This is a genomic window from Streptomyces sp. bgisy159 (assembly GCF_057707805.1).
In genome coordinates, this window is record NZ_JBYIQX010000026.1 from 1 (window position 1) to 114,075 (window position 114,075).

General features: G+C 72.5%; 98 protein-coding genes, 2 pseudogenes and 2 riboswitches. Of the genes and pseudogenes, 62 read left to right on the forward strand and 38 right to left on the reverse strand.

Features of this window, described 5'->3' with window-relative positions:
- From AC3ET3_RS23335 to AC3ET3_RS23350, 4 genes are all read right to left on the reverse strand, one after another.
- On the reverse strand, positions 1–861 hold an 861-nt coding region (locus AC3ET3_RS23335), incomplete at its 3' end, for a maltotransferase domain-containing protein (protein WP_435612818.1).
- Positions 862–1,048: 187 nt separating this feature from the next.
- The gene (locus AC3ET3_RS23340) at positions 1,049–2,311 is read right to left on the reverse strand and encodes a S8 family peptidase (RefSeq protein ID WP_435612819.1); all 1,263 of its coding nucleotides are present in this window, start codon (positions 2,309–2,311) and stop codon (positions 1,049–1,051) included.
- A gap of 148 nt (positions 2,312–2,459) precedes the next feature.
- Entirely contained in the window at positions 2,460–2,948 is a 489-nt protein-coding gene (locus AC3ET3_RS23345) for a methyltransferase domain-containing protein (protein WP_432137915.1), read from the reverse strand.
- Between the two features lie 3 nt (positions 2,949–2,951).
- Positions 2,952–3,587, reverse strand: a complete 636-nt coding sequence (locus tag AC3ET3_RS23350; RefSeq protein WP_435612820.1) for an ATP-binding protein — start codon at positions 3,585–3,587, stop codon at positions 2,952–2,954.
- Here AC3ET3_RS23350 and AC3ET3_RS23355 point away from each other — a divergent pair.
- Both AC3ET3_RS23355 and AC3ET3_RS23360 read left to right on the forward strand, forming a co-directional pair.
- Complete coding sequence (locus AC3ET3_RS23355; RefSeq protein ID WP_432157268.1) at positions 3,526–4,869, forward strand: NsdA family TPR-like regulatory protein; 1,344 nt, start codon at positions 3,526–3,528, stop codon at positions 4,867–4,869. The genes AC3ET3_RS23350 and AC3ET3_RS23355 overlap by 62 nt on opposite strands.
- Before the next feature lie 245 nt (positions 4,870–5,114).
- Complete coding sequence (locus AC3ET3_RS23360; RefSeq protein ID WP_435612821.1) at positions 5,115–7,757, forward strand: glycosyltransferase family 1 protein; 2,643 nt, start codon at positions 5,115–5,117, stop codon at positions 7,755–7,757.
- A gap of 8 nt (positions 7,758–7,765) precedes the next feature.
- Here AC3ET3_RS23360 and AC3ET3_RS23365 read toward each other — a convergent pair whose 3' ends face one another.
- The 4 genes from AC3ET3_RS23365 to AC3ET3_RS23380 all read right to left on the reverse strand — a co-directional run bounded on the left by AC3ET3_RS23365 (position 7,766) and on the right by AC3ET3_RS23380 (position 11,050).
- The gene (locus AC3ET3_RS23365) at positions 7,766–8,536 is read right to left on the reverse strand and encodes a DsbA family protein (protein ID WP_432157266.1); all 771 of its coding nucleotides are present in this window, start codon (positions 8,534–8,536) and stop codon (positions 7,766–7,768) included.
- Positions 8,537–8,622: 86 nt separating this feature from the next.
- Positions 8,623–9,948: an MAB_1171c family putative transporter gene (locus AC3ET3_RS23370; RefSeq protein ID WP_435612822.1), complete on the reverse strand. Its 1,326-nt coding sequence runs from the start codon at positions 9,946–9,948 to the stop codon at positions 8,623–8,625.
- The gene (locus tag AC3ET3_RS23375; RefSeq protein ID WP_435612823.1) at positions 9,945–10,547 is read right to left on the reverse strand and encodes a hypothetical protein; all 603 of its coding nucleotides are present in this window, start codon (positions 10,545–10,547) and stop codon (positions 9,945–9,947) included. The genes AC3ET3_RS23370 and AC3ET3_RS23375 overlap by 4 nt, the downstream gene beginning before the upstream one ends.
- 65 nt (positions 10,548–10,612) lie before the next feature.
- Positions 10,613–11,050 (reverse strand): helix-turn-helix domain-containing protein, encoded by a 438-nt coding sequence (locus AC3ET3_RS23380; RefSeq protein ID WP_432137908.1) that lies wholly within the window; start codon positions 11,048–11,050, stop codon positions 10,613–10,615.
- A 195-nt stretch (positions 11,051–11,245) separates the two neighbouring features.
- Here AC3ET3_RS23380 and AC3ET3_RS23385 point away from each other — a divergent pair, with 195 nt between their 5' ends.
- Both AC3ET3_RS23385 and AC3ET3_RS23390 read left to right on the forward strand, forming a co-directional pair.
- On the forward strand, positions 11,246–11,764 hold the full coding sequence (locus AC3ET3_RS23385) for a hypothetical protein (protein WP_432137907.1): 519 nt from the start codon (positions 11,246–11,248) through the stop codon (positions 11,762–11,764).
- 38 nt (positions 11,765–11,802) lie between these two features.
- Positions 11,803–13,449, forward strand: coding sequence for a S1 family peptidase (locus tag AC3ET3_RS23390; RefSeq protein ID WP_432157262.1), 1,647 nt, complete (start codon positions 11,803–11,805; stop codon positions 13,447–13,449).
- Between the two features lie 67 nt (positions 13,450–13,516).
- Here the strand turns inward: AC3ET3_RS23390 and AC3ET3_RS23395 are convergent, their stop codons facing one another.
- The 8 genes from AC3ET3_RS23395 to AC3ET3_RS23430 all read right to left on the reverse strand — a co-directional run bounded on the left by AC3ET3_RS23395 (position 13,517) and on the right by AC3ET3_RS23430 (position 24,598).
- Positions 13,517–14,026, reverse strand: a complete 510-nt coding sequence (locus tag AC3ET3_RS23395; RefSeq protein ID WP_432137905.1) for a DUF1990 domain-containing protein — start codon at positions 14,024–14,026, stop codon at positions 13,517–13,519.
- A 146-nt stretch (positions 14,027–14,172) separates the two neighbouring features.
- Positions 14,173–16,221: a M4 family metallopeptidase gene (locus AC3ET3_RS23400; RefSeq protein WP_432137904.1), complete on the reverse strand. Its 2,049-nt coding sequence runs from the start codon at positions 16,219–16,221 to the stop codon at positions 14,173–14,175.
- 317 nt (positions 16,222–16,538) lie between these two features.
- A complete protein-coding gene (locus AC3ET3_RS23405; protein WP_432137903.1) occupies positions 16,539–18,404 on the reverse strand; it encodes an ABC transporter ATP-binding protein in 1,866 nt (621 codons plus the stop codon).
- A complete protein-coding gene (locus tag AC3ET3_RS23410) occupies positions 18,401–20,218 on the reverse strand; it encodes an ABC transporter ATP-binding protein (RefSeq protein WP_432137902.1) in 1,818 nt (605 codons plus the stop codon). Before AC3ET3_RS23410 ends, AC3ET3_RS23405 begins: the two co-directional genes overlap by 4 nt.
- Before the next feature lie 106 nt (positions 20,219–20,324).
- The gene (locus AC3ET3_RS23415; RefSeq protein WP_432137920.1) at positions 20,325–20,906 is read right to left on the reverse strand and encodes an ATP-binding protein; all 582 of its coding nucleotides are present in this window, start codon (positions 20,904–20,906) and stop codon (positions 20,325–20,327) included.
- Positions 20,907–21,128: 222 nt separating this feature from the next.
- Positions 21,129–21,896, reverse strand: coding sequence for an enoyl-CoA hydratase/isomerase family protein (locus tag AC3ET3_RS23420; protein WP_432137901.1), 768 nt, complete (start codon positions 21,894–21,896; stop codon positions 21,129–21,131).
- 77 nt (positions 21,897–21,973) lie between these two features.
- On the reverse strand, positions 21,974–23,218 hold the full coding sequence (locus tag AC3ET3_RS23425; RefSeq protein ID WP_432137900.1) for a L,D-transpeptidase: 1,245 nt from the start codon (positions 23,216–23,218) through the stop codon (positions 21,974–21,976).
- A 150-nt stretch (positions 23,219–23,368) separates the two neighbouring features.
- A complete protein-coding gene (locus tag AC3ET3_RS23430) occupies positions 23,369–24,598 on the reverse strand; it encodes a L,D-transpeptidase (protein ID WP_432137899.1) in 1,230 nt (409 codons plus the stop codon).
- Positions 24,599–24,749: 151 nt separating this feature from the next.
- Here AC3ET3_RS23430 and glgX point away from each other — a divergent pair, with 151 nt between their 5' ends.
- The 3 genes from glgX to AC3ET3_RS23445 all read left to right on the forward strand — a co-directional run bounded on the left by glgX (position 24,750) and on the right by AC3ET3_RS23445 (position 29,141).
- Complete coding sequence (glgX, locus tag AC3ET3_RS23435) at positions 24,750–27,047, forward strand: glycogen debranching protein GlgX (RefSeq protein WP_432157257.1); 2,298 nt, start codon at positions 24,750–24,752, stop codon at positions 27,045–27,047.
- A 106-nt stretch (positions 27,048–27,153) separates the two neighbouring features.
- On the forward strand, positions 27,154–27,960 hold the full coding sequence (locus tag AC3ET3_RS23440) for a polysaccharide deacetylase family protein (RefSeq protein ID WP_435612824.1): 807 nt from the start codon (positions 27,154–27,156) through the stop codon (positions 27,958–27,960).
- Positions 27,960–29,141, forward strand: a complete 1,182-nt coding sequence (locus AC3ET3_RS23445; protein WP_432137896.1) for a YncE family protein — start codon at positions 27,960–27,962, stop codon at positions 29,139–29,141. Before AC3ET3_RS23440 ends, AC3ET3_RS23445 begins: the two co-directional genes overlap by 1 nt.
- Before the next feature lie 20 nt (positions 29,142–29,161).
- On the opposite strand, the gene AC3ET3_RS23450 is transcribed toward AC3ET3_RS23445, so the two are convergent.
- Positions 29,162–29,797: a GNAT family N-acetyltransferase gene (locus tag AC3ET3_RS23450; protein WP_432157255.1), complete on the reverse strand. Its 636-nt coding sequence runs from the start codon at positions 29,795–29,797 to the stop codon at positions 29,162–29,164.
- A 107-nt stretch (positions 29,798–29,904) separates the two neighbouring features.
- Here AC3ET3_RS23450 and AC3ET3_RS23455 point away from each other — a divergent pair, with 107 nt between their 5' ends.
- Positions 29,905–30,117, forward strand: a complete 213-nt coding sequence (locus AC3ET3_RS23455; protein WP_432137894.1) for an EF-hand domain-containing protein — start codon at positions 29,905–29,907, stop codon at positions 30,115–30,117.
- A gap of 176 nt (positions 30,118–30,293) precedes the next feature.
- Positions 30,294–30,956, forward strand: coding sequence for an NADPH-dependent F420 reductase (locus AC3ET3_RS23460; protein WP_435612836.1), 663 nt, complete (start codon positions 30,294–30,296; stop codon positions 30,954–30,956).
- A gap of 98 nt (positions 30,957–31,054) precedes the next feature.
- On the opposite strand, the gene AC3ET3_RS23465 is transcribed toward AC3ET3_RS23460, so the two are convergent.
- Both AC3ET3_RS23465 and AC3ET3_RS23470 read right to left on the reverse strand, forming a co-directional pair.
- Positions 31,055–31,963: a PaaX family transcriptional regulator C-terminal domain-containing protein gene (locus AC3ET3_RS23465; protein WP_432137893.1), complete on the reverse strand. Its 909-nt coding sequence runs from the start codon at positions 31,961–31,963 to the stop codon at positions 31,055–31,057.
- Positions 31,960–32,613 carry a GNAT family N-acetyltransferase gene (locus tag AC3ET3_RS23470; protein WP_432137892.1) on the reverse strand — a complete coding sequence of 218 codons (654 nt, stop codon included), beginning with the start codon at positions 32,611–32,613 and terminating at the stop codon, positions 31,960–31,962. The genes AC3ET3_RS23465 and AC3ET3_RS23470 overlap by 4 nt, the downstream gene beginning before the upstream one ends.
- A 128-nt stretch (positions 32,614–32,741) precedes the next feature.
- Between AC3ET3_RS23470 and AC3ET3_RS23475 the strand changes: the two genes are divergently transcribed.
- A complete protein-coding gene (locus AC3ET3_RS23475; RefSeq protein ID WP_435612825.1) occupies positions 32,742–33,785 on the forward strand; it encodes an alpha/beta hydrolase family protein in 1,044 nt (347 codons plus the stop codon).
- A gap of 97 nt (positions 33,786–33,882) precedes the next feature.
- Here AC3ET3_RS23475 and AC3ET3_RS23480 read toward each other — a convergent pair whose 3' ends face one another.
- The 4 genes from AC3ET3_RS23480 to gcvT form a co-directional block, all read right to left on the reverse strand.
- Positions 33,883–35,250, reverse strand: coding sequence for an L-serine ammonia-lyase (locus AC3ET3_RS23480; RefSeq protein WP_432137890.1), 1,368 nt, complete (start codon positions 35,248–35,250; stop codon positions 33,883–33,885).
- 59 nt (positions 35,251–35,309) lie between these two features.
- Complete coding sequence (locus AC3ET3_RS23485; protein ID WP_432137889.1) at positions 35,310–36,572, reverse strand: serine hydroxymethyltransferase; 1,263 nt, start codon at positions 36,570–36,572, stop codon at positions 35,310–35,312.
- Positions 36,573–36,580: 8 nt separating this feature from the next.
- Positions 36,581–36,958: a glycine cleavage system protein GcvH gene (gene gcvH / locus AC3ET3_RS23490; RefSeq protein ID WP_432137888.1), complete on the reverse strand. Its 378-nt coding sequence runs from the start codon at positions 36,956–36,958 to the stop codon at positions 36,581–36,583.
- 107 nt (positions 36,959–37,065) lie between these two features.
- Complete coding sequence (gene gcvT, locus AC3ET3_RS23495; protein ID WP_432137887.1) at positions 37,066–38,208, reverse strand: glycine cleavage system aminomethyltransferase GcvT; 1,143 nt, start codon at positions 38,206–38,208, stop codon at positions 37,066–37,068.
- Positions 38,209–38,247: 39 nt separating this feature from the next.
- Positions 38,248–38,362, reverse strand: a riboswitch (glycine riboswitch).
- A riboswitch (glycine riboswitch) is annotated at positions 38,363–38,456 on the reverse strand.
- 175 nt (positions 38,457–38,631) lie between these two features.
- Between gcvT and AC3ET3_RS23500 the strand changes: the two genes are divergently transcribed.
- Complete coding sequence (locus AC3ET3_RS23500) at positions 38,632–39,309, forward strand: AAA family ATPase (protein ID WP_432137886.1); 678 nt, start codon at positions 38,632–38,634, stop codon at positions 39,307–39,309.
- Positions 39,310–39,525: 216 nt separating this feature from the next.
- Here AC3ET3_RS23500 and AC3ET3_RS23505 read toward each other — a convergent pair whose 3' ends face one another.
- Together AC3ET3_RS23505 and AC3ET3_RS23510 are read right to left on the reverse strand one after the other, a co-directional pair.
- Entirely contained in the window at positions 39,526–40,311 is a 786-nt protein-coding gene (locus AC3ET3_RS23505) for an enhanced serine sensitivity protein SseB C-terminal domain-containing protein (protein WP_432137885.1), read from the reverse strand.
- Positions 40,312–40,517: 206 nt separating this feature from the next.
- A complete protein-coding gene (locus AC3ET3_RS23510) occupies positions 40,518–41,285 on the reverse strand; it encodes an enhanced serine sensitivity protein SseB (RefSeq protein WP_432137884.1) in 768 nt (255 codons plus the stop codon).
- Positions 41,286–41,619: 334 nt separating this feature from the next.
- Between AC3ET3_RS23510 and AC3ET3_RS23515 the strand changes: the two genes are divergently transcribed.
- The 6 genes from AC3ET3_RS23515 (at position 41,620) to AC3ET3_RS23540 (ending at position 48,577) form a co-directional block, all read left to right on the forward strand.
- Positions 41,620–42,618 (forward strand): ABC transporter permease, encoded by a 999-nt coding sequence (locus AC3ET3_RS23515; RefSeq protein ID WP_432137883.1) that lies wholly within the window; start codon positions 41,620–41,622, stop codon positions 42,616–42,618.
- A gap of 58 nt (positions 42,619–42,676) precedes the next feature.
- Complete coding sequence (locus tag AC3ET3_RS23520) at positions 42,677–44,431, forward strand: ABC transporter substrate-binding protein (protein ID WP_432137882.1); 1,755 nt, start codon at positions 42,677–42,679, stop codon at positions 44,429–44,431.
- 68 nt (positions 44,432–44,499) lie between these two features.
- Positions 44,500–45,507, forward strand: coding sequence for an ABC transporter permease (locus AC3ET3_RS23525; RefSeq protein WP_435612826.1), 1,008 nt, complete (start codon positions 44,500–44,502; stop codon positions 45,505–45,507).
- Complete coding sequence (locus AC3ET3_RS23530) at positions 45,504–46,601, forward strand: ABC transporter ATP-binding protein (protein ID WP_432137880.1); 1,098 nt, start codon at positions 45,504–45,506, stop codon at positions 46,599–46,601. The genes AC3ET3_RS23525 and AC3ET3_RS23530 overlap by 4 nt, the downstream gene beginning before the upstream one ends.
- Before the next feature lie 32 nt (positions 46,602–46,633).
- Positions 46,634–47,857: an ABC transporter ATP-binding protein gene (locus AC3ET3_RS23535; RefSeq protein ID WP_432137879.1), complete on the forward strand. Its 1,224-nt coding sequence runs from the start codon at positions 46,634–46,636 to the stop codon at positions 47,855–47,857.
- A 63-nt stretch (positions 47,858–47,920) separates the two neighbouring features.
- On the forward strand, positions 47,921–48,577 hold the full coding sequence (locus AC3ET3_RS23540; protein ID WP_432137878.1) for a trimeric intracellular cation channel family protein: 657 nt from the start codon (positions 47,921–47,923) through the stop codon (positions 48,575–48,577).
- Here the strand turns inward: AC3ET3_RS23540 and AC3ET3_RS23545 are convergent.
- Positions 48,486–49,727: an alpha/beta hydrolase gene (locus AC3ET3_RS23545; RefSeq protein ID WP_435612827.1), complete on the reverse strand. Its 1,242-nt coding sequence runs from the start codon at positions 49,725–49,727 to the stop codon at positions 48,486–48,488. The two genes, AC3ET3_RS23540 and AC3ET3_RS23545, sit on opposite strands and share 92 nt — an antisense overlap.
- Positions 49,728–49,856: 129 nt before the next feature.
- Between AC3ET3_RS23545 and AC3ET3_RS23550 the strand changes: the two genes are divergently transcribed.
- Positions 49,857–50,738 (forward strand): thioesterase family protein, encoded by an 882-nt coding sequence (locus AC3ET3_RS23550; RefSeq protein WP_432137876.1) that lies wholly within the window; start codon positions 49,857–49,859, stop codon positions 50,736–50,738.
- Here the strand turns inward: AC3ET3_RS23550 and AC3ET3_RS23555 are convergent.
- Positions 50,725–51,312: a TIGR03086 family metal-binding protein gene (locus AC3ET3_RS23555; protein ID WP_435612828.1), complete on the reverse strand. Its 588-nt coding sequence runs from the start codon at positions 51,310–51,312 to the stop codon at positions 50,725–50,727. The two genes, AC3ET3_RS23550 and AC3ET3_RS23555, sit on opposite strands and share 14 nt — an antisense overlap.
- A 157-nt stretch (positions 51,313–51,469) precedes the next feature.
- Between AC3ET3_RS23555 and AC3ET3_RS23560 the strand changes: the two genes are divergently transcribed.
- Positions 51,470–52,495, forward strand: coding sequence for a helix-turn-helix transcriptional regulator (locus AC3ET3_RS23560; protein WP_435612829.1), 1,026 nt, complete (start codon positions 51,470–51,472; stop codon positions 52,493–52,495).
- On the opposite strand, the gene AC3ET3_RS23565 is transcribed toward AC3ET3_RS23560, so the two are convergent.
- Positions 52,464–53,090 (reverse strand): TetR family transcriptional regulator, encoded by a 627-nt coding sequence (locus tag AC3ET3_RS23565; protein WP_432137872.1) that lies wholly within the window; start codon positions 53,088–53,090, stop codon positions 52,464–52,466. The two genes, AC3ET3_RS23560 and AC3ET3_RS23565, sit on opposite strands and share 32 nt — an antisense overlap.
- A gap of 160 nt (positions 53,091–53,250) precedes the next feature.
- Between AC3ET3_RS23565 and AC3ET3_RS23570 the strand changes: the two genes are divergently transcribed.
- The 3 genes from AC3ET3_RS23570 to AC3ET3_RS23580 all read left to right on the forward strand — a co-directional run bounded on the left by AC3ET3_RS23570 (position 53,251) and on the right by AC3ET3_RS23580 (position 55,026).
- Positions 53,251–53,415 carry a hypothetical protein gene (locus AC3ET3_RS23570; protein WP_432137871.1) on the forward strand — a complete coding sequence of 55 codons (165 nt, stop codon included), beginning with the start codon at positions 53,251–53,253 and terminating at the stop codon, positions 53,413–53,415.
- A 14-nt stretch (positions 53,416–53,429) separates the two neighbouring features.
- Positions 53,430–53,696, forward strand: coding sequence for a DUF4190 domain-containing protein (locus AC3ET3_RS23575; protein WP_432137870.1), 267 nt, complete (start codon positions 53,430–53,432; stop codon positions 53,694–53,696).
- Between the two features lie 160 nt (positions 53,697–53,856).
- Positions 53,857–55,026, forward strand: coding sequence for a cysteine desulfurase family protein (locus AC3ET3_RS23580; protein ID WP_432137869.1), 1,170 nt, complete (start codon positions 53,857–53,859; stop codon positions 55,024–55,026).
- Positions 55,027–55,124: 98 nt separating this feature from the next.
- On the opposite strand, the gene AC3ET3_RS23585 is transcribed toward AC3ET3_RS23580, so the two are convergent.
- Positions 55,125–55,820, reverse strand: coding sequence for an N-acetylmuramoyl-L-alanine amidase (locus AC3ET3_RS23585; protein WP_432137868.1), 696 nt, complete (start codon positions 55,818–55,820; stop codon positions 55,125–55,127).
- A gap of 82 nt (positions 55,821–55,902) precedes the next feature.
- Between AC3ET3_RS23585 and mnmA the strand changes: the two genes are divergently transcribed.
- Complete coding sequence (gene mnmA / locus AC3ET3_RS23590; protein WP_432137867.1) at positions 55,903–57,036, forward strand: tRNA 2-thiouridine(34) synthase MnmA; 1,134 nt, start codon at positions 55,903–55,905, stop codon at positions 57,034–57,036.
- A gap of 261 nt (positions 57,037–57,297) precedes the next feature.
- Positions 57,298–57,546 (forward strand): hypothetical protein, encoded by a 249-nt coding sequence (locus AC3ET3_RS23595; protein ID WP_432137866.1) that lies wholly within the window; start codon positions 57,298–57,300, stop codon positions 57,544–57,546.
- 425 nt (positions 57,547–57,971) lie between these two features.
- On the opposite strand, the gene AC3ET3_RS23600 is transcribed toward AC3ET3_RS23595, so the two are convergent.
- Together AC3ET3_RS23600 and AC3ET3_RS23605 are read right to left on the reverse strand one after the other, a co-directional pair.
- Positions 57,972–58,754, reverse strand: a complete 783-nt coding sequence (locus tag AC3ET3_RS23600) for an alpha/beta fold hydrolase (RefSeq protein ID WP_435612830.1) — start codon at positions 58,752–58,754, stop codon at positions 57,972–57,974.
- 38 nt (positions 58,755–58,792) lie between these two features.
- Positions 58,793–59,125 (reverse strand): DUF427 domain-containing protein, encoded by a 333-nt coding sequence (locus AC3ET3_RS23605; protein ID WP_432137863.1) that lies wholly within the window; start codon positions 59,123–59,125, stop codon positions 58,793–58,795.
- A 53-nt stretch (positions 59,126–59,178) separates the two neighbouring features.
- On the opposite strand from AC3ET3_RS23605, the gene AC3ET3_RS23610 reads away from it, so the two are divergent.
- From AC3ET3_RS23610 to gatB, 9 genes are all read left to right on the forward strand, one after another.
- Complete coding sequence (locus tag AC3ET3_RS23610) at positions 59,179–59,718, forward strand: LOG family protein (RefSeq protein ID WP_432137862.1); 540 nt, start codon at positions 59,179–59,181, stop codon at positions 59,716–59,718.
- A 7-nt stretch (positions 59,719–59,725) separates the two neighbouring features.
- Positions 59,726–60,424 carry an SDR family oxidoreductase gene (locus AC3ET3_RS23615; RefSeq protein ID WP_432137861.1) on the forward strand — a complete coding sequence of 233 codons (699 nt, stop codon included), beginning with the start codon at positions 59,726–59,728 and terminating at the stop codon, positions 60,422–60,424.
- 116 nt (positions 60,425–60,540) lie between these two features.
- On the forward strand, positions 60,541–61,548 hold the full coding sequence (locus tag AC3ET3_RS23620; RefSeq protein ID WP_432157242.1) for a methionine synthase: 1,008 nt from the start codon (positions 60,541–60,543) through the stop codon (positions 61,546–61,548).
- 15 nt (positions 61,549–61,563) lie between these two features.
- Complete coding sequence (ligA, locus tag AC3ET3_RS23625; protein ID WP_435612831.1) at positions 61,564–63,759, forward strand: NAD-dependent DNA ligase LigA; 2,196 nt, start codon at positions 61,564–61,566, stop codon at positions 63,757–63,759.
- A gap of 272 nt (positions 63,760–64,031) precedes the next feature.
- A complete protein-coding gene (locus tag AC3ET3_RS23630) occupies positions 64,032–66,299 on the forward strand; it encodes a putative bifunctional diguanylate cyclase/phosphodiesterase (protein WP_432137858.1) in 2,268 nt (755 codons plus the stop codon).
- Positions 66,300–66,502: 203 nt separating this feature from the next.
- A complete protein-coding gene (gene gatC, locus AC3ET3_RS23635; protein ID WP_095936815.1) occupies positions 66,503–66,799 on the forward strand; it encodes an Asp-tRNA(Asn)/Glu-tRNA(Gln) amidotransferase subunit GatC in 297 nt (98 codons plus the stop codon).
- Positions 66,800–66,804: 5 nt separating this feature from the next.
- Positions 66,805–68,298: an Asp-tRNA(Asn)/Glu-tRNA(Gln) amidotransferase subunit GatA gene (gatA, locus tag AC3ET3_RS23640; protein ID WP_432137857.1), complete on the forward strand. Its 1,494-nt coding sequence runs from the start codon at positions 66,805–66,807 to the stop codon at positions 68,296–68,298.
- Entirely contained in the window at positions 68,295–68,534 is a 240-nt protein-coding gene (locus AC3ET3_RS23645) for a hypothetical protein (protein WP_432137856.1), read from the forward strand. The genes gatA and AC3ET3_RS23645 overlap by 4 nt, the downstream gene beginning before the upstream one ends.
- A gap of 15 nt (positions 68,535–68,549) precedes the next feature.
- Positions 68,550–70,064, forward strand: a complete 1,515-nt coding sequence (gene gatB / locus AC3ET3_RS23650; RefSeq protein ID WP_432137855.1) for an Asp-tRNA(Asn)/Glu-tRNA(Gln) amidotransferase subunit GatB — start codon at positions 68,550–68,552, stop codon at positions 70,062–70,064.
- 108 nt (positions 70,065–70,172) lie between these two features.
- On the opposite strand, the pseudogene AC3ET3_RS23655 reads toward gatB, so the two are convergent.
- A pseudogene (locus AC3ET3_RS23655) lies at positions 70,173–70,796 on the reverse strand (methyltransferase domain-containing protein); the annotation flags it as partial.
- Between the two features lie 223 nt (positions 70,797–71,019).
- On the opposite strand from AC3ET3_RS23655, the gene AC3ET3_RS23660 reads away from it, so the two are divergent.
- The 7 genes from AC3ET3_RS23660 to AC3ET3_RS23690 all read left to right on the forward strand — a co-directional run bounded on the left by AC3ET3_RS23660 (position 71,020) and on the right by AC3ET3_RS23690 (position 78,833).
- Complete coding sequence (locus AC3ET3_RS23660) at positions 71,020–71,376, forward strand: hypothetical protein (RefSeq protein WP_432137854.1); 357 nt, start codon at positions 71,020–71,022, stop codon at positions 71,374–71,376.
- A gap of 227 nt (positions 71,377–71,603) precedes the next feature.
- Positions 71,604–73,841, forward strand: coding sequence for an MMPL family transporter (locus tag AC3ET3_RS23665; RefSeq protein ID WP_435612832.1), 2,238 nt, complete (start codon positions 71,604–71,606; stop codon positions 73,839–73,841).
- Positions 73,819–74,394, forward strand: a complete 576-nt coding sequence (locus AC3ET3_RS23670) for a GNAT family N-acetyltransferase (protein ID WP_432137852.1) — start codon at positions 73,819–73,821, stop codon at positions 74,392–74,394. Before AC3ET3_RS23665 ends, AC3ET3_RS23670 begins: the two co-directional genes overlap by 23 nt.
- A gap of 35 nt (positions 74,395–74,429) precedes the next feature.
- A complete protein-coding gene (locus tag AC3ET3_RS23675) occupies positions 74,430–74,990 on the forward strand; it encodes a hypothetical protein (RefSeq protein WP_432137851.1) in 561 nt (186 codons plus the stop codon).
- A gap of 188 nt (positions 74,991–75,178) precedes the next feature.
- Complete coding sequence (locus AC3ET3_RS23680) at positions 75,179–75,352, forward strand: hypothetical protein (RefSeq protein WP_432137850.1); 174 nt, start codon at positions 75,179–75,181, stop codon at positions 75,350–75,352.
- A gap of 57 nt (positions 75,353–75,409) precedes the next feature.
- Positions 75,410–78,448: a helix-turn-helix transcriptional regulator gene (locus AC3ET3_RS23685; RefSeq protein ID WP_432157270.1), complete on the forward strand. Its 3,039-nt coding sequence runs from the start codon at positions 75,410–75,412 to the stop codon at positions 78,446–78,448.
- A gap of 43 nt (positions 78,449–78,491) precedes the next feature.
- Positions 78,492–78,833: a DUF6191 domain-containing protein gene (locus tag AC3ET3_RS23690; RefSeq protein ID WP_435612833.1), complete on the forward strand. Its 342-nt coding sequence runs from the start codon at positions 78,492–78,494 to the stop codon at positions 78,831–78,833.
- On the opposite strand, the gene AC3ET3_RS23695 is transcribed toward AC3ET3_RS23690, so the two are convergent.
- Positions 78,830–80,023 carry a PQQ-dependent sugar dehydrogenase gene (locus AC3ET3_RS23695; protein ID WP_432137848.1) on the reverse strand — a complete coding sequence of 398 codons (1,194 nt, stop codon included), beginning with the start codon at positions 80,021–80,023 and terminating at the stop codon, positions 78,830–78,832. The two genes, AC3ET3_RS23690 and AC3ET3_RS23695, sit on opposite strands and share 4 nt — an antisense overlap.
- Before the next feature lie 74 nt (positions 80,024–80,097).
- Positions 80,098–81,099 carry an aldo/keto reductase gene (locus AC3ET3_RS23700; RefSeq protein WP_432137847.1) on the reverse strand — a complete coding sequence of 334 codons (1,002 nt, stop codon included), beginning with the start codon at positions 81,097–81,099 and terminating at the stop codon, positions 80,098–80,100.
- A 75-nt stretch (positions 81,100–81,174) separates the two neighbouring features.
- Between AC3ET3_RS23700 and AC3ET3_RS23705 the strand changes: the two genes are divergently transcribed.
- The 6 genes from AC3ET3_RS23705 (at position 81,175) to serA (ending at position 91,200) form a co-directional block, all read left to right on the forward strand.
- Positions 81,175–82,149, forward strand: coding sequence for a 2-hydroxyacid dehydrogenase (locus AC3ET3_RS23705; protein ID WP_432137846.1), 975 nt, complete (start codon positions 81,175–81,177; stop codon positions 82,147–82,149).
- 373 nt (positions 82,150–82,522) lie between these two features.
- The gene (locus AC3ET3_RS23710) at positions 82,523–85,621 is read left to right on the forward strand and encodes a putative bifunctional diguanylate cyclase/phosphodiesterase (RefSeq protein ID WP_432137845.1); all 3,099 of its coding nucleotides are present in this window, start codon (positions 82,523–82,525) and stop codon (positions 85,619–85,621) included.
- 217 nt (positions 85,622–85,838) lie between these two features.
- A complete protein-coding gene (locus AC3ET3_RS23715; protein WP_432137844.1) occupies positions 85,839–87,686 on the forward strand; it encodes an acetolactate synthase large subunit in 1,848 nt (615 codons plus the stop codon).
- Between the two features lie 18 nt (positions 87,687–87,704).
- Positions 87,705–88,229 carry an acetolactate synthase small subunit gene (gene ilvN / locus AC3ET3_RS23720; RefSeq protein ID WP_205384320.1) on the forward strand — a complete coding sequence of 175 codons (525 nt, stop codon included), beginning with the start codon at positions 87,705–87,707 and terminating at the stop codon, positions 88,227–88,229.
- Between the two features lie 119 nt (positions 88,230–88,348).
- A complete protein-coding gene (ilvC, locus tag AC3ET3_RS23725) occupies positions 88,349–89,347 on the forward strand; it encodes a ketol-acid reductoisomerase (protein WP_432137843.1) in 999 nt (332 codons plus the stop codon).
- 263 nt (positions 89,348–89,610) lie between these two features.
- Positions 89,611–91,200: a phosphoglycerate dehydrogenase gene (gene serA / locus AC3ET3_RS23730; RefSeq protein ID WP_432137842.1), complete on the forward strand. Its 1,590-nt coding sequence runs from the start codon at positions 89,611–89,613 to the stop codon at positions 91,198–91,200.
- A gap of 66 nt (positions 91,201–91,266) precedes the next feature.
- Here serA and AC3ET3_RS23735 read toward each other — a convergent pair whose 3' ends face one another.
- Positions 91,267–92,787, reverse strand: a complete 1,521-nt coding sequence (locus tag AC3ET3_RS23735; RefSeq protein WP_432157235.1) for an MFS transporter — start codon at positions 92,785–92,787, stop codon at positions 91,267–91,269.
- Positions 92,788–92,885: 98 nt separating this feature from the next.
- On the opposite strand from AC3ET3_RS23735, the gene AC3ET3_RS23740 reads away from it, so the two are divergent.
- A complete protein-coding gene (locus tag AC3ET3_RS23740; protein WP_432137840.1) occupies positions 92,886–93,476 on the forward strand; it encodes a TetR/AcrR family transcriptional regulator in 591 nt (196 codons plus the stop codon).
- Between the two features lie 115 nt (positions 93,477–93,591).
- Here the strand turns inward: AC3ET3_RS23740 and AC3ET3_RS23745 are convergent, their stop codons facing one another.
- Positions 93,592–94,776: a PucR family transcriptional regulator gene (locus AC3ET3_RS23745; RefSeq protein ID WP_435612834.1), complete on the reverse strand. Its 1,185-nt coding sequence runs from the start codon at positions 94,774–94,776 to the stop codon at positions 93,592–93,594.
- Positions 94,777–94,940: 164 nt separating this feature from the next.
- Here AC3ET3_RS23745 and AC3ET3_RS23750 point away from each other — a divergent pair, with 164 nt between their 5' ends.
- The 6 genes from AC3ET3_RS23750 to AC3ET3_RS23775 all read left to right on the forward strand — a co-directional run bounded on the left by AC3ET3_RS23750 (position 94,941) and on the right by AC3ET3_RS23775 (position 101,301).
- Positions 94,941–95,867, forward strand: coding sequence for a proline dehydrogenase family protein (locus AC3ET3_RS23750; RefSeq protein ID WP_432137838.1), 927 nt, complete (start codon positions 94,941–94,943; stop codon positions 95,865–95,867).
- Positions 95,868–95,906: 39 nt separating this feature from the next.
- On the forward strand, positions 95,907–97,538 hold the full coding sequence (pruA, locus tag AC3ET3_RS23755) for an L-glutamate gamma-semialdehyde dehydrogenase (RefSeq protein WP_432137837.1): 1,632 nt from the start codon (positions 95,907–95,909) through the stop codon (positions 97,536–97,538).
- Positions 97,539–97,612: 74 nt separating this feature from the next.
- The gene (locus AC3ET3_RS23760; RefSeq protein WP_432137836.1) at positions 97,613–98,500 is read left to right on the forward strand and encodes an alpha/beta fold hydrolase; all 888 of its coding nucleotides are present in this window, start codon (positions 97,613–97,615) and stop codon (positions 98,498–98,500) included.
- Positions 98,501–98,678: 178 nt separating this feature from the next.
- Complete coding sequence (locus AC3ET3_RS23765) at positions 98,679–98,810, forward strand: hypothetical protein (RefSeq protein ID WP_432137835.1); 132 nt, start codon at positions 98,679–98,681, stop codon at positions 98,808–98,810.
- Positions 98,811–98,911: 101 nt separating this feature from the next.
- Entirely contained in the window at positions 98,912–99,955 is a 1,044-nt protein-coding gene (locus AC3ET3_RS23770; RefSeq protein WP_432137834.1) for a 3-isopropylmalate dehydrogenase, read from the forward strand.
- 257 nt (positions 99,956–100,212) lie between these two features.
- A complete protein-coding gene (locus AC3ET3_RS23775; protein WP_435612835.1) occupies positions 100,213–101,301 on the forward strand; it encodes a branched-chain amino acid aminotransferase in 1,089 nt (362 codons plus the stop codon).
- Positions 101,302–101,314: 13 nt separating this feature from the next.
- Here AC3ET3_RS23775 and AC3ET3_RS23780 read toward each other — a convergent pair whose 3' ends face one another.
- Entirely contained in the window at positions 101,315–102,754 is a 1,440-nt protein-coding gene (locus AC3ET3_RS23780) for a cytosine permease (protein WP_432137832.1), read from the reverse strand.
- A gap of 157 nt (positions 102,755–102,911) precedes the next feature.
- Here AC3ET3_RS23780 and ureA point away from each other — a divergent pair, with 157 nt between their 5' ends.
- The 7 genes and pseudogenes from ureA to AC3ET3_RS23815 form a co-directional block, all read left to right on the forward strand.
- Positions 102,912–103,616: an urease subunit gamma gene (gene ureA / locus AC3ET3_RS23785; protein WP_432137831.1), complete on the forward strand. Its 705-nt coding sequence runs from the start codon at positions 102,912–102,914 to the stop codon at positions 103,614–103,616.
- Positions 103,617–103,815: 199 nt separating this feature from the next.
- A complete protein-coding gene (locus AC3ET3_RS23790) occupies positions 103,816–105,528 on the forward strand; it encodes an urease subunit alpha (RefSeq protein ID WP_432137830.1) in 1,713 nt (570 codons plus the stop codon).
- A 31-nt stretch (positions 105,529–105,559) separates the two neighbouring features.
- Positions 105,560–106,612, forward strand: a complete 1,053-nt coding sequence (locus AC3ET3_RS23795) for an agmatine deiminase family protein (RefSeq protein WP_432137829.1) — start codon at positions 105,560–105,562, stop codon at positions 106,610–106,612.
- Positions 106,613–106,653: 41 nt separating this feature from the next.
- Positions 106,654–107,259, forward strand: coding sequence for a TetR/AcrR family transcriptional regulator (locus AC3ET3_RS23800; protein WP_432137828.1), 606 nt, complete (start codon positions 106,654–106,656; stop codon positions 107,257–107,259).
- A 297-nt stretch (positions 107,260–107,556) separates the two neighbouring features.
- Positions 107,557–109,167 carry a citramalate synthase gene (gene cimA / locus AC3ET3_RS23805; protein WP_432137827.1) on the forward strand — a complete coding sequence of 537 codons (1,611 nt, stop codon included), beginning with the start codon at positions 107,557–107,559 and terminating at the stop codon, positions 109,165–109,167.
- Positions 109,168–109,282: 115 nt separating this feature from the next.
- Positions 109,283–110,662, forward strand: a complete 1,380-nt coding sequence (locus tag AC3ET3_RS23810) for a hypothetical protein (protein ID WP_432137826.1) — start codon at positions 109,283–109,285, stop codon at positions 110,660–110,662.
- Between the two features lie 196 nt (positions 110,663–110,858).
- Positions 110,859–111,017 (forward strand): annotated as a pseudogene (locus AC3ET3_RS23815) (YdeI/OmpD-associated family protein); the annotation flags it as partial.
- Between the two features lie 210 nt (positions 111,018–111,227).
- Here the strand turns inward: AC3ET3_RS23815 and AC3ET3_RS23820 are convergent.
- Positions 111,228–111,854, reverse strand: coding sequence for a YceI family protein (locus tag AC3ET3_RS23820; protein ID WP_432157228.1), 627 nt, complete (start codon positions 111,852–111,854; stop codon positions 111,228–111,230).
- A gap of 322 nt (positions 111,855–112,176) precedes the next feature.
- On the opposite strand from AC3ET3_RS23820, the gene AC3ET3_RS23825 reads away from it, so the two are divergent.
- Complete coding sequence (locus AC3ET3_RS23825; protein WP_432137824.1) at positions 112,177–113,772, forward strand: acyl-CoA carboxylase subunit beta; 1,596 nt, start codon at positions 112,177–112,179, stop codon at positions 113,770–113,772.
- 57 nt (positions 113,773–113,829) lie between these two features.
- The gene (locus tag AC3ET3_RS23830) at positions 113,830–114,021 is read left to right on the forward strand and encodes an acyl-CoA carboxylase epsilon subunit (RefSeq protein WP_432157226.1); all 192 of its coding nucleotides are present in this window, start codon (positions 113,830–113,832) and stop codon (positions 114,019–114,021) included.
- Positions 114,022–114,075: the final 54 nt, after the last annotated feature.

A 114,075-nucleotide genomic window follows, 5' to 3' on the forward strand; every position in this document is an offset into this window, starting at 1 on the left:
GTCCTCCGGCCCCGGCGACAGCGTGTTGTTGCGGCCCTTGCGGAACGTCGTTCCGATCGGGTGGACGGGCGGCAGATACACCACGTCGAAGCCCATGGCGGCGATCGGCTCCAGCCGCCGGGCGGCCGTGCGGAACGTGCCGTGCGGGCGCTCGGGCGTGCCCTCCGAACGCGGGAAGAACTCGTACCAGGAACCGAACAGCGCCCGCTCCCGCTCCACCAGCAGCGGCAGCGGATCCGACGCGGAGACCGGATCCCGCAGCGGGTGCCGGGCCAGCACCCCGTCCACCTCCGGTGCCAGCGCCGCCGCGAGCCGGGCGGCGGCCGGCCGGGACTCGTCCCGCAGCGCCTCGACGGCGGCCACCAGCACGTCGCGCTCCGCTTCGGGCAGGTCGGCGGCGGCGCGCTCGTGCAGCCGCGCCCCCTCCTCCAGCACCAGCTCCGTGTCCATGCCGGCCGGGATCTTGATCTCGGCATGGTGCCGCCAGGTGGCGATCGGATCGCCCCAGGCCTCCACGGCGTACGACCACCGCCCCGGCGCGTCCGGGGTGACGGTGGCGCCCCAGCGGTCGGTGCCGGGAGCCAGCTCGCGCATCGGGGTCCACGGACCCGGGCGGCCGTCCGGCCCGGTGAGGACCACATTGGCGGCGACTGCGTCGTGCCCCTCGCGGAACACGGTCGCCGAGATCTCGAACGACTCTCCGACGACTGCCTTGGCGGGCCGCCGCCCGTGCTGGACCACGGGACGGACATCGAGAACCGGAATCCGGCCGACGGCCGTCACCGGCCCGGCGGGGCGGGTGTCGGGCGCCTCGGTACGGCGCGTCGGGGGTGCTGACGAAGGGTGGTGCTTGGCGGGCATGACCGCTCCTGTCCGCAGCAACGAGGGTGGGCGGATGGAAGTGGGAGATTGGTCCTGCGGTGGTGTCTTCCCACCCTATTCGGGTGGGCAATCCGGCACCTTGTTAACTACTCGCGCGTATGTCTTCACACCTGCCCCGCTCCGTCCCGGACGAACGGAGCGGGACGCTCCCACCGTGCCGCCACGCCTACGGCACCTGCAGAAGCTTGTTCGGCGAACCCTTCCCGGCGCCGGAGACCTTCCCGCGAACCGCCCCGGAGACCAGCGCCTTCTGCACCTGCGCCGGAGTGGCGGTCCGGTGGCCGGCGAGAAAGAGCGCCGCCGCGCCCGCCGCGTGCGGCGCCGCCATCGACGTACCCGAGTAGACGGCCCGGCCGGTGTCGCTCGTGTGCGACGCCGAGGTGATCGCCCCGCCCGGGGCGAACAGGTCGAGCGCCGATCCGTGGTTCGAGTAGGGCAGGCGCGCGTCCCGGGAGTCGGTCGCCCCGACGGTGACCGCCTCCCGGACGTCCGCGGGGGAGTGCAGGGCGGCCGCGTCGCCGTCGTTGCCCGCCGCGATCGTGTACGTGACACCCGCCCGGATCGAGGCGCGTACGGCGGCGTCGAGCTGCGCGTTGTACGGACCGCCCAGGCTGAGGTTGGCGACGGCCGGCTGCCGGGCGTTGCGGGTGACCCAGTCGATGCCCGCGATGGCCCGGGTGGTGGTGCCCGCGCCCGCGTCGTCGAGAACACGGACCGAGACCACCCGGGCGCGCCTCGCCACACCCACCGAGGCCCCCGCCACGGTGGCCGCGACATGCGTGCCGTGACCGTTGCCGTCGGACGCGTCGCGGTCGCCGCCCACGAAGTCCCAGCCGTGGCTCGCCCGCTCCCCGAACTCCTTGTGCGTGATCCGGATACCGGTGTCGATCACGTACACGGTCACCCCGGCACCGGCGGAGGACGGAGCGGAGTAGCGGCCGTCCAGGGGCAGCCGGGGCTGGTCGAGCCGGTCCGGCCCCCACGACGGCGGTGTGCGCCGGGTGACCGGGGTGGCGCCCGCGGCCCCGGCGGGCCGGGCGTGCACCGGGCCGGCCGGGACCGCCGGCGCTCCGCCGACGATCACCCGGGTGTCCTGGACGACCGAGGCGACCGCCGGGTCCGCGGCGAGCCGCCGGGCCTGTCTCGGGTCGGCCGTGACCGCGTAGCCGTTGAGGACCGAGCCGTAGGTGTGGCCGATTGTCGCCCCGTACCGGGCGATCAGCCGCCGGCCCCGCGCCGACGGGGCCGACACCTCCTCCCGCAACGTCACCAGATAGCTCCCGACGACGGAGCCGGCCGCCCCGGCGCCGACGACGGTGCCCTCCGGTGCGGCGTGCGCGGGCAGGGTGGCCGCCGACAGCGTCACGGCCGTGGCCGCCGCGATCAGGCCCGCCACCGCGCGCAGCCGCCGGGTTCGCGTCCGTGCCATGGTTCGAGTTCCCCTCCTCGACTCGACGCGTCCCGGGTGCGTGCCCGGGGGCGTCAGGGTGCAGCCTGTCGCGTGACGCGAAGCGGCACAAGACGGCCCATGGGGGCGAAACCGGCCGCATTGGCCGACAGGCCTACTTGACGGGGGATCAGTCGATCCGGTGTTCCCATCGGAGGGCTGGAACGCCGTCGACCCAGTAGGTATGTGACCTCTGGTTGACCTCCACACGCACCGCGTCGATGCCGGGGGCGCCGGCCTCCCGCCACGCCGCGACGGCCCCTTCGACCGCGTCCCAGACCGCGACCGGCCCGCCCTGGCGCACCGTCCACTGGCCGTTGTGCTCCCTGAGAGCCGCGAAGGACTCACGACCGGTGTCGAACAGGTAGACCGTCTCGCGGCCGTCGTCACCGACGGCTTGTAGGAACTGGGCCCCGGGCGCGCAGAGTTGGGCGAGGAACGCGGGGGTCCACTCGTCGAGCAGCGCCGGAGAAAGGGTGGTGCTCCGCTCGGTGTCGGCGTAGGTGGCGGCTTCCTTCTCGTCGTGGGGGCGTGGCTGGTCGCCGTCGCGGCGCGTGGACGCGGCGGGGCCGCTGATGGATGGACCCCGGCGGCAGGGGAGCGGACTCGACGGGTTCACTGCTCATCGGCCGCCCTCGACACGGAGTTCCGCCCAGACTTCCTTGCCCCAGGGGCGTCTCCCCGATCCTTTGAGGTCGTAGCCCCAGCGGTCGGCGATGGCGTCGATCAGGAGCAGGCCACGGCCCGACTCCTCGTCGTCACCGGCGGGGTGGAGTTCCGGCACGACCCACGGTGCCCGGTCCACCACGCCTACGCGCACCCACGCCGGGCTCGGGCGTCTGACCGTCAGCCGGATCAGGCGGCAGGACGTGTGCTTCGAGGCGTTCCCGACCAGCTCCGACGTGATCAGCGCGGCGCGGTCGGCGTGGCCGCTCAACTGCCAGGCGGCAAGCACGGCACGAACGAACGCACGGCCTGTCCGAGCCGTCTCCGGAGCGCACGGAAGGGTCTGGCTGTAGGCGGGGCAGTTGGCTGAGGTGGTCGGGATCAAGGTGCGGAGTCTCGTCATGGGCGTGCCTTCGTGGTCATCTCGGTGCGCGAACGGCCGGTAATCAGCCAACCGCCTTACGTGACCGGCCGGAACGGGGGACAGTTGGAGGAGGGTTGAACTGGTTGAACCGATCCGGGAGTTCTCCATGGCGCGACGTGACCGAACCCCGAACACCGCTCTCGCGGCCCTGATGACGGCGGGAGGCATCCAGAACGCGCAGTTGGCCAGGAGGGTGAACGCCGTCGGGCGGGAGCTCGGAGTGACCTTGCGGTACGACAAGACGAGCGTGTCGCACTGGCTCGGCGGCAGTGTGCCGAAGTCGGAGGCGCGGCCCGCCGTCGCCGAGGCGCTCTCGCGGTTCCTGGCCCGGCCCGTGACGTGCGCCGAGATCGGCTGGGAGAGCCCGGCGACCGATCCCGGCGACACCGTCTCCGGAGTGATCGACCTGAGCCGGGCGGACATGGACCCCTCCCGGCGCGGAGTGCTCAAGGGCGGTATGTACGCCGCAGCGCTGGCCGTGCCGAGATTCGACGACGTCACCGACCGCCCGGACCGTACCCGGGCCGCGGCGGCCGGGCGCACGGTACGCCTCGGCTCCGGTGACGTGGAGACCGTGCGCACGATGACGGACAAGATCGCCGACATCCTGGACCAGGTGGGCGCCGGCCACGCCCGCCCGATGGCCGCCGCGTTCCTGGTCAACAGCGTGGGTCCCTACCTGCGAGCCTCCGGCACCGAGCGGGTCCAGGCGGACATGAAAGCCGCCGCCGCCGACCTGGTGTACCTGACGGGCTGGATGGCCATGTACGAGAACCAGCAGGGCCTGGGACAGAAGTACTACCTACGGGCCCTCGACCTCGCCGGCGAAGCCGGGGACCACGTCACCTACTGCCGGACCCTGCGCGGCATGAGTCTCCAGGCCGGCCACCTGGGCCACGGCAAGAAGGCACTCGACCTCGCGGACTCGGCGGCCGAGGCGGCGCCGGCCTCGGGGCCGCGTCTCGTGGCGTTCCTGCGCGGGCAGCAGGCCGCCTCGGCGGCGATGACCGGCGACCGGCACACCGCCCTCACCCGGCTGCGGGAGACCGAGACCGCGCTTTCCCGGGCCGAGGACCGACGCGACGCCGTGGGCGGCTACGACCAGGCCGCCTACTTCTTCCACGAGGCACACGTGCGCTGGCACCTCAAGGACCCCGAGGGATCGATCAAGGCCCTGCGTCGGTCCAACGCGGCCCGCAGCCCGCTGGAGCGTCAAGGGAGGCTGCACTGCCTCGGCGTGATCGCCGAGCGCCAGTTCCGCACCGGGCACGTGGAGGCCGCCTGCCGGAGCTGGAACGCTTTCCTCGACGAGCACATGGCGATCTCGTCGGCCCGCGGCGATGAGCACCTGAAGGCGATGCTCAAGGCGCTCCCGCCGTACCGCGGGGTGGCGGCGGCGCGGTACCTGGAGGAACGGGCACGGCAAGTGGCCGCCGCCAAGGCGGCCTGACCTCCGCGCACGGAGTCGGCCCGACCGAGGGGTGGAGCGACCCGATACCCTGGGGCCGGCCCCGGGCCCCGCCGTAGCCCGCCGTCTCGAACAACTGGGCCACACTCTCCCCCCGGACATCGACTTCGTCGACGCCACTCACCCGGACACACCCACATCAACCCCCAAGTAACGGCTACCGTCGACACTGACGACGGGACGCACACCGCGGTGCGTCCCCCTCCGCACGCGCGACGAGGTGGAATGTGAAGGCGATCCGTCGATTCACCGTCCGGCCCGTTCTCCCCGACCCCTTGAGGCCCCTGAGCGATCTGGCCCGTAATCTGCGCTGGTCCTGGCACGCGGAGACGCGTGAGCTCTTCCAGTCCGTCGATCCCGAGCGCTGGGCGATCTCCGACGGTGATCCGGTACGGCTCCTCGGCAGCGTGCGCCCCGAGCGGCTCGCCGAGCTGGCCGAGGACCGCCGGTTCCTGCGTCGGCTGGCCGCCGCCGCCGGTGACCTGCACGACTATGTGACCGGCGACCGCTGGTACCAGGCGCAGGGCGGTGAGCCGCCCGCGGCGATCGCCTACTTCTCGCCGGAGTTCGGCATCACGGCGGCGCTGCCGCAGTACTCCGGAGGTCTCGGCATCCTCGCCGGCGACCATCTGAAGGCGGCCAGCGACCTGGGCGTCCCGCTGATCGGCGTGGGGCTGCTCTACCGGCACGGCTACTTCCGGCAGACCCTGTCCCGGGACGGCTGGCAGCAGGAGCACTATCCGGTGCTCGACCCCAACGAGCTGCCCCTGGTCCTGCTGAAGGAGGGGGACGGCACCCCGGCCCAGGTCGAGCTGGCCCTCCCCGCCGGCCGGACCCTGCGCGCCCGGATCTGGCTGGCCCAGGTCGGCCGGGTGCCGCTGCTGCTGCTCGACTCGGACGTCGAGGAGAACGAGTTCGGCGAGCGCGGGGTGACCGACCGGTTGTACGGCGGTGGCAGCGAGCACCGCCTGTTGCAGGAGATGCTGCTGGGAATAGGAGGGGTTCGGGCGGTACGGACGTACTGCCGCCTGACGGGGCATCCGCAGCCGGAGGTGTTCCACACCAACGAGGGCCACGCCGGCTTCCTCGGCCTGGAGCGGATCGCCGAGCTGTGCGACGGCAGGGGCGACAAGGGCACCGACGGCGGGCTGGACTTCGACTCCGCGCTGGAGGCCGTACGGGCCGGCACGGTCTTCACCACGCACACCCCCGTCCCGGCCGGCATCGACCGCTTCGACCGCGAACTGGTCGCCCGCCACTTCGGGCCGGACGCCGAACTCCCGGGCATCGACGTCGGCCGCGTCCTCGGCCTCGGCATGGAGACCTACCCCGGCGGCGAGCCCAACCTGTTCAACATGGCGGTGATGGGGCTGCGGCTCGCTCAGCGCGCCAACGGCGTCTCGCTGCTGCACGGGCGGGTCAGCCGGCAGATGTTCGCCGGGCTCTGGCCGGGCTTCGACCCCGAGGAGGTACCCATCACCTCCGTCACCAACGGGGTGCACGCCCCGACCTGGGTCGCCCCGGAGGTGTTCCGCCTCGGCGCCCGGCAGATCGGCGCCCAGCGCGCCGAGGACGCCCTGAGCGTCGGTGGCTCCGACCGCTGGGACTCCGTCGCCGAGATCCCCGACCAGGAGATCTGGGATCTGCGGCGCGACCTGCGCGAACAGCTGGTGCAGGAGGTGCGGCGGCGGCTGCGGGCGTCCTGGCGGCAGCGCGGCGCCGGCACGGCCGAGCTGGGCTGGATCGACGGGGTGCTCGACCCGGACGTCCTCACCATCGGCTTCGCGCGCCGCGTGCCCTCGTACAAGCGGCTGACGCTGATGCTGCGCGACCGGGACCGGCTCATGGAACTGCTGCTGCATCCGGAGCGGCCGGTGCAGATCGTCGTGGCGGGCAAGGCGCACCCGGCGGACGACAGCGGCAAGCGCCTGGTCCAGGAGCTGGTGCGGTTCGCGGACGACCCGCGGGTGCGCCACCGCATCGTCTTCCTGCCCGACTACGGCATGGGCATGGCGCAGAAGCTGTACCCGGGCTGCGACATCTGGCTGAACAACCCGCTGCGCCCGCTGGAGGCGTGCGGCACCTCCGGGATGAAGGCCGCCCTCAACGGCTGCCTCAACCTGTCGGTCCTGGACGGCTGGTGGGACGAGTGGTTCCAGCCGGACTTCGGCTGGGCGATCCCCACCGCGGACGGCGCGGCCACGGACGCGGACCGGCGTGACGACATAGAGGCGGCGGCGCTCTACGACCTCCTGGAGCAGCGTGTCACCCCGCGCTTCTACGAGCGCGGACGGCAGGGGCTGCCGGACCGCTGGATCCAGATGGTCCGCCAGACCCTCACCCTGCTCGGGCCGAAGGTGCTGGCCGGCCGCATGGTCCGCGAGTACGTGGAGCGGCTGTACACCCCCGCCGCGCTGGCCCACCGTTCGATGCGTCCGGACGCGGCGCGGGAGCTGGCCGACTGGAAGGCGCGGGTCCGCTCGGCCTGGCCGCGGGTCGCCGTGGACCACGTCGAGACCTCGACGAGCACCGCGACCGCCGAACTGGGCACCACCCTCGCGCTGCGGGTCCGGGTCCGCCTCGGCGACCTGCGCCCCGACGACGTGGAGGTGCAGTCCCTGTCCGGACGGGTCGACTCCGAGGACCGGCTCGCCGACGCCACGACGGTCGCCCTGAAACCCACCGCGGGGCCGGACACCGAGGGCCGCTGGCTGTACGAGGGCCCCCTCTCCCTCGACCGCACCGGGCCCTTCGGCTACACGGTCCGCATCCTGCCCGCCCACCACCTGCTGGCGTCCGGCGCGGAACTAGGCCTGCTGTCGGTGCCCGCGGAGGACCTGGCGGAGCAGTCGGGGGTGCTCCTGCGGTAGTCAGCGGCTCACCGCCCGGCCGCGGCGGCGTCGACCTGGCGGGTGAACCGGTCGGCGCCGACCGCCTTGCCGCTGTCGTCGATCACCGCGACGGGGGTGTCGCCGACCTTGACGGTCGGCGTGCCGGTGACGTCGCTGGTGTAGAAGGCGTCGGCGACCTTGTCGGCCCAGGCGAGGTACGTCCCCTCCTTCACGGCCTTGTTGAAGGCGGGTGTGCGCAGCCCCGGCACCTTCCCGGCGATCTCCAGCAGCTTGCCGGTGGAGCCGAAGGTGTCGGTGGTCTCGTCCTCGGGCTGGGCCGCGTAGAGGGCGGAGTGGTAGGCCTTGAACAGGGCGGGGCTCTCGTTCAGGGCGGCCCCGAGCGCTCCGAGCGCGGTCCGGGACCCCTTGCCGCCGAGCCGCTTGTCGAGGAAGGCGGCCAGGTGGAACTCCACCTTCGCCCTGCCGGAGGCGACGAGGGAGTCCACGGTCCCGCCGAGCTCCTGCTCGAAGAGGCCGCAGTACGGGCAGCGCAGATCCTCGTAGACGTGCAGGGTGACGGGGGCGCCGGCCCTGCCGTACGGGATGACGGTGCCGTCCTTGCCGGTGGTGTGCGCGGGGACGACCAGTGCGGCGGGTGCGGCGGCCGGGACGTCCGGGGTGGCGGCGGTGCCCGGGGAACCGTCGTCCAGGCCGAACCCGATGCCGATGCCGGCGGCCAGGCCCAGAGCGGTGGCCGCGCTGCCCAGGACGAGGGCGCGACGGCGGATGGCGGGGTGACGCGGGGGCTTGCTCTCCATGCGCCCGACGCTACGGAGCCCGCCGGCGCCGAGGAACGGCCCTGCGGTCCACCACCGCGGGGGCCTTGGGCCCGTCCGGGACCGCCTTAGGGCCCGTTGCGGTCCGCCGCGGTCCGCTGCGGTTCGGCCGTCCGCTGCGGTGCGGTGGTGCCGCGGTGCCGGAGCGGGCTCGGCGGCGGGTCCGGGATGTCCCGCTCACGGGCGGTGCCGGCCGGCACGGGCAGGGAGGCCGCGAGGTCGCGGACCACGGGGTGGCCGCAGTGGACGGCCACCCGTCCCAGCCACGCGGACGGATCGCCCCCGGGGCCGGCGGTGTCGCGCGGAGGCCGGGGGCGGGCGTCGGCCGGGGGTGCGGCGGGCTGTGCGGCGCGGGCCCGGCCGACCGCGTGGCGCAGGGCGACGGCCTCGGTGGCCGCCGCCAGCCGGGCACCGGTGAACCCGAGCGCGGCCAGCCGCTCCCGGGCCGTCGCCTCGATGCCGGGGTCGCGGAACCGGTCGAGGGCGAGCAGCGCGTCGCTGATCTCGATGGTGTACCGGTACAGCAGAAGGGCGGGCTCGGCGCGCAGCGGGGCCGGCAGCGGGAGGACGACCTCGGGCACGGCGCCGGTCAGCAGCCGCCACAGGGGTTCGAGGCGGCGCAGCGCGCGGCGGTCGGCGCGGGAGCGCCGTCGCTCGGCGAGGGCCGGCCAGGCGAATCCGGTCCCGGACAGCAGCAGGGTGACCGTCAGCAGGACCTGGGTGGTGGGCACGACGACGGCGTCGTCGAACAACGGCCCGCCGAAGCCGCGCAGCGCCAGGTAGGCCCAGCGGTGCAGCGCGTAGCCGGCGGCGGTCGCGGCGCCCGCGCCGATCAGGGTGAGCGAGGTGCGCAGGGGGCCGGGCGGCGCCTGCCGGCGGTGCCGCAGGCACATCACGCCGATCGCGTTCACGCCCCAGGTCACGTAGCCGAGGAACACGCTCCAGTAGGCGACGTGGGCGGGCGAAGAGGCGGCGGTCAGCAGGTGCTGCTCACCGGCCGGCCGGGGGGCCAGGAAGAACGCCGTGCCGAGCGCGGCGGCGGCCACGGGGAGCGGCAGCCACTCGCCGGGGCGGCGGCCACGCGTCGTGACGACGTCGGCGGGGGCGGACATCTGGCGCACGAAGGCGGTCAGGCAGGTGATCGCGGACATGCCGAGCAGATGGCCGACGAGGTTGGTGACGCTCTGCACACCGGTGGCGCCGTCGATCACCCGGCGCACCGCCGGCACCCCCACGGTGACCGACAGGGTGACGAGGGCGACCACCGCGGCCAGCGTCCGGGACGGCCGTGACTCCGGTCCGGCGCCGCCGCGCAGGCAGCGGCGGGCGGTGTACGCGGTGAGCGACCACATCGGCACCAGCAGGACGGCCTCGAAGGGTCGGATCGCCGTCATCGGGGGCGCTCCGCTCCGAGGGCGCGGGCCAGCCGGCCGAGGACCTCGGACCCGTCGGCGGCCGGCGGCAGGCCGTCCGGTCCGTGACCGGCCGACCGCTGGTGGATCAGCGTGGCCATCAGCTCGGCCTGCTGCTCCTGCAGTTCGGTGTAGTCGGTGCGGCCCCGGGCGAGCAGCCGCCGCACCATGGCGGGGTCGAGGTCGGGGAAGAGCGACTCCATGCCGGGCAGGTGCCCGACGCCGCCCCCGCCGCCGTCGCCGTCGTCCTCATGACCGGGGGTGGTGTGGTCGAGCAGGAGGTGGGAGAGCTCGTGCAGGATGATGTGCCGCTGGTGCAGGTCGCTGGTGGACGTCTCGTAGAAGATGTGGTCGGCGTGGCCGAGACTGATCCACAGTCCGCACAGATGGGCGGTGGCCCCCGCGTCTTCCGGCAGCGGCGACAGGGTCAGCGGTCTGCCGTGCCGGCGCTCGATCGCGGCGCACAGCGCGTCGATCGTCAGGGGCCGCGCCCGGGGCAGCGGCAGGTCGTCCAGGATGGCGTCGCACCGGTCCCGGAAGTCGGACCACGACCCCGCCCGTGCCCCGATGCCGTGAAGCACCCCGTTCCCTTCCCCCCGGCCCGATCGGCGGCGTGCCGCCCGGTCATGTCACGGGAGGGGAGACGCTAGTTCGGGCGGCCGGGTTCCCGCGGCCGGTCGGCGGACTGCTCGACGAGGCCGCGCACCACGTCCAGGCCGTGGGCGGAGAGGGTGGCCACCGCCGCCGCGCGCAGGGCGACCGCCTTCACGTCGTGGTCGCGCATGGCCTTGAGGAGGGCGAGCTGGGCCATGGTCCGGTCGGCGACGGCGTCGTCGACGAAGTAGCCGACCGGCACACCGAAGAAGTCGGCGAGCGCGCGCAGCGTCCCGACGGTGGGATTGGGTGCCTTGCCGTTGAGCAGCATCGACAGACGGCCCACCGAGAGCGAGACGCCTCCGGGCTCGTCGACCGCCTTGATGCCGTCGACCACCTCCTGAAGGGTGTGGCGTCTGCCCAGCGGCTGCACATGCTCGAAGAGGTACTCGAGACGGGCCGCCAGTCGCTCTCCCTCGGGCTCACTCACGCTTGCTCACCTCTCGCTGCATCCGGCGGTCCGAGCATTATCACGCCTGTCGCATGCGACTGCACATATAGGTGTGTCGGACGCGTCGAGGTAGCACGTCGAAGCAGGGATTCTTGCATGTGAACGGCTGCATCGCATGAGCCTCGGTGATCAAATGCTTTCACTAAAGTGAAACAGCCTGTTAAGGTCGCCCAGGTGAAGACACGAAAGCTGATTGTGCGAACTGTTGGCGCGGCCGTGGGGGCGGGCGCCTTGGCGTGGCTCGCGACAGCGGGCGGTACGCCGGGCGCTCAGGCCCCCGCCGGTGGCACGCCCGTGCAGGCCGTGGCCGACGAGGCCCCCGGCTACGCCGTGGAGGACTTCAACTACCCGGGCGCGGACCAGATCCTCGCGGAGAAGGGCATCACTCTCAAGCGCGGCGACGGCCACATCACGCTCGCCGACTGCGTGACGGGGACCGGCCAGCTGGAGGTCTGGGCCCGCAGCAAGGACAAGGTCTGCTTCGACGTCACCGGCACCTCGGGCTGGCTGACCCTGGAGATCCCCTCGGTGTACGGCGTGCGCGGCAACGACTACGCCACCCAGGTCGACATGACCACCGGCACCGAGGAGAAGAGCTTCGACGTCGCGAAGAACAGCTGGACCCCGGTCGGCGAGAGCGCGGACGAGCAGGGCCGCGAGTTCATGCTCGTCGAGATCCGGACCAGCGCGTGACTCCGCCGCACATCCGCAAGCCGACCGAAGGAAGAGACATGCTCGCATCCCGTCCGCGCCCGGCGCGGACCACGGCCCTGCTGATGACCGCCGCCGCCGCCGCGTCGGCCGGACTGCTGGCGCCCGCGCCCGCCGGGGCGGTGACGGGTCCGCAGGCCGCCGACGGGCAGCCGGCGTCCGTCGTGCGGCTCACCATCGGCGACGAGGCCGACGCCCGCGGCTGCACCGCGACCCTGATCGACCAGTGGTGGCTGGCCACCGCCGCCAGCTGCTTCGCCCAGACGCCCGGTGAGCACCTGGTGCCCGCGGGGAAGCCGGCCCTGCCGACCACCGCCACCCTGAGCGACGGGACGGCCGCGGCGGTCGTCGACCTCCGGCCGCGCACCGACCGCGACCTGGTCCTCGCCCGCCTCGCCGCCCCCGCCACCGGCTTGGCGGGGGTGCGCCGCGCCACCGCGAGCCCCCAGACCGGGAGCGAGCTGACGGCGGCCGGTTTCGGCCGGACCGGCACGGTGTGGGTCCCCGACCGGCCGCACACCGGCGCGTTCACCCTCGACTCCGCCGACGCGACCACGCTGTCCATCACCGGCAAGGGCACCGACGCGATCTGCAAGGGCGACACCGGCGGCCCCCTGCTCAACGCCCAGGGTGAGCTGGTGGGTGTCAACAGCCGCTCCTGGCAGGGTGGTTGTCTCGGCACGGATGCGACGGAGACCCGGACCGGAGCCGTGTCGGCCCGGATCGACGACCTGGCCGACTGGGTCCAGGACGTGCGGGCCCTGACCCCCGGCTGGAAGGCCGAGACCGTCGTCCAGGCCGGCACCGGCCTCTACCAGGGGATCCGGCTGGCCGACGGGTCGTGGACCGCGTTCACCGACGTCCAGTCGGAGGCCGGTGACATCGGCGGCGTGCGGGCGGCCGCCGTCGCCGGCATCAACGGCGACACCCACGTGGTGGCGCTCGGCGGCGACGGACACCTGCGGCACGTCGTACGGTCGGCGGACGGCACCTGGGGCACCTTCGGCGACGTCAACTCCCAGGCCGGCGCGCTGAACGACGTCACCCGGGTGTCGGCCGTGTCCATCGGCACCAGCCTGCACGTCGTGGCGGTCGCCGGCGGCAAGGTGTACCACACGGTCCGCGGGGCCGACGGCAGGTGGACCCGGTTCGGTGACGTCGCCGTCGCCACCGGCGGCCCGATCGGCACCGTCACCGCCGTCGCCACCGCTTCCGCCGGCGGTGAGCTCCAGTTGGTCGCCGTCAGCGGCGGCAAGGCGTACCACACCGTCCGCCGGACCTCCGGGGTCTGGACGGTCTGGGGCGACGTGGCCCGGGCGGCCGGCGCCACCGGTCCGGTCACCGCCGTCACCATGGCGGGCGCGGGCAGCGACGCCCACCTCGTCATCGCCACCGACGGCGGCAGCCGCCAGTACCACGCCATGCGGTACGGCAACGGCACCTGGGCGCAGTTCGGCGACCTGAAGGGCTACCTCGGCGCCGTGACGGCCACGTCCGTCGGCGCGGGCACCGTCGACGGGGAACTCCAGCTCGCCGTGACCACCGCCGACGGCCGGATCCTGCACATCGTCCGCCACACGGACAGGACCTGGTCCCCGGCCGAGACGGTCACCGTCCGGGGCGTGACGGGCACCCTCGGCCCGGTGTCCCTGGCCGGCACCCTCTGAGCCCGCTCCGGCTCCCCGCGCCGCCGCACGCCGCCGCGGGGAGCCGGACCCCGGGTACGGCGTGCGGTCAGCCGGCGTCGGCCGGCGCGCACAGCCGGCGCAGCACCGCGCCGCACCGGCGGGCGTAGGCGTGCTGGAGTCCCCGGGTCGCCGGGCCGCCCGCCTTCGCGTACCACTTGGCCGGGCGGCTGAAGGCCGACACCGTCAGCCAGACCGTCCCGTCGCCGGTGCGCTGCACGACGAACGCCTCCTCACCGCACTCGGGGTGACCGGGGAGCGTGCCGTACGCCCAGCCCGCGCGCCGGTGCTCCGCCACCGTCCACACCACGCGGCAGGGCGCCTTGATGACGCCGCCGAGGACGACCGTGACCTCGACGCCCTCCGCGGCCCGGTCCGCCGTGGCCTCGACCCCGACACCCAGGGCGCGGTGCATCTCCCAGGTCTGGACGGCGTCGGCGGCTCTGCGGAAGACGTCCTCACCCTCGCCGATGCGGGTGCGTACCAGCATCGGGTGGAAGCCGGGCGGGCAGAAGCCCGGCTCGCGGGTCGCGCCGACGTCGTCGTACGTGAAGGACATGGGGCCCAAGCGTACGGCGGCCCCCGGAGGCGCCCTGTCCGGGGTGGCCGCGAACGCGGACGGGCGCCGTTCCGGCGGGATTCGAACCCACCGGGACGGCGCCCTGCTCGGCGACTCGTGCCGTGTCCGTCGCTGCTACCGGCGGACTACGGGAAGGTCAGGCTCCAGCTGTTGATGTAGCCGGTGTCCCACGAGTAGTTGTCCTGCACGCGCAGCTTCCAGGTGCCGTTGGCGGTCTCGGAGGAGGCGTTCACCGTGTAGGTGGTGTTGATGTTGTCCGAGCTGCCACCGGTGCCGTAGTCCTTCAGCAGGTACGTCGTGCCGTCGGGGGCGACGAGCTGCACCCGGAGGTCACCGATGTAGGTGTGCACGATGTCGACCGCGACCTGGAGGTTGGAGGGCGCGTTGCCGGACCGGCCGGAGACGGTGATCGAGGAGGTCACGGCCGCGCCGTTGTCCGGGATCGACACGTCGGCGCCGTTCTCGAAGGTGGTGCCGCCGCCACCGCCGCCGCCGGAGCGGGAGCCGACCGAGACGCCGGCCCAGGCGTCCTGCACCGCCTTGTACTCGGCGGACGTCGTGCCGTACAGCTCACCGGCCGCCGCGAGGGTGCCGGTGCGGGCGCCCGCGTAGTTGGTGGTCGAGGTGAACTTCGTGGTCAGCGCGCGGAACCAGATCTTCTCCGCCTTGGCGCGGCCGATCCCGGTCACCGGGAGGCCGTCCGACGTCGGCGAGTTGTAGGTGACACCGTTGATGGTCTTGGTGCCGCTGCCCTCGCTGAGCAGGTAGAAGAAGTGGTTGGCCGGGCCCGAGGAGTAGTGCACGTCGACCGACCCGATACCGGAGTACCAGTAGTCCTTCGACGCGCCGTCCCTGCTCGGCTTGTCCATGTAGCGCAACGGGGTGCCGTCGCCGTTGATGTCGATCTCCTCGCCGATGAGGTAGTCACCGACGTCGGAGGAGTTGTTGGCGTAGAACTCGACGGCCGTGCCGAAGATGTCGGAGGTCGCCTCGTTCAGGCCGCCGGACTCACCGCTGTAGTTGAGGCCGGCCGTGTTGGAGGTGACGCCGTGGGTCATCTCGTGACCCGCGACGTCGATGGAGACGAGCGGGTTGCTGTTGCCCGAGCCGTCGCCGTACGTCATGCAGAAGCAGCTGTCGGACCAGAACGCGTTCACGTAGCTGTTGCCGTAGTGGACGCGCGAGTAGGCGGCCGCGCCGTCACCGCGGATGCCGCTGCGGCCGTGCGTGTTCTTGTAGTAGTCCCAGGTCAGCGCGGCCCCGTAGTGGGCGTCGGCGGCCGCGGACTCCGCGTTGGACGGGCTGCCGTTGCCCCAGACGTCGTCGGAGCCGGAGAAGAGCGTGCCGGTGCCGGAGGAGCCGTGGTTCAGGTTGTACGTCTTGTGCCCGCCGCGCGCGCCGTCGGTGAGGTTGTACGACGAACCCGACTGGGTGGTGGTCAGGTTCACCGTGCCCGAGTACACCGTGTTGCCGGTGCCGGTCTCGATGGCCTCCCACTGGTACAGCTGCGCGCCGGTGGTGGCGTCGGTGATGACGTGCAGTTCCTGCGGGGTGCCGTCGTGCTGGAAGCCTCCGACGACCGTCTCCCACGCCACGGTCGGAGTGCCGCTCGCGGCCCATATCACCTTGCGCGGGGCCCCGTTGACGTCCGGGCTCTTGGCGTCCTCGGCCTTCGCGGCGGACAGCGCCTGCCGCTCCGCCTTGGCGGTGGACACGGCGGTCGCGGTGGTGGCCGGCTTGATGGCGGCGCGGGTGGCCTTCACGACGCCGCGCGTCGCGCCGGCCTTGGTGGTCGTCACCACGAGGTCGCCGCCGAGGACCGGCAGCCCGGCGTAGGTGCGCTCGTAGCGCGTGTGGACCGTGCCGTCGCTGTCCTTGACGACGTCCCGGACGACCAGCTTCTCCTGGGCGCCCAGGCCCAGCGACCTGGCGGTGTCGGTCCGGTCGGCGTTCGCCTGCCCGATCAGCTCGGCGCGCTGCGACGGCGAGAGCTGGACGGCGTCGGCGCCGGGAACCGCGGCACCGGCCGCCGCGGGAGCGCTCTGCGGGGCGGCGGTCGCCGCACCGGACTGCACGGCGGCGGCGACCAGTGCGGCCACGCCCACCAGGGCGACGGCCGTGGTCCTGCGGTACGCGGGGTGGGAGGTGCGTCTGCGAGAGGGACTGCTGCTCAACACTGACTCCTTCTGCGGGCCGCGGGTCGCACGGCCATGGGGAGACCGGCCGACGGGTGGGCCGACCGGGCAGAACGGGGTGTACGGAGTGCGTGCGGGGTGGCCGGGTCCGGGGTGGGGCAAGTGGGGTTGCTGTGGACCGGCACTGGGAAGCGTGGCAGGAGACCGCGGTTTCTGTCAGGAGCGCGTCAGAAACTTGGCCGGAAACAGTCCGTTGTCCGGGAGATGGCATCCGGTATGCGGACAGTTGGGGCGAAGTTCACCTGCTGACGCTATGTCAGCAGGTGGGCCGGCCGAGGGGCCGGCGGGCGTGCGGTTCAGGCCAGGCTGTCCCGCCACGCCCGGTGCAGGTCCGCGAAGCGGCCGGTGCCCGCGATCAGTTCGGCAGGGGTGCCGTCCTCGACGATGCGGCCGCGCTCCATCACCAGCACCCGGTCCGCGATCTCGACAGTGGACAGCCGGTGGGCGATCACCACGGCCGTACGGCCCCGCAGCACCGTCGCCATGGCCCGCTGCACGGCCCGCTCACCGGGGATGTCCAGCGAGCTGGTCGCCTCGTCCAGGATCAGCACCGCCGGGTCGGCGAGCAGCGCCCGCGCGAACGCCACGAGCTGACGCTGGCCGGCGGAGATCCGGCCGCCCCGCTTGCGCACGTCCGTGTCGTAGCCCTCGGGCAGCGCGCTGATGAACTCGTGCGCCCCGATCGCCTTGGCGGCCCGCTCGATCTCCGCCCGGCCGGCGTCCGGCCGCCCGAGGGCGATGTTGTCGGCGACCGTCCCGGAGAACAGGAACGCCTCCTGCGTGACCATCACCACCCCGCGCCGCAGCTCCGGCACAGGCAGCTCCCGCAGGTCGACGCCGTCCAGCAGCACCCGCCCCTCGGTCGGGTCGTAGAACCGGGCCAGCAGCTTGGCCAGGGTGGACTTGCCCGCGCCGGTCGAGCCGACCACCGCGACCGTCTGCCCGGCCGGCAGGGTCAGATCGAACCGGGGCAGCACCTCGCCGCCGGTCCGGTAGCCGAAGGCCACCGAGTCGAAGACGACCTCCCGGCCCGGGAACTCCCCCCGGCGCGGCGGCAGTTCCCGCGCCACCGACGGCTCCGGGACCGACGGGGTCTGCGCCAGCAGCCCCGCGATCTTCTCCAGCGAGGCGGCCGCCGACTGGTAGGAGTTCAGGAACATGCCGAGCCGGTCGATCGGGTCGTACAGGCGGCGCAGGTACAGCACCGCGGCGGCCAGCACGCCGAGCGCCAGCGTGCCGTCCGCCACCCGGTAGGCGCCCCACAGCACGATCAGCGCCACCGCCGTGTTGGCGACCACCCGCGAGGTGACCACGTAGCGGGCCATCTCCAGCAGGGCGTCCCCGTTGGTCCGCTCGTGCCGCCGGTTCAGCTCGGCGAACTCCGCGTCGTTGACGGCCTCCCGGCGGAACGCGCGCACCGGCCGGATGCCGTTCATCGTCTCCACGAACTTCACGATCACCGCCGCGATCGCCGTCGACCGCGCCCGGTACACCCGCCCGGCCCGCCGCCGGTACCCCCGCACCAGCAGGTACAGCGGCACGAACGAGGCCACCGCCACGCCGCCGAGCCCCAGGTCCAGCCAGAGCAGCATCGCCGAGATGTACACGAAGGACAGCACGACGGTGACCAGCTCCTGCAGGCCCTCGTTCAGCAGCTCCCGCAGCGACTCCACGTCCGTCGTCGAGCGGGAGATCAGCCGGCCCGAGGTGTACCGCTCGTGGAAGTCGACGCTCAGCGCCTGCGCGTGCCGGAAGATCCGGCCGCGCAGGTCCAGCAGCACGTCCTGGTTGACCCGCGCGGACGCGACGACGAACGCGTACTGGAGCACCCCGGAGGTCAGCGCGCACAACAGGTACCCGGCCGCCACCGCCACCAGCGGCCCCGCGTCGTCGCGCTCGCGCAGCGCCGGCACGGCACGGTCGATGGCGTACGCCACCAGCAGCGGACCCGCCTGCACCGCCGCCTGCTGGAGCAGCAGCAGGAGCGTGGTCACCGCGACCCGGGCCCGCATCGGGGCGAGCAGCGAGCGCAGCAGGGCGGCGGTGGCTCCCGGCGGGGTCGGCAGGACGTCCCGGTCGAACGGGTCGCCGGCGCTCGTGCCCGCGGGGCTGCGGTCCTCCTCGTCCGGCGCGGCCGGGGCGGGTGTCGTCGGCGCGGTCATCGGCGGTGGACCTCCTCGTACCCGGCGGCGTCCCCGGCCCCGGACATCAGACGGGCGTACTCGGCGTTGCCGCGCAGCAGTTCCTGGTGGGTGCCCACGGCGGTGATCCGGCCGCCGGACAGCAGGGCCACCCGGTCGGCGAGCAGCACGGTGGACGGCCGGTGCGCCACGATCAGGGCCGTGGTCTCGGCCAGCACCTGGCGCAGCGCGGCCTCCACGGCGGCCTCGGTGTGCACGTCGAGTGCGGACAGCGGGTCGTCCAGCACCAGGAAGCGGGGCCTGCCCACGACCGCCCGGGCCAGCGCCAGCCGCTGCCGCTGACCACCGGACAGGCTGAGCCCCTGCTCGCCGACCTGGGTGTCCGGGCCCTGCGGCAGCCCGGCCACGAAGTCCGCCTGCGCGACGGCGAGCGCCCGCTCCAGCTCGGCGGCGCCCGCCCCACCGCCGGTCCCCATCAGTACGTTGTCCCCGACGCTCGCGGAGAACAGCGTCGGCTCCTCGAACGCCACGGAGACCAGGGAGCGCAGCTCCTGCCGCGGCATCCCGGCGATGTCCCGCCCGTCGAGTGTGATCCGCCCGGCGCTCACCTCGTGCAGCCGCGGCACCAGCGCGGTGAGCGTCGTCTTCCCGCTGCCCGTGGCACCCACCAGCGCCATCGACTCCCCGGGCCGGATGTGCAGATCGATCCGGTCGAGCACGGGGGGCGAGTCGGGCGCCGCGTCCGGGTAGCGGAAACCGACGCCCTCGAACCGGATGCCGTCGGGCCGGGCCGCGCCCCGCGGCGCCGGGCCGCGCGCCCCGCTCGCCGCCGGCCCCCCGCCCTCCGGCTCCACGTCCATCACCTCGAAGTACCGCTCGGTGGCCGTCGCCGCCTCCTGGCTCATCGCCAGCAGGAACCCGATCGACTCCACGGGCCACCGCAGGGCGAGCGCGGTCGACAGAAAGGCGACCAGCGTCCCCGCGGACAGCGCCCCGTCCGCGACCTGCACCACCCCCACCACCAGGGCCGCCCCGATCGCGGCCTCCGGCAGGGTGACGATGACCCCCCAGATCACCGCCAGCAGCCGGGCCTTGCGCAGCTCGGTGCCCCGCAGCGTCCCCGACAGCTCCCGGAACGCGCGCGCCTGGCTGCGGTGGCGCCCGAACCCCTTGATGATGCGGATCCCGAGGACGCTCTCCTCGACGACCGTCGTCAGATCGCCCACCTGGTCCTGCGCCCGCCGGGCCACCGCGGAGTACCGCTTCTCGAAGACCACGCAGGTCACCATCACGGGCACGGCCGGCCCGAGGATCACCAGCCCGAGCGTCCAGTCCTGCAGCAGCATGATGACCACGCCGACCAGGATGGTCACCCCGTTGACCAGCAGGAACGTCAACGGGAACGCGAGGAACATGCGCAGCAGCATCAGATCGGTGGTGCCCCGGGACAGCAGCTGACCGGAGGCCCACCGATCGTGGAAGGCGACCGGCAGCCGCTGCAGACGCCGGTACAGATCCGCCCGCATCTCCGCCTCGACGTGCGACAGCGGCCGCGCCACCAGCCACCGCCGCAGCCCGAACAGCAGCGCCTCGCCGAGCCCGAGCAGCAGCAGGAACAGCGCGCCGAGCCACACCCCGCCGGGGTCACGGTCGGCGACCGGCCCGTCCACGAGCCACTTCAGCACGAGGGGGATCACCAGCCCCGTGCAGGAGGCGACCACGGCGACGAAGGCGGCGGTGAACAGCCGCGCCCGCACCGGCCGCACATAGGGCCACAGCCGCAGCAACGTCCGTACGACGGACCGGTCCTCGCTGGTTGCACTGGTCGCAGACATCGGATCCGAGCCTACGGACAGCGCACCGGCCCGGCCCACCGAGTTTCGCCCGGTTCACCCTCCTCCGCTGGACCTACGTCCCGCGTCCGGGGCACCGCTCGGCCCGTCAGCGGTCGCCGACCCGCATCTCGAACCAGGTCGTCTTGCCGCGCGGCAGCAGATCCACGCCCCACCGGTCGGAGAGCTTGTCGACGAGGAAGAGGCCGCGCCCGCTGACGTCCAGCTCCTGCACGGGTAACAGACAGGGCAGTCCCCGCGAGGGGTCGCGGACCTCGACGCGGATGCGGCCCCGGGGGCGGCGCATCCGCAGCCCGAACACCCGGGCGCCGGTGTGCCGTACGGCGTTGCCGACGAGTTCGGAGACGAGCAGGACCGCGTCCTCGGTCAGCTTGGGCGACAGCCCCCAGTGGCGCAGCACCACCACCTGGGTGAGGCGGCGGGCGGTGGCCGCCGATTCCGGGCGGGAGGGGAGCGGAACCTCCGCCTCCGTCGGATCGCCGAACAACTCGATCGCCTTGAGCGCCCGTTCGTCCTCGATCGCGGGCGACCAGCGCGCCGCGTCCACACGCCCGGGCCCCCGCGGCTGTCCGATACCCTCCAGCCCCGCCATGCCCCCATCATGGCCGTCCCAGGACCGCTCCGTGGCCGTTCTGCCGTAATGCGCCCCCCGGAAGCGACCATTCCGGATCGTGTCGGCGGCATGTGCCGCAGGTATGTCGCGGGTGCGGCCGACACCTCTGACCTGCGGCGGCGACGCTTCACCGGCCCAAGGGCGGAGCCCCCCGACACAACAGGCTTAAGGTCGCCTTAAGGCTCCCATAAACCGCCCCATCGGGGGACCCGGGCCAGACGCCCCGTCAATTGCAAGGGCTCCGGCGGAGACGACGGCGGGAACGCGGCGAGACGCGTCTCACAGGAACTTCGCCTTGCCCGGCCCCTCCTCCACGAAGCTGCGCATCCCCCGCTCCCGGTCCTCGGTGGCGAACAGGCCGGCGAACCAGTTCCGCTCCACCGCGAGGCCCGTCTCGATGTCCGTCTCCAGACCCGTGTCGACCGCCTCCTTCGCCGCGCGCAGCGCGAGCGCCGGACCCTGCGCCAGCTTCGCCGCCCACGCGTGCGCCTGGGCGTACACCTCCTCGGCCGGTACGACGCGGTCCACCAGACCCAGCGCGAGCGCCTCGTCCGCCGTCACCATCCGACCCGTGAAGATCAGGTCCTTCGCCCGGGAGGGCCCGACCAGCCGGGACAGCCGCTGGGTGCCGCCGGCACCCGGGATCAGGCCGAGCAGGATCTCCGGCTGGCCCAGCTTGGCGTTCTGCCCGGCGATCCGGTAGTCCGCGCACAGCGCCAGCTCGCAGCCGCCGCCGAGCGCGTACCCGGTCACCGCCGCGACCACCGGCTTGGGAATCCGGGCCACCGCGGTGAAGGAGTCCTGCAGCGCGCGGGCGCGCAGGACCATCGCCGTGTGGTCCATCGCCTGCATCTCCTTGATGTCCGCGCCGGCCGCGAACACCCTCTCCCCGCCGTAGAGGATCACCGCGCGCACGTCCTCGCGGCGCGTGGCCTCCTCGGCGAGCTCCTTCAGCCGGTCCTGCGTGGCGACGTCCAGCGCGTTCATGGGCGGGCGGTCGAGGCGGATCGTGCCGACGCCCTCGGCGACTTCGAGATTCACGGTCATGCCAGCAGGTTAACGGCCACTAACGACAACGGGCCCGGTGCCGTGGGTCACAGCACCGGGCCCGGGGGAGCGGACGGCTACTTCGTCCACTCCTCCCACGGCATGTTCCAGCCGTTGAGCCCGTTGGACGCGGCGACCGTCGGGTCGGTGGAGTTCTTCACGACCACCACGTCACCGACCATCGAGTGGTTGAAGAACCACGCGGCCGGCACCCCGCTGTCGTAGCCGCCGCGCACGTCGCGCAGGCCGACGCAGCCGTGGCTGGCGTTGTAGTTGCCGAAGGCGTCGCCGCCCCAGTAGTTGCCGTGCACGAAGGTGCCGGAGTCGGTCAGCCGCATGGCGTGCGGGACGTCCTTGATGTCGTACTCGCCGTCGTAGCCGACCGTGTCGCCGTTCATCCGGGTCACCGCGAACTTCTCGCTGATGACCATCTGCCCGTTCCAGGTGGCGTACCCGGCCTTGCCGGTGGTCACCGGGAGCGTCTTGACGACCTTGCCCTCCTGCGTGACCTGCATGGTGAGCTTCTTGGCGTCCACGATCGAGACCTGGTCGCGGCCGATGGTGAAGGACACCGTCTTGGACTGCTTGCCGTACACCCCGTCGCGGCCCTCGACCCCGTCCAGGTTGAGCCTGACCGTGACCTTGGTGCCGGCCTTCCAGTACTGCTCGGGACGGAAGTCGAGCCGGTCGTTGCCGAACCAGTGGCCCTGGACGTCCACGGCCGGCTCGGTCTTGATCTCGATGGCCTTCTCCACGGCGTCCGGGTGGGTGATCCCCCGGGTGAAGCGCACCGAGAACGGCATGCCGACACCGACCGTGGAGCCGTCCTCCGGGGTGAAGGTGCCGATGAACGTGTTGGCCGGCGTCAGCGTGGTGAACGCGGAGTCCTCGGCGGCGGTCCGCCCCGCCGAGTCCTTCGCGACCGCGTGCACCTGGTACTTGGTGGCGGCGGCCAGGTGCGTGGCGGGCGTCCAGCCGCTGCCGTCGGCAGTGATCGTGCCGTCGACCCGGGTGCCCTCGTCGTCCTTGACGACGACCTCGGTGAGCCTGCCCTTGGCGGCGGTGACCTTCAGCGTGCCGCTGGTGTCGACCGACGTGGCACCGTTCTCCGGCGCGATGGTGACCACGGCCTCCGACTGTCCGCCTGCCGGCTGCGCCGACGCCTGCCCCTTGCCGTCCTGCGCCTCGGCTTCCGCCTGTGAGCCGCCGCCCCCGCCGCAGGCGGTCACCGCGAGCAGCAGACCGCCGACGAGCAGTGCCGTCCGGCCCCGGGCCGTGCGGCGCGCGCCAACCGACGCCCCCGATATCGGTCGCACCTTCACTTGTTCTCTCCCCTCGCCGGGCCCTGACCGGAACCCGCACCCCCGCGCGTCTCCCACGCGCACTGGCGCATATTAACCACAAGGTCAGGGGCCCGAAGAGGCCGCGAATGTCACCGTTCCGTCCCAACATCGACCTTGGTAACGAAGGGGTCACTTCGCCGCGCCGCCGGCCACCCAGGCGCGCCACGACATGTTCCAGCCGCCGAGCCCGTTGTCCGGAGCCACCCGCTTGTCCTCGCTGTGCACGACCTCGACGACGTCCCCGACGAGGCTGCGGTCGAAGAACCAGCCCGCCGGGGTGTCCGACCCGCCGCCCTTGACGTCCCGCAGGCCCACGCACCCGTGGCTGACGTTGGTCCGGCCGAAGGTGTCGTCGGCCGCCCAGTAGTTGCCGTGCAGGAAGGTCCCCGAGTCGGTCAGCCGCATGGCGTGCGGCACGTCCGGGATGTCGTACTCGCCGCCGAAGCCGACCGTACGGCTGTTCATACGGGTGACCTCCAGCATCTCGGTCACCACCATCTTCCCGTTGTACGTCGTCGTCTTCGGGGCCCCGGCCGTGACCGGCACCGTGGCCAGCAGATGGCCGTCGCGCCGCACCTCCATGGTGTGCCGGGCCGCGTCCACCAGGGCCACCTGGTGGCGGCCGACGGTGAACGAGTACGTCCGGTGCTGCAGCCCGTACACCCCCGGCGCCCCCTCCACGTCCCGCAGCCGCAGGTCGACGGTGACCCGGGTGCCGGGCTTCCAGTAGGAGCGGGGGCGGAAGTCGAGGCGGTCCCTGCCGAACCAGTGCGGCCGGATCTCCACGGCCGGCTTCGCTGTCACCCGCACCGCCCGCTCGACGGCCACCTGGTTCTCGATCTCCCGGTTGAACTCCAGGGAGACGATCATCCCGGTGCCGACCGTGGCCCGGTGCTCGGGGGTGACGTAGGCGACGAAGCGTTCCTCGGGGACGAAGGTGGTGAAGGTGGTGTGCCGGGCCGAGCGGTGGCCCTCGCCGTCGACGGCGACCGCGTCCACCGAGTAGCGGGCGGCCGGCGCCAGCCGGTCGTCGGCGGGCCGCCAGGTCCGCCCGTCGGCGGAGACGGCGCCGGGCACCTCGGTCTCCTGGGCGTCCTGGGAGCGCGTCACCCGCACCGACTCCAGCCGCCCGTCCGGCACCCGCACCCGCAGCCGCTGCCCGGCGCGCACGCCCCGGGCGCCGTCGTCCGGGGTGACCCGGATGAGCTCCTCGGCCGCCCGGTGCTTGCCGAGCATCCCGTCCAGTCCGCCGGGCGCGTCACCGGAACACCCGGCCGCCCCGCACATCAGTCCTGCCCATGTCAATACGGCGGCCAGTGCGGCCCCCGCGCGCCGCGCGCGCCCGTGTACGTACTTCACGCGGTGACCAACGACGGGTGTGCTCCGGGGAAACGTGAGTGCGACCCGCGCGATGGGCAGAACAGGGGGAGGGTGCCGCGACCGGGACCGGCGGCAGGGACGCCGCCGCCCCGTGCCCGCGTCACCACGAGCCGACCAAAGGGGCTGACAGGTGTCCAGCGCAGCCGAGCAGGAGGCGGTGGCGGGGCGACCCGCCACGCCGGCCGACCATGCCACGGCCGACCGCGCCACGTCGGCCGGCCCGCCCGCGCCCACCGGACCGGACGCGGCCGCGCCGAACGGCGCCCCGCGCCGGCTGCCCGCCGTCCCCGTGCGGCCCGGCGCGCCCACGCCGCTCGGCGCCCGCTACCGGGTCGGCCCGGACGGCGTCGCCGGCACCAACTTCGCGCTGTGGGCGGGCGGCGCGGAGGCGGTCGAGCTGTGCCTCTTCGACGAGCAGGGCAGCGAGACCCGGGCCCCCCTCACCGAACTCACCCACGAGATCTGGCACGGCTTCGTGCCCGGCGTACTCCCCGGCCAGCGCTACGGCTACCGGGTGCACGGCCGGTGGGACCCCTGGACCGGCGGCCGCTGGAACCCGGCGAAGCTGCTCCTCGACCCGTACGCCCGAGCGGTGGACGGAGAGTTCACCCTGCCGCCCGAGGTCTACGGCCATGTCCGCGACTGGCCCCAGCAGCACATCGCGGACACCGTGCGCGACGACCGGGACTCCGCGCCGCACGTCCCCAAGGGCGTCGTGGTCCACGACGACGACGACTGGTCCGACGACCGCCGCCCCAAGACGCCCTGGGCCGACTCGGTGATCTACGAGCTGCACGTGCGCGGCTTCACCAAGCTGCACCCCGACATCCCCGAGCACCTGCGCGGCACCTACGCCGGTCTCGCCCACCCCGCGGCGATCGAGCACCTGACGAAGCTCGGCGTCACGGCCGTCGAGCTGCTCCCCGTCCACCAGTTCGCCCACGAGGACCACCTGCTCGGCCGGGGCCTGCGCAACTACTGGGGCTACAACTCCATCGGCTACTTCGCCCCGCACGCCGGCTACGCCGCCTCCGGTACCACCGGACAGCAGGTCGGCGAGTTCAAGCGGATGGTGCGCGCCCTGCACGCGGCCGGCATCGAGGTCATCCTCGACGTGGTCTACAACCACACCGCGGAGGCCGGCGAGTACGGCCCCACGCTCTCGCTGAAGGGCATCGACAACCGCGGCTACTACCGGCTGCAGTCGGACGCGCGCCGGTACGCCGACTACACCGGCTGCGGCAACACGCTGCACGTCGTCCGGCCCCAGGTGCTGCGGCTCATCACCGACTCGCTGCGCTACTGGGTGACCGAGATGGGCGTCGACGGCTTCCGCTTCGACCTCGCGGCGGCCCTGGCCCGCTCCATGCACGACGTCGACATGCTCTCGCCGTTCCTCGCGGTGATCGCCCAGGACCCGGTGCTGCGCCGGGTGAAGCTGATCGCCGAGCCCTGGGACGTCGGTTCCGGCGGCTACCAGGTCGGGGCGTTCCCGCCGCTGTGGACCGAATGGAACGACCGCTACCGCAACGCCGTGCGCGACTTCTGGCGCCACGCGCTGCCCGACGTGCGCGAGATGGGCTACCGGCTGTCCGGCTCCAGCGACCTGTACGCCTGGGGCGGCCGCCGGCCCTACGCCTCCGTCAACTTCGTCACCGCGCACGACGGCTTCACCCTGCGCGACCTGGTGTCGTACGAGCGCAAGCACAACGAGGCCAACGGCGAGGGCAACCGGGACGGCACCGACGACAACCGGTCCTGGAACTGCGGCGCCGAGGGCGAGACCGACGACGGCCGGACCGGCGCCCTGCGCCGCCGGCAGGTCCGCAACCTGCTGACCACGCTGCTGCTGTCGACCGGCGTGCCGATGCTGGTCGCCGGCGACGAGATGGGCCGCACCCAGCGCGGCAACAACAACGCCTACTGCCAGGACAACGAGATCAGCTGGATCGACTGGGGTCTGCTGGCGGAGCCCGGCTGGCGGGCCCTGTTCGACCTGACCTCACGGCTGATCGCACTGCGCCACCGGCACCCGGTGCTGCGCCGCCGGGCGTTCTTCTCCGGCCGGGCGCACTCGGCGGACGGCCTGCGCGACCTCGCCTGGTTCACCGCGCGCGGCACCGAGATGACCGAGGGCGACTGGTACGCCCCCGCCGCCACCCTCGGCATGTACCTCTCCGGCCGCGACATCCCCGGCCGGGACGAGCGGGGCGCCCCGATCCGCGACGACAGCTTCCTCGCGGTGCTGCACGCCGGGGAGCGGCCGGTGAGCTTCGTGCTGCCCGGGCCGCCGTGGGCCCTGACGTACGAGGTGCTGGTCGACACGTCGGGGGAGGAGCAGGGGGCGGACGCGGGGGTGACCCACCGGGGCGGTACCGAGATCACCGTCCCGGCCCGGACGGTGCTGCTGCTGCGGGTGGCCGACTGAGGGAGTACGGGGCCGGCGGTCGGGGGCGTGGGCTGAGGCGCCGCGTCGGCGGCGCCCCTGCCCCCGGGTGGGTGAATGGCCCGTTTTGCACCGCTTTGCGCCTTAAATGGTGCGGGTGACTCCCACCGACCGCCGCACCGCCCTGCGGACCGGCGCCGGGCTGGTCGCCGCCGGCTCTCTCGCCGGCGGGTGCTCCCGAGCCGGGAGCGCCGGCGACCGCCGGGCCGCGCCCTCCGAGGCGTCCGCGGCCACCTCCCGGGCGCCCGCCCCGGCCCGCGCCCCGGCGGCCCTCGCCCCGCGCCGCTTCCCCGGGCAGCCCGGCCAGATCGACCACGGCCCGCGCGACCGTCCCCGGGTCGCCCTCACCTTCCACGGCGGCGGCGATCCGGGAACCGCCCGGGCCGTCCTCGCCGAGGCCGAACGGCACGGGGCCCGGCTCACCGTCCTCGCCGTCGGTACCTGGCTGGACGCCCACCCCGCTCTCGCCCGCCGCGTCCTGGACGGCGGTCACGACCTCGGCAACCACACCCACCGCCACCTCGACATCAACGCCATGAGCGAGGCCGAGGCCCGCGCGGAGATCGCCGGCTGCGCCGAGCGGCTGAGCCGCCTCACCGGATCCATCGGCACCTGGTTCCGGCCCTCGCGCGCCGTCCGCGCCTCCCCGCTCGTCACCCGCCTCGCCCAAGCCGCGGGCTATCCGCACGTCCTCTCGTACGACGTCGACTCCCTCGACTTCACCGCGCCCGGCGCCCCCGCCGTCACCCGCAAGGTCCTCGCCGAGATCCGCCCCGGATCAGTGGTGAGCCTGCACTTCGGGTACGCCGACACCGTCGCCGCCCTCCCCGACCTGCTGGAAGAACTCGACCGCCGCGGACTGCGCGCGGTGACCACCACGGAGCTGCTCAGCTGATGCGTCCCACCCTCCTCACCCGGACCCTGACCGCCACGGCCGCGCTCACCGCCCTCGCCGTGCTCGCCGGCTGCGGCAGCGAGACCCGGCACCGGACCGCCGAGGCCACCAGGGCCGCCGTGCCCCCGCCCGTCGAGAAGCCGGCCGTCCAGGGGCTGCCCGGCATGCCCCCGGTCCTCGACCCGAAGGACGTGTACGCCGCCGACCGGCCGAACCGGCTCTCCCCGGTGGTGAAGGACTTCCCCTCGCGGGTCTACGTCCCCAACACCGAGTCGGACACCGTCTCGGTCATCGACCCGAAGACATACAAGATCATCGAGACCATTCCGGTCGGCCGCCAGCCCCAGCACGTCGTGCCGTCCTGGGACCTGAAGACCCTGTGGGTCAACAACAACCGCGGCCACACCCTCACCCCCATCGACCCCAGCACGGGCAAGGCGGGCGACCCGGTGAAGGTGCACGACCCCTACAACCTGTACTTCACGCCCAACGGCAAGTACGCCGTCGTGATGGCCTCCCTCGACCGTGAACTCGTCTTCCGCGACCCGCACACCATGAAGCGGGTCAAGACCGAACCGGTCACCTGCTACGGCGTCAACCACGCCGACTTCTCGCTCGACGGACGCTACTTCATCGTCTCCTGCGAGTTCAGCGGCGAACTGCTGAAGGTCGACACCGAGAAGATGACGGTGGTCGGACAGCAGAAACTGCCGTTCAAGGGGGCCATGCCGCAGGACGTGAAGGTCTCGCCCGACGGCAAGCGGTTCTACATCGCCGACATGGTGGCCGACGGCATGTGGGTCCTCGACGGCGACACCTTCGCCACCCCCGAGCTGCTGCCCACCGGCAAGGGCGCCCACGGCCTCTACGTCAGCCGCGACTCCCGCGAGATGTACGTCTCCAACCGGGGCGAGGGCACGATCTCCGTCTTCGACTTCACGCAGAACAAGCTGACCAAGAAGTGGCGGCTGCCGCACGGCGGCAGCCCCGACATGGGCGGCGTCTCGGCCGACGGCAAGGTCCTGTGGCTGTCCGGGCGCTACGACGCCGAGGTGTACGCCATCGACACCCGCACCGGCGAACAGCTCGCCCGCATCAAGGTCGGCAGCGGCCCGCACGGCCTCGCGGTCTACCCGCAGCCGGGCCGCTACTCGCTGGGCCACACCGGCATCTTCCGCTGACCCGGTCCGGCCGGTCCGGCTCAGCGCGGGCGCAGCAGCGCCTCCGAGCCCACCGGACGGTAGCCCGCCGCCTGGAACGCCCGCAGACTGCGGGCGTTCCCCGGTGCCACCTGCGCCCACAGCGGCTCGGCGACCAGGTGCCGGGCCGCGGTCACCAGTGACCGCCCCAGCCCCCGGTGCCGTGCGTCCGCGCCGACCTCCACCGACACCTCCAGGCGGCCCGCCACGCCCCGGCCGATCACCAGCACCCCGCCCGCCTCGGCCGTCCAGGCGCGCACTGCGTCCCGCCGCCGGAGGGCGTACGCGATCCGCGGGTGCCCCGGGTCCGTGACCTCCTTCAGCACCACCGGCGGCTCACCCGCCAGCGGGGTGCCGACCAGCACCGCGTCCACGCACTCGGTGACCCGGCACGTCCGCTCCAGGAACGCGGCCAGGAACCGCGGGTTCATGCTCGCGGCGAGCGGATCGCAGTCGCTCGCGGCCAGCGCCCGGCGCACCCAGCGGGGGTCCTCGTCGGTGAAGACGACCGAGTGCGCGGTGAAGGACACCACCCCCGCGTCCCGGGCCGACGGCTGCGGCACGACCGTGATTCCTCCGTCGGGCTCGGGGAAGACGCCCCGCGCCGCCGCGTCCAGAATGCCCCGCAGGGTTTCCATCGCCCCTCCTCGACCGGGTGCCGTACGGCGGGTCCGCGCGGCCCGTTAATCTGACCTGCGGCAATCATGCCTGCACATGACAGTTACGGGATATAAGGGGCGGTTCGGTGGCGGACATCGAAGAAGCGCGCAAGCAGTTCCAGCGGATCGACGCGGACGGCGACGGGGTCATCACCGCCGCCGAGTTCAAGACCGCCCTGGCCCAGGGCGGTGACTGGAACGTCACCGACGAAGTCGCCGAGGCCATCATCAAGACCCGGGACCTCAACGGGGACAAGGTCCTCTCCTTCGACGAGTTCTGGGCGTACCTGAGCAAGTGACCGGTCGCCGGGGGGGCACCCGGCCGGGACGTGGACGTCCGGCCGGGTGACCCTTCCGGTGCCTTCTGGCGGCCGGCCCCGTCGTCGGTGGCGGACGGGGAATGCGCCGGGTACCCCTGGGGTTGACGAGTACCGTCCATTATATGCGCGTGCATGAAACCCCTGGAGGGACCGGCATGAAGATCGGCATCATCGGCGCGGGCAACATCGGCGGCAACCTGACCCGGCGGCTCACCGCGCTCGGGCACGACGTCTCGGTCGCCAACTCGCGCGGCCCGCACACGCTCAAGGATCTGGCGCAGGAGACCGGGGCCACCCCCCTCGACGTGGCGGACGTCGCGCGGGGCGCCGAGGTCGTGGTCGTCGCGATCCCCCTGAAGGCCGTCCCGGACCTGCCGAAGGACCTGCTCGCCGAGGCCGCCGACGGGGTCGCGGTCATCGACACCGGCAACTACTACCCGAGCCAGCGCGACGGCCGGATCGCCGAGATCGAGGACGAGGGCCTCACCGAGAGCCGCTGGACCGAGCGCCGCATCGGCCACCCGGTCGTCAAGGCGTTCAACGGCACCTACGCCCAGGACATCCTGGACGGCCCCCGCCCCGCGGGCGCCGCCGACCGCGGGGCGCTCCCCGTCGCCGGTGACGACGAGCAGGCCAAGGCCACGGTGCGCGCCCTCATCGACGAACTCGGCTTCGACACCGTCGACGCCGGCGGCCTCGACGACTCCTGGCGCCAGCAGCCCGGCACCCCCGTCTACGGCCTGCGCGGCGGCGTCGCCGAGGTCACCGCGGCCCTCGCCGAGGCGTCCCCGGAACGCCCGGCGGACTTCCGCGCCTGAGTGGGGGGCCCGGCCCTTGCCCAGCACCCGCAGCGGTCCGGCCATGTCGCGGGCTGTGGCGTCAGTGGCTGCGCTCGCTACTCGCCTCTTCCGGGGTTCTACCCGTCGTCTGCCGGGCCCAGCGCGTCGGAGTACAGCGCGAACAGGCGCAGGTCCGGGGTGTGGCCGGCCGGCCGGGGGGCGCGGAGACGGCGCCAGCAGTCGGCGGTCAGGCGGCGGGCGCGGCTGCCGGGCCAGGGCTGGGGCAGGAGTTCGGGAGGCAGGAGGGGATCGGGGGCCATCGCCGAGGTGAAGCGGGCGGCGAGTTCCACGGTGGTGGTGAGCCGTTCCGCGTCCGAGGGTTCCGGCCCGCGGGTGAGGCGGTCGAGGCGGGCTTCGGCGAAGGCCGCGAGGTGGGTGTGCCGGGCGGCGATCTCGTCCAGGGGCCACAGGGCGGCCGCGAGCGCCCGAGGTTCGGTGGTGTCGCCGATGCGTAGGTCGGTGGTCGTCAGGCAGGTGAGCGTGTCGAGGACGCCGAGGCGGGCGGCGTGAGCCCGAACGAGTTCGGCGACGGGGTTGGCGGTGACGTACAGGCCGCTCTGGACGGCTGCCGCGCCGAGGTGGAGGAGGTGCTCGCGCAGTGCGTCGCGGGCGGCGCGACGGGGTTCGGGAACGGCGAAGGCGAACAGGTGCCACGTGCCGGGCCATGGGGCGAGCCCGGCATCCTGCCGGTAGGCGTGGCGGACATACGCGGCGTCCGGTGCCAGGGACCCGCTGACGTCGGCGACGGCGCGCAGTGTGGCCTTGCGGCCACGGCCCTCCTGGGTGAAGCGTCCTTCGCCGACGAGGCGTCTGACGCAGAGTCTGACCTGCTGGTCGGTCATGCCCATCAGACGGGCGACGGTGTAGAGCTGTTCGGCGTCGACAGTTCCGTCCTCGCGGACGAGGGCGTGCACGAGCAGCCGAGTGGGGATCTCCGTCGGGCCGGCCGGGTCGTCGGCCGGGGGCGCGGGTGTGTGCGCGTTCACCGCTCTCGTCCTTCTTCCGTCGCGTCCGCCGATGTGATCTCACGGTGCATGGTCGTGACCGCACCGAAGCCCAACAGGCGCCGCAGGTAGGGGGTCTTCTCGGTGCGGACGGCGGCGAAGCCATGCCGTTCGTACAGTGCCCTGGCGCGGGGGTTGACGTCGATGACGTCCAGGCGGACCCGGCGGCAGCCGTTGTCGGCCGCCACGGCCGCGATCTCCTTCAGCAGCAGGCTGCCGATACCCCTCCCACGGTGTGTCGCGTCCACGGCGATTCCGTCCATGACCAGTTCACCGTCGGCAGGCGTCCTCTCGAACAGGGTGAGGACCGCGAGGCGGGGCAGGCCCCGGAACAGTCCGTAGGTCGACAGAACGTCCGTCACGCCACCGCCGGTCAACGCACGGCCGCTGAGCCGGTATCCGGCCACGCCGACCACCCGCTCCCCGTCGAGCGCGACGATGCCCCGGTCGTGATGCAGGTGGTTCGCGATGAACCGGCGCCCCACCGCAGGCGGGTCGAGGGCTGGCGCCAGCTTGCGGCCGAACGCTTCCCAGTACAGCGCCGACACCCGCTCCTCCTCGCCCCTGCGCACGTTCCGGCGCACCACCGGCCCGCCGGTTTCCGCCGTCGGCCTGCCTTTCGGCGTCTCCATGCCGCTCCTCCCGCAGTCGGATCACGGTGCACGATCCGCTTGCCTGATCGGATCAAGTACGTTCATTCTAGCAACGAGCGTTAAAGAAACAACCGATTCGAAGGCGGGGTCTGTTCGTGAGATTTCGGATGCCCAGGCGGCGCGCAGCGCGCCGGATGGTGTGGACGCTGGTGGGCGCTCTGGTGGTGACCGCCGCCCTAGCGGGGGTGGTGGCGTGGCAGAACACCTACGCGCTGCGGGAGGAGAAGGTGTCGCTGTGGCACGAGGGAAAGCTCCTGCAGGGCGTGCTCGCCCTGCCCGAGAGGGGTGACGGGCCGTTCGGCCTGGTCGTCTTCGTCCACGGCGACGGACCAGTGGACGCGACGCATGAGACGTTCTACCGGCCGATGTGGGAGGCCTTCGCCCGTGCCGGGTACGCCTCGCTGTCGTTCAGCAAGCCGGGAATCGGAGGTTCGCAGGGCGACTGGCTGGCCCAGAGCATGGAGGACCGGGCGGAGGAGACACGGGCCGCCGTGGCCTGGGCACGTGGCCGCCCGGACATCGACGGGCGGCGCATCGGTCTGTGGGGAGCGAGCCAGGCCGGCTGGGTGCTGCCCAAGGTCGCCGCGCGCGACCCCCGCCTGCAGTTCGTCATCGCCGTCTCCCCGGCGGTCAACTGGCTGCGCCAGGGCCGGTACAACCTGCTCGCCGAGCTGGACCGCGACGGCGCCACTGCCGAGGAGAAGGAAGCGGCACTGCGCCGCCGGGCGACCACCCTGCGCCTGCTGGAGCGTGAGGCGTCCTACTCCGAGTACCGGAGAGCGGTCGGTGACGTGGACGCGATGACGCCCGCACGCTGGTCGTTCGTCACCAGGAACTACAGGTCGGACGCGACCGCGGACCTGCGGGCGATGGGAGGCACGCCCGTCCTGCTGGTGCTGGCCGGCCATGACGTGAACGTGGACGTCGCCGAGACCGAGGCCGTCTACCGTGAGGCACTGCCGCCCACGTCCCTGAAGATCACGCGCTACCCCGGCGCCACCCACTCCCTGGTGGACCACGACGTGGAGAGATCCCAGTGGCGTCTGACCCTGACCGCGGTGTTCGCGCCCAGGAAGCTGTACGCCGACGGGTTCCTCGACGGCCAGGCCGCCTATGTCACGGGCCTGGGCATCCGGAAGGGGACGGCATGAGCGCCTGCCCGGTGGTGAGGTCGTCTGCCGGGAACCCATCAGTCGGCCCAGGCCTGTAACTGCCCCGGTACGGAAGCGCTGTCCAGAGCCCCTGCTCTCAGCACTCGATGATGTTGACCGCCAAACCGCCCCGCGCCGTCTCCTTGTACTTCACCGACATGTCGGCGCCGGTGTCCTTCATGGTCTTGATGACCTTGTCGAGGGAGACCTTGTGGGAGCCGTCGCCGCGCATCGCCATGCGGGCGGCGGTCACGGCCTTCACGGCGGCCATGCCGTTGCGCTCGATGCACGGGATCTGGACCAGGCCGCCGACCGGATCGCAGGTGAGGCCGAGGTTGTGCTCCATGCCGATCTCGGCCGCGTTCTCCACCTGCTCCGGGGAGCCGCCGAGCACCTCGGCCAGCGCGCCCGCGGCCATCGAGCACGCGGAGCCGACCTCGCCCTGGCAGCCGACCTCGGCGCCGGAGATGGACGCGTTCTCCTTGAAGAGCATGCCGATCGCGCCGGCCGCCAGCAGGAAGCGGACCACACCGTCCTCGTCGGCACCCGGCACGAAGTCGATGTAGTAGTGCAGCACCGCGGGGATGATGCCGGCCGCGCCGTTCGTCGGGGCGGTCACCACCCGGCCGCCCGCCGCGTTCTCCTCGTTCACGGCCATCGCGTAGAGCGTGATCCACTCCATGGCGTGCGCCAGCGGATCGCCCTCCGCCCGGAGCTGCCGGGCCGTCATCGCCGCCCGGCGGCGCACCCGCAGACCGCCCGGCAGGATGCCCTCGCGGGTCATGCCGCGCGACACGCACGCCCGCATCACCTGCCAGATGTCGAGCAGACCCGCGCGGATCTCCTCCTCAGTCCGCCAGGCCCGCTCGTTCTCCAGCATCAGCGAGGAGATCGACAGACCGGTCTCCCGCGTCAGCCGCAGCAGCTCGTCGCCCGTGCGGAAGGGGTACTTCAGGACCGTGTCGTCCAGTTTGATGCGGTCCGCGCCGACCGCGTCCTCGTCCACGACGAACCCGCCGCCGACCGAGTAGTACGTCTTCGACAGCAGCTCGGCGCCGGAGGCGTCGTACGCCCACAGCGTCATGCCGTTCGCGTGGTACGGCAGCGCCTTGCGGCGGTGCAGCACCATGTCGTCGTCGTAGGAGAACGGGATCTCGTGCTCGCCCAGCAGGCGCAGCCGCCCCGTGGCCCTGATCGCCTCCACCCGCTCGTCGGCCGTCTCGACGTCCACCGTGCGCGGCGAGTCGCCCTCCAGTCCGAGGAGCACCGCCTTGGGCGTGCCGTGGCCGTGCCCGGTCGCGCCCAGCGAGCCGTACAGCTCGGAGCGGACCGAGGCGACGCAGGACAGCAGGCCCTCGCCGCGCAGTCGGCGGGCGAACATGCGGGCCGCACGCATCGGGCCGACCGTGTGGGAGCTCGACGGGCCGATGCCGATCGAGAACAGGTCGAAGACCGAGATGGCCACGGGAACTCCTTAAAAAAGGGTGGGGGCACACGTCGTCGGGTGCCCCCACCGGGGAACTGCTACTTGCTCAGGCCGGGGTACAGCGGGTGCTTGTCGGCCAGGGCGGTGACCCGGGCCTTCAGGGACTCCACGTCGTAGGACGGCTTCAGGGCCTCGGCGATCACGTCCGCGACCTCGGCGAAGTCCTCGGCCGTGAAGCCCCGGGTGGCCAGCGCGGGCGTGCCGATCCGCAGGCCCGACGTCACCATCGGCGGACGCGGGTCGTTGGGCACGGCGTTGCGGTTGACCGTGATGCCGACCTCGTGGAGACGGTCCTCGGCCTGCTGACCGTCCAGCTCCGACTCGCGCAGGTCGACCAGGATCAGGTGCACGTCCGTACCGCCGGACAGCACGTTCACCCCGGCCTCGCGGGCGTCCGGCGCGGTCAGCCGCTCGGCGAGGATGCGCGCACCCTCCACCGTGCGCCGCTGGCGCTCCTTGAACTCCTCGCTCGCCGCGACCTTGAAGGAGACCGCCTTCGCCGCGATCACGTGCTCCAGGGGACCGCCCTGGAAGCCCGGGAACACGGACGAGTTCAGCTTCTTCGCGAAGTCCTTCTTCGCCAGGATGATGCCGCCGCGCGGACCGCCCAGCGTCTTGTGGGTCGTCGACGTCACCACGTCCGCGTACTCCACCGGGTTCGGGTGCAGCCCGGCCGCCACCAGACCCGCGAAGTGCGCCATGTCGACCCACAGGTAGGCCTCGACCTCGTCCGCGATCCGGCGGAACTCGGCGAAGTCCAGCTGCCGCGGGTACGCCGACCAGCCGGCGATGATCACCTTCGGGCGGTGCTCCTTGGCGAGGCGCTCCACCTCGGCCATGTCCACCAGGCCCGCGTCGTCCACGTGGTAGGCGACCACGTCGAACTGCTTGCCGGAGAAGTTGAGCCGCATGCCGTGGGTCAGGTGACCGCCGTGCGCCAGGTCCAGGCCCAGGATGGTGTCGCCGGGCCGGGCGAGGGCGAACAGGGCCGCCTGGTTGGCGGAGGCACCGGAGTGGGGCTGCACATTGGCGTACTCGGCGCCGAACAGCTCCTTGAGCCGGTCGATCGCGATCTGCTCGGCGACGTCGACGTGCTCGCAGCCGCCGTAGTAACGGCGGCCCGGATAGCCCTCGGCGTACTTGTTGGTCAGGACCGAGCCCTGCGCCTCCATGACCGCCAGCGGGGCGAAGTTCTCCGAGGCGATCATCTCCAGCGTGGACTGCTGGCGGCGCAGCTCGGCGTCGACCGCGGCGGCGACCTCCGGGTCGAGCTCGTGCAGGGGCGTGTTCAGGACGGACATACGTCTCCTCAGCCGGCGATGTGGGCGTCGTACTCGTCGGCGGAGAGCAGGTCGGCCGGCTCGTCCGTGACGCGGACCTTGAACAGCCAGCCGCCCTCGAAGGGGGCCGAGTTCACCAGCGACGGGTCGTTCACCACGTCCTCGTTGACCTCGGTGACCTCACCGCTGACCGGGGAGTACAGGTCGGAGACCGACTTGGTCGACTCCAGTTCGCCGCAGGTCTCACCCGCGGTCACCGTGGCACCGACCTCGGGGAGCTGGACGAAGACGACATCGCCGAGCGCGTTGGCCGCGTGCTCCGTGATGCCGATCGCCGACACGCCGTCCTCGGCGGCCGACAGCCACTCGTGCTCCTTGCTGTAGCGCAGCTGCTGGGGGTTGCTCATGGCCTGAATTCTCCTGTACGCGAGGGAGTGCTGATGAATGGGGGACCGCGAAACGCGGGGACGAGCAGCGCGGATGTGCCCAGGGTCACGCGGACCCGGGCCCGCGGCTACTTCTGACGCTTGTAGAAGGGCAGCGCCACGACCTCGTACGGCTCGTGGCTGCCCCGGATGTCCACACCGACGCCCGGCGTGCCCGGCGCGGCGTGCGCGGCGTCGACGTACGCCATCGCGATCGGCTTGCCCAGGGTGGGGGAGGGCGCGCCGGAGGTGACCTCGCCGACCACCTGGCCGCCGGCGACCACCGGGTATCCGGCGCGCGGCACCCGGCGCCCCTCGGCGACCAGGCCGACCAGGACGCGTGGCGGGGCGGAGGCGGCCCGCTCGGCGGCGGCCTCCAGCGCCGTACGGCCGACGAAGTCGCCGTCCTTCTCGAACTTCACCACCCGGCCGAGCCCGGCGTCGAAGGGGGTGAGCGAGGTCGTCAGCTCGTGCCCGTACAGCGGCATGCCCGCCTCCAGGCGCAGGGTGTCGCGGCAGGACAGACCGCACGGGATCAGACCGGCGCCCTCGCCCGCCTTCGTCAGCGCCTGCCACAGCTCCACCGCGTGCTCCGGCTTCACGAACAGCTCGAAGCCGTCCTCACCGGTGTAGCCGGTGCGGGCGATCAGCGCGGGGACGCCGGCGACCGTGCCGGGCAGTCCCGCGTAGTACTTCAGGCCGTCGAGGTCGGCGTCGGTGAGCGACTTCAGGATGCCGGGCGACTCCGGGCCCTGGACGGCGAGCAGCGCGTAGGCGTCCCGGTCGTCGCGCACCTCGGCGTCGAAGCCGGCCACCCGCTCGGTCAGCGCGTCCAGAACCACCTGCGCGTTGGAGGCGTTGGCCACCACCATGTAGGTCGGTGAAGCGGCCTCGGTCTCGTCCAGCCGGTAGACGATCAGGTCGTCCAGGATGCCGCCGTCGGCCTGGCAGATCATGGTGTAGCGGGCGCGGCCCACGCCCACGGAGGCGATGTTGCCGACCAGCGCGTGGTTGAGGAACGCGGCCGCCTCGGCGCCGGTCACGGTGATCTCGCCCATGTGGGAGAGGTCGAACAGCCCGGCCCTGGTGCGCACCGCGAGGTGCTCCTCGCGCTCGGACCCGTAGCGCAGCGGCATGTCCCAGCCGGCGAAGTCGGTCATCGTCGCGCCGAGCGAACGGTGCAGGGCGTCCAGCGCGGTGCGGCGCGGTTCTCGGGATTCAGTGCTGCTCATCGGACGGTCGTCTCCCAGGGCGATGACAAGTGAGGTCATTCCTCCCCATCTGTCATCGGAACCTGAGAGGTTCGCCGAAACCGCCACGGGGGCGATGCACGGCTTGCACCTTGGGTGGGGGCCCCACGGTGGGGGACCCGCTTTTCAGATGTGCCTCGCCCGCGCGGTAACGGGGCCTGAGAGATTCAAGGGAGGGACTTGCTCCTTCGGCGCCCCAGCCAGGCTGGGAACTCTCCCGCGCGGATTCAAACGGCCGGTATGCAGTTGGCGCGCCCATCATTGCACGCCGCCCCGCCTCGCGGCAGGGCCGCATCTGTAACCGGGCTGTGGCGGTACGCGTACGAAAACGCGAGGCACCGGGCATTACCTTCTCTTTACACTCGACGGGGAGGCCACCAGGTGACCTCAGGGGAGGACGATGACGTGAACAGGACCACGGCCTACGCGACCACGTCGGGCCTCACACTGCCCGAGCAGTCCACCGCCCCCGCCCTGGAGAACCCAGCGGTCGTCCGCGACCTGCGCTCCCGGGCCGGCCACAGCCCCCGCGCCCTGCTCTTCGGTCCCCACGACCTCGTCGTGATCACCGGCCTGCCGGGCAGCGGCAAGTCCACGCTCATGAGCCGCACGGTGCGCGGCCCGCGCATCGACTCCCAGGACACCCGCGACCGCTTCGACACCCGCGCCCCTCGCCTGCTGCCGTACGCCCTCTACCGCCCCCTGGTCCGCCTCGCCCACTACGCCGGGCTGCGCCGGGCCCTGCGCACCGGCGAGGGCCTGGTGGTGCACGACTGCGGCACCCAGAGCTGGGTGCGGGCCTGGCTGGCCCGCGAGGCGCGCCGCCGCGGCGGCCGGCTGCACCTGCTGGTCCTCGACGTCACCCCGGACGCCGCCCGCGCGGGCCAGCGCGCCCGCGGCCGGGGCGTCTCGCGCTACGCCTTCCTGCGCCACCGCCGGGCCGCCGCCCGACTGCTGCGCGCCATCGACCAGGGCCGGCTCCCGGCCGGCTGCGGCTCGGCGGTCCTCCTGGACCGCGACGCGGCCGACGCGCTCGTCCGCATCGGCTTCACCGGCTCGGGCACCCGGACCGCCCGGACCTAGGGCCTGTTGCGAAAGTCCCGTCTGCTTGGCGACGCCCGGCACGCGCGCTCGCCGCGTTGCCGGAGCGCCCACGTGACTCCGCCACGCGGGCGCTCCGGCGCCTTGCGATCGCACGCACCGGACGACGCCAAGCCCGCCCTTCGGGCGGACGACGGGACTTTCGCAACAGGCCCTAGCCGCCCGCGTGACGCGGCGGCGGGGCGGCCCGGCGCGGGGTCAGGCCAAACCCGGCGCCGGATAGCCGTAGCCGGCGGCGGGGACGGGGGCGTGGGCCTCGCGGTCGTAGAACGGACGGGCGTTGGCCCGCATCCACATCACCACCGGGTCGTAGTCGTCGGTCATCGCGACCGTCGACACCGGCAGCCCGTCGGGCACGGCGCCCATCGACTGCTGCATCATCGCCCGCACCGCGTCCACGGCCGCCGGCGATGCCTCGTACAGATCCAGGCCGAGGGCGAGGTACGGCGCGCCGAGCGCCGGCTGCACCCACGCGCGGCGCAGCGAACGCAGCGCCGGGGTGCGGTGGGCGTTCTGCGCGAGCAGCGCGTAGAACTGGGGGACCTCGATGGCCGGTTCGGACAGCCGCAGCGGGCCGGCCGGCCGGTGCTCCAGGCCGGTGGCGATCCGGCGCAGATCCAGCCAGGGGATGCCCACACCGCCGCCGGGCGCGTGCGGGTTGAGCCACAGTCCGTGGTGGTCGGGGTAGAGGGTGCGGGCGGCGTCCAGGCCGTCGATCACCTCGTAGGACCGGTTCCAGCCGCTGGCGGCGAGTTCCTGGGCGGAGGTGACGCACGGTACGTATCCGTGGCCGTCGACCTCCATGCTGCCGTACTGGGCGTCGGGGGAGCCGGCCTGGCCGTGCCAGAGCAGCATCCAGATCTGGCCGGTGGACGGAGTGGCGAGTGCCCGGAGGAGCGCCTCGTAGGCGTCGTAGCGCCCGGGCGTGACTTGGCGCAGCATGTGCTCGACCTGGCCGGTCGCGGCGGTGCCGCTCGCGCTCACGTTTTACCGCCCCTTCAGTTGCCCCGCGTTTGGGTCCAGCTTAAGCGCCCACGGCGGTATCCCCCGGTGTCCGTCTCACGGACACCGGTCGCGTATACCGGCCGGACCCCGGCTCGTCCCTTACCTCCGGGGCGGCCCCGGGACGGCGCCGCCGCGCATCGATGCCGCCCCGCTGCCCTGACGGCGGCTCAGGGCCGCCCGTACGGTCAGTGCCCCCTCGTATAGAAGGGCCGCACCTGCTGCCGCATCCAGTCGGCCACCGGGTCCTCCGCCACGTCCAGCACGATCAGGCTCACCGGCCACGGCACGGGGACCCGGCCTAGGGCACGGCCCAGCGCGTCGAGGGGCTGGGCTCGGGGGTCGCCTTCCCAGTGGGCGAGTTCCACGCCGACGAACAGGACCGGGTCGTCGGTCTCCACGGCGGCCAGACAGCGGCGGGCAGTGCGGACCGTACCCGTGGCGTCGAACTCGGCGGCTGCGGCGGAGAGGAAGTCCACCGGGTCGTCCTGCCAGTCCGGCTCGGACAGCCGGACCCGGCCGCCGGTCGCCGGACCGTCGAGGGGGGTGCGGCCGGCGCGGCACAGTTCGGCCACCGCGGGCGGGGGCAGCGGGACGCCGACCGTGCCGTCGGGGTTGACGACCAGTCCCACCTGCGGGGGCAGGCCCCGGGCGAACTCCACGGCCGGTGCGATGGCGTACGCCATGTGGGCGCCGACGACCTGGCGGAACTGCTCCTCCGAGCTGAAGACGGGAACGTAGGCCTGGCCCTCGATCTCCAGGGTGGGCAGGTCCAGCGGGACGCGGTCGGGCCCGCCTCCGCCCGGCAGCGGCACCCACACGAAGCTGCGGCCGAGGACCTCCACGATCCGGCCGCCGGCGCCGGGGACGCCGAGGGAGGCCGAGAGCACCTCTTCCAACTCGTTGCCGGGCCAGCCGCCGTGCGGTTGGGGGTGTGCCTGTGCCGGGAAGTCCATCTTCCTACCGCCTGTGTGAATCATGGTTCAGGGCGACAAGGCTATCCACTGCCGCCCCCGCGACGTGCGCCCCGAGTGCCTTCCACCGCGCCCGCTTCCACCGGCCGTCCGACCGGAGGACGGTCTCCCCTGTCCGGATAACGGATTCACCCGGTCGGCATCACAGTTGCGCATCCTTTCCCTGGCAGGTCTGGCGCCTGCTCAGCAGCGCGTTGAAGACTCGCCTCCCAGACAAAAGGCCAGCTGTTTCGCGCTTGCGCCGATCGGCGCACGACCAGGGCGGTTGGCAGGGTTGAGGGCCGGTCACCACCGGCGCGAGAGGGGTCAGGTCACTGTGACCGCACCGATTGAGACCACGGGAGCGGCGACCGAGGCACAGCCGGAAGCCGTGCTCTCCGGCGCCGGTAAGGCCAAGATCGAGGGCCGGTCCCTTGGGCAGATCGCATGGACCCGGTTCAAGAGGGACAAGGTCGCTGTCGCCGGTGGCGTCGTCGTCATCCTGCTGGTGCTCCTCGCGGTGCTGTCCCGCCCCGTGCAGGCCCTGCTGGGCCTGGACCCCAACGCCTTCAACCAGGACCTGATCGACCCCAACACCTCACTGCCCGCCGGGGACTTCGGCGGGATGAGCGCGGACCACCCGCTGGGCGTCGACCCCAAGTTCGGGCGCGACATCGCCACCCGCATCCTGGAGGGCTCCTGGGTGTCGCTGGTCGTCGCGTTCGGCGCCACGCTGCTGTCCAACACGATCGGCACGATCCTCGGCGTGGTGGCCGGCTACTACGGAGGGCGGGTGGACACCGTCATCAGCCGGATGATGGACACCTTCCTCGCCTTCCCGCTGCTGCTGTTCGCCATCTCCATCTCGGCGACGCTGCAGGGCGGCGCGTTCGGTCTGGAGGGGCTGCCGCTCCACATCGGCGTGCTGATCTTCGTCATCGGCTTCTTCAACTGGCCGTACCTGGGGCGCATCGTGCGCGGTCAGACCCTGGCCCTGCGGGAACGCGAGTTCGTCGACGCCTCCCGCGGCATGGGTGCCAAGGGGCCGTACATCCTCTTCCGGGAGCTGCTCCCGAACCTGGTCGGCCCGATCATCGTCTACTCGACGCTGCTCATCCCGACGAACATCCTTTTCGAGGCCAGCCTGAGCTTCCTCGGCGTCGGCATCCAGCCCCCGCAGGCGTCCTGGGGCGGCATGCTCAGGGAAGCGGTCAACTACTACCAGGTCGATCCGCAGTTCATGATCGTTCCTGGCCTCGCCATCTTCGTCACCGTCCTGGCGTTCAACCTGCTCGGCGACGGACTCCGTGACGCTCTCGACCCGCGCAGCCGCTGACGTGCACTCGCGCCGAGAGGCCATCAAGTTTCCAACAGTGGAGGGGAAGCAGACCATCATGCGAAGGTCAGCGCTGGCCGCGATCGCGGCCATCGGCACCGTCAGCCTGGTACTCACCGGCTGCAGCAAGGCCGATGACGGTAATGACAACGGCGGTAACAACAAGTCGGCTGGGGCCAACGCAGCGACCAAGGGTGTCGTCAACGCCTCCACCCAGAAGGGTGGGACGGTCACGTACGAGTACTCCGACGTCCCGGACTCCTTCGACCCCGGCAACACGTACTACGCGTACATGTACAACCTCAGCCGGCTGTGGGCCCGCCCGCTGATGACCTTCAAGCCCGGCGCGGGCGAGAAGGGCAACGAGCTGGTCCCGGACCTCGCGGCGGCTCCTGGTGAGTCCAGCGAGGGCGGCAAGACCTGGACGTACAAGCTGCGCGAGGGCCTGAAGTACGAGGACGGCACCCCGATCACGTCCAAGGACGTGAAGTACGCCGTCGAGCGCTCGAACTTCGCGCGTGACGTGCTCTCCCTCGGCCCCAACTACTTCCAGCAGTTCCTCGAGGGCGGCGACAAGTACAAGGGCCCGTACAAGGACAAGAGCGAGAAGGGCCTGGCGTCGATCGAGACGCCGGACGACACCACGATCGTCTTCCACCTCAACCGTGCCTTCCAGGAGTTCGACTACCTGGTCGCCACGCCGCAGACGGCTCCGGTGCCGCAGGCCAAGGACACCGGCGTCGACTACGTGAAGAACATCGTGTCCTCGGGCTCGTACAAGTTCGAGAGCTACGAGGAGGGCAAGCAGGTCGTCCTCGTCCGCAACGACAACTGGGACCCGAAGACCGACCCGCTGCGCAAGCAGTACCCGGACAAGGTCGTCGTCAAGCTGAAGGTCAACCCGGAGACCATCGACCAGGACGTCATGTCCGGCGAGGCCATCGACCTCGGCGGCACGGGTGTCCAGGCCGCCACCCAGGCGAAGGTCATCAACGACGCCTCGCTGAAGGCCAACACCGACAACACCTACGGTGGCCGCCTGGTCTACATGGCGATCAACACCAAGCTGGCGCCGTTCGACAACGTCGCCTGCCGCAAGGCCGTCGAGTACGCCATCGACAAGGTCTCGGTGCAGACCGCCGAGGGCGGTCCGGTCCGCGGTGACATCGCCACCACCGTCCTGCCGCCGGACATCCCGGGCTACGAGAAGTCGGACGCCTACGCCAGCGACGGCAGCAAGGGCGACGTCGCCAAGGCCAAGGAGCAGCTGCAGGCCTGCGGCAAGACGTCGATCAAGACGAACATCTCCGCCCGCAGCGACCGTCCGCAGGAGATCGACGCGGCCACCGCGATCATCGCCTCGCTGAAGAAGGTCGGCATCGACGCCAGCCTGAAGCAGTTCCCCTCGGGCAAGTACTTCACCGACGCCGCGGGTGTGCCGGAGTTCGACAAGAAGCAGAACATCGGCCTGCACATGATGCAGTGGGGTGCCGACTGGCCGTCCGGCTACGGCTTCCTCCAGCAGATCCTGCACAGCGACGCGATCGGCGCCTCCGGCAACACCAACCTGTCGCAGCTCGCCAACGCGGACGTCGACAAGATGCTGGAGACGGCGATCGCCACGGAGGACGCGGCCAAGCGCAACTCCCTCTACACCGAGATCGACAAGAAGGTGATGGACGAGGCGGCCCTCGTCCCGCTGACCTACTTCAAGGTCCTGCTGTACCGGCCGGCGAACTACACCAACCTGGTGTCCTCGGCGGCCTGGAGCGGTCAGTACGACTACCTCAACATCGGCACGACCAAGAAGTAGCCCCGGAAGGCAGGTGAAGGCATTGGTGCCCGCGGGCTCACCGCCCGCGGGCACCGGCGCCGGTTCCCGTGATCTCGTACATCCTCCGTCGGACGGTCGCGGCAGTGATCCTGCTGCTGGTCGTCAGCGCGGTCACCTTCGCGATCTTCTTCCTGCTGCCACGGCTCGCCGGCCAGACCGCCGACCAGCTCGCGCAGCAGTACATCGGAAAGAGCCCGACGAAGGCGGACATCGCCGCGGTCAAGCACAACCTGGGCCTGGACGAGCCGGTCTACGTCCAGTACTGGCACTTCATCAAGGGGATCGTCTCCGGCGCCACCTATGACCTGGGCCCCACGACGGCGCAGTGCAACGCTCCGTGCTTCGGCTACTCGTTCAAGACCCACGTCGAGGTCTGGCCGCAGCTCACCTCGCGGATCCCGGTCACGCTCTCGCTGGCTGGCGGTGCCGCCGTCCTGTGGCTGCTGTCCGGCATCACGGCCGGTGTGGTCTCCGCGCTCAAGCCCGGCTCGATCCTCGACCGCACCTTCATGGGCGTCGCCCTGTCCGGGGTCTCGCTGCCCATGTTCTTCACGGGCCAGCTCGCGATCTACCTCTTCCGCACCAAGTGGCCGATCTTCGGCAGCGAATACGTGCCCTTCACCGAGAACCCCTCCCAATGGGCCAACACCCTCTTCCCGGCGTGGTGTTCGCTCGCCCTGCTCTACTCCGCCATCTACGCGCGGCTGACCCGCTCCGGCATGCTGGAGACGATGAGCGAGGACTACATCCGCACGGCCCGCGCCAAGGGCCTCGGTGAGCGCACGGTCGTGGTGAAGCACGGGCTGCGTTCCGTGCTGACCCCGATCATCACCGTCTTCGGCATGGACATCGGCCTGCTGCTCGGCGGCGCCGTGATCACCGAGTACACGTTCTCGCTGCACGGCGTCGGCGAGTACGCGGTGAAGGCCATCCAGGACAACGACCTGCCGCCCATCCTCGGCGTCACTCTGCTCGCCGCCTTCTTCGTCGTGATCGCAAATCTCCTGGTGGACCTGCTGTACGCGGCCGCCGACCCGCGGGTGAGGCTCTCGTGACCGAACTGTCCAAGACCGGCGCGGCCGTCGGGGAGCCCGTGCGGGACTCCGCCGACGCGTCCACCGCCTTCCTCGACGTCCGCGACCTCAAGGTGCACTTCGACACCGACGACGGCCTGGTCAAGTCCGTCGACGGGCTCAGCTTCCAGGTGGAGAAGGGCCAGACCCTCTGCATCGTCGGCGAGTCCGGCTCCGGCAAGTCGGTCACCTCGCTGGCCGTCATGGGCCTGCACCGGCTCGGCGCCCGCGGCAAGAACGTGCGGATGGGCGGTGAGATCTGGCTCGACGGCAAGGAGCTGATCTCCGCCGACCCGGCCGAGGTGCGCCGGCTGCGCGGCCGCGAGATGGCGATGATCTTCCAGGACCCGCTGTCCGCGATGCACCCGTACTACACGATCGGCAGCCAGATCGTCGAGGCGTACCGCGTCCACCACGACGTCAGCAAGAAGGTCGCCCGCAAGCGGGCCGTGGAGATGCTGGACCGCGTCGGCATCCCCGAGCCCGCCAAGCGCGTCGACAGCTACCCGCACGAGTTCTCCGGCGGTATGCGCCAGCGCGCGATGATCGCGATGGCCCTGGTGAACAACCCCGAACTGCTCATCGCGGACGAGCCGACGACCGCCCTGGACGTGACCGTCCAGGCGCAGATCCTCGACCTCATCCGGGACCTGCAGAAGGAGTTCGGCTCCGCGGTCGTCCTCATCACCCACGACCTCGGCGTCGTCGCCGAGATCGCCGACGACGTCCTGGTCATGTACGGCGGCCGGTGCGTGGAGCGCGGTCCGGTCGACGACATCTTCGAGCGCCCGCGGCACCCCTACACCTGGGGTCTGCTCGGCTCGATGCCCCGCATCGACCGGGAGACCTCCGAACGCCTCAACCCGGTCAAGGGCCAGCCGCCGAGCCTCATCAACGTCCCCTCCGGCTGCGCCTTCCACCCGCGCTGCCCGTACGCGGACGTGCCCAAGGGCGACGTCACCCGGACCGTGCGCCCGGAGCTGGAACTGGTCGGCACCGGACACTGGTCCGCCTGCCACCTCTCGCCCGAGGACCGCACGCGGATCTGGACCGAAGAGATTGCGCCGAAACTGTGAGTGACGCCGAAGCCGTGAATGACGCCGAAGCTGTGCGTGAGACGAAGAAGACGGACGTGACGGTCCCGGCGCAGGCGTCGCCCCCCGACGAGCGCGAGGTGCTGCTCAAGGTCGAGGGCCTGACCAAGCACTTCCCGATCCGCAAGGGCGTGCTCCAGCGCCAGGTCGCCGCGGTCAAGGCCGTCGACGGCATCGACTTCGAGGTACGCAAGGGCGAGACCCTGGGCGTGGTCGGCGAGTCGGGCTGCGGCAAGTCGACGATGGGCCGGGTCATCACCCGGCTCCAGGACCCGACGGGCGGCACGATCCACTTCGAGGGCCAGGACATCACGCGGCTGAGCACGGCCCGGATGCGCCCGCTGCGGCGGGACATCCAGATGATCTTCCAGGACCCGTACGGCTCCCTGAACCCCCGGCACACCATCGGCTCGATCGTCTCGGCGCCCTTCCGGCTGCAGGGCGTCGAGCCCGAGGGCGGGGTGAAGAAGGAGGTCCAGCGCCTGCTGGACCTGGTCGGCCTGAGCCCCGAGCACTACAACCGGTACCCGCACGAGTTCTCCGGCGGTCAGCGCCAGCGCATCGGCATCGCGCGGGCGCTCGCGCTCAAGCCGAAGCTGGTCGTCGCCGACGAGCCGGTCTCGGCGCTGGACGTGTCGATCCAGGCGCAGGTCGTGAACCTGATGGACGACCTCCAGCAGGAGCTCGGCCTCACCTACGTGATCATCGCGCACGACCTGTCCGTCGTCCGCCACGTCTCCGACCGCATCGCGGTGATGTACCTCGGCAAGATCGTCGAGCTCGCGGACCGGACCGCGCTGTACGAGACGCCGATGCACCCCTACACCAAGGCCCTGATGTCGGCGGTGCCGGTCCCCGACCCGAAGCGCCGGGGCGCCAAGAGCGACCGGATCCTGCTCCGGGGCGACGTGCCCTCGCCGATCTCGCCGCCGAGCGGCTGCCGCTTCCACACCCGGTGCTGGAAGGCGACGGAGATCTGCAGGACCGCCGAGCCGCCGCTGATCGAGCTGCGTCCGGGCCAGCGGGTCGCCTGCCACCACCCGGAGAACTTCGAGGACCAGCAGCCCCAGGAAACGGTCCTGCTGACCGCCGCGAAGGAGGCGGCGCAACTGGTGTCCGAGGAGGGCGCGGAGTCCGCGGCCGAGCCGCCCGCCGAGTCGTCCGCCGAGCCTCCCGCCGAGGAGGGGCCGGTGAAGGAGACCGAGCCCAAGCCGGACGGCGAGCCCGAGGACAAGTAAGCGACGCCGAGCCCCCACCTTGCAATGTAAGGCGGGGGCTCGATGCTGGGTGAGAATGTGAGGGTGATCCAGCAGCTCTTCAGTCCCTCCGTCCAGCACACGCTCGACCTGATCGGCATCTTCGTGTTCGCCATCTCGGGTGCGCTGCTGGCCGTCCGCAAGAACTTCGACGTCTTCGGCATCGCCGTCCTCGCCGAGTTCACCGCGCTCGGCGGCGGGCTCTTCCGCGACGTGATGATCGGTGCCGTACCCCCGGCCGCCTTCACGGACCTCGGCTACTTCCTCACGCCGCTGGTGGCCGCCCTCCTCGTCTTCTTCCTCCACCCGCACGTGGAGCGCATCCAGGCCGGGGTCAACGTCTTCGACGCGGCCGGCCTCGGCCTGTTCTGCGTGACGGGCACGACGAAGGCGTACGACCACGGCCTCGGCCTGACCGCTTCGGCGGTCCTGGGGCTGGCCACCGCCGTCGGCGGGGGCGTGCTGCGCGACGTGCTGGCCAACGAGGTGCCCTCGCTGCTGCGCTGGGACCGCGACCTGTACGCGGTGCCGGCGATCGTCGGCGCCACCATCGTGGCCGTGTGCCTGCGGTACGACGTGCTGACCCCCCTCGCGAGCTCGCTGGCCGCGGTCACGGCCTTCGCGCTGCGCCTGCTCGCGATGCGCTACCACTGGCGAGCGCCTCGCGCCTGGAACCGCCGCTCGACGGTGCGCGAGGAGTAGCGCCCCTGCCGTCCGGTGCGGGCAGGCCCTGCTGCCCCAGCTGCGCGGTGAGCCACTCGAAGGCAGGCACCACCTGCGGCCGCCACAGCTTGACGGTGTGGCCGCCCGCGCTCTTCGGGAAGTGGACGACGTGCACGTCGGTCGGCGCCTTCGCCGCACGGGCCAGGGCCAGCCCGGCCTCGTACCCGTCGCCCGGCTGGCCGGAGAGGTAGAGAGCGACGGGCGGCGGGTCGGCCGCCCTGCGCAGCAGTACGTAGGGGTTGTTGGCGTCGCGCAGGGCCGGGGTCTCGGCGGCGAGTGAGCCGCGCTGCTCGATCGGGTCGTTGTAGCCGGACAGGCTCACCGCCGCCCGGAACCGGTCGGGGTGGGCCACCGTCAGCTTGGCCGCGCAGTGCGCGCCGGCCGAGAACCCGGCGACCGCCCAGCCTGCGGGGGCCGGCTGTGCCCGGAAGTTGTCCATCACCATCTTCGGCACGTCCACGCTCAGCCAGGTGTCGGCGTTGACCGTGCCGGTGATGTTGGCGCAGCCGGTGTCCACGCCCGGCAGCAGCGCGGTGCGCGGCGCCACCAGGATGAACGGCGCCACCTTGCCCGAACGCATCAGCGGCAGCAGTTGCTCGTGCGCGGCGAGGGCGCCGAACCAGGCCTTGGCCGAGCCGGGGAAGCCGGGCAGCAGCTCCACCACCGGGAACCTGCGGTCGCGGTAGGCGGGGTCGTCGTACTGCGGCGGCAGCCAGACGTAGACCTCGGCCTGGACGCCGGAGATCCGGCCCCTGAGCTCGGTCTCCCGCACCCCGCCGGCCGCGCCCATGCCGGGGCCCTCGGCGTCCGTGAACTCCTGGCGCACCTTCGGCAGCCGGCTCAGCTCCACGCCGCCCTTGCCGTCCGGGCCGAGGTCGGCGGCCTGGCGCACATGGCTGCCGGTGCCCAGCAGGTCGTCCCAGTCGTCGTACAGGTTGTTGGCGTTGTTGACCAGGACGAAGACCAGGGCGACGGCCGTGCCCTGGGCGAACAGCAGCATCAGCGTGCGCGCCAGGGCCCGCACGACCTTCGGACCGCGCAGGCGGGACCAGAGCGCCAGGGGCAGCGCCACCGCGGTGACGGCCAGCGCGGTCAGGGTGTAGAGGAACGGAGTCCCGGTGAGGCTCATGCCTCTACAGAGGGCCGGGCCGGGGCCCGGGTTGACGGACGAGTGCGGACACTTACCGAGAAATTGCCGACATCACACGGGCAGAACGGAAAGCTACCGCTTAGTAATCCAGTGTTGTACCGTTCATCCATGCCCGAAGCAGCAGCCACCGCCCGCCCCGCCGCACTCGGCGACAGCGAGTTCGTCAGCGAGTTCGTCAGCGAGTTCGACCGCGACACCACGCCCACCCCGCGCGCACCCGGCGTCTACGACGTCGACCTCCCGCAGGGCTGGACGATCTTCGGCGCCGTCAACGGCGGCTTCCTGCTGGCCGTCCTCGGCCGAGCCCTCGCCGACGCCCTGCCGCACGCCGACCCGTTCACGGTCTCGGCGCACTACCTCAGCGCCTCCCGCCCCGGCCCGGCCGTGGTCCGCACCGAGACCGTCCGCACCGGCCGCACCCTGTCCACCGGCCAGGCCTCCCTCCTCCAGTACGACGAGGAGGGCCGCGAGGTGGAACGCATCCGCGTCCTGGCCTCCTACGGCGACCTCGGCGACCTGCCCGACGACGTCCGTACCACGGCGAAGCCGCCCGCGCTGCCCCCGCTCGACCAGTGCTTCGGACCGGAGGACGGTCCGGCGCCGGCCAAGGACCAGCAGCCCATCGCCGAACGGCTGATGCTGAAGCTGGACCCGGCGACCGTCGGCTGGGCGCTCGGACAGCCGTCCGGCAAGGGCGAGATGCGGGCCTGGTTCGGCCTCGCCGACGGCCGCGACGCGGACCCCTTCTCCCTGCTGCTCGCGGTCGACGCCCTGCCGCCCACCGCGTTCGACCTCGGCGTCATCGGCTGGGTGCCGACGGTGGAGCTCACCGTCCACGTCCGCGCCAGGCCCGCCCCCGGTCCGGTGCGCGTGGCGATCACCACGCGCAACCTCGCCGGCGGCTTCCTGGAGGAGGACGCGGAGGTCTGGGACAGCGCGGACCGCCTCGTCGCCCAGTCCCGTCAGCTGGCCCGGATCATGCGCGGCTGAACGGTGCCCGGCCCAGCCAGGCGGCCAGCCGCGTGTGGGCGTCGGCGCCGTCGGGCGCCCGGCGCGCGTCGCCGAACGGCACCTCCTCGCCCCGCTCGGCGTCCGGCAGCGCGCGGTGGGCGGTGGCGAGCGCGAACTCCGCCAGTTCCGGGTCCAGTTCACGGGGGCGGCCCAGGGCCTCGTTGAGGTCCCAGGTGTGGGTGACGAGTTCCATCACGTACACCGAGAGGGCGCCGGCGCCGGGCACCTCGCCCCACGGCACCCGCACCTTCGCCGTCATCCGCTCGTCGGGCTCCCACGCCTTGAGCACGCGGGTCCGGGCCTCGTCGTACGCCTCCGGCCAGCCGTCGTCCGCGACGCCCTCGACGAAGGGGTGGACGGCCATCCCGTCGCCGCCCTCGCCGACGACCGCGTTCCGCAGTGTTCCGCCGACCACATGGCTCAGCAGCCGCCGTACGTCGAACTCGGAGCACGGCGTGGGGTCGCCGAGCCGGTCGGGTGTCACCGTCCGGATCAGGGCGGCGGCCTGCTCGGTGGCGCGGGCGTAGACGGGGCGCGGGTCGGGCTGCTGCATGGCGTACCTCTTCCTCGGTGTCCTGCACGGGCATCCGCCGGCTCGGCCGGAGCGTCCTGCTCGGCCTCGCCGGTGCGGTACGCCGATGTTCGGCCCCTAACCTGACAGCCGCCGTCAGCATTTGCCCAACGGGCTTGCGGGGGAGCAGCCTTGGGGTGTGAAGTCCGACCGCCTGCTGTCGATCCTGCTGCTCCTGCAGACCCGGGGCCGCGTCCCGGCGCGGGAACTCGCCGCCCGGCTGGAGGTGTCGGTGCGGACCATCTACCGCGACGTCGAGGCACTGTCGTCCTCCGGTGTTCCCGTCTACGCCGAGCGCGGCCGGCACGGCGGCATCGCGCTGCTCGACGGCTTCCGTACGGACGTCACCGGGCTGACCGCCGACGAGTCGCGGGCCCTGTTCATCGTGGCCGCGCAGGGCGCGCACGCCTCCCTCGGGCTGGACGCCGCCCTCGGCTCGGCGCTGCGCAAGGTGATGGCCGCGTTGCCCGCCCCGCACCGCCCCGCCGCCGAGGCCGCCGGCCGGCGCGTCCTGGTGGACCCCACCCGCTGGCAGCCCGGCCCGCGCCCCGAGGTCGACCTGGCCGCCCTCCAGGACGCGGTGTTCGCCGACCGCCGGCTGCGGCTGCGCTACCGGCACAGCGGTGAGCGGGAGCCGGTCACCTACACCGTCGACCCGTACGGCCTGGTCGCCAAGGCCGGGACCTGGTACCTGGTCGCCGACCGGCGGGGCCGGCCCCGGCTGTTCCGGGCCGACCGGGTGCGCTCGGCCGAGGTGCTCGACGACCCGGTCCGGCGCCGTTCCGGCGTCGAACTCGCCGACGTGTGGGAGGTGTTGCGCCGGCAGGTCGAGGAGCGGCCCGGGGGAGTGGCGGTGACGGTCGGGGTACGGCGCGACCGCCTGGACCTGTTCCTGCGCGTCAGCGCGCCGCACCTGGCCGAACAGCCCGACCCGGACCCCGAGGCGGTTCCCGCGGCGGAGTGCGCGGCGGACCGTGTGCCGGTGCGCCTGGTGTACCCGTCCGTGCGTGCCGCCCGCCAGCTCCTGTGCTTCGCCGACCAGGCGGAGGTGATCGACCCGCCGGAGGTGCGGGCGGAGCTGCGCGAGGCGGCGGCCTCCGTCGAGGCGCTGTACCGGGGCGCCGGACCCGCGGTCAGTCCAGCCAGTGGCGGCGGCCGATCGTGATGAGGCGGAGCTGCCGGGTGGCGAGCCGGGCGACCTGGTCGAGGTCGCCGTCGCGACCCTCCTGCGCCTCCAGGAACAGGGAGGCGGTGATGATCATCTGGTCCACGTAGAGGTGCGAGAGCATCAGCAGGTCGTCCTCGGGCCAGCCCCGGGCGTCGGGGTCCTTGGCCAGTTCGGTCTTCACCTCCCGGGCGAACCGCGCCAGTTGCTCGCGGATCGCCTCCCGGACCGGCTGCACCCCGCCGTGCCGCTCCCGGGCGATGAAGCGGACGTGCGCGGGGTACGCGGCCACATGGCCGGCGATGAGTTCGACGGCCCGGCGGATGCGTTCGTCGCTGCTGTCGGCGTCGGTGACCGTGGACCGGATCATCGGGTGCAGGCTGCCGAGCGCCTCCTCCACCAGGGCCACCCCGAGGTCCGCGGTGGAGCGGAAGTGCCGGTAGAAGGCGGTCGGGGCGACCCCGACGGCCCGGGTGACCTCGCGCAGGCCCAGACTGCTCAGGCTCTGCTCCTCCAGCAGTCCCAACGCGGCGTCCAGGAGCGCCTGTCGGGTCTTCTGCTTCTGCGCCTGCCGGATGCCCAGGGTGTGACTCATGTCATCCAGTTAACAACTGTTCTCTGGAATTGGAAACCCGTCGCGCGCGCTAGACTCGAAGTCAGTGAACAACTGTAACTACAACTGTTCACCGAAACGTCACGAGAGGTGCCAACTTCACGAGAGGCGCGCGAAGCGCCTCGGAGGGGGATCCCACCCAATGCTGTTCCTCGTCGCCGCACTCCTGCTGCTCGGCGTCGTCCTGGGCACCGTGGCCCACGCGCCGCTCGGCTTCACCCTCGTCGCCACCGCCGTGATCGCGGCCTGGCTCGGCATCTTCGCCGTCCGCGAGCGCCACGGCCGCCGTGGTGCCGAAAGCCGCTGAAGGAGCTGACCGCCATGCAACTCACCGCACCGGCCACAAGCCGCACCGGCATCCGCGACACCGACGGCATGGCCGTCGCGTCGTTCATCCTCGGCCTGGTGGGCTTCCTGGTCCTCAACGTCTTCCTGGGGCCCACCGCCATCGTCCTGGCCACCGTCGCCCTCATCCGCGGCACCCGCCGCAGGGGCCGCGCCTGGCTGGGCCTCGCACTCGGGGTCCTGGACCTGGTGGTCCTCCTGGTCTTCATGCAGGTGGACTCGACGATCTCCTGGAGCCTGTAGGCCCGTCCGCGGGCCCCCACGGACCCGCACGGACCACACGGGCGCCGACGGGCGCGCCGAGCCGGTCCCGACCCGGGACCCGGCGGGGCGCGCCCGGCCGGGCCCCCGGCCGACTCTCGCCTCGGGCCCCGGACCCCGGCCCCGTAGAATCGGCCCCACCATGGCATACCTCGACCACGCCGCGACCACCCCGATGCTCCCGGAGGCGGCAGAGGCGCTCACCGCCCAGCTGAGCATCACCGGCAACGCGTCCTCCCTGCACGCATCCGGCCGCCGGGCCCGCCGCACGGTCGAGGAGTCCCGCGAACTCCTCGCGGAAGCCCTCGGCGCCCGCCCCAGCGAGGTCGTCTACACCTCCGGCGGCACCGAGGCCGACAACCTCGCCGTCAAGGGCCTATTCTGGTCCCGCCGCGACGCCGACCCCGCCCGCACCCGGATCCTCGCGAGCCCCGTGGAACACCACGCCGTCCTCGACGCCGTCCACTGGCTCGGCGAGCACGAGGGCGCCACGGTCGAATACCTCCCGGTCGACTCCCACGGGCGGGTCCACCCGGACGCGCTGCGCGAGGCCCTCGCCCAGAACCCCGACGACGTCGCCCTCGCCACCGTGATGTGGGCCAACAACGAGATCGGCACCCTCATGCCGGTCCATGAACTCGCCGACGCCGCAGCCGAGTTCGGCGTCCCCCTGCACGCCGACGCGGTCCAGGCCGTCGGCCAGGTGCCCGTCGACTTCGCCGCCTCCGGTCTCGCCGCGATGACCGTCTCCAGTCACAAGATCGGCGGGCCCTACGGCGTCGGCGCGCTGCTCCTCGGCCGTGAGCACACCCCGGTGCCGGTGCTGCACGGCGGCGGCCAGGAACGCCATGTGCGCTCCGGCACCCTCGACGTCCCCGCCATCGCCTCGTTCGCGGTCGCCGGGCGGGTCGCCGCCGAGCGGCGCGCCTGGTTCGCCGCCGAGATCGGTGCCCTGCGGGACCAACTCGTCGCCGCCGTCCGGGACTCCGTGCCCGACGCGATCCTCGGCGGCGACCCGGCGCCCGAGGGCCGTCTGCCCGCCAACGCCCACTTCACCTTCCCCGGCTGCGAGGGCGACTCCCTGCTCCTGCTGCTGGACGCCCAGGGCATCGAGTGCTCCACCGGCTCCGCCTGCACCGCCGGAGTCGCCCAGCCCAGCCACGTCCTGCTGGCCACCGGCACCGACCCCGACCTGGCCCGCGGCACCCTGCGCTTCTCCCTCGGCCACACCTCCACCGAGGCCGATGTCGAGGCGCTCGCCAAGGCGATCGGACCGGCCGTGGAACGCGCCCGCGCCGCCGGGCTGACCTGACGGCATGCCGTCCGCATCGTCGCGCCGGGCTGGCGCCGTCCGCATCGTCGCGCCGGGCTGACCGGACAGGGCGACGTCCGCGCCCGCCGTGCCGGACGTCAGGCCGCGGCGGCGTGCGCCTCGCGCACCAGGCGCAGATAGCGGTCCCAGTCCCAGTGCTCGCCCGGGTCCGTGTGATCGGTCCCGGGTACCTCCACGTGTCCGATGACGTGCTCCCGGTCCACCGGTATCCCGTACCGCCGGCACACGCCCGCCGTCAGCCGCGCCGAGGCCGCGTACATCGCGTCCGTGAACGACGACTTCTCCTCCACGAACCCCTCGTGCTCTATGCCGACACTGCGCTCGTTGTACGACCGGTTGCCCGCGTGGTAGGCCACGTCCAGCTCGCGGATCATCTGCGTGACGTGTCCCTCCCGGCCGACGATGTAGTGCGCCGCCGCTCGGTGCCCCGGGTCCTGGAACACCTCCACCGCGCTCGCGAAGCTGCCCTGGGTGACATGGATGACGACCCTGTCGATCCCGTAGTCGTCCGGCCGGTCCGCCCAGCGGAAGTTCGCCTCGGAGGCCGCCACCCACCGCGCGCCGGGGAAGTCCACCGCCCCCTCCACCCGCGGCTTGCGCACCCCCGGCGTCCGCCACCACAGCCGCGCCAGCTGGTCCCGGGCCAGCGCCGCGGTGCCCACGGCCGCCGCCGCGCCGCCGACCAGCAGCGCCCGCCGCCCGATCCGCCGGTCCGAGTCCCGCTCCGCTCCCGCGGCCTTCGCCGGCCTGCCCGGCCGCCCCGCTTCCCCCATGCCCGGTCCCTCCTCGCCCCTCGTGATCGTGAACGAGAGGGCGCGGCCCGCGGTTCCCGCCGCCCCGTACTCTGGAAGGGTTATGACTGAGACCTCGCAGCGCCCCCGCCCCCTTCGCGTCCTCGCCGCCATGTCCGGCGGCGTCGACTCCGCCGTCGCCGCCGCCCGCGCCGCCGAAGCCGGGCACGACGTCACCGGTGTCCACCTGGCGCTCTCCGCCAACCCGCAGTCCTTCCGCACGGGCGCGCGGGGCTGCTGCACCATCGAGGACTCCCGCGACGCGCGCCGCGCCGCCGACGTCATCGGCATCCCCTTCTACGTCTGGGACCTCGCCGACCGCTTCCGCGAGGACGTCGTGGAGGACTTCGTCGCCGAGTACGAGGCGGGCCGCACCCCCAACCCCTGCCTGCGCTGCAACGAGAAGATCAAGTTCGCCGCGCTGCTGGACAAGGCGCTGGCGCTGGGCTTCGACGCGGTGTGCACCGGGCACTACGCGAAGGTCGTGGTGAACGCGGACGGCACCCGCGAGCTGCACCGCGCCTCCGACATGGCCAAGGACCAGTCGTACGTCCTCGGCGTCCTGGACGACAAGCAGCTCGCGCACGCGCTGTTCCCGCTCGGCGACACCGTCACCACCAAGGACGAGATCCGCGCGGAGGCCGAGCGGCGCGGCCTCGCGGTCGCCAAGAAGCCCGACTCGCACGACATCTGCTTCATCGCCGACGGCGACACCCAGGGCTTCCTCGCCCGGCGCCTCGGCAAGGCCGAGGGCGACATCGTCGACGAGTCCGGCAACCGGCTCGGCACCCACGAGGGCGCGTACGGCTTCACCATCGGCCAGCGCAAGGGCCTGCGGATCGGCACCCCCGCCGCCGACGGCAAGCCGCGCTACGTCCTCGACATCTCCCCGGTGGACAACACCGTGACGGTCGGCCCCGCCGAGGCCCTGGACGTCAGCGCCCTCACCGCGATCAAGCCCCGCTGGTGCGGCGCCGCCCCCACCGGCCCCGGCACCTACACGGCCCAACTGCGCGCCCACGGCGGCGAGACCGAGGCGACGGCGGAGGCCGTCGACGGCGAGCTGCGCGTGCGTTTCACCGAGCCGGTCCGCGGCGTCGCCCCCGGCCAGGCGATCGTGCTGTACGACGGCACGCGCGTGGTCGGCTCGGCCACCATCGCGTCGACCACGCGCGCGACGGCCGTACCCTCGGCCTGAGCGGCCCCCCCCCGGCTCCTCCGGGGAGGCCCCAACGGTCCCGCGGAAAGGGACTGTTCGCCGCACCGGCGAGGACCGTCAGCCGTACCCGGCCGGCCGCGCGTGGTGATGTGATGCCCACGCGCCCTCCGGCCCCGCCCGACGGCGCCGCCGGCGTGACCGGCACGGCCCGTCTCCGCCCGTGCCCGCCACGAGCGGCCGTTCGGCGTGCGCGGGGCCCGGGGGCGCCCCACGTGTCACAGAGCCGACAGGAAGCTGCCCATGCCCCGCCCAGCCCTCCTCGCCCTGTCCGCCTGCCTCCTCGCCACGGCGGCCGCCGCCGTCTCCTTCGCCCACGGCGCCTGGACGGGAGTCGTCTGGGTGCTGCTGGCCGGGCTGACCTCCAACGTGGCCTGGTACCACCTGCGCCGAGGCGGGGCGTACGGCCGCCGCGGCCCGGTGGCTCCCGCGGCGAGCTGCTCGGGCGACGGGGCGGGGTGCGGCGGCTGCGTCCGCAAGGCCTGCCCGTGACCGACGGCCACCACGGCCCCGCGCTGCGCGAGACCCCGGCGCTCGGCGCCGGGGCCGGGCGTCCGCGCACGGTCGCTGCCGGAGGAGATCACCGGAACCAGGACTGTGACGTCGGCGGCCGGGTTGCCGACCTCGGTGGCCATGCCGCCGACGTCGGCGGCTCGTCCGACCTGTTCACCGCCGCCGCAGGGCGTGCGCTCGGCCGGCCTCCGCCCGTCCGCCGAGCGCGGCCACGACGGCGCGTCGCCGACGACCGGCCGACCGCCCTCCCCTCCCGGCGAGCCGGGCAGGACCGACGGCGTCAGGCGCGAGCAGGCCCGCCTTCCCCGGTGGGCGGCCCGGACGGCGCGGCAGGGTGGCGGCTCCGGGCCGGTCGCACCGCTCGGGGGAGCCGGGCCGTCGGCACGGTGGCGGCCCCGGGCCGGTCACACCGCGAAGAACTCGCTCAGCACCGGGCCCAGCGCGTCCGGGTCCACCATGTGGGTCTGCGCCTCCAGCACCCGGTACGTGCCCTGCGGCAGCGCCTCCGCCACCGCACGCGCGGCCTCCCGCATCCACGCCGGACTCGCCCCGCCGGCCAGCGCCAGCACCGGCACGCCGACCGACGCCAGCCGCTCCCGGGGCACCAGCGAGTCGCCCATGACCAGGTCGTCGTGGGCGAGGCTGGGCGCGACGGACTCCATGCCCGCCCACATCGGCGACTGCCGGGCGCCCTGGATCATCGCCTCCGCCATGCCGGTCAACCGCAGGAACAGCTCCACCGCGTCCCCGCGCCGCCCCCGCTCCAGCGCCTCGGTCAGGTTCCGGCGGTACGCGGCGCGCTCCTCGGCGCCGCTCGGGGCGAAGTCGGCGTACGGCGTCTCGTACACCGCGGCGCGGCGCACCGGCAGCCCGGAGGCCAGCGCCTCCAGCACCAGCGCGCCGCCCGAGGACACCCCGAACAGCGCGGCGTCGCCCCCGACCGCCTCGACCAGCGCCGCCAGGTCCTCCACCTCGCGGCGCACCTCGTACGGCCGGGTGTCGCCGCTCTCGCCGCGGCCCCGGCGGTCGTACACCACGGCCTCGAAGCCGTCCGCCAGCCGGGCCGCCAGCGGGGCGAGGGTGCCGCCCGTCGACATGGCGCCGCTCACCAGGATCACCGCGGGACCCCGGCCGGTGCGCGCGTAGGCGATCGAGGTGCCGTCGCGGGAAAGAGTCTTGTCGTCCATGCCCGTGCAGACTGCCGCAGGGCGCGCGGCTCATCGCGCTACGACACGTCCAGCACCTCCGTGTCGTAGAAGCACAGGTGGTCCTTGACGGCCGCGACGTCCGGCTTCGGGTCGGGATACGCCCACACCAGGTCGGGCGCGTCCGGCAGCGACCAGTAGGAGGCGGTGCCCTTGAACGGGCAGTGGGTGTGGGTGTCGGACGGGGTCAGCAGGTCCGTGCGCACGTCCTGCGCGGGGATGTAGTACCGCACGGGACAGCCCGTCTCGCGCAGCACCAGGGGTCGGTCGCTCTCCGCCAGCACCCGTCCGGCGTGCACCACGCGCACGCGGACCCGGCCCTGCTCGATGGTGATCGTGTGTCCTTGAACCATGCTCAGCCACAGCGTTTGCGGGCGCCCGGTTCTTCCCGCGTACGGTGGGCGCCATGCGAATCTGCGTCTTCCTCTCCGCCGCCGACCTCGACGACCGGTACACCCTCCCCGCGCGGGAGTTCGCGAAACTGCTCGGCAAGGGCGGACACACCCTGGTGTGGGGCGGCTCCGACGTCGGGCTGATGAAGGTGGTCGCGGACGGGGTGCAGGAGGCGGGCGGCCGGCTGGCCGGGGTCTCCGTGGAGTTCCTGTCCGCCAAGGCGCGGCCCGGGGTGGACGAGATGGTCGTGGCGCGCGACCTCGCCGAGCGCAAGAGGCTGCTGCTGGAGAAGGCCGACGCGGTCGTGATCATGGTGGGCGGGACCGGCACCCTCGACGAGGCGACGGAGATCCTGGAGCTGAAGAAGCACGGCCACACCGACAAGCCGGTGGTGCTGTTGAACACGGCCGGCTTCTACGACGGTCTCAAGGAGCAGTTCCGCCGCATGGAGGACGAGGGCTTCCTGCCCCGGCCCCTGGCCGACCTGGTGTTCTTCGCGGAGGAGCCGGTGGGTGCGCTGGCCTACCTGGAGGAGAGCCGGGGCATCCGGTAGTGCGAGCATGGCGCGCATGGCTACTCATGTGATCACCGGGGCCGGTTCCGGCATCGGCGCGGCCGTCGCCCGCCGCCTGCACGCGCGCGGGGACGACCTCGTGCTCCACGCGCGCGACGCGGGACGCGCGAAGGAACTGGCCGCCGAGTTCCCCGGCGCGCGCACCCTGGTCGGCGACCTCGCCGACCCGGACCGGCTGTCCTGGGCCTTCTCCCACCAGACGCTTCCCGACCGGGTCGACTCCCTGCTGCACGTCGCGGGCGTCGTCGACCTGGGCCCGGTGGGCGAGCTGACCCCGAAGTCCTGGCGCCACCAGCTGAACGTCAACCTGGTCGCGCCCGCCGAACTCACCCGCCACTTCCTGCCCCAGCTGCGGGCGAGCCGCGGCCACGTGGTCTTCGTGAACTCGGGGGCCGGCCTGGCCGCGCACGCCGACTGGTCCGCGTACGCGGCGTCCAAGCACGGCCTGAAGGCGCTCGCCGACTCCCTGCGCCACGAGGAGCACGCGCGCGGCGTCCGGGTGACCTCGGTGTACCCCGGCCGCACGGCCAGCCCCATGCAGGCCAAGGTGCACCAGCAGGAGGGCAAGGAGTACGACGCCGCCCGGTGGATCGACCCCGAGTCGGTCGCCACCACGATCCTGATGGCCCTGGACCTGCCGAGGGACGCGGAGGTCAACGACCTCACGGTGCGGCCCGGCCGGTGACCAAGCCCGGCCGGTGCCGCCCCGGCCGGTGCCGCGCCGGCCCGGTCCGTGCGTCGCGCGGCGCCACGGCGTGCTCCGGCGGCTGGAGTCGCCCGCGGGTTCCGTAGGCTGATCCGGTGAGCGAAGACAGCCAGTTCAGCCTCGGAGCGGCCACGGGCGTCGGGTCCATGCCCGGCGGGGACGCCCGGGAGGCCGCCAAGACCGTCACCGGGTCCTTCGAGGACTTCCCGTATCTCGCCGAGCTGCCCGCGCGCGGACCCGGCGCCGACATGATCGGCCGGACCGCGGGGATGCTCGTCGAGCTGTACGCGCGCGTGGAGCCCAGCGGATGGCGGATCGGCGACCGGCCCGGCCGGGACACCAAGCGGGCCCGGTCCTGGCTGGGCGAGGACCTCGACGCGCTGGAGGAGTTCACCCAGGGGTACGAGGGCGCGCTGAAGGTGCAGGCCGTCGGCCCCTGGACGCTGGCCGCCGGCCTCGAACTGAAGAACGGCGAGGCCGCCCTGTCCGACCCCGGCGCCTGCCGCGACCTCGCCGCCTCCCTGGCCGAGGGCCTGCGGCTCCACCTCGACGAGGTACGCCGCCGGGTCCCCGGCGCCCACCTCGTCCTCCAGCTCGACGAGCCCTCGCTGACGGCCGTCCTCGGCGGCCGGGTGAAGTCCGCCAGCGGCTACCGCACCCACCGGGCGGTGGACCGGCAGATCGTCGAGCAGACCCTGCGCGACGTCGTCGGCGTCCACGCGGGCGGTCCGGTCGTCGTGCACTCCTGCGCCCCCGACGTCCCGTTCGCACTGCTGCGCCGGGCGGGCGCCGCCGCGGTCTCCTTCGACTTCTCACTCCTCACGGAACGTGACGACGACGCGATCGGAGAGGCCGTCGAAGCGGGTACCCGGCTGTTCGCCGGTGTCGTGCCGGGCGTGGACGGCCCGTTGTCAGACCCTGCCGGTAGCGTCATGGGTGTCAGGACGCTGTGGCGCAGGCTGGGGCTGCGACCAGGGCTGCTCGCACAAGCGGTCACGGTCACGCCGGCGTGCGGACTCGCGGGGGCATCCCCGGCGTACGCCCGCCAGGCCCTCGCCCACTGCGTCCGGGCGGCGAGATCCCTCGCGGACAACCCAGAGTAACGGGAGGACAACACGGTGGCCGGCGACAAGCAAGCGGAGACGACGGTGCCCGCCGAGGCGCGGGAGCAGCACGCCCAGCTCGCCGAACAGGTCGAGGAGCACCGCTTCCGGTACTACGTGAAGGACGCTCCCGTCATCAGCGACGCCGAGTTCGACCGCCTGCTGCGGTCCCTGGAGGCGCTGGAGGAGGAGCACCCGGCGCTGCGCACCCCCGACTCGCCGACGCAGAAGGTCGCGGGCGCCTACGAGACGGAGTTCACGGCCGTCCAGCACCGGCAGCGGATGCTCTCGCTGGACAACGCGTTCGACGCGATGGAACTGGCCGCCTGGGGCGAGCGCGTCCACAAGGACGTCGGCACCTCCGCCTACCACTTCCTGTGCGAGCTGAAGGTCGACGGCCTCGCCGTCAACCTCACCTACGAGCACGGCCGGCTCACCCGCGCGGCCACCCGCGGCGACGGCCGCACCGGCGAGGACATCACGCCCAACGTGCGCACCATCGCGGAGATCCCGGACCGGCTGCGCGGCGGTGAGGACGTCCCCGCCCTCGTCGAGATCCGCGGCGAGGTCTACTTCCCGATGGAGAAGTTCGAGGAGCTCAACGCCCGCCTGGTGGCGGCCGGCGACAAGCCGTTCGCCAACCCGCGCAACGCGGCGGCCGGTTCGCTGCGCCAGAAGGACCCGCGCGTCACCGCGTCCCGCCCCCTGCACATGGTGGTCCACGGCATCGGCGCCCTGGAGGGGTACGAGGGCCTCACCCGGCTCTCCGAGGCCTACGACCTGCTGGGGAGCTGGGGTCTGCCCACCTCCTCGCACAACAAGGTGGTCGACGGACTCGACGGCGTACGGCGGTTCATCGAGTACTACGGCGAGAACCGCCACTCGGTGGAGCACGAGATCGACGGGGTCGTCGTCAAGCTCGACGAGATCCCGCTGCAGGGCCGCCTCGGCTCGACGTCGCGCGCCCCGCGCTGGGCCATCGCCTACAAGTACGCGCCGGAGGAGGTCAACACCCGGCTCGTCGACATCCGCGTGGGGGTCGGACGCACGGGCCGGGTCACGCCGTACGCCCAGGTGGAGCCGGTGACGGTGGCGGGTTCCGAGGTCGAGTTCGCGACCCTGCACAACCAGGACGTCGTCAAGGCCAAGGGCGTCCTCATCGGTGACACCGTGGTGCTGCGCAAGGCCGGTGACGTCATCCCGGAGATCCTGGGCCCGGTCGTCGACCTGCGGGACGGTAGCGAGCGGGAGTTCGTGATGCCGGCCGAGTGCCCCGAGTGCGGTACGCCGCTGCGGCCCATGAAGGAGGGCGACGTCGACCTGCGCTGCCCCAACGCCCGCAGCTGCCCCGCCCAGTTGCGCGAGCGCCTGTTCTACCTGGCCGGCCGCAAGGCGCTGGACATCGAGCACTTCGGCTATGTCGCGGCGGCCGCGCTCACCAAGCCGCTGGAGCCGAAGGACCCGCCGCTTGTCGACGAGGGCGACCTGTTCGACCTGACCGTCGAGCAGCTGCTGCCCATCAAGGCGTACGTCCTCGACCAGGATAGCGGGCTGCCCAAGCGGGACCCGAAGACCGGCGAGGAGAAGATCGCCACGGTGTTCGCCAACCAGCAGGGCGAGCCCAGGAAGAACGCGCTCTCCATGCTGGAGAACATCGCGGCGGCCAAGGAGCGCCCGCTCGCCCGGATCCTCACCGGCCTGTCGATCCGCCACGTGGGACCGGTGGCCGCCGAGGCCCTGGCGCGCGAGTTCCGCTCCATCGACCGGATCGAGCGGGCGAGCGAGGAGGAACTGGCCGCCACCGAGGGCGTCGGGCCGATCATCGCGGCTTCCCTGAAGGAGTGGTTCGCCGAGGACTGGCACCAGGAGATCCTGCGCAAGTGGAAGGCGGCCGGGGTCCGGACGGAGGAGGAGGGGGCCGCGGAGGACGAGGGCCCGCGCCCGCTGGAGGGGCTGACCGTCGTGGTCACCGGCACCCTGGAGCACTTCACCCGGGACGGCGCCAAGGAAGCGCTGCAGACCAGAGGAGCGAAGGTGACCGGTTCGGTGTCGAAGAAGACCTCCTTCGTCGTGGTGGGTGACAACCCCGGATCGAAGTACGACAAGGCGATGCAGCTGAAGGTCCCGGTTCTGAACGAGGACGGCTTCGGTGTCCTGCTGGAACAGGGCCCGGAAGCCGCCGCCGAAGCCGCTCTGCCCGTCGAGGAATAGCGGTCGAAGGCCACCCGAACGGCGCATACCGGATGCTTACGGGTGACTGGGGCGCATTCGGGCGACCGTCGACGACCGCTGCCCGTGAAAGCCTTCCGCGGCCTACTGTTGAGATGTGCGCCCGCCGTGCCCGGTCTCGGTCGGGGGCACCCCTGTGGTCCTCGACGGGCTCGTGAGGGCCGGGGCAAGGGTTTTCCAACGCGGCGCCGTTTGATGGCTGTCGGGCATCGGGCCGCGGGGCGTGGGCACCGCCGGCTGTGAGAGGGACGGGAATGGAACCGACCGAGAGCGCCGCCCCGGACTCCCGGCTGTCCGGCCGCCGGGCCGGCGGTGCCTGGTGGGCGAGCCGCTGGGCGGCGTGGTCGGCCCGCCGTCCGGGCGCGGACGCACCCGCGCGGGGCACGGCGGCGCGCGGTGGTGCGCCCACCGCCGTGGACACCCGCCCGGCCGTACCGCTCACGGTGCCGTCCACGGCACCCGTCGCCGGGCTGCCGGGCGGCGAGCACGAGCGGCACCTGTCCTGGCCGGCGCTGCCCGCCGGCGTCGTCGCGGCGGCCGGCTTCACCCTGGGCGCCGGTTTCTACCGCGCCTTCACCGACCACCACGCGCTCTTCCCGTCGGGGGTGGCCGGCTGGTCGCTGGCCGTGCTGACCGGCATCATCGTCGGCCACCTCGTGATGCTCGGCCGCTCCCGCTGGTGGGGCGGCACCGGCTCCGGCGCCGCCCTCACCCTCGCCGTCCTGCTGCTGTACGGCTGGGTGCCGGCCGGCATGGTCAGCCTCACCGTCGTCGTCCTGGTCGGCATAGCCCGGCGCCACCGCTGGCGGCAGGGGGTGCTGCACGGCGCGGTGGACATCCTCGGCATCGGCGCCGGCGCCCTCCTGCTGGCCGCCTTCGGCCGGATACCCTCCGTGGAGATCCCCTGGGACCCGGCGACCTGGACGTTCTACACCGCCCCGCAGGTGATGCTGGTCGCCGCCGCCTACCTCAGCGTCACCCGGGTGCTGCTGTGGTACCTGCACGCCCCGCGCTCCGGGGGCCTGCCCACCGTCGCCCGGACCGCCCTGGTCAGACAGGGCCTGGTGGCCGTCGCCCTGCTGGGGATCGCCCCGCTGGTGTGCGTGGTGGCGGTGGCCAAGCCGATCCTGCTGCCGCTGTTCGCCATCCCGCTCATCGCCCTCGACTCCACCCTGTGGATAGCCCGGGCCCGGGCCGAGGAGCAATTGCGCGACCCGCTGACCGGGCTGCCCAACCGGCAGTGGCTGCTGGAACGCATCTGGACCGCGCTGGACGAGGCCGAGCGGATCGGTGCCCGGGCCGCCCTGATGCTCATCGACCTCGATCGTTTCCGGTCGGTCAATGACACACTCGGTCATCTCGCCGGTGACCGGCTACTGCTGCAGATAGCCGACCGGCTGCGCCTGGCGCTGCCGCGCGGTGCGGAGGTGGCGCGGCTCGGCGGCGACGAGTTCGCCGTCTTACTGCCGGTGGCCGACTCCACCACCTCCGCCACCCGGGTGGCCCGCGGACTGGTCTCGGCCCTCAGCTCCCCGCTCGACCTCGACGGCCTCACCCTCGTGCTGGAGGCCAGTGCCGGGGTCGCCGTCTTCCCCGACCACGCCCTCGACGCCGAAGGCATGCTGCGGCGCGCGGACGTGGCGATGTACCAGGCCAAGCGGGACCGCACGGGCGTGGAGGCCTACGAGTCCAAGCGGGACTCCAACACCCCCGACCGGCTCGGTCTGCTGGGCGATCTGCGCCGGGCGCTGGACGCGCACGAGGTGGAGCTGCACTACCAGCCGAAGGTGCGCTTCGACGGGCAGGTCGCCGGCCTGGAGGCACTGGTGCGGTGGGTGCACCCGGAGCGCGGGAAGGTGCCGCCGGACGAGTTCATAGCCATCGCCGAGTCGTCGGGGCTGATGCCGCACCTCACGGAGTACGTGCTGGAGACCGCGCTCGGCCAGGTCGCGCGCTGGCGGGCGCAGGGACTGTTCGTGCCGGTCGCGGTGAACGTCTCGCCGCGCGACGTGCACACCCCCGGCTTCGCCGGCTCGGTGGCGGCGCGGCTCGCGCGGCACGGGGTCCCGGCGGGGGCGCTGCAACTGGAGATCACCGAGCATGTGCTGCTGGAGGACCCCGAGCGGGCGGCGGACACGCTGAACGGGCTGACCGGGCACGGCGTGAAGATGTCGCTGGACGACTTCGGCACCGGCTACTCCTCGCTGGTGCACCTGCGGCGGCTGCCGGTGAGCGAACTGAAGATCGACCGGTCGTTCGTGGCCCGCCTCGCGGTCGACGCGCAGGACGCGGAGATCGTGCGGTGCACGGTGGACCTCGCCCACTCCCTGGGCCTGCTGGTCGTCGCGGAGGGCGTCGAGGACGACGAGACCTGGGAGCGACTGCGCGACCTGGGATGTGACGCCGTGCAGGGCTGGCTGGTCGCCGCGGCGATGCCCCCGGAGGAGACGACCGCCTGGCTGCGGGCGCGGGGCGCCCGGGGATGGCAGCGCCCGCGGGCGGCACTGCCGGCGGCCGAGTAGGCCCGGCCCCGCACAGCTCGGCCCTCCCGGCCGCCCCCTCCCGGCCACTCCGGGCGGGCGACTTCGCCGACTCCGCCGCCTCCGGCACGTACGCCCCGGCGAACCCGCCGCTGAAGCCGGGAGACGAACCGTTGCACGGCCACGGCCCCCCGCCCCATAGGATTGGCCCCTAACCACACTCACTCACCCCAGAGGAACGCTGCATGCCTGGCATCACGCGCGAGGAGGTCGCCCACCTCGCCCGGCTGGCGCGTCTGGAGCTGAAGCCCGAAGAGCTCGACCACTTCGCGGGACAGCTGGACGACATCATCGGCGCGGTCGCCCGCGTCAGCGAGGTCGCCGACCAAGACGTACCGCCGACCTCGCACCCGCTCCCGCTGACGAACGTCATGCGCGTGGACGAGGTCCGTCCGTCGCTCACCCCCGAGCAGGCGCTCTCCGGCGCCCCGGCCCAGGAGCAGCAGCGTTTCAAGGTGCCGCAGATCCTGGGGGAGGACTGATCACGATGACGGACATCATCAAGCTCACCGCCGCCGAGACCGCCGAGAAGATCGCCTCCGGCGAGCTGACGGCCGTCCAGGTCACCCAGGCCCACCTGGCCCGCATCGAGGCAGTCGACGAGAAGGTGCACGCCTTCCTGCACGTCGACCGCGAAGGTGCCCTCGCCCAGGCGCGCGCCGTGGACGCCAAGCGCGAGCGGGGCGAGAAGCTCGGCCCGCTCGCCGGCGTCCCGCTGGCGCTGAAGGACATCTTCACCACCGAGGGCATCCCGACGACCGTCGGCTCGAAGATGCTCGAGGGCTGGATCCCGCCGTACGACGCGACGCTCACCAAGCGGCTCAAGGACGCCGACGTCGTGATCCTCGGCAAGACCAACATGGACGAGTTCGCCATGGGGTCCTCGACGGAGAACAGCGCTTACGGGCCGACCGGCAACCCCTGGGACCTCACCAGGATCCCAGGCGGCTCCGGTGGCGGCTCCTCCGCCGCGCTCGCCGCGCACATGGCCCCGCTCGCCATCGGCACCGACACCGGCGGCTCCATCCGCCAGCCGGCCGCCGTCACCGGCACGGTCGGCGTCAAGCCGACCTACGGCGCGGTCTCCCGCTACGGCATGGTCGCGTTCTCCTCCTCGCTCGACCAGGGCGGGCCCTGCGCCCGCACGGTCCTGGACGCGGCCCTGCTGCACGAGGTCATCGCCGGCCACGACCCGATGGACTCCACCTCCGTCGAGGCACCGGTCCCGCCGGTGGTCGAGGCCGCCCGCAACGGCAGCGTGGCGGGCATGCGGGTCGGCGTGGTCAAGCAGTTCCGCGGCGAGGGCTACCAGGCCGGCGTCATCCAGCGCTTCGACGAGTCCGTCGCGCTGCTGAAGGAGCTGGGCGCCGAGATCGTCGAGCTGGACTGCCCGTCCTTCGACCTCGCGCTGTCGGCGTACTACCTCATCGCGCCCTCCGAGTGCTCCTCCAACCTCGCCCGCTTCGACGGCCTGCGCTACGGCCTGCGGACCGGCGACGACGGCACGCACTCCGCCGAGGAGGTCACCTCCCTCACCCGTGAGGCGGGCTTCGGCCCCGAGGTCAAGCGCCGCATCATGCTCGGCACGTACGCCCTGAGCTCCGGCTACTACGACGCGTACTACGGCAGCGCCCAGAAGGTCCGCACGCTCATCACGCGCGACTTCGAGCGGGCCTTCGAGCAGGTCGACGTGATCGTCTCTCCGACGACCCCGACCACCGCCTTCCCGATCGGCGAGCGCGCCGACGACCCGATGGCGATGTACCTCGCCGACCTGTGCACGATCCCGACCAACCTGGCGGGCAACGCGGCCATGTCGCTGCCCTGCGGCCTCGCCCCCGAGGACAACCTCCCGGTCGGGCTGCAGATCATCGCCCCCGCGATGAAGGACGACCGGCTGTACAAGGTCGGCGCGGCCGTCGAGTCGGCCTTCGTGGAACAGTGGGGGCACCCGCTTCTGGAGGAGGCTCCGTCGCTATGAGCAAGCTGTCCAAGGCCAAGAACTTCAAGAAGTCCAAGTCCGGTACGTACCTGTCCATGGCCACCACCGCGTTCGGCGCGGTGAGTGTCGTCAAGCAGATGAAGAAGGCGCGCCTGGAGAGCGACACGCTGCGGCTGATCGACGCCACCGTCTCCGCCGCCGCCATCGTCACCGGCCTCGCCATCCTGTACCGCGAGCTGAAGCGGCTGGGCGACGACGACGTCCTGCTGGGCTGAGAGGGAAGCTACACCGTGACCACCACGACCGACCTGGTGTCGTACGAGGACGCGCTGGCGTCGTACGACCCCGTCATGGGCCTTGAGGTCCATGTCGAACTCGGCACCAAGACCAAGATGTTCTGCGGTTGCTCGACCGCTCTCGGCCAGGACGCCAACACCCAGACCTGCCCGGTCTGCCTCGGCCTGCCCGGCGCGCTCCCGGTCGTCAACGCGACCGGCGTCGAGTCGGCGATCAAGATCGGTCTCGCGCTGAACTGCGAGATCGCCGAGTGGTGCCGCTTCGCCCGGAAGAACTACTTCTATCCGGACATGCCGAAGAACTTCCAGACCTCCCAGTACGACGAGCCGATCGCCTTCGACGGCTACCTCGACGTCCAGCTGGAGGACGGCGAGACCTTCCGCGTGGAGATCGAGCGCGCCCACATGGAGGAGGACACGGGCAAGTCGACGCACGTCGGCGGCGCCACCGGCCGCATCCACGGCGCGTCCCACTCCCTGCTGGACTACAACCGCGCCGGCATCCCGCTCATCGAGATCGTCACCAAGCCGATCGTCGGTGCCGGGGAGCGCGCTCCCGAGGTCGCGCGGGCCTACGTCCGTGAGCTGCGCGAGCTCATCAAGGCGCTCGGCGTCTCCGAGGCCCGGATGGAGATGGGCCAGATGCGCTGCGACGTGAACCTGTCGCTGCGCCCGAACGGCACCGAGAAGTTTGGTACGCGCTCGGAGACGAAGAACGTCAACTCGCTGCGTTCCGTGGAGCGTGCGGCCCGGTTCGAGATCCAGCGGCACGCGGCCGTTCTGAACAGCGGCGGCACGATCGTGCAGGAGACCCGCCACTTCCACGAGGACACCGGGTCGACGACCTCGGGCCGCGTGAAGGAAGAGGCCGAGGACTACCGGTACTTCCCGGAGCCGGACCTGGTTCCCGTCGCCCCCTCCCGTGAGTGGGTCGAGGAGATCCGCGCCGGTCTGCCCGAGCTGCCCCTGGCCCGCCGCAACCGGCTCCTCGCCGAATGGGGCATCTCCGCCACCGACATGCAGGCGATCCTGAATGCCGGCGCGCTGGAGCCGATCGTCGCCACGATCGACGCCGGTGCTGACGCGGCCTCCGCCCGCAAGTGGTGGATGGGCGAGCTGGCGCGCAGCGCCAACGAGTCGGGCAAGGCGCTGGACGAGCTGGCGATCACCCCGGCGCAGGTCGCCCGGGTGACCGAGCTGGTCTCCAAGGGCGACCTGAACGACAAGCTGGCCCGCCAGGTCATCGAGGGCGTCCTCGCGGGCGAGGGCACCCCGGACGAGGTCGTCGACAAGCGCGGCCTGAAGGTCGTCTCCGACGACTCGGCCCTGGGCACCGCCGTCGACGAGGCCATCGCCGGCAACCCGGGCGTCGCCGACAAGATCCGCGGCGGCAAGGTGGCCGCGGCCGGCGCGCTGGTCGGCGCGGTCATGAAGGCCACCCGTGGCCAGGCCGACGCGGCCCGCGTCAAGGAGCTGATCCTGGAGAAGCTCGGCGTCAGCGAGGGCTGACCCCACACCGCACCCCACACCGCCCGCAGGGGGCGCTTCGGGCATCCGGTCCGAAGCGCCCCCTGCGCGTCCGGATGTGCCGTACCCGCCGGCCCGGCCGGGCGCGTGTCAGCGGCGGCGGCCCACCATCCGGGCGAAACCGAGCGAACGGCCGGCGTCGGCGCGGAGGAGGTCCACGGAGTCGCGGGCCATGGTCGCCGTGAACTCGCTCGGGCTCTCCTCGGCGCAGACCTCGCTCCACAGCAGCCAGTCGCGCCACCCGTCCGGCTGCCAGTCGGCCGTCTCGACCTCGACGGCACCGGTGCGGGTCCAGTTGCGATGCCACCAGGCGGGGGAGTGGAACGCCCAGAACCCGGGGTCCCAGTGCTCCCCGAGGTGTTCCGGTGGCTCGGTGCCGGTCGGCTCCTCGCGCAGCGAGGGCACGACGACGCCGATCCGGCCGCCGGGCTTCAGCAGCCGCGTCAGGGTGGGAAGGTAGAGGTCGGTGGTGCCGAAGTACTGGTACGCGTCGACGGAGACGATCGCGTCGAAACCGCCCTCCGCGAACGGCAGGTCGTGCGCCTCGGTGTGCACCGGGAACACCCGGTCCGCGAAGCAGGCCTCGGCGACCCGGGCGGCGTTCTCGTCCGGCCTGATCCACAGGTCGGCCGCGGTGACCTGGACGTCGTACTCCCGGGCCAGGAACACCGAGGTGAGCGCCCGTCCGCAGCCCAGGTCCAGGACGCGCGCGCAGGCAGGGTGAGTCCGGTGGGTCCTGCGGATGGGGGGACCACGGCTGGCTCGGCGAGATCGGCACGGTCGGCGGGCATCGGTGACGGGGCTCCTTGCTCTCGGCGTTCTCGGCGTCTTCGGTGTCTTCGGCGTTTCTCGGAAACCATGTACGGGTCCGGGGCCGACACCCTTTCACCGGACGCGCCGATTCCGCACTCACCCGTACGAGGTACGCTCCCGCGCCATGAGTGGACGTACGGACTTCGACAGGCGCGAGGACACCGAGGCGGACGCCGACCCCACCGACGACACCGAGAACGGCCCCGACAACGCCGAGGACGGCACCGACGGCCCCGAAGACGCCCGGCGCGCCCGCTGGGCCGCCGTCGGCACCGGTGCTCTGCTCACCCTGGCCGGACTCGCCGCGGCCCTGCTGCGCCTGACCGGACCCGTTCCGGCCACCGTCCCGGCCGCCTACGCCCTCGGAGCCGCCGTCTGCGCGCTCGCCGCCGTTCTCGGCGCGCGGGGCCGCACCCGGCGCGCCCTGTGGCTGCTGATCGCCGGCGTGATGGTGATGGCCGTGGGGGACCAGCTCGACTGAGCGCGGGGGAGAGCCGGGCGGCCGGCGGCTGTGACCCGCCCCACGTCCGGGGGCTGTGACGTGCCTCCCATGTGCCCCCCAGCCATGTGAAGAAGCACACGAATGCCTCAATCGATCTCTTTGTCCTGCAAGAGTGGCAGCAGTTTGCTCATGCGTTCTTTGCGGGCTGTTCCGTCCATCGACGACTGTTCCCGGTCAAAGATCCCCAATCCTTTCGGGAGCACGTCGTGGCAGCACTAGCACGCTGGTGTGTCCAGCGCCGCCTTGTCGCCGTCCTGCTGTGGTTGCTCGCCTTCGGCGGGATCGCCGCCGGCGCCACGGTCGCCGGCACCGCGTACTCCAACGACTACCAGGTCCCCGGCACCGAGTCCGGCCAGGCCGGCCGGCTGCTGGCCGAGAGCTTCCCGGACCTCGGCGGCGACAGCGACACCCTGGTCTGGCACACCGACTCCGGCACCGTGCGCGCCGCCGACGTCGAGCAGACGATGAACGGCACCCTGCGGCAGATCGAGGACCTGCCCGGCGTCGCCACCGTGACCAGCCCGTACGACGATCAGGGCGGCACCGGCCGGATCAGCGAGGACGGCCGCACCGCGTACGCCACCGTCACCTTCGAGGACCGGGCCTCGGACATCGACAGGACCGAGGCCGAGGCCGTCGTGCGCACCGCCGAGGCCGCCGAGAGCGACGGCCTGCAGGTGGCCATGGGCGGCAGCGCGGTCGGGCTGACCGAGTCCAGCGGCGGACACCTCGCCGAGGTCATCGGCGTCGCCGTCGCCGCGGTGGTGCTCTTCCTCGCCTTCGGCTCGCTCGCCGCCTCCCTGCTGCCCATCGCCACCGCCCTGGTCGGTGTCGGCACCGCCTACGCCGGGATCGTGCTGCTCGGGCACGTCATGACCGTCGCCGACTTCGCGCCCATGCTGGGCATGCTCATCGGGCTCGGCGTCGGCATCGACTACGCGCTGTTCATCGTCACCCGGCACCGGCGCGGGCTGAAGCGGGGCCTGTCCGTGCCGGAGGCCGCGACACAGGCCGTGGCCACCACCGGGCGCGCGGTGGTCTTCGCAGGCGCCACCGTGTGCATAGCGCTGCTCGGCATGCTGACCCTGCGGCTCAACTTCCTCAACGGCGTCGCGATGGCCGCATCCCTGACCGTCGTCCTCACCGTCGCCGCCTCGGTGACCCTGCTGCCCGCCCTGCTGTCCTTCATCGGCCCGCGCGCCCTCAGCCGCCGCGAGCGCCGCCGGCTGACCGAGCTGGGCCCGGAGCCCGAGGTACCGACCGGGCTCGCCGCCCGCTGGTCGGCGTTCGTCGAGCGCCGGCCCAAGGCCCTCGGCGCCCTCGCCCTCGCCGTCATCGCCCTGCTGGCGCTGCCCACCATGGGCCTGCGCCTGGGCACCTCCGACCAGGGCAACGACCCGCAGACCAGCACCACCCGCCAGGCCTACGACCTGCTCGCCGACGGCTTCGGCCCCGGCGTCAACGGACCGCTCACCCTGGTGACCCACGTGGACGGCGCCGAGGACCGGCTCGCCCTCGACGGCCTGGACACCACCCTGCGCGCCACCGACGGCGTCGCCTCCGTCACGCCGGTCATCTACGACTCGCACGGGACGACGGCGTACCTGACCGTCGTCCCCGACTCCGCGCCGCAGTCCCGGGCGACCAGCGACCTCGTCGACCGGCTGCGCACCGAGGTGCTGCCCCGCGCCGAGAGCGGCACTTCGCTCGACGTCCAGGTCGGCGGCGTCACGGCCGGATACGACGACTTCGCGGACGTCATCGTCGGCAAGCTGCCCCTGTTCGTCGGGGTCGTCATCGGACTGGGCTGCCTGCTGCTCCTGCTCGCCTTCCGGTCGGTCGCCATCCCGCTGAAGGCGGCCGCGATGAACGTGGCCGCCGTCGCCGCCGCCTTCGGCGTGGTCGTCGCGATCTTCCAGTGGGGCTGGGGCAGCGAACTGCTCGGCCTCGGCCGCGCGGGCCCGATCGAGCCCTTCCTCCCGGTGATCATGGTGTCGGTCCTCTTCGGGCTCTCCATGGACTACCAGGTCTTCCTGATCAGCCGGATGTACGAGGAGTGGCTGGAGACCGGCGACAACCGGGTCGCCGTCCGCGTCGGCCTCGCCGAGACCAGCCGTGTGATCAACTCCGCGGCGGTCATCATGATCTCGGTGTTCCTCGCCTTCGTCCTCAGCGGCGACCGGGTGATCGCCATGTTCGGCATCGCGCTGGCCTCCGCCGTCGCCCTGGACGCCTTCGTCCTGCGCACCCTCCTCGTCCCGGCCCTGATGCACCTGCTCGGCGGCGCCAACTGGTGGCTGCCCGCCTGGCTGGACCGCCGCATGCCCCGCATCAGCATCGAGCCGCCCGAGTGCCGTGCAGCCGCCCATGAGAGGCTCACGGACGTCGTGGCGGAACTGGAGAAGGAGCAGGACCAGCGGGATGTACGCGAAATCCCTGGGTGAGGACGGCGCCGAACTGCGGCCCCTGGAGGTCTGGCACGCCGAGGACCTGCTCGCCAACATCGACCGGGGCCGGGAGTTCATCGGCCGCCACGTCGGCCTGCCGGACAGGATCACCGACCTGGAGACGGCCCGGTCCTACCTGCGGTCGTACGCCGAGAAGCGCGCCGCCGACGCCGGCAGCCTGCACGGGCTGTGGCTGGACGGCGAGCTCGTCGGCGGACTGCTGTTCCGGGTGTGGGACACCTCCCTCGGTGTCTGCGAGGCCGGCTGCTGGCTGGTGCCCGCGGCGGCGGGGCGCGGCCTCGTCACCCGCGGGATGCGGACCCTGCTGGACTGGGCGTTCGACGACCGCGGCATGCACCGCGCCGAGTGGTACGCCTCCACGGCCAACGAGGCCAGCCTCAACGTGGCCCGCCGGCTGGGCATGACCCGCGAGGGCGTGCTCCGCGAGAACTACCCCTACCGGGGCGTGCGCACCAGCACCGAACTGTGGGCGGTGCTCGCCCCCGAATGGCGTGAGGCACGCGCGCGTGAGGCACGCGCCGATCATTAAGGGGCCTCTCAGACAGCGTCCGTACGGTGCCGGGCATGGACACCAGGACTACCGCCGAGACCGCGGAGACTCCCGAGACCGCGGAGACTTCAGCGGCTTCCGTGACCGCCGAGACCCCCGCGACCGCCGAGACCCCCGCGACGGTCGGCGACGCCGAGACCGAGAACACCGTGAGCATCGACGCCGGCGAGAAGGGCGGCTCGTCGGAGGTCGGGCAAGGCGCCGGGGCCATCGTCTCCGTCGCGCTCGGCGTGGTCTCGCTCACCGGCGGCTGGACCGGCACCGTCGCCGCAGCCCGCGAGACCCTCGTCGGCCGGCTGGAGACCTCGTCGGGCGCGAGCGTCGCCCGGCAGATCCAGGAGGTCTACGGCGACGCCTGGCACACCACCGCGCTCTGGGCGGGCCTGTTCGCGCTGGCCGCTCTGGTCACCGCCGTCGTGGTGCTGTTGCGCCCCGCCTTCGGTGTCCCGGGCCGGCCCCAGTCCGGGTGGATCCGGTCGGCCGCCTGGGCGGGCGTCGCGCTGGGCCTCGTAGGACTGCTCCTGGCCGTCCTCACGTACAGCGACGCCCTGCTCGGACTGCCGTCGGCCGGCTGAGGCTGCCCCGGGGAGAGGCGGCCCCGTCTGAGGACCCGGGGCTCCGCTAAGTCCCCGCCGGCCCCGCCTAAGGACCCGCCCCGCCCCCCAAGATGCGGCACTCTCCCGATGCGACCGGCCCCCCTGGGAGACGAAGGTTGGGGCATCGCACACAGCGATGCCAGAAACCGTCGTCCGAGGGGGACACCATGTACGCCTACGAACTGCACCAGCACCGTTCCGCCGAGCTGATCCGCCGGGCCCGGCAGGACCGGCTGGTCCGCGAGGCCCTGCGCGCCCGGCGTCAGGCACGGAAGAACGCCGAGCCCGAGTCCCATACCCGGCGCCTCAGCGGCCGCCACCGGTTCGCGCGGGCGGCCTGAGCCGGCGCCGTTCCCGGTGATCCGATAAGGGATGGGGCGATGTCGGAAGCGTGTGCGATGCTCGGACCCGTGGAGACCAGGTCCGTCAGTCCCGTCTTCGTCGGCCGCGCCGCCGAGTTGGAGACCCTGCACGACGCGCTCGCCCGCGCCGCCGCGGGAGAGCCGCAGGCGCTGCTCGTCGGCGGTGAGGCCGGGGTCGGCAAGACCCGGCTCGTCGAGGAGTTCGCCGGCGCGGCCTGCCGCGCCGGCGCCGTCGTCGCCGTCGGCGGCTGCGTGGAGATCGGCGCCGACGGGCTGCCGTTCGCCCCGTTCTCCACCGCGCTGCGCGCCCTGCGCGCCGCCCTGCCGGGCGAACTGGCCGCCGCGGCGGCCGGCCAGGAGGAGGAGCTGGCCCGCCTGCTCCCGGAGTTCGGCGAGCCGCGCACCGGACGGCACGACGAGGAGGGCATGGCCCGTCTCTTCGAGCTCACCGCCCGGCTCCTGGAGCGCGTCGCCGCCGACCGCACCGTGGTCGTCGCCCTGGAGGACCTGCACTGGGCCGACGCCTCCACCCGCCACCTGCTGTCGTACCTGCTGCGCACCCTGCGCACCGGCCGCCTGGTCGTCCTGGCCACCTACCGCTCCGACGACATCCACCGCCGCCACCCGCTGCGCCCCCTGCTCGCCGAACTCGACCGGCTGCGCACGGTCCGCCGGATCGAACTCGCCCGGTTCAACCGGGAGGAGGTGGGCCGGCAGGTCGCCGGTATTCTCGCCGCCGAACCCGACCCCGCCCAGGTCGACGAGATCTTCGCCCGCTCCGACGGCAACGCCTTCTTCGTCGAGGAACTCGCCGTCGCGGGCCACGAGGGCTGCTGCACCGGTCTCACCGACTCCCTGCGGGACCTGCTGCTGGTGCGGGTGGAGGCGCTGCCCGAGCACGCCCAGCAGGTCGCCCGGATGGTCGCCGAGGGCGGCTCCACCGTCGAGTACCCGCTGCTCGCCGCGGTCGCCCGGCTCCCCGAGGACGACCTCATCGAGGCGCTGCGGGCCGCGGTCAACGCCAGCATCCTCACCGCGGCCCCCGTCGGCGACGGCTACCGCTTCCGGCACTCCCTCGTCCGCGAGGCCGTCAGCGACGACCTGCTGCCCGGCGAGCGCTCCCGCCTCAACCGGCGCTTCGCCGAGGCACTGGAAGCCGACCCCGCGCTGGTGCCCGCCGACGAGCGGGTCACCCGGCTGGCCAGCTACTGGTACCACGCCCACGAACCGGCCAAGGCCCTGCCCGCCGTCCTCGACGCGTCCGTCCAGGCCCGCCGCCGCCACGCCTACAGTGAGCAACTGAGCCTTCTGGAGCGGGCGATGGAGCTGTGGGACACCGCCCCGGAGAACGTCCGCGCCGGCCTGCGCCTGATCGACCACGCCGAGGTCTACCGCCCCTGCGGCTGCGACCCCGCCACCACCACGCTCAGCTATCTCGACCTGATGGCCGAGGCCGCCGTCGCGGGCCGCCTGTGCGGCGAACGCGACCGCGCCCTGAAGATCACCAAGAAGGCGCTGCGCCTGCTGGCCGACGACACCGACCCGCAGCGCTCCGCCTGGTTCTGGGTGCAGCGCTCCCGGCTGATGCAGGCCGTCGCCCGCAGCGACGGCTGGACCGAACTGGCCACCGCCCAGGACCTGGTCCGCGGTCTGCCGCCGTCCGAGGTGCACGCCGAGGTCCTCGCCGCCGTCGCGAGCTGGTGCATGCTGCACGAACCGGGCCCCGACGCCCTGACAGCCGCCGAACGCGCCGTCGAGTACGCGCGCATGGTCGACGCCCACGACATCGAACTCAACGCCCGCCTCACCCTCGGCGGCCTGCGCGTCGACTCCGGCGACACCGAGGCCGGCCTCGCCGAGATGTACGAGGTCAAGGCGCGGGCCGCGGAACTCGGCCTGGACAGCGAACTGGGCCGCGCCCTGGTCAACCTGCCGTCCGTGCTGGAGGGCGTCGGCCGCTCGGCGGACGCCGTCGCCCTGCTGGAGGAGGGCGTGCCCGTCGCGCGTCGGCTCGGACTGGTCGACGCCGAGGCGTGGATCTGGGGCAACCTCGCCGAGTCCCTGCTCTCCCTCGGCCGCTGGGACGATGCCGCGGCCGCCGCGGCCAACGCCCAGCGCTTCGAGCAGAGCGCCAAGCCGCGCACCGCCGGCTCGGTCCGCCTCGCCCAACTCGCCTTCGCCCGGGGTGATCTGACCGGGGCCGCCGGCCATCTCGCGACCGCCCGCGGCTCCTTCGGCACGCACGACGTCATGCCCCAGTACTCCCTGCCGATGAGCTGGCTCGCCCTCGGCATCGCGGCGGCCGAGGGCCGGCTGGACGGCGCCCGCGCCGAGCTGGAGCACGCCCTGGAGGCCGGCCTGCCGCCCGGCACCCAGCGCTACGGCTGGCCGCTGGTGCTCGCCGCCGCCACCGCCGAGGCCGACGCGCTGGGTGTGCCCGCCGCCGCGGCCGGGCGGGGCCGGATCCTCGACCTGCTGCGCACCACGGCGAAGGGCCTGGCCACCGGGGCCCCGCTGTGGCGCGCCCACGAACAGTGGGTGCGCGCCGAACTGATGCGCGCCGAGGGCCGGCTCGACCCCGACGAGTGGTGCGCGGCCCTCGCCGCCGTGGAACCGCTCCAGCGGCCGTACGACCTCGCGCGGGTGCGCCACCGGCTCGCCGAGGCCCTGCTGGCCACCGCCCCCGGCGACGACGAGCGGGCCCGCGCCACCGAGCTGTTGCGGCTGGCGGGCGCGGTGGCCGAGCATCTCGGCGCCCGCCCGCTGGCCGACGCCGTCAGCCGCCTCGCCCAGCGCGCCCGGCTCACCCTGAGCCACGCCACCCGGTCCGCGCCCACCCCGGCCGACGCCCTCGGCCTGACCAACCGTGAGCGGGACGTCCTGCGCCTGGTGTCCGCCGGGCGTACCAACCGCCAGATCGCCGAGGAGCTCTTCATCTCCCCGAAGACGGCCAGCGTCCACGTCTCCAACATCCTCTCCAAGCTGGGCGTCTCGGGCCGGGGCGAGGCCGCGGCCGTCGCCCACCGGCTGGGCCTGTTCCCGGCGGAGGTGGCGGCGGGAGCGGGCACCGGATGACGGGCACGCCGGCGGCTCCGCCGCGGCCCGGGAAGGAGCACGCGTGTTCAACGCCCTGGAAGAGCTGTTCGCGCCGGGTCGCAGGCACACCCGGGACGAGCGGAAACGGCTGGAACTGAGCCGCGAGGACGTCGGAGACAACGACCCGGGACGAGGACCGGTGGACCTCGACTCAGGCAAGGTCGTCGTACGGCTGCGGAAGCGGGCCCCCGCCGACGGCGAGGCGGACCCTCGGGCCACGCCCGGCGCGGACCCGGGCGGCGCGGCCCCGGGCGGCGGCGAGGCGGACGGTGACGCGACAGGCGGCGACGGAGCGGACGCCTTGGGGCAGGCGGGGGCGCGGCAGGCGGCGAGAGGCCCGGACGGCGCCGGGGACAGGCGCTAGCTCACCCGCAGCTCCAGGATGCGGTCGTCGCCCTTCCGTGGGTCGCCCCGGCCGTCGGTGTTGCTGGTGGCCACCCACAGCCGGTCGCCCCCGGCCGCCACCACGGTGCGCAGCCGCCCGTACTCGCCGGTCAGGAAGGCCTGCGGCTGCGCCGAGGTCTCCGTGCCCTTCAACGGGATCCGCCACAGCCGGTTGCCCCGCAGGCAGGCCATCCACACGGAGCCCTCCGCGTAGGCGATGCCGCTGGGAGAGGCCTCCTCCGGGCGCCACTGGGCGATCGGGTCGTGGTAGTCGCCGTCGCCGGAACGCCCCTCCACCTCGGGCCAGCCGTAGTTGTCGCCCGGCTTGATCGCGTTGAGCTCGTCCCAGGTGTCCTGGCCGAACTCGGAGGCGAAGAGCCGCTGCTTGCGGTCCCAGGCCAGGCCCTGCACGTTGCGGTGGCCGAGGGTGTACACCGGCGAGTCGGCCGACGGGTTGCCCGGGGCGGGCTCGCCCTCCGGGGTGAGCCGGAGGATCTTGCCGCCCAGGGAGTCCTCGTCCTGGGCGAGCCCCCGGTCGCCGGTCTCACCCGTCCCCACGTACAGCATCCGGTCCGGGCCGAAGGCGATCCGCCCGCCGTTGTGGATGACGCCCTTGGGAATCCCCTTGAACAGGGTGTCCGGTGCGCCGAGCTGCTCCCCGGCGGGCTTGTTCTCGTCGTAGATCATGCGGACCACGCGGTTGTCGGAGGCCGACGTGAAGTACGCGTAGATCATGTGGTCCGCGGCGTAGTCGGGTGACAGGGCGATGCCCAGCAGCCCGCCCTCGCCGCCCGGCTCGACCCCCGACACCTCGCCCAGCTCGGTCTTGCGGCCGGTGTCCGGGTCGACCCGGGTGATCGTGCCCTCGTCGCGGGAGGCGACCAGCAGGTCGCCGTCCGGGATCGGGGCGATGCCCCAGGGGCTGCGCAGGCCCTCGGCCACCGTGCGCACCACCGTCACCGTCCCCTTGGCGGGCGGAGTCTCCTCGGTCGCCCGGGGTGAGGGCGTGGCCGGCGCGGACGGGGCACCCCGCGAGGTGGCGCCGGGCGGGCCCGCGTCATCGGAGGAACAGCCGGCCGTCAGCAGCAGCGTGCCCGCGGCCAACACGGCCGTCACAGCTCGACGTCGCACGATCTTGGTCCCTTCGACGCGGTGATCTCTCCTTGTCATACACCGCTCGCGCCTCCCAGGTTCCCGATCACCGGAACTCCAACCGCCCGCCGTGAGAGCCGGTGCGGCGGTGCTCACTCCCAGGACCCCAGCGCGCCCGGCAGCGCCGCCACCTCCGCCAGGTCGCGCGAGGTCAGCCGCAGCTCCGCCGCCCCGGCGTTCTCCCGCACCCACCGCTCCTGCTTGGTACCCGGCACCGGCACCACGTGGCGGCCCCGGGACAGCACCCAGGCCAGCGCCACCTGCGCCGGGGTGACGTCCGGCCCGTGCCGGCGGGCGATCCGGCGCAGGCCGGCCACGATCGGCTGGTTGGCGGCCATCATCTCGGCCGTGAAGCGCGGATGCCGGGCCCGCATGTCCTCCGGCTCGAAACCCTGGCCGGGGGTCAGGGTCCCGGTGAGGAAACCGTTCCCCAGAGGCATCGCCGCGAGGAAGCCGACCCCGCGCTCCGCACACCACGGCAGCAGCGCCTCCAGCGCCTCCGGCGACCACACCGACAGCTCGGCCTGCACCGCGCTCACCGGAAACACCTGCTGCACCCTTCGCAGTTGGCGCAACGTCGCGTCGTACAGCCGGGCCCCGCCCGTCCGCCGCCCGCCACGCACCCCGACCGCGCACAGGCCCAACGCCCGCACCTTTCCCGCCTGGACCAGCTCGGCCATCGCCCCCCAGGTCTCCTCCACGGGGACCTCCGGGTCGGCGCGGTGCAACTGGTAGAGGTCGATCACGTCCGTCTGCAGCCGGCGCAGCGACGCGTCACAGGCCCTGCGCACGTAGCCCGGGCGGCCGTTGGCCACGATGTGCTGGTCGCCGGCCAGCAGGCCCACCTTCGTCGCCACGAACGCGTCCGCCCGACGCTCCTTGAGGACCCGGCCCAGCAGCAGCTCGTTGGTGAACGGCCCGTACATGTCGGCGGTGTCCAGCAGCGACGACCCCAGGTCCAGCGCCCGGTGGACCGCCCTCAGCGACTCCTCGCCCCGCCGCCGGGACGCGCTGTAGCCCCAGCTCATCGGCATGCACCCGAGTCCGACGGACCCCACCCCGAGTGCCCCCGCGCCGATCGTCCTGCACTCCACCTGCCCGTGACCCTCCCTGTGCCGACCACCAACCTAACCTCTGCACGCGCGCGTGCCTGACGTAGCCTCCCGGGCATGACGAACGACCTGGTGCGCGACGTGTGGCTGCCCATCCCGCCCGACGGCATCGACGGGCTGCCGGACGGTCTCAACTACCTGTTCTGGGACGGCGGGAAGGACGGTGACCAGCCCTATCCGGGCGACCCCGCCGACTGCGCCGTGTACGTGGTGCCGTACATGAAGCGACAGTCGGTGAAGGTGCGTCCGCTCCGTGAACTGCGCAACGTCCGGCTCGTACAGACCCTCACCGCCGGCGTCGACGACGTCAGCGCGAACCTGGCCGACCTGCGGCCGGGGGTGGCGCTGTGCAACGCGCGCGGAGTGCACGAGGCGAGCACCGCGGAGCTCGCGCTGACCCTCACGCTCGCCGCCCTGCGCGACATCCCCGGCTTCGTGCGGGCACAGCGCGAGGAGCGGTGGCTGACCGGGTTCCGGCCCGCGCTCGCCGACAAGAGCGTCCTGATCGTCGGCTACGGGGCGATCGGCGCCGCCATCGAGGACCGGCTCGCGCCGTTCGAACTTGCGCGGGTGGCGCGCGTCGCGCGCTCCGAGCGCACCACGGCGCGCGGGCCGGTGCACCCGATCACCGAACTGCCCGCCCTGCTCCCCGAGGCGGACGTGGTGATCCTCTCCACACCCCTGACGGAAGCCACCCGCGGCCTGGTGGACAAGGACTTCCTGGCGCGGATGAAGGACGGTGCGCTGCTGGTGAACGTCGCCCGGGGCGCGGTCGTGGACACCGGCGCCCTGCTCACGGAGCTGGAGAGCGGCCGCCTCGTCGCCGCCCTGGATGTCGTCGACCCCGAGCCGCTGCCGCCGGGCCACCCGCTGTGGAGCGCGCCCGGGGTGCTCATCACCCCGCACGTCGGCGGCCCCAGCTCCGCGTTCCTGCCGCGTGCCAAGCGCCTGCTGGCCGACCAGTTGGAGCGATTCGTGAACCGGGAGCCACTGCGCCACGTGATCCTCACGACGGGCGCGGCAACCGCGTAGTCCGCTTCGGGCACCCTCCGCAGCGCCCCGGACGCGGGCCGTGCGCGCCCCGCGTCGACCGTCACGGAGCGTAGAGGAACTATGTCCCTGAGTGACGAGACTGGTGTATCGTCCCGACAGGGGCTGCGCCGCGCACCGTTTCGGCGCCGGGGATGGACATTTCAGACTTGTGAGGGGGGCGACGGGCGATGCACGGCCTATGGACGACCGATCCGACGCGGTGGGGCCGCCGGCGGCGGCCCTGGCGCACGGCCGCGCGCAGACGCGGCCAGAACACCCACCCCATCCATCACCACCGCAGGCACGGCGTCCGCCGACGGCACGCGCACCGGTCCCGGCCGGCGCCCGGACCGGTGTCGACCGGGAGGGCCCGGTGACCGCGCCGCCGCCGACCTCCACGACCCTCCTCGACGGAGCGCCTCGGGCGCACCCCGTGGCCGGACCGGCCCCGGCCGGTGCGCCGCCCGCCGGCCCGGGGCGGTCGAGCCTGGTCCACCAACTGGTGCTGGCCCTGGTCTGCGCGGGATACGCCGTCGGATCCGCGCTCGGCTGGGGCTCCAGCGAACTCGCCCTCGTGATGGGTGACTTCGGGCTCAGCGCCGCGGCGGGCACCGCGGCCGTCTCCTGCTTCCTCTACGCGCGCACCCGACGCGTCCGCTTCCGGCCCGCCTGGCTGCTGTTCGCCCTCTCCTCGGCGATGGCGGCCCTGGGCAACGGCGTCTGGGGGTGGTACGAGGTGCTGCTGGAACGTCCCGTGCCCAGCCCCTCCTACGCCGACCTGTTCTTCCTGTGCTTCGCGCCGCCCGCGATCGTCGGCCTGCTGGTCCTCGCCACCCGGCCCGCGAACAAGGCCGGCTGGGTCTGTCTGGCGCTGGACGCCTGGCTGATCGCCGGGTCGCTGCTCACCCTGTCGTGGAGCCTGGCGCTCGCCCAGGCCGCCCGGTTCGAGGGGGCCAGCGTCGCGCACGCCGCGCTCTCCCTGGCGTACCCGCTGCTGGACATCGCCCTGGTGAGCATGGTGCTGGTGCTGCACTTCCGCCGCACGGCCGTCAACCGCACGGCCGTCAACACCGCGATCGGGGCGCTCGCCCTGACGGTGATGTGCGATGCCCTGTTCACCTCCCCTCTGCTCCACCATGCCTACCGTTCCGGCCAGTTGCTCGACGCCGGCTGGTTCGCCGGCTCGCTGCTGCTCGCCTACGCCCCCTGGGCCGCGCCCCGCCATCTCGGGCCCGGCGAGTCCGAGGGGCACACGCGCGTGGTGCACGAGCACCTGCCCCGACAGCGAACCGGTGCCCCCCAGTACACCGCCCCGACACCCTCCGTGTCCGGAGCACCCGGTGTGTCCGGCGTGTCGGCGCCCGGCGGGGAGTACCCGCGCATCCCGGCCACCCGGCCCGTCACCGGGTCGCTGGCCGCGCTGACGCCCTACCTCGCCGCCGCCGTCTGCACCCTGGGAATCCTCTACAACGTCCTCAACGGTCGCGACGTCGACCGGGTGGTCCTCCTGACGGCGGGCACCGTCGTCCTGGCGCTGGTCGTGCGCCAGGGCATCATGCTGCTCGACAACATGGCGCTCACCCACGAACTGGCGCAGAAGGAGAACCACTTCCGCTCCCTGGTGCAGGGCTCCAGCGACGTCATCATGATCGCCGCCCCCAGCGGGGTCCTGCGGTACGTCTCCCCGGCCGCCGCCGGTGTCTACGGCCGCCCGGCGGAGGAGCTGGTGGGCACCGAACTGGCCGGTCTCATCCACCCGGAGGACCTGGGCTGTGTGGTGCACGAGCTGCGCCGCTTCCTCGCCGCCAGCCCCCAGGACGAACCCACCACGCGCATCGAGTGCCGCTTCCGCTCGGGCGGTGGGGGCACCTCCCGCTCGGGCGACGCCGAGAGCGGGGGAGGCTGGCTGAACGTCGAGTCCACGGTCAACCGCCACCACGGCGGCCTCATCTTCAACAGCCGGGACGTGACCGAGCGCGTGCGCCTGCAGGCGCAGCTGCAGCACAACGCCGAGCACGACCCGCTCACCGACCTGCCCAACCGTTCCCTGTTCACGCGCCGGGTCCAGCAGGCTCTGTCCGGCCGGCGCAGCTCCGACCGGGGCACCGCGCTGCGCAACACCGCCGTCCTCTTCATCGACCTGGACGGCTTCAAGGCGGTCAACGACACCATCGGGCACCAGGCCGGCGACGAACTGCTGGTCCAGGCCGCCCGGCGGCTCCAGGAGGCGGTCCGCCAGGGCGACACCGCCGCGCGGCTGGGCGGCGACGAGTTCGCGGCCCTGATCGTCGGCGACCACACCCGGGACCGGTCCGCCCGTGAACGGCACATCCTGGAGCTGGCCGACCGCCTCCGGCTCACGCTCTCCCAGCCCTACACCATCGACGGCAACGAGGTCCGGGTCGCCGCCTCCATCGGGGTGGCCTTCGCCGAACCGGGTCTCGGCGCGGGCGAGCTGCTGCGCAACGCCGACCTGGCGATGTACCGGGCCAAGGCCGCCGGTAAGGGCCGGGTCGAGCTGTACCGGCCGCAGATGCAGCAGGACGTCGTCCGCAGGGCGGAGCTGGCCGGCCGGCTGCGCGCCGCGCTGCACGACGGCGAGTTCACACTGCTGCACCAGCCCGTCGTGCGCCTGGACGACGGCGCGATCACCGCGGTCGCCGCGCACGCACGCTGGCGGTCCTCGCAGGGCGTGCTGTTCACCCCGGCGGAGTTCCTGCGGGTCGCCGACGAGGGCGACCGGACGTCCGAGCTGAGCCGCTGGGTGCTGGAGGAGGCCGTGGAGCAGGCCGCCGAGCGCGCCGCGAGCGGAGTGGTCCTCCCCGTGGCGGTGCGGATGAGCGCGCGCCGGCTACTGGACCGGTCGCTGCCGCTCGGCTCGGTCGAGGCCCTGCTGACCCGCCACGGACTGCCGTCCGGAGCGCTGGTGGTCGAGCTGTCCGACGCGGACCCCGGGATCGCGCTGGACGAGCTGGAGCGCCGCCTGGGCGCCCTGCGCCGACTCGGGGTACGGATCGCCCTCGACGGCTTCGGCAGCGGCTATGCGGCGCTCACGGCGCTGCGCAGACTGCCGGTCGACATCATCAAGCTCGACCGAGGCCTGGTGGAGGGCGTCGTGGAGTCCGCCCGGCTGCACAAGATCACCAGCGGGCTGCTGCGCATCGCCGGCGACCTCGGGCTGCAGTCCGTGGCCGACGGCGTGGACCTGCCCGAGCAGGTCGTCGCGTTGCGCGCGATGGGCTGCACCCACGGGCAGGGCATGGCGTTCTCCGGTCCGCTGGACGAGTACCGGCTGCGCCGGGCGCTCGGATCCGGCCACTACCCGGTGCCGCACGCGTCGGCCGAACCGGCGTTCGCGGGCGGGGGCGCGGCGGTGTACAGCGGGAGTGTGCCGGCCGTGCTGCAGGGGGGCACCCTGGGCGCCACCACGACCCTCCGTTCACATAATGAGACCCCCGTCCCACCCACTTGACAGTGGGTGCGTGCCGGGGGGAGGGTCAGTGCCATGCGCACCCGAATTCTCGTACTTGGAAAGCGCGTCGGCTGACGCTGAGCCCTGATCGCTCAGCGACCCCACCGGCGCGCTCCCCTCGCTTGCCCTACGGCACGAGGGGTTTTTTGTTGCACCAGCACCAGTCGTAGTTCGCCCAAACCCTCGCAAAACCCTCAGCATCGAGAAGAGAATGCCGATGACCGAGCAGGCCACCGGGGCCCATCCGCAGCCGCGGCCCCGATCCGGAGGACACAACTCCGCTCCCGTCGAGCACGTCACGGGCGCGCAGTCCCTCATCCGTTCTCTCGAGGAAGTCGGCGCCGACACGGTATTCGGCATTCCGGGCGGTGCGATCCTCCCCGCCTACGACCCGCTGATGGACTCCACCCGGGTCCGCCACGTCCTGGTCCGCCACGAGCAGGGCGCCGGCCACGCGGCCACCGGCTACGCCCAGGCCACCGGCAAGGTCGGCGTCTGCATGGCCACCTCCGGCCCCGGCGCCACCAACCTGGTCACCCCGATCGCCGACGCGCACATGGACTCCGTTCCGATGGTCGCGATCACCGGCCAGGTCGCTTCCAAGGCGATCGGCACGGACGCCTTCCAGGAGGCGGACATCGTCGGCATCACCATGCCGATCACCAAGCACAACTTCCTGGTCACCAAGGCCGAGGACATCCCGCGGGTGATCGCGCAGGCGTTCCACATCGCCTCCACCGGCCGCCCCGGCCCGGTCCTGGTCGACATCGCCAAGGACGCCCTGCAGGCGCGGACCACGTTCTCCTGGCCGCCCACCATGGACCTGCCCGGCTACCGTCCGGTGACCAAGCCGCACGCCAAGCAGATCCGCGAGGCCGCCAAGCTGATCACCGCCGCCAAGCGGCCCGTGCTGTACGTCGGCGGCGGTGTCCTGAAGGCGAAGGCGACCGCCGAGCTGAAGGTGCTCGCCGAGCTGACCGGCGCGCCCGTCACCACCACCCTGATGGCGCTCGGCGCCTTCCCCGACAGCCACCCCCAGCACCTGGGCATGCCCGGCATGCACGGCTCCGTCGCGGCCGTCACCGCCCTGCAGAAGGCCGACCTGATCGTCGCCCTCGGCGCCCGCTTCGACGACCGCGTCACCGGCAAGCTGGACAGCTTCGCCCCGTACGCCAAGATCGTCCACGCCGACATCGACCCGGCCGAGATCGGCAAGAACCGGGACGCCGACGTGCCGATCGTCGGCGACGCCCGTGAGGTCATCGCCGACCTGATCCAGGCGGTGCAGAAGGAGCACACCGAGGGCCACCGGGGTGATTACGGCGCCTGGTGGACGGACCTGAAGCGCTGGCGCGAGACCTACCCGCTCGGCTACGACCAGCCCGACGACGGCTCGCTCTCCCCGCAGCAGGTCATCGAGCGCATCGGACAGCTCGCCCCGGAGGGCACGATCTTCGCCGCCGGCGTCGGCCAGCACCAGATGTGGGCCGCGCACTTCATCGAGTACGACAAGCCCGCCACCTGGCTCAACTCCGGCGGCGCCGGAACCATGGGCTACGCGGTCCCGGCCGCGATGGGAGCCAAGGCCGGCGCCCCGGAACAGACGGTGTGGGCCATCGACGGCGACGGCTGCTTCCAGATGACCAACCAGGAACTGACCACCTGCGCCCTGAACAACATCCCGATCAAGGTCGCCGTCATCAACAACGGCGCCCTCGGGATGGTCCGCCAGTGGCAGACCCTGTTCTACAACCAGCGCTACTCCAACACCGTCCTCCACAGCGGCCCGCACGACGTCAACCCGGACGCCCGGGGCACCCGCGTCCCCGACTTCGTGAAGCTGTCCGAGGCCATGGGCTGCTACGCGATCCGCTGCGAGTCCCCCGACGACCTCGACAAGGTCATCGAGGAGGCGAACTCCGTCAACGACCGCCCCGTCGTCATCGACTTCGTCGTCCACGAGGACGCCATGGTGTGGCCGATGGTCGCCGCCGGCACCTCCAACGACGAGATCATGGCCGCCCGGGACGTCCGCCCCGACTTCGGCGACAACGAAGACGACTGAGCGAGAGAGACGAAAGACATGTCCAAGCACACGCTCTCCGTCCTGGTGGAGAACACCCCGGGCATCCTGGCCCGGATCGCCGCTCTCTTCTCCCGGCGCGGCTTCAACATCGACTCGCTCGCGGTCGGCGTCACCGAGCACCCCGACATCTCCCGCATCACCATCGTGGTCAATGTCGAGGACCTGCCGCTGGAACAGGTCACCAAGCAGCTCAACAAGCTGGTCAACGTGCTCAAGATCGTCGAGCTGGAGCCGTCGCAGGCCGTCCAGCGGGAACTCGTTCTGGTGAAGGTGCGCGCCGACAACGAGACCCGCTCCCAGATCGTCGAGATCGTCCAGCTGTTCCGGGCCAAGACCGTGGACGTCTCCCCGGAGGCCGTGACGATCGAGGCCACCGGCAGCAACGACAAGCTGTCCGCCATGCTCAAGATGCTGGAGCCGTACGGCATCAAGGAGCTGGTCCAGTCCGGCACGATCGCGATCGGCCGCGGCGCCCGGTCCATCACGGACCGCTCGCTGCGCGCCCTCGACCGCAGCGCCTGACCCGCCGTACGGGCGGCCCCCCGAGGGCGGGCCGCCCGTATACCGAGACCCTGAGACCTTCCCTCCCCCCGCCGTCATACGGTGGGTCGCAACACCAGAACTCCAAGGAGAGACCCAAAGTGGCCGAGCTGTTCTACGACGCTGACGCCGACCTGTCCATCATCCAGGGCCGCAAGGTCGCGGTCATCGGCTACGGCAGCCAGGGCCACGCCCACGCGCTGTCGCTGCGCGACTCCGGTGTCGACGTGCGGGTCGGTCTGCACGAGGGCTCGAAGTCCAAGGCGAAGGCCGAGGAGCAGGGCCTGCGCGTGGTGACCCCGTCTCAGGCCGCCGCCGAGGCCGACGTCATCATGATCCTGGTGCCGGACCCGATCCAGGCCCAGGTCTACGAGGAGTCCATCGCCCCGAACCTGAAGGACGGCGACGCGCTGTTCTTCGGCCACGGCTTCAACATCCGCTTCGGCTTCATCAAGCCCCCGGCCGGCGTCGACGTCTGCATGGTCGCCCCGAAGGGCCCAGGCCACCTGGTGCGCCGTCAGTACGAGGAGGGCCGCGGCGTTCCGTGCATCGCGGCCGTCGAGCAGGACGCGAGCGGCAACGCCTTCGCGCTGGCCCTGTCGTACGCCAAGGGCATCGGCGGCACCCGCGCGGGCGTCATCAAGACGACCTTCACCGAGGAGACCGAGACCGACCTGTTCGGTGAGCAGGCCGTGCTGTGCGGCGGCACCGCCGCGCTGGTCAAGGCCGGCTTCGAGACGCTGACCGAGGCGGGCTACCAGCCGGAGATCGCGTACTTCGAGTGCCTGCACGAGCTGAAGCTGATCGTCGACCTCATGTACGAGGGCGGTCTGGAGAAGATGCGCTGGTCGATCTCCGAGACCGCCGAGTGGGGCGACTACGTCACCGGCCCGCGGATCATCACCGACGCCACCAAGGCCGAGATGAAGAAGGTCCTGGCGGAGATCCAGGACGGCACGTTCGCCCAGCAGTGGATGGACGAGTACCACGGCGGCCTGAAGAAGTACAACGAGTACAAGTCGCAGGACTCCGAGCACCTGCTGGAGACCACCGGCAAGCAGCTGCGCAAGCTGATGAGCTGGGTCGACGAGGAGGCGTAGGCCTCACCCCGAGGGGGCCGGAGCGAGCGCGTTCCGGCCCCCTCGGCGAACCTCGGGTAACGTCGGTGACATGGCGTTGTCCACCCCGTCCACCCACGGATGGGTGATCCTTCCGTGGAGGCGCAATGCGACCTCTCTTGCGCCACTAGACTGCTGAACAACACGCGTCAGGCCCACAGCGTCGTGCGTCTTCCGCGGTAGCCCCTCCCTCCACCGCCTGCGGCCGTCGGGACGGCCGTCCGCATCGCACATGTGAGGACCACGTGAGCTCGAAACCTGTCGTACTCATCGCTGAAGAGCTGTCGCCCGCGACCGTGGACGCGCTTGGCCCGGACTTCGAGATCCGGCACTGCAACGGAGCGGACCGAGCCGAACTGCTCCCCGCCATCGCCGACGTCGACGCGATCCTGATCCGCTCGGCCACCAAGGTCGACGCCGAGGCCGTCGCCGCCGCGAACAAGCTGAAGGTCGTCGCGCGCGCCGGCGTCGGCCTGGACAACGTCGACGTCTCCGCCGCCACCAAGGCCGGCGTGATGGTCGTCAACGCCCCGACCTCCAACATCGTGACCGCCGCCGAACTGGCCTGCGGTCTGCTCCTGGCCACCGCCCGCAACATCCCGCAGGCCAACGCCGCGCTGAAGAACGGCGAGTGGAAGCGCAGCAAGTACACGGGCGTGGAGCTGGCCGAGAAGACCCTCGGCGTCGTCGGCCTCGGCCGGATCGGCGCGCTGGTCGCCCAGCGCATGTCCGCCTTCGGCATGAAGGTCGTCGCCTACGACCCTTACGTGCAGCCGGCCCGGGCCGCCCAGATGGGCGTGAAGGTGCTGTCCCTGGACGAGTTGCTGGAGGTCTCCGACTTCATCACCGTCCACCTGCCCAAGACCCCCGAGACGGTCGGTCTGATCGGCGACGAGGCGCTGCGCAAGGTCAAGCCGAGCGTGCGCATCGTCAACGCCGCGCGCGGCGGCATCGTGGACGAGGAGGCGCTGTACTCGGCGCTGAAGGAGGGCCGGGTCGCCGGTGCCGGCCTCGACGTGTACGCGAAGGAGCCCTGCACGGACTCCCCGCTGTTCGAGTTCGACCAGGTCGTGGCCACCCCGCACCTCGGCGCCTCCACCGACGAGGCCCAGGAGAAGGCCGGTATCGCCGTCGCCCGCTCCGTCCGTCTCGCCCTCGCCGGTGAGCTGGTACCGGACGCGGTGAACGTCCAGGGCGGCGTCATCGCCGAGGACGTCAAGCCGGGCCTGCCGCTCGCCGAGCGCCTGGGCCGGATCTTCACCGCGCTCGCCGGCGAGGTGGCCGTCCGCCTCGACGTCGAGGTGTACGGCGAGATCACCCAGCACGACGTGAAGGTGCTGGAGCTGTCCGCGCTCAAGGGCGTCTTCGAGGACGTCGTCGACGAGACGGTGTCGTACGTCAACGCCCCGCTGTTCGCGCAGGAGCGCGGTGTCGAGGTGCGGCTGACCACCAGCTCCGAGTCGAGCGACCACCGCAACGTCGTCACGGTGCGCGGCACGCTCGGCACCGGCGAGGAGGTCGCGGTCTCCGGCACCCTGGCCGGCCCGAAGCACCTCCAGAAGATCGTCGCGGTCGGCGAGTACGACGTCGACCTGGCGCTCGCCGACCACATGGTGGTGCTGCGCTACGAGGACCGTCCGGGTGTCGTCGGCACCGTGGGCCGGATCCTCGGGGAGGCCGGCATCAACATCGCCGGCATGCAGGTCGCCCGTGCCGCGGTCGGCGGCGAGGCGCTGGCCGTGCTCACCGTCGACGACACGGTGCCCGCCGGCGTGCTGACCGAGCTGGCGGCGGAGATCGGCGCCACGTCGGCCCGCGCGGTGAACCTGGTCTGACGCACACACGGCGCGACGCCGGGCGGGCTGGAGCACCCAGCCCGCCCGGCGTCGTCGTACCGGCGCTCAGGTGCCGGCCCGCTCCCGCGCCGGCTGGGGCTCCGGGGCCGGCGCGGGTGCCTCGACCTGGCGCAGCAGGACCGCGGCCACCGCCGCCGCCCCCGCCAGCAGGACCGCGCCGGTGAGCGCCGCGCCGTGCATCCCGTGGGTGAAGGCCCCGCGGGCGGTGGCCGCCAGGCCCGGGAAGCGGTCGGCGACCGCGAGCGCGCCGCCGAGCGTCTCGTGGGCGGCGCGCGGTGCCGCGGCCGGGATCTCGTCGCGGTACAGCGCGGTGCCGATGGACCCGAGGACCGCCATGCCGAGGGCACCGCCGAACTCGGCGCCGGTCTCCAGCAGGGAGGAGGCGGAACCGGCCCGCTCGACGGGAGCGCCGCTCAGCGCGAGGTCGGTGATCTGGGACATCACCACCACCATGCCGCAGGCCAGGACCCCGCACCCGGTCAGCACCAGCCACAACGCGTCCGTCCCGGCCAGGGCGAGCAGTCCGTAGCCGCCCGCCGCGACCGCGAAGCCGCCGGCCACGACGTGGGCGCGGTGCACGCCCTTCTTCACCAGGGCGGCCGCCACCGGGGCCGCCATGCCGATCGGCACCGACGGCAACAGCGACCACAGGGCGGCCTCCAGGGCGTTCTTGCCGAGCACGGACTGCAGGTACTGGGTGGTGAAGTACGCCGAGCCCATCACCGCGAACGCGGCCACGAGGTTCAGGGTGACGGCGGGGGCGAAGCCGCGGCCGCGGAACAGCGCAGGGTCGATCATGGGCGAGACCGTGGTGCGCTGCCGGTGCACGAAGAGCAGCGTGAACAGCAGGCCGACGGCGATCGAGACGACGGGGCCGGCATGCCGGCCGTCGGCCGCGATCTCCTTGAGCCCGTAGATCACGGGCAGTACCGCCGCCATGGACAGCGGGACGCTCGGCCAGTCGAAGCGGCCGGGGTCAGCACTGCGGGACTCCGGCAGCAGGACCGGGCCGAGGAGCAGCAGCAGCGCCATCGCGGGCAGGTTGACGAGGAAGACCGAACCCCACCAGAAGTACTCGACGAGCACCCCGCTCAGGACCGAGCCGAGTGCGATCCCGGCCGTCATCACGCCGGACCACAGCCCGATGGCCTTCGTCCGCTGGGCGGGGTCGGTGAACATCGTGCGCACCATGGCCATCGTCGACGGCATCAGCGTGGCGCCGCCGATGCCGAGGGCGGCGCGGGCCGCGATCAGCGTCCCGGCGCTGTTCGCGTACGCCGCCACCAGTGAGGCGGTGCCGAACGCGGCGGCGCCGAGCAGCAGCAGCCGGCGGTGGCCGACGCGGTCGCCGAGCGAGCCCATCGTCATCAGCAGGCCGGCGAGCACGAACCCGTAGACGTCGAAGATCCACAGTTGCTGCGTGCCGCTGGGCTCCAGGTCGGCGCTGATCGCCGGGATGGCGAAGTAGAGGACGGAGACGTCCATCGAGACCAGGAGCAGCGGGAGCATCAGCACGCCGAGGGCGGTCCATTCACGGCGGCCGGCGCGCGTCGGGTCGGTTGTCATGCCGAGAAATATACGCACGTATTAAACGCTCGTCTAGGACGAGTGTATGGATCGCTTGTATGAGACGCCTGTATGGGCGGACGGGTAGGGTGGGGCGCATGGGACACCGTGAGGATCTGCTCGAAGGTGCCAAGCGCTGCTTGCGGGCCAAGGGGTTCGCGCGGACGACCGCGCGCGACATCGTCAAGGAGTCGGGGACCAATCTGGCCTCGATCGGCTACCACTACGGCTCGAAGGGCAAGCTCCTGGCCGAGGCCTACGTCGCCCTGGTCGGCGAGGTGTCCGAAGACTGGGAACTGCCCGGCACCCTCGACGCCGGCACGGGTACCGAGCCGGGCTCGCTCGACCGGTTCCACGAGGTCTGGTCGAACATCATCCGCACCATGCGGGAGCCCGACTCCATCTGGCACCTCAGTGTCGAGATCATCGCCATGGGCGACCAACTGCCCGAGGTGCGTGACCACTTGGCGCGGGCGCAGCGCGAAGCCGCCCGAGGGATCATCCCGCTGTTCATGGGCGGCCGGGAGGAGGACGTCGCCGAAGAGGACGTGGACTCCGTCGGGCAGCTCTACAACACCCTGATGACGGGCCTCATCGCCCAGTGGACCTTCGACCCGAGGACCGCGCCCACCGCGGAACAGCTCACCGAGGGCCTGCGCCGGGTCACCGAGGGCGTGAACCGGAGCTGATCCGCCCGGCCCGCGTCCGAAGGCGTGCGACACCCACGGAAAAGGGAGCTGAACCGCCCGGCCCGCGGCCGAGGGCGTCGACCGGACATGATCCGCCCGGCCCGTGTCCCACCTCCTACAGCCGCGCCCCCTTCAACGCCATGTGCAGCAGCAGCCGGTCCTCCCCGTCGTCCAGGTCCAGGCCGGTGAGCTGTTCGACCCGGGAGAGGCGGTAGTACAGCGTCTGGCGGTGGATGCCCAGCTCGGCCGCCGCGCGGCCGGCCTGGCCCGCGCAGTCCAGGTACACCTCGGCGGTGCGGGCCAGCTCGCGGTGGGCGGGGCCCAGCAGCGGGCCCGTGACCGGGTCGCGGACCGAGCCGAGCGAGGTCAGCAGCCGGTACGGGCCGATCCGGGACCACTCGGCGACGGGGCCCAGCCGGGGTTCCGCGCGGGCCGCGCGGGCCGCCCCCGACGCCTCGTGCCAGGCCGCGCCCAGCTCCAGCAGTCCCGTACGGGCCGCCGCCACGCCCGCCGCCGCGCCGCCCGCGCCCGCCCGCTCCACCAGCCGGCCGGCCGCCGACACCGCCGGGGCAACCACGTCCCCCGACCGCAGCCGCACCAGCACCGCCAGGCACTGATCCGTGGTTCCCCACGGCACCGTGCACAGCGCCGTCGCCCCCGGCAGCGTGCGCACCGAGGGCGCGTCGGCCGGGTCGGCCGACGGCCACGGCGCCACGCACACCACCGTGTGCGGGCCGTCCGCGCGCTGCCCGAGCGCGCTGCGCAGCTCCGCCACCGCCATGTCCCGCTGCCAGCCCTGCTCGGCGGTCAGCACCGCCCGCAGCTCCCGGGTCAGGTCCGCCCCGTGCTGCACCTCGTCGGCGAGCAGCGCGCCGATCCGCGCGGTCACCTCCATCGCCGCGGCCAGTTGCCCGTCCGACGGGCCGGGCTCGCTCTCCAGCAGCCACACGTAGCCGAGGACCACACCCCGGTGCCGGGTGGGCAGGCAGATCCGGCCGCGGTAGACACCGGCCTCCGGGGTCGGCGGGATCCGCACCGGCCCCGTCGCCCGGGTGATCCCGAACCCCTCGAACCAGGAGCGCACCGCCGCCGTGGAGCGCCGGGTGAGGATCGAACGGGTGCGGACCGGGTCCAGCGCGGACGGATCGAGGTCCACCTCGCTGTCGTACGCCCCGAAGGCGATCAGCTCGAAGTCGCGGTTCTCAAGGGTCGCGGGGGCGCCCAGCAGCTCGGACAGCTCGTCCACCAGCTCCTGGTAGTCACCCTTGCAATCCGACGTCACCGGGTCATTCTCCCGCATTCCGCGGCGGCCTTCATACATATGTCTGAGATCTGCGGCACGGATGCGTGACAGCTGTCGATGGCAGACGATCGGAGGGATCCTTAGGTTTCACGGTGGTTCTCCGTGCCGTGCCCCAATCATGGGGTGATGGCCATCAATGGCAGGTTCTGTGGAGGTGCCCCGTGCTGGGTCCCGTGATTCTCGCCGCGTCGCGCAGCGACCGGATGCGACGCCTGGTCTCGGCGGCCCCGGTGACCAAGCAGGTCGTCGACCGCTTCATCCCCGGCGAGACCGTCGACGACATCGTCCCGATCGTGCGGGAGCTCACGGGCAAGGGCCTGGAGCTGACCATGGACGTCGTGGGCGAGGACATCACCACCCCCGGGCAGGCCGCCCTCGCCCGGGACGCCTACCTGCTGCTCGTCGAGCGCCTGCGCGATCTCGACCTCGGCGAACGCGTCGAGATGTCCGTCAAGCTGTCCATGTTCGGCCAGGCGCTGGACGGCGGCCACGAGCTGGCCCTCGCCAACGTCCGCCCGGTCGTCGAGGCCGCCGCCGCGATCGGCACGACGGTCACCCTGGACGCCGAGGACCACACCACCCTCGACTCGATGTTCGCCATCCACGACGAGCTGCGGAAGGACTTCCCGCAGACCGGCTGCGTCATCCAGGCCTACCTGTTCCGCACCGAGGCCGACGCGCGCCGCCTCGCCGCGAACGGCAGCCGCGTACGCTTGGTGAAGGGCGCCTACAAGGAGCCCGCCGAGGTCGCCTACCAGCAGAAGCACGAGATCGACAAGGCGTACGTACGGATCCTGCGCACCCTGATGGAGGGCGAGGGCTACCCGATGATCGGGTCCCACGACCCCCGCCTGATCTCCATCGCCCAGGAACTCGCCCGCAAGGCCGGCCGCAAGCTCGACGAGTACGAGTTCCAGATGCTGTACGGCATCCGGAGCGACGAGCACCTGCGGCTGGCCGCCGAGGGCCACCGCATGCGCGTCTACACGGCCTACGGCACCGACTGGTACGGCTACTTCATGCGCCGCCTTGCGGAGAAACCGGCCAACCTGCGCTTCTTCGTCCGCAGCATGATCACCAAGGGCTGACCCCGCACACCCGCTCACCCCCAAGGAGTTACGGATCCCATGGACGCTGTGACCCAGGTCCCCACCCCCGTCAACGAGCCGGTGCACGGCTACGCCCCCGGCTCGCCCGAGCGCCAGCGCCTGGAGGCCAAGCTCAAGGAGCTGGCCGAGAACCCGATCGACCTGCCGTGCACCATCGGCGGCGAGCGGCGGATGGGCGGCGGCGAGACCTTCCAGGTCGTCCAGCCGCACAACCACAAGGCCGTGCTCGGCACGTACCGCAACGCCACCCGGGCGGACGCCCAGGACGCCGTCGACGCGGCCCTGGCCGCCGCGCCGGCCTGGCGTGCGATGTCCTTCGACGACCGCGCGGCGATCATCCTGCGCGCCGCCGAGCTGCTGGCCGGCCCCTGGCGCGAGACCCTGGCCGCCTCCACCATGCTCGGCCAGTCCAAGACCGCCCAGCAGGCCGAGATCGACACCCCCTGCGAGCTGGTCGACTTCTGGCGCTTCAACGTCGCCTACGCCCGCCGGCTCCTCGCCGAGCAGCCCCCGGCCAACGCCCCCGGCGTCTGGAACCGCCTGGACCACCGCCCGCTGGAGGGCTTCGTCTACGCGATCACGCCGTTCAACTTCACGGCGATCGCCGGCAACCTGCCGACCGCCCCGGCCCTCATGGGCAACGTCGTCGTGTGGAAGCCGTCCCCGACGCAGACCCACGCCGCCGTGCTGCTGATGCAGCTGCTGGAGGAGGCCGGCCTGCCCAAGGGCGTCATCAACCTCGTCACCGGCGACGGCATCGAGGTCTCCAAGGTCGCCCTGGTCCACAAGGACCTCGCGGGCATCCACTTCACCGGCTCGACCAAGACCTTCCAGTACCTGTGGAAGACGGTCGGCAACAACATCGAGAACTACCGCACCTACCCGCGCCTGGTCGGCGAGACCGGCGGCAAGGACTTCCTGGTCGCCCACCCGAGCGCCGACCGCGCGGTGCTGAAGACCGCCCTGACCCGCGGCGCCTTCGAGTACCAGGGCCAGAAGTGCTCGGCGACCTCCCGCGCGTACATCCCCGCGTCGATCTGGAACTCCGGGTTCAAGGAGGAGTTCGCGGCCGAGGTCGACTACCTCACCATGGGCGACGTCACCGACCTGTCCAACTTCATCGGCGCCGTCATCGACGAGCGCGCCTTCGCCAAGAACAAGGCCGCCATCGACCGCGCCAAGGAGGACCCCACCTGCACGATCGTCGCGGGCGGCACCTACGACGACTCGGTCGGCTACTTCGTCCGCCCCACCGTCGTGGAGTGCACCGACCCGGAGAACGAGGTGTTCACCACCGAGTACTTCGGCCCGTTCCTCGCCGTGTACGTCTACGACGACGACAAGTACGACGAGATGCTGGAGCAGATGGAGTCGGTCTCCGCCTACGCGCTCACCGGCTCGGTCGTCGCGGGCGACCGCGCGGCGGCGGCCCACACGATGGACAAGCTGCGCTACGCGGCCGGCAACTTCTACATCAACGACAAGTCGACCGGCGCCGTCGTCGGCCAGCAGCCCTTCGGCGGCGGCCGTGCCTCCGGCACCAACGACAAGGCCGGTGCCCCGCAGAACCTGATGCGCTGGACCCTGACCCGCGCCATCAAGGAGACGCTGGTCCCGCCGACCGACTACACCTACCCGCACATGGGCTGACGGCCCGGCAGGCGCCGACGGGCCGGGTCTCCCACAGGGGACCCGGCCCGTCGGTGTGCCGTGACAATGGGCGCATGACCGTTCTGACCGACGACGGGGTGCGCCTGTGGGCCGCCGCCTGCGGGCGGGGCGAGCCGCTGGTGCTGTGCCACGGAGGCCCCGGCCTGTGGGACATGTTCGGGGACGTGGCCGGGATGCTCGGCGACGCCGCCACCGTGATCCGCTGGGACCAGCGCGGCTGCGGCCGCTCCGAGCGGTGCGACGGGCCCTGGACGGCCGAGCGCTTCGCCGCCGACCTCGACGCGGTACGACGCCACTTCGGCCTGGAGCGCATGGCACTGCTCGGCCACTCCTGGGGCGCCCAGCTGGCCCTGGACTACGCGCTCGCGCACCCGGAGCGGGTGAGCACGCTGGTCTACGTGGCCGGAACGGGCATCGACCCGGTGTCCTCGTGGCACGGCCGGTATCAGGAGAACTTCCTGGCCAGGCTCACCGAGGTGCCCGAGCGGGCCGCACGGTGGCGGGATCTGCCGAACGGGGACCCGGAACAGGCGATCCTGCGGTGGTCGGCCGACTTCGCGGACCGGGAGCGGGCGCTGGAGCTCGCCGAGCGGATGGCGGACCCCTGGTTCGGGATCAACTTCGCGTGCAACAAGGCCCTGAACGCCGAGACCCGTAACACCTGGGGCACTCCCGGGCTGTACGCGGCCTGTCGGCGGCTCGACGTGCCGGTGCTGATCGTCGACGGTGCGCGGGACATCCGGCCCCGCTCGGCCGTCGACTCCCTGGAGCGGGCGCTGCCCCGCGTGCGCCGGGTGGTGTTCCCGGACGCCGGTCACCTGCCGTGGGCGGAGGAGCCGGACGCCTTCCGGGCGGCCGTGGTGGCGGCCCTCCAGCATGAAAGCCCAGGTCGGCGAGGTGTGACCCGGTCCGCCGTCTCAGATAGTAGGAAGTCCGAGTAATTGTGGAGACAGGCGGGCCCCGCTCCCTTAGTTTTGTAGGAGCCGAACGTCTCGCTCGACCAAGCGAAGGACGTCGAGAGCCGTGACCCGTGCAGGAAACCCCTGCGGTGACGGCCTCCGTCCCATCCGGCGTCTCCCCTTCCGTGCTCCCGGATTTTCCAGAAGGAGTCGATTCCCCATGGCCGAGACGACCGTCCGCCGCCGAGTCCGCCACCTCTCCCGTGCGAGTGAGTCCGACCGCAAGCAGGCCGCCGCCGCCCTCCAGCGCGCCCTCGACCGCCGTGACAACGGCGGCCAGACCGGCCACTGAACCCCTCGGCCGGGAGCCGCACCCCGGGCGGGCGACACGGCGCTGTCCGTATGGCGGACGGTGCCGTGTCATCCCCTGGGACGAGGAGTAGGGTGCCGGGCATGTCTCGCAGCATCGATCTCGCAGTGATCCCCGGTGACGGCATCGGCCAGGAGGTCGTGGCCGAAGGTCTCAAGGTCCTCTCCGCCGTCCTTCCGCAGGATGTGAAGCTGGAGACCAAGGAGTACGACTTCGGCGCCCGCCGGTACCACGCCACCGGTGAGACCCTCACCGACGCCGACCTCGAAGCGCTCAAGCAGCACGACGCCATCCTGCTCGGCGCCATCGGCGACCCCAGCGTCCCCTCCGGTGTCCTGGAGCGCGGCTTCCTGCTCAAGCTCCGCTTCGCCTTCGACCACCACGTCAACCTGCGCCCGAGCAAGCTGCTCCCGGGCGTCGCCACGCCGCTCGCCGGCCAGCCGGAGATCGACTTCGTCGTCGTCCGCGAGGGCACCGAGGGCCCCTACACCGGCAACGGCGGCACCATCCGCAAGGGCACCCCGCACGAGGTCGCCACCGAGGTCTCCGTCAACACCGCCTTCGGTGTCGAGCGGGTGGTCCGGGACGCCTTCGCCCGCGCGCAGGCCCGCCCCCGCAAGAAGCTCGCGCTGATCCACAAGAACAACGTGCTGACCTTCGCCGGTCACCTGTGGACGAACATCTTCAACAAGGTGGCCGAGGAGTTCCCCGAGGTCACCACCGAGTACATGCACGTCGACGCGGCGACCATCTACCTGGTCACCCAGCCCGAACGGTTCGACGTGATCGTCACCGACAACCTGTTCGGCGACATCGTCACCGACCTCGCCGCGGCCGTCTCCGGCGGCATCGGCGTCGCGGCCTCCGGGAACATCAACCCCGGTGGCGAGTTCCCGTCCATGTTCGAGCCGGTCCACGGCTCGGCCCCGGACATCGCCGGCCAGGGCAAGGCGGACCCCACCGCCACCGTCCTGTCGGTCGCCCTCCTGCTGCGCCACCTCGGCTACGACGCCGAGGCGACCCGCGTCGAGGAGGCCGTCGCCGTCGACCTCGGCGAGCGTGCCGGCAAGCCCGCCCGCTCCACCTCCGAGACCGGCGACGCGCTCGCCGTACGCGTAGCCGGCTGACCCGCCGCGCCACGTCACCACACGAAGCCGCCGGGTCGCATTCCGCACCCGGCGGCTTTCCGTATGCGGCGCCGGGTGCCACCATCGAGCCCTGGGCCGCTCTCACCCCGATTCCTTCCGGCGCCACCCCCGCGCGATAATCGAACGCGGAGCCGCGGAATGAGGGAAAGCTCGGACGTCCTAGCACTGGCCGGAAACGGTCGGCGCCGGGTATGAGCCGCGGCCCGTCACAACCAACCGGTGAAGGACAACCACTGATGACGACGCCCACGATCGAGCTCAAGCCCTCCGCCCACCCGCTCTCCGCCGCGGAGCGCGAAGCGGTCCTGGCCAACCCCGGCTTCGGACGCCACTTCACCGACCACATGGTGACGATCAAGTGGACCGAGGGCCGCGGCTGGCACGACGGGCAGCTCGTCCCGTACGCGCCGCTCTCCCTCGACCCGGCCACCATGGTCCTGCACTACGCCCAGGAGATCTTCGAGGGCCTCAAGGCCTACCGCCGGCCCGACGGCTCCGTGGCCACCTTCCGCCCGGAGAAGAACGCCCTGCGCTTCCAGGCGTCCGCCCGCCGCCTCGGTATGCCCGAGCTGCCGGTCGAGACCTTCATCGAGGCCTGCGACGCCCTGGTCCGCCAGGACGAGGGCTGGGTCCCGGCGCACGGCGGTGAGGAGTCCCTCTACCTGCGACCCTTCATGATCGCCACCGAGGTCGGGCTGGGCGTCAAGCCCGCGGGGGAGTACCTCTTTCTGGTGATCGCCTCACCGGCCGGCGCCTACTTCCCCGGTGGCGTCAAGCCGGTCTCCATCTGGGTCTCCGAGGACCACGTCCGCGCCGTCCCCGGTGGCATGGGCGACGCCAAGACCGGCGGCAACTACGCCGCGTCCCTGCTCGCCCAGGCCGAGGCCGCCGCCGAGGGCTGCGCCCAGGTCTGCTATCTCGACGCGGTCGAGCGCAAGTGGGTCGAGGAACTCGGCGGGATGAACCTGTACTTCGTGTACGGCGACAAGATCGTCACCCCGTCCCTCACCGGTTCCATCCTGGAGGGCGTCACCCGCGACTCCCTCCTCACCGTCGCCCGCGACCTCGGCTACGAGGCCGAGGAGGGCCGCGTCTCCGTCGACCAGTGGCAGCGCGACTCGGAGGACGGCACCCTGACCGAGGTCTTCGCCTGCGGCACCGCCGCCGTGATCACCCCGGTCGGCACGGTCAAGCGCACCGGCGCCCAGTGGCAGCAGAGCGGCGGAGAGCCCGGCGAGGTCACCCTGCGCCTGCGCCGGGCTCTGCTGGACATCCAGCGCGGCACCGCCGAGGACAAGCACGGCTGGATGCACAAGCTGGCCTGACGCCGGCCGGGCCCTAGAGCTCGCTGCCCGCCAGGACCGCCCCGGAGTGTGCCTCCGGGGCGGTCCCGCCGCTTTCCCGGCCGCGCGTCAGCGCCAGGTACACCGCGCCGCCGACCAGCCCGGACAGCAGGAAGCTGCAGTCCACCCCGCCCGTCAGCGCCAGCAGCGGACCCTCGTACCGCGGCAGCGACACGGCGAGCAGGCCGACCGCCGCGCCGAGCGCCCAGGACACCGTCGCGGGGATGTTCCAGCCGGCGTGGAACCAGTAGATCCCGCCCCGGGCGCGGCGGTTGAAGACCTGCAGGGCATCCGGGTCGTACACGCCGCGGCAGCGGGCGAAACCGATCAGCGTGATGACGGCCCACGGGGTGCCGACAGCGGTCAGCAGCAGCACGAACGACGTCATGGCGTCCTGCGCGCTGGAGGCGTAGTGGCCGGCGAAGACGCAGGCCGTCGCCACCACGGCCACCGTGTACGTGGCCCGCGCCCGGGAGGCGCGCGGCAGGATCGCGTCCAGGTCCAGCCCCATCGAGTACAGCATCAGCCCGGCGTTGCCGACCGAACCGGCCGAGGCGGCCAGCAGCAGCGGGAGCAGGTACCAGGCGGGGGACGCGTCCACGAGCGGCCCCGCGTAGTCCAGGGCGGCGCGCGCCGCGTAGGCCGTGAACGTGCCGAAGAGCTGGGGCACCAGCAGGCCGAGGACCAGCCCGAGCCAGGTGGCGTGCAGCACCGTACGGGAGGAGTGTCGGGCCGGGGAGATGTAGCGCGTGTAGTCGCCGAGCAGCGTGATGAAGGCGATCGGCCCGGACAGTCCGGCCGCGACCATGGCGAGCAGCCAGGTCGGCCAGTAACCGCCCAGCAGATAGCCGCCGGCGTCCGGCAGCGCGGCGGTGGTGAAGCCGGGGGCGTACGCGATCACACCGAGGACCAGCAGCGCGGTCATCCCCACCGCCAGCACCCGGGACATCGCCAGCAGCACCCGGTAGCCGTAGACCGCGCCCGCGACGGTGGCCGCCGCGAGCAGCGCGTAGATCACGCCGTACGACACCCCGTCCGCGGGCAGGCCGAACAGCCGGCCGAGGACACCGACCATCACATCACCGCCGATCCACACCGTCAGCGCGGTGTAGCCGAGGGCCAGCAGCAGGCCGACCACCGAGCCGACCAGCCGGCCGCGGACGCCGAACTGGGCGCCGGAGGAGGTCGACAGGTTGGTCGCGGTGCGCAGCGAGATCAGCGCCAGCGGGGCGGTCAGAGCGGTGCCGGCCAGTGTGCCGACGACGACCGAGGTGACCGACGACCACCAGTCGAGGCCGAAGGACGGGGGCAGCCAGCCGAAGACGATCACGCCCAGGCAGAGGTTGGAGCCGAGCAGGATCGACACCAGGTCACGGGGTCCGCTGGTGCGTTCCTCCTCGGGGATGGTGTCGACTCCGCGCTGTTCCATCGGCATGGCAGGTCTCCTTCGGTCGGCCGCCGTCGGCATGTTAGAGCGACGTTCAATGTGAGTCATCATGGGACGGTGGTCAACAGGTGAAGCGCCTCAATCTATGGCTTCCTTGGTTTAGATTCATGTTCTAAGGTGGCCCAGGCAAGGAGGTGCCCGGAGCATGAGACTGACCCCCACCGAGCGTGACCGCCTGCTGCTCTTCGGAGCCGCGGAGCTGGCCCGCGCCCGCCGCGCCAGGGGGCTGCGGCTGAACGTCCCCGAGGCCACGGCCCTGATCGCGGACACGGTCTGCGAGGCCGCCCGCGACGGCGCCCGCCTCGCCGAGGCCGTCGAGCGGGCCCGCGCGGTGCTCGGCCCGGACGACGTCCTGCCGGGCGTCGCCGACGTGGTCACCGAGGTCCATGTCGAGGCCGTCTTCGACGACGGCTCACGGCTGGCCGTGGTGACCGCCCCGATCGGCGGGGGCCTCGGCGGGGACGCCCCCGGCGCGCTGCTGCCCGGCCCCGGATACACCGAACCGGCGGCCGCCGTACGGCTCACCGTCACCAACACCGCGACCGTGCCGGTCTCCGTCACCTCCCACTTCCACTTCTTCGAGGCCAATCCGCGCCTGGACTTCGACCGCACCGCCGCCTACGGCATGCGCCTCGCCGTCCCCGCCGGTTCATCGGTCCGCTTCGGACCGGGCGACAGCGGCGAGGTCGGGCTGGTGCCGATCGGCGGCGACCGGATCGCCATCGGCTTCGCGGGTCTCGTCGACGGCCCGCTGGACGCCCCCGGCGCCCGCGAAGAGGCCCTGCGCCGTGCGGCGGCCTGCGGTTACCTCGGCGTTCCCGCGATCGTGGGCGAGGAGGCCGGGCGATGAGCCGCCGAGGAGGTCGCCCGACCGGCACCCGGCGCTCGGCGCGAACCGGGCGGGGCGGGGTCCGGGGTGCGCGGGCCGGCTTCGCCGGCGGCCCGCCGACAGTGCCCGACGCCCCGCCGACCGTGCCCGACGCCCCGCGCCGTGCCGCCGCCCGTGGCTGCCCGAGCGTTTCCGTGACACCCGGCGAGGAGGCCGAGCGATGAGCCGTCCAGGAGGACATCCGGCACCGGCGCGGCGCCTCACGCCGTACGAGTACGCCGCCACGCACGGCCCGCGCGCCGGGGACCGGGTCCGGCTCGGGGACTCGGGGCTGACGATCCGCGTCGAGTCGGACGCCCAGCGACCCGGCGACGAGTTCCTCGCCGGGTTCGGCAAGACGGCCCGCGACGGACTGCACCTCAAGGCCGCAGCCGTCCGCGACACCTGCGACGTGGTCATCAGCAACGTCGTGGTCGTCGACGCCGTGCTGGGCATCCGCAAGGTGTCCATCGGCATCCGCGAGGGCCGCATCCACGCCGTCGGCCGGGCCGGCAACCCCGACACCCTCGACGGGGTGGACGTCGTCGTCGGCACCGGCACCTCCATCGTCTCCGGCGAGGGACTCATCGCCACCGCCGGCGCCGTGGACACCCACGTCCACCTGCTCTCCCCGCGGATCATGGAGGCCTCGCTGGCCTCCGGTGTCACCACGGTCATCGGGCAGGAGTTCGGGCCGGTGTGGGGCGTCGGCGTCAACTCACCCTGGGCGCTGCGGCACGCGTTCGGCGCCTTCGACGCCTGGCCGGTCAACATCGGCTTCCTCGCCCGGGGTTCGTCCTCCCACGCGGCGCCCCTCGTCGAGGCCCTGGCCGAGGGTGGCGCCTCGGGCTTCAAGGTCCACGAGGACATGGGCGCCCACACCCGCGCCCTGGACACCGCCCTTCGGGTCGCCGAGGAGCACGACGTCCAGGTCGCCCTGCACAGCGACGGCCTCAACGAGTGCCTGTCCGTGGAGGACACCCTGCGCGTCCTGGAGGGCCGCACCATCCACGCCTTCCACATCGAGGGCTGCGGCGGCGGACACGTCCCCAACGTCCTGAAGATGGCCGGCGTGCCGAACGTCATCGGCTCCTCAACCAACCCGACCCTGCCCTTCGGCCGGGACGCCGTCGCAGAGCACTACGGCATGATCGTCTCCGTCCACGACCTCAAGACCGACCTGCCCGGCGACGCGGCCATGGCCCGCGACCGCATCCGCGCCGGCACCATGGGCGCCGAGGACGTGCTGCACGACCTGGGCGCCATCGGCATCACGTCGTCCGACGCGCAGGGCATGGGCCGGGCCGGCGAGACCGTCCGCCGCACCTTCGCCATGGCCGGCAAGATGAAGGCCGAACTCGGCGCCCCCGACTGCGGCCACGACAACGACCGCGTCCTGCGCTACATGGCCAAGCTGACCATCAACCCGGCCATCGCCCACGGCCTCGCCCACGAGGTCGGCTCCCTGGAGGCCGGCAAACTCGCCGACATCGTGCTCTGGCGCCCCGAGTACTTCGGTGCCAAGCCGCAGCTCGTCCTCAAGGCCGGCTTCCCGGCGTACGGCGTGGTGGGCGACCCGAACGCGGCCACCGACACCTGCGAACCCCTCGTCCTCGGACCCCAGTTCGGGGCGTACGGCGCCACCCCGGCCGACCTCTCCGTGGCCTTCGTCGCGCAGGCCGCCGTCGACCGGGGCCACGACGCGATGCCGACCCGCCGCCGCCGGGTCGCCGTGCGCGGCACCCGCGGCATCGGCCCGGCCGACCTGCGCCTGAACTCCCGTACCGGAGTGGTCGACGTCGACCGGAGTACCGGGCTGGTGACGCTCGACGGCGAACCGCTGCGCTCCGCGCCCGCAGACTCGGTCTCCCTCAACCGCCTCTACTTCCTCTGAAGGGCACCCCTTTCCCGTGAAGGACACCCGTATGACGACCCCCGCCGCCGACGGCTTCCGCATGCCCGCGGAGTGGACGCCGCACGAACGCACCTGGATGGCCTGGCCGGGCCCCAACCCCACCTTCGACGACCCCGGGGCGCTGGCGGCCGCGCGCACCGCCTGGGCGGCGGTGGCTCGCGCGGTCCGCCGCTTCGAACCGGTCACGGTGGTGTGCGGACCGGGCCAGTCCGCCGACGCGCGCGCCCTCCTCGGCGAGGGCGTCGAGACGGTCGAACGCGACCTCGACGACGCCTGGATGCGCGACATCGGCCCCACCTTCCTCACCGGCGCCCGCGGCGAACTCGCCGCCGTGGACTGGACGTTCAACGGCTGGGGCGCCCAGGAGTGGGCCCGCTGGGAGCACGACGCGAAAATCGCCGCCCATGTCGCCGACCTCGCGGGCTGCACGACGACGTACGCCTCGGACCTCGTCAACGAGGGGGGTGCGATCCACGTCGACGGGGAGGGCACCGTTCTGCTCACCGAGACCGTGCAGCTCGGCCCCGAGCGCAACCCGCACTGGACGCGGGAACAGGTCGAGACCGAGATCCACGCCATGCTCGGCACCCGCAAGGCGATCTGGCTGCCGCGCGGCCTCACCGGCGACTACCCCCCGTACGGCTTCGGCACCCTCGGCCACGTCGACATCGTCGCCGCCTTCGCCCGTCCCGGCGTGGTCGTCGCCCACGTCCAGCCCGACCCGGCGCACCCGGACCACGAGGTGACCAAGGAGATGGTCGGCCTGCTGCGCGCACAGACCGACGCCCGCGGCCGCCGCCTGGAGGTCGTTGAGGTCCCGGCGCCGACCGTCCTGGAGGCCGACGGGCACTGGGCCGACTACTCCTACATCAACCACTACCTCTGCAACGGCGGTGTGGTGCTCTGCGCCTTCGACGACCCGCGCGACGAGATCGCGGCCGGAATCTTCCGCCGGCTGTTCCCCGACCGCACGGTCAGCCTGGTCGACGCCCGCACCGTCTTCGCGGGCGGCGGCGGCATCCACTGCATCACCCAGCAGCAGCCCAAGGCGCCGGTCAGGTAGAACATACGGGTGAACGTTCCCGCTTCGCCCGGCGCCGCCCTATGAGCACGCCCCGCCGCACCCCGGCCCCCGCGCGCGAGCAGATCCTCGCCGCCGCCATGGCGATGATCGCCGAGCGCGGTCTGGAGAAGCTCACCATGGCCGCCCTCGGCCGCGAGGTCGGCATGAGCAGCGGACACCTCCTCTACTACTTCCGCTCCAAGGACGAACTGCTGCTGCAGACCCTGGAGTGGAGCGAGGGTCGGCTGGGCGCCGAGCGCGGGCGCCTGCTCACCCGGGACCTGTCCGCCCGCGAACGGCTCGACGCCTACGTCGACCTGTACGTCCCCGACGGCCACCGCGACCCGCACTGGACGCTCTGGCTGGAGGTGTGGAACCGCTCGCTGAACGCGGACGGCGACGCCCGCGACCGCCAGGCCGCCATCGAGGGCGCCTGGCACCGTGACCTGGCCGCGCTGCTCGCCGAGGGCGTCTCGCGCGGCGAGTTCCGCCCGGTCGACGCCGACCGCTTCGCCGCCCGGCTGCGCGCGCTGCTGGACGGGTTCTCCATCCACGTGGCGATCGGCCTGCGCGGCACCGACCGCGAGCAGGTTCTCGGCCACGTCGGGGAGTTCATCGCCGGCTCCCTGCTGGCGCGGGACGCCTGACCGCATCCTGAGACGGACGGTGAGCGCGGGGACACTTTGTGCCAGACTGCCCCCGTGCTCTCGTTCGCCATGATTATTGGCAGCAGGCGCGCCGGTCCGCAGTGACCGCCAGGTACGACCACGTACGGGCGGACACCGTCGTCCTCGACCCGCGCGCAGACCTCTCGCACCCGCGAGGGGTTTTTCGCTTTTTCTGGCCCACCCACAGCCGGGAGCGAGAGCGCGAGGGACCATGGGGGGACGGTGGAGCCGGTCATTCCGGTAGACCGAGATCTCAGTTTCAGGAGCCTTGAGACCATGACCGAGACGGCAAGCAGCGAGCTCGACGATTCCTTCCACGTCTTCGACACCACCCTGCGCGACGGCGCGCAGCGCGAGGGCATCAACCTCACCGTCGCCGACAAGCTCGCGATCGCACGGCACCTGGACGACTTCGGCGTCGGCTTCATCGAGGGGGGATGGCCCGGCGCGAACCCCCGCGACACCGAGTTCTTCGCCCGCGCACAGCAGGAGATCGACTTCAGGCACGCCCAGCTGGTCGCGTTCGGCGCCACCCGCCGCGCCGGCGCGAAGGCCGTCGACGACCCGCAGGTCAAGGCGCTCCTGGACTCCGGCGCCCCGGTGATCACCCTGGTCGCCAAGTCCCACGACCGGCACGTCGAACTGGCCCTGCGCACCACCCTCGACGAGAACCTGGAGATGATCCGCGACACGGTGTCCCACCTGCGCGCCCAGGGCCGCCGCGTCTTCGTCGACTGCGAGCACTTCTTCGACGGCTACCGCGCCAACCCCGAGTACGCCAAGGCGGTCGTCCGCGCCGCGTCCGAGGCGGGAGCGGACGTCGTGGTGCTCTGCGACACCAACGGCGGCATGCTCCCGGCGCAGATCCAGGCGGTGGTCTCCACCGTCCTCGCCGACACCGGCGCCCGCCTCGGCATCCACGCCCAGGACGACACCGGATGCGCGGTCGCCAACACCCTCGCCGCCGTCGACGCCGGCGCCACCCACGTGCAGTGCACCGCCAACGGCTACGGCGAGCGCGTCGGCAACGCCAACCTCTTCCCCGTCGTCGCAGCCCTGGAACTGAAGTACGGCAAGCAGGTCCTCCCCGAGGGCCGGCTGCGGGAGATGACCCGGATCTCGCACGCCATCGCCGAGGTCGTCAACCTCACCCCCTCCACCCACCAGCCCTACGTCGGCGTCTCCGCCTTCGCGCACAAGGCCGGCCTGCACGCCTCCGCCATCAAGGTCGACCCGGACCTGTACCAGCACATCGACCCCGAGCGGGTCGGCAACACCATGCGGATGCTGGTCTCCGACATGGCCGGGCGCGCCTCGATCGAGCTCAAGGGCAAGGAACTCGGCGTCGACCTCGGCGGCGACCGCGAACTGGTGGGCCGCGTCGTCGAGCGGGTCAAGGAGCGCGAACTCGAGGGCTACACGTACGAGGCCGCCGACGCCAGCTTCGAACTGCTGCTGCGCTCCGAGGTGCAGGGCCGGCCGCTGCGGTACTTCGCGGTCGAGTCCTGGCGTGCCATCGTCGAGGACCGCCCCGACGGCACCCACGCCAACGAGGCCACCGTCAAGCTGTGGGCCAAGGGCGAGCGCATCGTCGCCACCGCCGAGGGCAACGGCCCGGTCAACGCCCTGGACCGCGCCCTGCGCGTCGGCCTGGAGAAGATCTACCCCGAGCTGGCCAAGCTCGACCTCGTCGACTACAAGGTCCGCATCCTGGAGGGCGTGCACGGCACCCAGTCCACCACCCGCGTCCTGATCTCCACGACGGACGGCACCGGCGAGTGGTCCACGGTGGGCGTCGCCGAGAACGTCATCGCGGCCTCCTGGCAGGCCCTGGAGGACGCGTACACGTACGGGCTGCTGCGCGCGGGGGTGGCCCCGGCCGAGTAGTCCGGCGTCGGCGCGTACGTCGGTCGGGGCCGGCCGGGCGGCCGGCCCCGGCGGACTCGCTCCTTGACTTGCCGCCGAATGTCCGTATTGGGGCGTATTCAGGTAGCTTCGAGGTATGAAGGTCGCGATACCGGTCCGCGCCCTCGCCGGACTGCTGCTCGCGCTGGCGCTCGCCGCCCTGGCCCTGCTCCCGGCGATCGCCCCGCAAGCGCGCGCGGCGCCCGGTGCGCCCGCGCAGACCAGCGTCTCCGCCATCGCCGCGGCCCTGCGTGAGGATCCCGTCTACGTCGACCCGGCCGCCACCGACCAGCTGTCCCCGTCCGAGGTCCAGGCGCTGAGCCGGCGCATCGAGAACGCCGACAAGCCGCTCTTCGTCGCCGTCCTGCCCGCCGACCAGCCCACCGAGCGGCTCTTCGCTGACCTGCGCACCGCCACCGGCATCACCGGCCTGTACGCCGTCCGCCTCGGCGACCGCTTCGACGCCCGCGCCGACTCCGCCGTCCTGTCGAACACGGCCGTGCGCAACCTCGTCGACAGCGTCCGCGGCGAGAGCGACGCCGCCACCCAGCTGACCGAGTTCACCGACCGGGCCGTTGCCAACATGGGCGGATCCGCCCCGGCCTCCTGGTCCGGCGGCGACGGCACCGGCGTCTCCGCGACCGCCCTGATCACCACAGGCGCGGTCCTCGTCGCGGGGGGCGCCGGGGCGTACGCCCTGATCCGGCGCAACCGCCGCCGCCACGAGGAGGAACGGCGGGCCGCCCTGGAGAGGCTGCGGGTCGTCGTCGACGAGGACATCACCGCCTTCGGTGAGGAACTCGACCGGCTCGACTTCCACCCCGCCGAGGCCGGTGCCGACGACGCGATGCGCGCGGACTACGAACGAGCGCTGGACGCCTACGACCAGGCCAAGTCGGCGATGGCCGCCGCGGCCCGGCCGGAGGACGTGCGGCCTGTCACCGAGGCCCTGGAGGACGGCCGCTTCAGCCTGGCCCAGCTGGCCTCCCGCCGTGACGGGCGTCCGCTGCCCGAACGCCGGCCGCCCTGCTTCTTCGACCCCCGGCACGGCCCCTCGGTCGCCGACGCCACCTGGTCCCCGCCCCGCGGGGCGCCCCGCGAGGTCCCGGTCTGCGCCGCCGACCGGACCCGGCTGGCCGACGGCCGCGACCCGGTGATCCGCGAGGTCGACAGCGACGACGGCCGCCGCCCCTACTGGGAGGCCGGCCCCGCCTACGGCCCGTGGGCCGGCGGTTACTTCGGCGGCGGCCTCCTGCCCGGCCTGCTGGTCGGGACCATGCTCGGCGGCATGATGGCCACCCCGTCCTACGCGGCCGACTACGGCACCGGCTACGGCGACTTCGGCGCCGCCGGCTACGCGGGCGGCGACGTCTCCGGCGCGGACTTCGACCCCGGTGACTTCGGCGGCGGCTTCGACGGCAGCGGCTTCGACGGCGGCTTCGGCGGCGGGGGAGGCGACTTCGGCGGGGGCTTCTGACCCGCACGGAACCGAGCGGAGGCCCGGGGAGCCGACACCGGGCCCGGCACCCCAGGCCGCGGTCGTCGGCGCCCCGCTCCTGCGGCACCGGGCCCCCGGCACCTCAGGCCGCCGGTCGCCGGTGCCCCCGCCCAGGCACCCTGGCCCTGGCGCCGGCCCTACCCCGCACCCGGCACGTCTCTCCGGGCCCGCCGAGGTGGCGGCGGCGCGGGCGGACGGGCCCTGGGCGGCGGCGTACGAGCAGCGCCACGCGGCCGTCCCCGACGACCTCGCCGCCGCGTTGGCCCGTCGGCCGCGTGCCCGGGCGGCCTTCGAGGCGTTCGGCCGCGCCGGCCGCTACCGGGTCACGCTCGGCCTGTTCCGGGCCCCGCACCCGCACCCCGCCGCCCGCGAGGCCCGGTCGTCCGGGCGCCGGGCAAGCTGGAGGCGGTGCTCGCGCGGGCGGTACCGGGCGCACGGACCCCGGACGCGCCGAGCGCCCGCCTTCCGCGGGGGAGGGGAAGGCGGGCGCGCTCGGGGTGACGCCGACGCGGCTCGGGCGGAGGCCCGGTACCGGGGGTGCGGCTCAGCCGGCGTTCCGGACGGCCGAGATGTCGAAGTTCAGCTTGATCTTGTCAGAGACCAGTACACCGCCCGTCTCCAGCGCGGCGTTCCAGGTCAGGCCCCACTCGGAGCGAAGGATCTCCGCCTTGCCCTCGAAGCCGACGCGCTCGTTGCCGAAGGGGTCCTTGGCGGAGCCGTTGAACTCCAGGTCGATGGTGAGCGGCTTGGTGACGCCGAGGATGGTCAGGTCGCCGGTGATCCGGTAGTCGTCGCCGCCGAGGGCCTCCGCCCGGGTCGAGCGGAACGTCATCGTCGGGAACTCCTCGGTCCGGAAGAAGTCCGCGCTCTTCAGGTGCCCGTCACGGTCGGCGGACCCGGTGTCGATGCTGTCCATGGTCACGTCGAGCGAGGCCGCGGAGCGGGCCGGGTCGGTGCCGTCCAGCCGCAGCGAGCCGGTGAACTCGCTGAACCTGCCCTTGACGTTGGTCACCATCGCGTGGCGGGCGACGAAGCCGATCGTGGAGTGGGCGGGGTCGATGGTGTAGTCGCCGGTCAGGGCGGCGAGGTCGGCGGCGCCGACGGGGGTGGCGGCGGTCAGGGTGGCGGTCCGTGCGGTGGTGTCGTCGCTCTTGCGGCCGAAGATGCCCATGATGTGCTCCTTTGTGGGGACGGGAGACCCGGCCCGTTGAATGTTCAACGACTTCAACGGTTTCGACCCTAGACCTATTCCGTTCAATGTTCAACATCTGTGTCCGGTGGGCCGGCCGGAGCGGTTAGGCTCAGCGGGTGAACCGTGCCGCGCCGTCGCACCCCACCCCCACTTTGTGCGACTCCCACAACGCACACGCCCTCTGAGCAGTCGGAAAGCCTGCATGCCCCTCGGGTTCTGTTCAGGGGTACCAGGAAAACGGGCCGGAGACTGTACGGAGTCGACGGCTCGCTTTCCTTGGTGGTCTTCGTAAGGTCGCTACATGACCGTTTTGGAAGAGACGACGGGCGAGCCGACCGGGGAGCCGACGGACGCGCGCGGGCGGGTCGCCGAGCTGCACGAGATCCGTGCGCAGGCACTGGCCGGCCCCAGCGAGAAGGCGACCGCGGCGCAGCACGCCAAGGGCAAGCTGACCGCCCGCGAACGGATCGAGCTGCTGCTGGACCCGGGTTCCTTCCAGGAGGTCGAGCAGCTGCGCCGGCACCGCGCCACCGGCTTCGGCCTGGAGGCGAAGAAGCCCTACACCGACGGTGTGATCACCGGCTGGGGCACGGTGGAGGGGCGCACGGTCTTCGTCTACGCCCATGACTTCCGCATCTTCGGCGGCGCGCTGGGCGAGGCCCACGCCACCAAGATCCACAAAATCATGGACATGGCCATCGCGGCCGGCGCGCCCCTGGTGTCGCTCAACGACGGTGCCGGGGCCCGTATCCAGGAGGGCGTCTCCGCGCTCGCCGGCTACGGCGGCATCTTCCAGCGCAACACCAAGGCGTCCGGCGTCATCCCGCAGATCAGCGTCATGCTGGGCCCGTGCGCGGGCGGCGCGGCCTACAGCCCCGCCCTGACCGACTTCGTCTTCATGGTCCGCGAGACCTCGCAGATGTTCATCACCGGCCCGGACGTCGTCAAGGCCGTCACCGGTGAGGAGATCACCCAGAACGGGCTCGGCGGCGCCGACGTCCACGCGGAGACCTCCGGCGTCTGCCACTTCGCGTACGACGACGAGGAGACCTGCATCGCCGAGGTGCGCTACCTCCTCTCGCTGCTCCCGCAGAACAACCGCGAGAACCCGCCGCGCGTCGAGTGCTCCGACCCCGCCGACCGCCGCTCCGACGTCCTGCTCGACCTGGTCCCGGCCGACGGCAACCGGCCGTACGACATGGCCAAGGTCATCGAGGAGATCGTCGACGACGGCGAGTACCTGGAGGTCCACGAGCGCTGGGCGCGCAACATCATCTGCGCCTTCGGCCGGCTCGACGGCCAGGTGGTCGGCATCGTCGCCAACCAGCCGCAGAGCCTCGCGGGCGTCCTCGACATCGAGGCCAGCGAGAAGGCCGCGCGCTTCGTGCAGATGTGCGACGCCTTCAACATCCCGATCCTCACCCTTCTGGACGTACCCGGCTTCCTGCCCGGCGTGGACCAGGAGCACGGTGGAATCATCCGGCACGGCGCCAAGCTGCTGTACGCCTACTGCAACGCGACCGTGCCGCGCATCTCCCTCATCCTCCGCAAGGCGTACGGCGGCGCCTACATCGTCATGGACAGCCAGTCCATCGGCGCCGACCTCACCTACGCCTGGCCGACCAACGAGATCGCCGTGATGGGCGCCGAGGGCGCCGCGAACGTCATCTTCCGCCGTCAGATCGCCGACGCCGAGGACCCCGAGGCCATGCGGGCCCGCATGGTCAAGGAGTACAAGGCCGAACTGATGCACCCGTACTACGCGGCGGAGCGCGGTCTGGTGGACGACGTCATCGACCCCGCCGAGACCCGCGAGGTCCTGATCAAGTCCCTGGCGATGCTGCACACCAAGCACGCCGACCTGCCCTCCCGCAAGCACGGCAACCCCCCGCAGTAACCCAGCGGACTTTCCGCGGCACCCCCGCGGAAACCTCTTCCACGGAGACTGACAGCCATGAACACGCCTGACATCCGCGTAGAGAAGGGCCACGCCGAGCCCGAGGAGGTCGCCGCCATCACGGCTCTCCTGCTCGCCCGCGCCGCCGCCCGCCCCGCCGAGACCCCGGCGCACCGCGGCCGTGCGAAGGCCGGCTGGCGCCGCCTGGAGCGCGAGCCGGGCTTCCGGGCGCCGCACAGCTGGCGCTGACGCCCCGCCCGACACAGCACTGGGGGCCCCCTCCCCCAAGGAAGGGGGGACAAA

Coding starts and splice junctions, on each gene's coding strand:
- AC3ET3_RS23340 (WP_435612819.1), bottom strand. CDS start 2,311: ATGGCACGGACGCGAACCCGGCGGCTGCGCGCGGTGGCGGGCCTGATC.
- AC3ET3_RS23355 (WP_432157268.1), top strand. CDS start 3,526: ATGGCGCGACGTGACCGAACCCCGAACACCGCTCTCGCGGCCCTGATG.
- AC3ET3_RS23350 (WP_435612820.1), bottom strand. CDS start 3,587: ATGCCTCCCGCCGTCATCAGGGCCGCGAGAGCGGTGTTCGGGGTTCGG.
- AC3ET3_RS23365 (WP_432157266.1), bottom strand. CDS start 8,536: ATGGAGAGCAAGCCCCCGCGTCACCCCGCCATCCGCCGTCGCGCCCTC.
- AC3ET3_RS23370 (WP_435612822.1), bottom strand. CDS start 9,948: ATGACGGCGATCCGACCCTTCGAGGCCGTCCTGCTGGTGCCGATGTGG.
- AC3ET3_RS23390 (WP_432157262.1), top strand. CDS start 11,803: ATGCTCGCATCCCGTCCGCGCCCGGCGCGGACCACGGCCCTGCTGATG.
- AC3ET3_RS23395 (WP_432137905.1), bottom strand. CDS start 14,026: ATGTCCTTCACGTACGACGACGTCGGCGCGACCCGCGAGCCGGGCTTC.
- AC3ET3_RS23405 (WP_432137903.1), bottom strand. CDS start 18,404: ATGACCGCGCCGACGACACCCGCCCCGGCCGCGCCGGACGAGGAGGAC.
- AC3ET3_RS23410 (WP_432137902.1), bottom strand. CDS start 20,218: ATGTCTGCGACCAGTGCAACCAGCGAGGACCGGTCCGTCGTACGGACG.
- AC3ET3_RS23420 (WP_432137901.1), bottom strand. CDS start 21,896: ATGACCGTGAATCTCGAAGTCGCCGAGGGCGTCGGCACGATCCGCCTC.
- AC3ET3_RS23440 (WP_435612824.1), top strand. CDS start 27,154: ATGGTGCGGGTGACTCCCACCGACCGCCGCACCGCCCTGCGGACCGGC.
- AC3ET3_RS23445 (WP_432137896.1), top strand. CDS start 27,960: ATGCGTCCCACCCTCCTCACCCGGACCCTGACCGCCACGGCCGCGCTC.
- AC3ET3_RS23450 (WP_432157255.1), bottom strand. CDS start 29,797: ATGGAAACCCTGCGGGGCATTCTGGACGCGGCGGCGCGGGGCGTCTTC.
- AC3ET3_RS23460 (WP_435612836.1), top strand. CDS start 30,294: ATGAAGATCGGCATCATCGGCGCGGGCAACATCGGCGGCAACCTGACC.
- AC3ET3_RS23470 (WP_432137892.1), bottom strand. CDS start 32,613: ATGGAGACGCCGAAAGGCAGGCCGACGGCGGAAACCGGCGGGCCGGTG.
- AC3ET3_RS23475 (WP_435612825.1), top strand. CDS start 32,742: ATGCCCAGGCGGCGCGCAGCGCGCCGGATGGTGTGGACGCTGGTGGGC.
- AC3ET3_RS23485 (WP_432137889.1), bottom strand. CDS start 36,572: ATGTCCGTCCTGAACACGCCCCTGCACGAGCTCGACCCGGAGGTCGCC.
- gcvH (WP_432137888.1), bottom strand. CDS start 36,958: ATGAGCAACCCCCAGCAGCTGCGCTACAGCAAGGAGCACGAGTGGCTG.
- gcvT (WP_432137887.1), bottom strand. CDS start 38,208: ATGAGCAGCACTGAATCCCGAGAACCGCGCCGCACCGCGCTGGACGCC.
- AC3ET3_RS23510 (WP_432137884.1), bottom strand. CDS start 41,285: ATGGACTTCCCGGCACAGGCACACCCCCAACCGCACGGCGGCTGGCCC.
- AC3ET3_RS23520 (WP_432137882.1), top strand. CDS start 42,677: ATGCGAAGGTCAGCGCTGGCCGCGATCGCGGCCATCGGCACCGTCAGC.
- AC3ET3_RS23545 (WP_435612827.1), bottom strand. CDS start 49,727: ATGAGCCTCACCGGGACTCCGTTCCTCTACACCCTGACCGCGCTGGCC.
- AC3ET3_RS23550 (WP_432137876.1), top strand. CDS start 49,857: ATGCCCGAAGCAGCAGCCACCGCCCGCCCCGCCGCACTCGGCGACAGC.
- AC3ET3_RS23555 (WP_435612828.1), bottom strand. CDS start 51,312: ATGCAGCAGCCCGACCCGCGCCCCGTCTACGCCCGCGCCACCGAGCAG.
- AC3ET3_RS23565 (WP_432137872.1), bottom strand. CDS start 53,090: ATGAGTCACACCCTGGGCATCCGGCAGGCGCAGAAGCAGAAGACCCGA.
- AC3ET3_RS23570 (WP_432137871.1), top strand. CDS start 53,251: ATGCTGTTCCTCGTCGCCGCACTCCTGCTGCTCGGCGTCGTCCTGGGC.
- AC3ET3_RS23575 (WP_432137870.1), top strand. CDS start 53,430: ATGCAACTCACCGCACCGGCCACAAGCCGCACCGGCATCCGCGACACC.
- AC3ET3_RS23580 (WP_432137869.1), top strand. CDS start 53,857: ATGGCATACCTCGACCACGCCGCGACCACCCCGATGCTCCCGGAGGCG.
- AC3ET3_RS23585 (WP_432137868.1), bottom strand. CDS start 55,820: ATGGGGGAAGCGGGGCGGCCGGGCAGGCCGGCGAAGGCCGCGGGAGCG.
- mnmA (WP_432137867.1), top strand. CDS start 55,903: ATGACTGAGACCTCGCAGCGCCCCCGCCCCCTTCGCGTCCTCGCCGCC.
- AC3ET3_RS23595 (WP_432137866.1), top strand. CDS start 57,298: ATGCCCCGCCCAGCCCTCCTCGCCCTGTCCGCCTGCCTCCTCGCCACG.
- AC3ET3_RS23600 (WP_435612830.1), bottom strand. CDS start 58,754: ATGGACGACAAGACTCTTTCCCGCGACGGCACCTCGATCGCCTACGCG.
- AC3ET3_RS23605 (WP_432137863.1), bottom strand. CDS start 59,125: ATGGTTCAAGGACACACGATCACCATCGAGCAGGGCCGGGTCCGCGTG.
- AC3ET3_RS23610 (WP_432137862.1), top strand. CDS start 59,179: ATGCGAATCTGCGTCTTCCTCTCCGCCGCCGACCTCGACGACCGGTAC.
- AC3ET3_RS23615 (WP_432137861.1), top strand. CDS start 59,726: ATGGCGCGCATGGCTACTCATGTGATCACCGGGGCCGGTTCCGGCATC.
- AC3ET3_RS23630 (WP_432137858.1), top strand. CDS start 64,032: ATGGAACCGACCGAGAGCGCCGCCCCGGACTCCCGGCTGTCCGGCCGC.
- gatC (WP_095936815.1), top strand. CDS start 66,503: ATGCCTGGCATCACGCGCGAGGAGGTCGCCCACCTCGCCCGGCTGGCG.
- gatA (WP_432137857.1), top strand. CDS start 66,805: ATGACGGACATCATCAAGCTCACCGCCGCCGAGACCGCCGAGAAGATC.
- AC3ET3_RS23645 (WP_432137856.1), top strand. CDS start 68,295: ATGAGCAAGCTGTCCAAGGCCAAGAACTTCAAGAAGTCCAAGTCCGGT.
- AC3ET3_RS23660 (WP_432137854.1), top strand. CDS start 71,020: ATGAGTGGACGTACGGACTTCGACAGGCGCGAGGACACCGAGGCGGAC.
- AC3ET3_RS23670 (WP_432137852.1), top strand. CDS start 73,819: ATGTACGCGAAATCCCTGGGTGAGGACGGCGCCGAACTGCGGCCCCTG.
- AC3ET3_RS23675 (WP_432137851.1), top strand. CDS start 74,430: ATGGACACCAGGACTACCGCCGAGACCGCGGAGACTCCCGAGACCGCG.
- AC3ET3_RS23680 (WP_432137850.1), top strand. CDS start 75,179: ATGTACGCCTACGAACTGCACCAGCACCGTTCCGCCGAGCTGATCCGC.
- AC3ET3_RS23685 (WP_432157270.1), top strand. CDS start 75,410: ATGCTCGGACCCGTGGAGACCAGGTCCGTCAGTCCCGTCTTCGTCGGC.
- AC3ET3_RS23695 (WP_432137848.1), bottom strand. CDS start 80,023: ATGACAAGGAGAGATCACCGCGTCGAAGGGACCAAGATCGTGCGACGT.
- AC3ET3_RS23705 (WP_432137846.1), top strand. CDS start 81,175: ATGACGAACGACCTGGTGCGCGACGTGTGGCTGCCCATCCCGCCCGAC.
- AC3ET3_RS23715 (WP_432137844.1), top strand. CDS start 85,839: ATGACCGAGCAGGCCACCGGGGCCCATCCGCAGCCGCGGCCCCGATCC.
- ilvN (WP_205384320.1), top strand. CDS start 87,705: ATGTCCAAGCACACGCTCTCCGTCCTGGTGGAGAACACCCCGGGCATC.
- AC3ET3_RS23735 (WP_432157235.1), bottom strand. CDS start 92,787: ATGACAACCGACCCGACGCGCGCCGGCCGCCGTGAATGGACCGCCCTC.
- AC3ET3_RS23740 (WP_432137840.1), top strand. CDS start 92,886: ATGGGACACCGTGAGGATCTGCTCGAAGGTGCCAAGCGCTGCTTGCGG.
- AC3ET3_RS23745 (WP_435612834.1), bottom strand. CDS start 94,776: ATGCGGGAGAATGACCCGGTGACGTCGGATTGCAAGGGTGACTACCAG.
- pruA (WP_432137837.1), top strand. CDS start 95,907: ATGGACGCTGTGACCCAGGTCCCCACCCCCGTCAACGAGCCGGTGCAC.
- AC3ET3_RS23760 (WP_432137836.1), top strand. CDS start 97,613: ATGACCGTTCTGACCGACGACGGGGTGCGCCTGTGGGCCGCCGCCTGC.
- AC3ET3_RS23765 (WP_432137835.1), top strand. CDS start 98,679: ATGGCCGAGACGACCGTCCGCCGCCGAGTCCGCCACCTCTCCCGTGCG.
- AC3ET3_RS23770 (WP_432137834.1), top strand. CDS start 98,912: ATGTCTCGCAGCATCGATCTCGCAGTGATCCCCGGTGACGGCATCGGC.
- AC3ET3_RS23775 (WP_435612835.1), top strand. CDS start 100,213: ATGACGACGCCCACGATCGAGCTCAAGCCCTCCGCCCACCCGCTCTCC.
- AC3ET3_RS23780 (WP_432137832.1), bottom strand. CDS start 102,754: ATGCCGATGGAACAGCGCGGAGTCGACACCATCCCCGAGGAGGAACGC.
- ureA (WP_432137831.1), top strand. CDS start 102,912: ATGAGACTGACCCCCACCGAGCGTGACCGCCTGCTGCTCTTCGGAGCC.
- AC3ET3_RS23790 (WP_432137830.1), top strand. CDS start 103,816: ATGAGCCGTCCAGGAGGACATCCGGCACCGGCGCGGCGCCTCACGCCG.
- AC3ET3_RS23795 (WP_432137829.1), top strand. CDS start 105,560: ATGACGACCCCCGCCGCCGACGGCTTCCGCATGCCCGCGGAGTGGACG.
- AC3ET3_RS23800 (WP_432137828.1), top strand. CDS start 106,654: ATGAGCACGCCCCGCCGCACCCCGGCCCCCGCGCGCGAGCAGATCCTC.
- cimA (WP_432137827.1), top strand. CDS start 107,557: ATGACCGAGACGGCAAGCAGCGAGCTCGACGATTCCTTCCACGTCTTC.
- AC3ET3_RS23810 (WP_432137826.1), top strand. CDS start 109,283: ATGAAGGTCGCGATACCGGTCCGCGCCCTCGCCGGACTGCTGCTCGCG.
- AC3ET3_RS23820 (WP_432157228.1), bottom strand. CDS start 111,854: ATGGGCATCTTCGGCCGCAAGAGCGACGACACCACCGCACGGACCGCC.
- AC3ET3_RS23825 (WP_432137824.1), top strand. CDS start 112,177: ATGACCGTTTTGGAAGAGACGACGGGCGAGCCGACCGGGGAGCCGACG.
- AC3ET3_RS23830 (WP_432157226.1), top strand. CDS start 113,830: ATGAACACGCCTGACATCCGCGTAGAGAAGGGCCACGCCGAGCCCGAG.